106 protein-coding genes, 1 tRNA gene and 1 pseudogene (2 of these 108 cut by a window edge) are annotated in these 111,548 nt (G+C 69.2%); 54 read left to right on the forward strand and 54 right to left on the reverse strand.

The window, feature by feature from the left end; all coding sequences use genetic code 11:
- Window positions 1-934 carry the 5' portion of an NADPH:quinone oxidoreductase family protein gene (locus tag ACGFJ2_RS27945; protein ID WP_393473120.1) on the reverse strand. 65 nt of this gene lie to the left of the window's left edge, so 934 of the gene's 999 nt are visible here — the first part of the coding sequence; its start codon is at window positions 932-934; its stop codon lies beyond the left edge, outside the window.
- A gap of 124 nt (window positions 935-1,058) precedes the next feature.
- Here ACGFJ2_RS27945 and ACGFJ2_RS27950 point away from each other — a divergent pair, with 124 nt between their 5' ends.
- From ACGFJ2_RS27950 to ACGFJ2_RS27980, 7 genes are all read left to right on the forward strand, one after another.
- Window positions 1,059-1,691: a TetR/AcrR family transcriptional regulator gene (locus ACGFJ2_RS27950; RefSeq protein WP_358180116.1), complete on the forward strand. Its 633-nt coding sequence runs from the start codon at window positions 1,059-1,061 to the stop codon at window positions 1,689-1,691.
- A complete protein-coding gene (locus ACGFJ2_RS27955; RefSeq protein ID WP_357957630.1) occupies window positions 1,691-2,254 on the forward strand; it encodes a YdeI/OmpD-associated family protein in 564 nt (187 codons plus the stop codon). Before ACGFJ2_RS27950 ends, ACGFJ2_RS27955 begins: the two co-directional genes overlap by 1 nt.
- Window positions 2,255-2,642: 388 nt before the next feature.
- Entirely contained in the window at window positions 2,643-3,626 is a 984-nt protein-coding gene (locus tag ACGFJ2_RS27960) for a sugar ABC transporter permease (protein WP_357957629.1), read from the forward strand.
- The gene (locus ACGFJ2_RS27965; RefSeq protein WP_357957627.1) at window positions 3,610-4,479 is read left to right on the forward strand and encodes a carbohydrate ABC transporter permease; all 870 of its coding nucleotides are present in this window, start codon (window positions 3,610-3,612) and stop codon (window positions 4,477-4,479) included. The genes ACGFJ2_RS27960 and ACGFJ2_RS27965 overlap by 17 nt, the downstream gene beginning before the upstream one ends.
- Window positions 4,480-4,514: 35 nt before the next feature.
- A complete protein-coding gene (locus tag ACGFJ2_RS27970) occupies window positions 4,515-5,792 on the forward strand; it encodes an ABC transporter substrate-binding protein (RefSeq protein ID WP_393473125.1) in 1,278 nt (425 codons plus the stop codon).
- Between the two features lie 69 nt (window positions 5,793-5,861).
- Window positions 5,862-7,142 (forward strand): Gfo/Idh/MocA family protein, encoded by a 1,281-nt coding sequence (locus ACGFJ2_RS27975; RefSeq protein ID WP_393473128.1) that lies wholly within the window; start codon window positions 5,862-5,864, stop codon window positions 7,140-7,142.
- Between the two features lie 330 nt (window positions 7,143-7,472).
- A complete protein-coding gene (locus tag ACGFJ2_RS27980; RefSeq protein WP_393473131.1) occupies window positions 7,473-11,594 on the forward strand; it encodes a molybdopterin-dependent oxidoreductase in 4,122 nt (1,373 codons plus the stop codon).
- A 117-nt stretch (window positions 11,595-11,711) separates the two neighbouring features.
- Here the strand turns inward: ACGFJ2_RS27980 and ACGFJ2_RS27985 are convergent, their stop codons facing one another.
- The 4 genes from ACGFJ2_RS27985 to ACGFJ2_RS28000 are packed head-to-tail and all read right to left on the reverse strand — an operon-like array spanning window position 11,712 to window position 14,872.
- Window positions 11,712-12,743, reverse strand: a complete 1,032-nt coding sequence (locus tag ACGFJ2_RS27985; protein WP_393473134.1) for an ABC transporter ATP-binding protein — start codon at window positions 12,741-12,743, stop codon at window positions 11,712-11,714.
- 28 nt (window positions 12,744-12,771) lie between these two features.
- Window positions 12,772-13,635: an ABC transporter permease gene (locus tag ACGFJ2_RS27990; RefSeq protein WP_393473137.1), complete on the reverse strand. Its 864-nt coding sequence runs from the start codon at window positions 13,633-13,635 to the stop codon at window positions 12,772-12,774.
- A 6-nt stretch (window positions 13,636-13,641) separates the two neighbouring features.
- On the reverse strand, window positions 13,642-14,448 hold the full coding sequence (modA, locus tag ACGFJ2_RS27995; protein ID WP_393473140.1) for a molybdate ABC transporter substrate-binding protein: 807 nt from the start codon (window positions 14,446-14,448) through the stop codon (window positions 13,642-13,644).
- 10 nt (window positions 14,449-14,458) lie between these two features.
- The gene (locus ACGFJ2_RS28000) at window positions 14,459-14,872 is read right to left on the reverse strand and encodes a helix-turn-helix transcriptional regulator (protein WP_357957616.1); all 414 of its coding nucleotides are present in this window, start codon (window positions 14,870-14,872) and stop codon (window positions 14,459-14,461) included.
- Between the two features lie 150 nt (window positions 14,873-15,022).
- On the opposite strand from ACGFJ2_RS28000, the gene ACGFJ2_RS28005 reads away from it, so the two are divergent.
- From ACGFJ2_RS28005 to ACGFJ2_RS28025, 5 genes and pseudogenes are all read left to right on the forward strand, one after another.
- A complete protein-coding gene (locus tag ACGFJ2_RS28005; protein WP_393473143.1) occupies window positions 15,023-15,196 on the forward strand; it encodes a hypothetical protein in 174 nt (57 codons plus the stop codon).
- A complete protein-coding gene (locus tag ACGFJ2_RS28010; RefSeq protein WP_357957614.1) occupies window positions 15,193-15,525 on the forward strand; it encodes a YnfA family protein in 333 nt (110 codons plus the stop codon). Before ACGFJ2_RS28005 ends, ACGFJ2_RS28010 begins: the two co-directional genes overlap by 4 nt.
- A gap of 350 nt (window positions 15,526-15,875) precedes the next feature.
- Window positions 15,876-16,130 carry a GntR family transcriptional regulator gene (locus tag ACGFJ2_RS28015; RefSeq protein WP_358180133.1) on the forward strand — a complete coding sequence of 85 codons (255 nt, stop codon included), beginning with the start codon at window positions 15,876-15,878 and terminating at the stop codon, window positions 16,128-16,130.
- 282 nt (window positions 16,131-16,412) lie between these two features.
- A pseudogene (locus tag ACGFJ2_RS28020) lies at window positions 16,413-16,607 on the forward strand (helix-turn-helix domain-containing protein); the annotation flags it as partial.
- A 123-nt stretch (window positions 16,608-16,730) separates the two neighbouring features.
- On the forward strand, window positions 16,731-17,705 hold the full coding sequence (locus tag ACGFJ2_RS28025) for a CPBP family intramembrane glutamic endopeptidase (RefSeq protein ID WP_393473977.1): 975 nt from the start codon (window positions 16,731-16,733) through the stop codon (window positions 17,703-17,705).
- A 78-nt stretch (window positions 17,706-17,783) separates the two neighbouring features.
- Here ACGFJ2_RS28025 and ACGFJ2_RS28030 read toward each other — a convergent pair whose 3' ends face one another.
- Together ACGFJ2_RS28030 and ACGFJ2_RS28035 are read right to left on the reverse strand one after the other, a co-directional pair.
- Window positions 17,784-18,743: a CU044_5270 family protein gene (locus tag ACGFJ2_RS28030; RefSeq protein ID WP_393473148.1), complete on the reverse strand. Its 960-nt coding sequence runs from the start codon at window positions 18,741-18,743 to the stop codon at window positions 17,784-17,786.
- Window positions 18,743-19,429 carry an RNA polymerase sigma factor gene (locus ACGFJ2_RS28035; protein ID WP_357957608.1) on the reverse strand — a complete coding sequence of 229 codons (687 nt, stop codon included), beginning with the start codon at window positions 19,427-19,429 and terminating at the stop codon, window positions 18,743-18,745. The genes ACGFJ2_RS28030 and ACGFJ2_RS28035 overlap by 1 nt, the downstream gene beginning before the upstream one ends.
- Before the next feature lie 88 nt (window positions 19,430-19,517).
- On the opposite strand from ACGFJ2_RS28035, the gene ACGFJ2_RS28040 reads away from it, so the two are divergent.
- Complete coding sequence (locus tag ACGFJ2_RS28040) at window positions 19,518-20,174, forward strand: response regulator (RefSeq protein ID WP_393473151.1); 657 nt, start codon at window positions 19,518-19,520, stop codon at window positions 20,172-20,174.
- 16 nt (window positions 20,175-20,190) lie between these two features.
- On the opposite strand, the gene ACGFJ2_RS28045 is transcribed toward ACGFJ2_RS28040, so the two are convergent.
- Window positions 20,191-20,934, reverse strand: a complete 744-nt coding sequence (locus tag ACGFJ2_RS28045; RefSeq protein ID WP_393473154.1) for an ABC transporter permease subunit — start codon at window positions 20,932-20,934, stop codon at window positions 20,191-20,193.
- Window positions 20,931-21,815, reverse strand: coding sequence for an ATP-binding cassette domain-containing protein (locus ACGFJ2_RS28050; protein ID WP_357957602.1), 885 nt, complete (start codon window positions 21,813-21,815; stop codon window positions 20,931-20,933). The genes ACGFJ2_RS28045 and ACGFJ2_RS28050 overlap by 4 nt, the downstream gene beginning before the upstream one ends.
- Before the next feature lie 130 nt (window positions 21,816-21,945).
- On the opposite strand from ACGFJ2_RS28050, the gene ACGFJ2_RS28055 reads away from it, so the two are divergent.
- Window positions 21,946-23,523: a sensor histidine kinase gene (locus ACGFJ2_RS28055; RefSeq protein ID WP_393473157.1), complete on the forward strand. Its 1,578-nt coding sequence runs from the start codon at window positions 21,946-21,948 to the stop codon at window positions 23,521-23,523.
- Window positions 23,524-23,789: 266 nt separating this feature from the next.
- On the opposite strand, the gene ACGFJ2_RS28060 is transcribed toward ACGFJ2_RS28055, so the two are convergent.
- Complete coding sequence (locus ACGFJ2_RS28060; RefSeq protein ID WP_393473160.1) at window positions 23,790-24,677, reverse strand: LysR family transcriptional regulator; 888 nt, start codon at window positions 24,675-24,677, stop codon at window positions 23,790-23,792.
- Window positions 24,678-24,918: 241 nt separating this feature from the next.
- Here ACGFJ2_RS28060 and ACGFJ2_RS28065 point away from each other — a divergent pair, with 241 nt between their 5' ends.
- The 3 genes from ACGFJ2_RS28065 to ACGFJ2_RS28075 are packed head-to-tail and all read left to right on the forward strand — an operon-like array spanning window position 24,919 to window position 26,262.
- The gene (locus ACGFJ2_RS28065) at window positions 24,919-25,290 is read left to right on the forward strand and encodes a DUF4267 domain-containing protein (protein WP_357957596.1); all 372 of its coding nucleotides are present in this window, start codon (window positions 24,919-24,921) and stop codon (window positions 25,288-25,290) included.
- Between the two features lie 19 nt (window positions 25,291-25,309).
- Entirely contained in the window at window positions 25,310-25,816 is a 507-nt protein-coding gene (locus ACGFJ2_RS28070) for a cupin domain-containing protein (RefSeq protein WP_357957594.1), read from the forward strand.
- 32 nt (window positions 25,817-25,848) lie between these two features.
- Window positions 25,849-26,262: a DUF2871 domain-containing protein gene (locus ACGFJ2_RS28075; RefSeq protein WP_357957592.1), complete on the forward strand. Its 414-nt coding sequence runs from the start codon at window positions 25,849-25,851 to the stop codon at window positions 26,260-26,262.
- A gap of 11 nt (window positions 26,263-26,273) precedes the next feature.
- Here ACGFJ2_RS28075 and ACGFJ2_RS28080 read toward each other — a convergent pair whose 3' ends face one another.
- From ACGFJ2_RS28080 to ACGFJ2_RS28105, 6 genes are all read right to left on the reverse strand, one after another.
- Window positions 26,274-26,927: an HNH endonuclease family protein gene (locus tag ACGFJ2_RS28080; protein ID WP_357957590.1), complete on the reverse strand. Its 654-nt coding sequence runs from the start codon at window positions 26,925-26,927 to the stop codon at window positions 26,274-26,276.
- Between the two features lie 132 nt (window positions 26,928-27,059).
- Complete coding sequence (locus ACGFJ2_RS28085) at window positions 27,060-27,476, reverse strand: hypothetical protein (protein WP_357957588.1); 417 nt, start codon at window positions 27,474-27,476, stop codon at window positions 27,060-27,062.
- 162 nt (window positions 27,477-27,638) lie between these two features.
- Window positions 27,639-29,750 carry a transglycosylase domain-containing protein gene (locus tag ACGFJ2_RS28090; RefSeq protein ID WP_393473166.1) on the reverse strand — a complete coding sequence of 704 codons (2,112 nt, stop codon included), beginning with the start codon at window positions 29,748-29,750 and terminating at the stop codon, window positions 27,639-27,641.
- Window positions 29,751-29,875: 125 nt separating this feature from the next.
- A tRNA-Cys gene (locus tag ACGFJ2_RS28095) sits at window positions 29,876-29,947 on the reverse strand.
- Window positions 29,948-29,961: 14 nt separating this feature from the next.
- Window positions 29,962-30,351, reverse strand: coding sequence for a DUF4180 domain-containing protein (locus tag ACGFJ2_RS28100; RefSeq protein WP_393473169.1), 390 nt, complete (start codon window positions 30,349-30,351; stop codon window positions 29,962-29,964).
- A gap of 301 nt (window positions 30,352-30,652) precedes the next feature.
- Entirely contained in the window at window positions 30,653-31,042 is a 390-nt protein-coding gene (locus ACGFJ2_RS28105) for a hypothetical protein (protein ID WP_357957583.1), read from the reverse strand.
- 145 nt (window positions 31,043-31,187) lie between these two features.
- Here ACGFJ2_RS28105 and ACGFJ2_RS28110 point away from each other — a divergent pair, with 145 nt between their 5' ends.
- The 6 genes from ACGFJ2_RS28110 (at window position 31,188) to ACGFJ2_RS28135 (ending at window position 35,693) form a co-directional block, all read left to right on the forward strand.
- On the forward strand, window positions 31,188-31,913 hold the full coding sequence (locus tag ACGFJ2_RS28110; RefSeq protein ID WP_393473173.1) for a hypothetical protein: 726 nt from the start codon (window positions 31,188-31,190) through the stop codon (window positions 31,911-31,913).
- Complete coding sequence (locus ACGFJ2_RS28115) at window positions 31,874-32,425, forward strand: hypothetical protein (RefSeq protein WP_393473176.1); 552 nt, start codon at window positions 31,874-31,876, stop codon at window positions 32,423-32,425. Before ACGFJ2_RS28110 ends, ACGFJ2_RS28115 begins: the two co-directional genes overlap by 40 nt.
- A gap of 259 nt (window positions 32,426-32,684) precedes the next feature.
- On the forward strand, window positions 32,685-33,131 hold the full coding sequence (locus ACGFJ2_RS28120) for a hypothetical protein (protein ID WP_393473179.1): 447 nt from the start codon (window positions 32,685-32,687) through the stop codon (window positions 33,129-33,131).
- 155 nt (window positions 33,132-33,286) lie between these two features.
- Window positions 33,287-34,357 carry a DUF6745 domain-containing protein gene (locus ACGFJ2_RS28125; protein WP_393473182.1) on the forward strand — a complete coding sequence of 357 codons (1,071 nt, stop codon included), beginning with the start codon at window positions 33,287-33,289 and terminating at the stop codon, window positions 34,355-34,357.
- A gap of 10 nt (window positions 34,358-34,367) precedes the next feature.
- Window positions 34,368-34,805, forward strand: coding sequence for a hypothetical protein (locus ACGFJ2_RS28130; RefSeq protein ID WP_357957576.1), 438 nt, complete (start codon window positions 34,368-34,370; stop codon window positions 34,803-34,805).
- A 96-nt stretch (window positions 34,806-34,901) separates the two neighbouring features.
- Window positions 34,902-35,693 carry an SDR family oxidoreductase gene (locus ACGFJ2_RS28135; protein WP_358180151.1) on the forward strand — a complete coding sequence of 264 codons (792 nt, stop codon included), beginning with the start codon at window positions 34,902-34,904 and terminating at the stop codon, window positions 35,691-35,693.
- A gap of 7 nt (window positions 35,694-35,700) precedes the next feature.
- Here ACGFJ2_RS28135 and ACGFJ2_RS28140 read toward each other — a convergent pair whose 3' ends face one another.
- The gene (locus ACGFJ2_RS28140; RefSeq protein ID WP_393473187.1) at window positions 35,701-36,588 is read right to left on the reverse strand and encodes a hypothetical protein; all 888 of its coding nucleotides are present in this window, start codon (window positions 36,586-36,588) and stop codon (window positions 35,701-35,703) included.
- A gap of 210 nt (window positions 36,589-36,798) precedes the next feature.
- Between ACGFJ2_RS28140 and ACGFJ2_RS28145 the strand changes: the two genes are divergently transcribed.
- Window positions 36,799-37,905, forward strand: coding sequence for a hypothetical protein (locus ACGFJ2_RS28145; protein ID WP_393473190.1), 1,107 nt, complete (start codon window positions 36,799-36,801; stop codon window positions 37,903-37,905).
- A 13-nt stretch (window positions 37,906-37,918) separates the two neighbouring features.
- Here the strand turns inward: ACGFJ2_RS28145 and ACGFJ2_RS28150 are convergent, their stop codons facing one another.
- On the reverse strand, window positions 37,919-38,251 hold the full coding sequence (locus tag ACGFJ2_RS28150; RefSeq protein WP_357957568.1) for a helix-turn-helix domain-containing protein: 333 nt from the start codon (window positions 38,249-38,251) through the stop codon (window positions 37,919-37,921).
- 97 nt (window positions 38,252-38,348) lie between these two features.
- Between ACGFJ2_RS28150 and ACGFJ2_RS28155 the strand changes: the two genes are divergently transcribed.
- On the forward strand, window positions 38,349-38,924 hold the full coding sequence (locus ACGFJ2_RS28155; RefSeq protein WP_357957566.1) for an NAD(P)H-dependent oxidoreductase: 576 nt from the start codon (window positions 38,349-38,351) through the stop codon (window positions 38,922-38,924).
- A gap of 58 nt (window positions 38,925-38,982) precedes the next feature.
- On the opposite strand, the gene ACGFJ2_RS28160 is transcribed toward ACGFJ2_RS28155, so the two are convergent.
- Complete coding sequence (locus ACGFJ2_RS28160) at window positions 38,983-39,222, reverse strand: hypothetical protein (protein ID WP_357957564.1); 240 nt, start codon at window positions 39,220-39,222, stop codon at window positions 38,983-38,985.
- Between the two features lie 178 nt (window positions 39,223-39,400).
- Window positions 39,401-39,910 (reverse strand): VOC family protein, encoded by a 510-nt coding sequence (locus tag ACGFJ2_RS28165; RefSeq protein WP_393473195.1) that lies wholly within the window; start codon window positions 39,908-39,910, stop codon window positions 39,401-39,403.
- A gap of 61 nt (window positions 39,911-39,971) precedes the next feature.
- On the opposite strand from ACGFJ2_RS28165, the gene ACGFJ2_RS28170 reads away from it, so the two are divergent.
- From ACGFJ2_RS28170 to ACGFJ2_RS28190, 5 genes are all read left to right on the forward strand, one after another.
- Complete coding sequence (locus ACGFJ2_RS28170) at window positions 39,972-40,421, forward strand: MarR family transcriptional regulator (RefSeq protein WP_358180157.1); 450 nt, start codon at window positions 39,972-39,974, stop codon at window positions 40,419-40,421.
- 102 nt (window positions 40,422-40,523) lie between these two features.
- Window positions 40,524-40,712: a hypothetical protein gene (locus tag ACGFJ2_RS28175; RefSeq protein ID WP_357957558.1), complete on the forward strand. Its 189-nt coding sequence runs from the start codon at window positions 40,524-40,526 to the stop codon at window positions 40,710-40,712.
- Window positions 40,713-41,000: 288 nt separating this feature from the next.
- Entirely contained in the window at window positions 41,001-41,672 is a 672-nt protein-coding gene (locus ACGFJ2_RS28180; protein WP_393473200.1) for a DUF998 domain-containing protein, read from the forward strand.
- A 57-nt stretch (window positions 41,673-41,729) separates the two neighbouring features.
- Window positions 41,730-43,964 carry a nitrate- and nitrite sensing domain-containing protein gene (locus tag ACGFJ2_RS28185; protein WP_357957554.1) on the forward strand — a complete coding sequence of 745 codons (2,235 nt, stop codon included), beginning with the start codon at window positions 41,730-41,732 and terminating at the stop codon, window positions 43,962-43,964.
- Window positions 43,961-44,338, forward strand: coding sequence for a DUF742 domain-containing protein (locus ACGFJ2_RS28190; protein ID WP_357957552.1), 378 nt, complete (start codon window positions 43,961-43,963; stop codon window positions 44,336-44,338). The genes ACGFJ2_RS28185 and ACGFJ2_RS28190 overlap by 4 nt, the downstream gene beginning before the upstream one ends.
- A 43-nt stretch (window positions 44,339-44,381) precedes the next feature.
- Here the strand turns inward: ACGFJ2_RS28190 and ACGFJ2_RS28195 are convergent, their stop codons facing one another.
- From ACGFJ2_RS28195 to ACGFJ2_RS28210, 4 genes are read right to left on the reverse strand one after another with little or no spacing between them, the layout of a single operon-like run.
- Window positions 44,382-44,954 (reverse strand): ATP/GTP-binding protein, encoded by a 573-nt coding sequence (locus ACGFJ2_RS28195; RefSeq protein WP_225300026.1) that lies wholly within the window; start codon window positions 44,952-44,954, stop codon window positions 44,382-44,384.
- On the reverse strand, window positions 44,935-45,300 hold the full coding sequence (locus tag ACGFJ2_RS28200; protein ID WP_357957550.1) for a DUF742 domain-containing protein: 366 nt from the start codon (window positions 45,298-45,300) through the stop codon (window positions 44,935-44,937). The genes ACGFJ2_RS28195 and ACGFJ2_RS28200 overlap by 20 nt, the downstream gene beginning before the upstream one ends.
- Window positions 45,297-45,704 carry a roadblock/LC7 domain-containing protein gene (locus tag ACGFJ2_RS28205; protein WP_357957548.1) on the reverse strand — a complete coding sequence of 136 codons (408 nt, stop codon included), beginning with the start codon at window positions 45,702-45,704 and terminating at the stop codon, window positions 45,297-45,299. The genes ACGFJ2_RS28200 and ACGFJ2_RS28205 overlap by 4 nt, the downstream gene beginning before the upstream one ends.
- Window positions 45,701-47,743 (reverse strand): ATP-binding protein, encoded by a 2,043-nt coding sequence (locus ACGFJ2_RS28210; protein WP_358180166.1) that lies wholly within the window; start codon window positions 47,741-47,743, stop codon window positions 45,701-45,703. Before ACGFJ2_RS28210 ends, ACGFJ2_RS28205 begins: the two co-directional genes overlap by 4 nt.
- A gap of 222 nt (window positions 47,744-47,965) precedes the next feature.
- Between ACGFJ2_RS28210 and ACGFJ2_RS28215 the strand changes: the two genes are divergently transcribed.
- Window positions 47,966-48,742, forward strand: a complete 777-nt coding sequence (locus tag ACGFJ2_RS28215) for an SDR family NAD(P)-dependent oxidoreductase (RefSeq protein ID WP_357957544.1) — start codon at window positions 47,966-47,968, stop codon at window positions 48,740-48,742.
- A gap of 16 nt (window positions 48,743-48,758) precedes the next feature.
- Here ACGFJ2_RS28215 and ACGFJ2_RS28220 read toward each other — a convergent pair whose 3' ends face one another.
- Both ACGFJ2_RS28220 and ACGFJ2_RS28225 read right to left on the reverse strand, forming a co-directional pair.
- Window positions 48,759-49,592 carry a PrsW family glutamic-type intramembrane protease gene (locus ACGFJ2_RS28220; protein ID WP_357957542.1) on the reverse strand — a complete coding sequence of 278 codons (834 nt, stop codon included), beginning with the start codon at window positions 49,590-49,592 and terminating at the stop codon, window positions 48,759-48,761.
- Window positions 49,589-51,544, reverse strand: coding sequence for an NAD(P)-binding protein (locus ACGFJ2_RS28225; protein ID WP_393473208.1), 1,956 nt, complete (start codon window positions 51,542-51,544; stop codon window positions 49,589-49,591). Before ACGFJ2_RS28225 ends, ACGFJ2_RS28220 begins: the two co-directional genes overlap by 4 nt.
- 132 nt (window positions 51,545-51,676) lie before the next feature.
- On the opposite strand from ACGFJ2_RS28225, the gene ACGFJ2_RS28230 reads away from it, so the two are divergent.
- The 4 genes from ACGFJ2_RS28230 (at window position 51,677) to ACGFJ2_RS28245 (ending at window position 55,590) form a co-directional block, all read left to right on the forward strand.
- Window positions 51,677-51,877 (forward strand): hypothetical protein, encoded by a 201-nt coding sequence (locus tag ACGFJ2_RS28230; RefSeq protein ID WP_225300038.1) that lies wholly within the window; start codon window positions 51,677-51,679, stop codon window positions 51,875-51,877.
- 11 nt (window positions 51,878-51,888) lie between these two features.
- Window positions 51,889-53,355 (forward strand): SPFH domain-containing protein, encoded by a 1,467-nt coding sequence (locus tag ACGFJ2_RS28235; protein WP_393473211.1) that lies wholly within the window; start codon window positions 51,889-51,891, stop codon window positions 53,353-53,355.
- Window positions 53,356-53,424: 69 nt separating this feature from the next.
- Window positions 53,425-54,786 carry a flotillin family protein gene (locus ACGFJ2_RS28240; protein ID WP_393473214.1) on the forward strand — a complete coding sequence of 454 codons (1,362 nt, stop codon included), beginning with the start codon at window positions 53,425-53,427 and terminating at the stop codon, window positions 54,784-54,786.
- Window positions 54,787-54,894: 108 nt separating this feature from the next.
- Window positions 54,895-55,590 carry a hypothetical protein gene (locus ACGFJ2_RS28245; protein ID WP_357957535.1) on the forward strand — a complete coding sequence of 232 codons (696 nt, stop codon included), beginning with the start codon at window positions 54,895-54,897 and terminating at the stop codon, window positions 55,588-55,590.
- Between the two features lie 2 nt (window positions 55,591-55,592).
- On the opposite strand, the gene ACGFJ2_RS28250 is transcribed toward ACGFJ2_RS28245, so the two are convergent.
- Together ACGFJ2_RS28250 and wecB are read right to left on the reverse strand one after the other, a co-directional pair.
- The gene (locus ACGFJ2_RS28250) at window positions 55,593-57,629 is read right to left on the reverse strand and encodes a glycosyltransferase (protein ID WP_393473218.1); all 2,037 of its coding nucleotides are present in this window, start codon (window positions 57,627-57,629) and stop codon (window positions 55,593-55,595) included.
- Between the two features lie 69 nt (window positions 57,630-57,698).
- Window positions 57,699-58,829, reverse strand: a complete 1,131-nt coding sequence (gene wecB / locus ACGFJ2_RS28255; protein ID WP_357957531.1) for a non-hydrolyzing UDP-N-acetylglucosamine 2-epimerase — start codon at window positions 58,827-58,829, stop codon at window positions 57,699-57,701.
- Between the two features lie 155 nt (window positions 58,830-58,984).
- Between wecB and ACGFJ2_RS28260 the strand changes: the two genes are divergently transcribed.
- From ACGFJ2_RS28260 to ACGFJ2_RS28285, 6 genes are all read left to right on the forward strand, one after another.
- Entirely contained in the window at window positions 58,985-60,571 is a 1,587-nt protein-coding gene (locus tag ACGFJ2_RS28260) for a glycosyltransferase (RefSeq protein WP_357957529.1), read from the forward strand.
- A gap of 115 nt (window positions 60,572-60,686) precedes the next feature.
- Complete coding sequence (locus ACGFJ2_RS28265) at window positions 60,687-61,949, forward strand: nucleotide sugar dehydrogenase (protein ID WP_357957527.1); 1,263 nt, start codon at window positions 60,687-60,689, stop codon at window positions 61,947-61,949.
- 19 nt (window positions 61,950-61,968) lie between these two features.
- Window positions 61,969-63,057: a glycosyltransferase gene (locus ACGFJ2_RS28270; RefSeq protein ID WP_357957525.1), complete on the forward strand. Its 1,089-nt coding sequence runs from the start codon at window positions 61,969-61,971 to the stop codon at window positions 63,055-63,057.
- A gap of 43 nt (window positions 63,058-63,100) precedes the next feature.
- Window positions 63,101-64,885 carry a DUF4434 domain-containing protein gene (locus ACGFJ2_RS28275; protein ID WP_357957522.1) on the forward strand — a complete coding sequence of 595 codons (1,785 nt, stop codon included), beginning with the start codon at window positions 63,101-63,103 and terminating at the stop codon, window positions 64,883-64,885.
- A 53-nt stretch (window positions 64,886-64,938) separates the two neighbouring features.
- Window positions 64,939-65,604 carry an NUDIX domain-containing protein gene (locus ACGFJ2_RS28280; protein ID WP_357957520.1) on the forward strand — a complete coding sequence of 222 codons (666 nt, stop codon included), beginning with the start codon at window positions 64,939-64,941 and terminating at the stop codon, window positions 65,602-65,604.
- A 499-nt stretch (window positions 65,605-66,103) separates the two neighbouring features.
- Window positions 66,104-67,561 (forward strand): SDR family oxidoreductase, encoded by a 1,458-nt coding sequence (locus tag ACGFJ2_RS28285; RefSeq protein WP_357957518.1) that lies wholly within the window; start codon window positions 66,104-66,106, stop codon window positions 67,559-67,561.
- On the opposite strand, the gene ACGFJ2_RS28290 is transcribed toward ACGFJ2_RS28285, so the two are convergent.
- A complete protein-coding gene (locus tag ACGFJ2_RS28290; protein ID WP_393473226.1) occupies window positions 67,562-68,476 on the reverse strand; it encodes a MerR family transcriptional regulator in 915 nt (304 codons plus the stop codon).
- 160 nt (window positions 68,477-68,636) lie between these two features.
- Between ACGFJ2_RS28290 and hisC the strand changes: the two genes are divergently transcribed.
- Together hisC and ACGFJ2_RS28300 are read left to right on the forward strand one after the other, a co-directional pair.
- A complete protein-coding gene (gene hisC, locus ACGFJ2_RS28295; RefSeq protein ID WP_357957514.1) occupies window positions 68,637-69,698 on the forward strand; it encodes a histidinol-phosphate transaminase in 1,062 nt (353 codons plus the stop codon).
- Between the two features lie 375 nt (window positions 69,699-70,073).
- Window positions 70,074-70,910 (forward strand): nitroreductase/quinone reductase family protein, encoded by an 837-nt coding sequence (locus ACGFJ2_RS28300; RefSeq protein WP_357957512.1) that lies wholly within the window; start codon window positions 70,074-70,076, stop codon window positions 70,908-70,910.
- On the opposite strand, the gene ACGFJ2_RS28305 is transcribed toward ACGFJ2_RS28300, so the two are convergent.
- The 5 genes from ACGFJ2_RS28305 to purD all read right to left on the reverse strand — a co-directional run bounded on the left by ACGFJ2_RS28305 (window position 70,907) and on the right by purD (window position 76,977).
- A complete protein-coding gene (locus tag ACGFJ2_RS28305) occupies window positions 70,907-71,842 on the reverse strand; it encodes an EamA family transporter (protein ID WP_393473231.1) in 936 nt (311 codons plus the stop codon). The genes ACGFJ2_RS28300 and ACGFJ2_RS28305 overlap by 4 nt on opposite strands.
- Before the next feature lie 246 nt (window positions 71,843-72,088).
- A complete protein-coding gene (locus ACGFJ2_RS28310; RefSeq protein ID WP_357957509.1) occupies window positions 72,089-73,378 on the reverse strand; it encodes a GTP cyclohydrolase IIa in 1,290 nt (429 codons plus the stop codon).
- 201 nt (window positions 73,379-73,579) lie between these two features.
- A complete protein-coding gene (murA, locus tag ACGFJ2_RS28315) occupies window positions 73,580-74,845 on the reverse strand; it encodes a UDP-N-acetylglucosamine 1-carboxyvinyltransferase (RefSeq protein ID WP_357957507.1) in 1,266 nt (421 codons plus the stop codon).
- A 78-nt stretch (window positions 74,846-74,923) separates the two neighbouring features.
- Complete coding sequence (locus ACGFJ2_RS28320) at window positions 74,924-75,760, reverse strand: phosphoribosylaminoimidazolesuccinocarboxamide synthase (RefSeq protein WP_358180172.1); 837 nt, start codon at window positions 75,758-75,760, stop codon at window positions 74,924-74,926.
- Window positions 75,757-76,977 (reverse strand): phosphoribosylamine--glycine ligase, encoded by a 1,221-nt coding sequence (gene purD, locus ACGFJ2_RS28325; RefSeq protein ID WP_357957503.1) that lies wholly within the window; start codon window positions 76,975-76,977, stop codon window positions 75,757-75,759. The genes ACGFJ2_RS28320 and purD overlap by 4 nt, the downstream gene beginning before the upstream one ends.
- Window positions 76,978-77,349: 372 nt before the next feature.
- On the opposite strand from purD, the gene corA reads away from it, so the two are divergent.
- Complete coding sequence (corA, locus tag ACGFJ2_RS28330; protein WP_357957501.1) at window positions 77,350-78,459, forward strand: magnesium/cobalt transporter CorA; 1,110 nt, start codon at window positions 77,350-77,352, stop codon at window positions 78,457-78,459.
- Between the two features lie 4 nt (window positions 78,460-78,463).
- Here the strand turns inward: corA and ACGFJ2_RS28335 are convergent, their stop codons facing one another.
- Together ACGFJ2_RS28335 and ACGFJ2_RS28340 are read right to left on the reverse strand one after the other, a co-directional pair.
- Window positions 78,464-79,372, reverse strand: a complete 909-nt coding sequence (locus ACGFJ2_RS28335; RefSeq protein WP_358180175.1) for a glycerophosphodiester phosphodiesterase family protein — start codon at window positions 79,370-79,372, stop codon at window positions 78,464-78,466.
- A 71-nt stretch (window positions 79,373-79,443) separates the two neighbouring features.
- Entirely contained in the window at window positions 79,444-79,860 is a 417-nt protein-coding gene (locus ACGFJ2_RS28340) for a GNAT family N-acetyltransferase (RefSeq protein WP_393473239.1), read from the reverse strand.
- An 86-nt stretch (window positions 79,861-79,946) separates the two neighbouring features.
- Between ACGFJ2_RS28340 and ACGFJ2_RS28345 the strand changes: the two genes are divergently transcribed.
- Entirely contained in the window at window positions 79,947-80,597 is a 651-nt protein-coding gene (locus ACGFJ2_RS28345) for a GNAT family N-acetyltransferase (RefSeq protein WP_393473242.1), read from the forward strand.
- Between the two features lie 76 nt (window positions 80,598-80,673).
- Here ACGFJ2_RS28345 and ACGFJ2_RS28350 read toward each other — a convergent pair whose 3' ends face one another.
- From ACGFJ2_RS28350 to fbaA, 3 genes are all read right to left on the reverse strand, one after another.
- Entirely contained in the window at window positions 80,674-81,957 is a 1,284-nt protein-coding gene (locus tag ACGFJ2_RS28350) for an adenylosuccinate synthase (protein WP_357957494.1), read from the reverse strand.
- 98 nt (window positions 81,958-82,055) lie between these two features.
- Window positions 82,056-82,466 carry a DUF3151 domain-containing protein gene (locus ACGFJ2_RS28355; RefSeq protein WP_357957492.1) on the reverse strand — a complete coding sequence of 137 codons (411 nt, stop codon included), beginning with the start codon at window positions 82,464-82,466 and terminating at the stop codon, window positions 82,056-82,058.
- A 34-nt stretch (window positions 82,467-82,500) separates the two neighbouring features.
- Window positions 82,501-83,523, reverse strand: coding sequence for a class II fructose-bisphosphate aldolase (gene fbaA / locus ACGFJ2_RS28360; RefSeq protein ID WP_357957490.1), 1,023 nt, complete (start codon window positions 83,521-83,523; stop codon window positions 82,501-82,503).
- A gap of 115 nt (window positions 83,524-83,638) precedes the next feature.
- Here fbaA and ACGFJ2_RS28365 point away from each other — a divergent pair, with 115 nt between their 5' ends.
- Both ACGFJ2_RS28365 and ACGFJ2_RS28370 read left to right on the forward strand, forming a co-directional pair.
- Window positions 83,639-84,331, forward strand: a complete 693-nt coding sequence (locus ACGFJ2_RS28365) for a DedA family protein (RefSeq protein ID WP_357957488.1) — start codon at window positions 83,639-83,641, stop codon at window positions 84,329-84,331.
- 94 nt (window positions 84,332-84,425) lie between these two features.
- Window positions 84,426-84,827: a hypothetical protein gene (locus ACGFJ2_RS28370; protein WP_358180184.1), complete on the forward strand. Its 402-nt coding sequence runs from the start codon at window positions 84,426-84,428 to the stop codon at window positions 84,825-84,827.
- A gap of 18 nt (window positions 84,828-84,845) precedes the next feature.
- On the opposite strand, the gene pyrE is transcribed toward ACGFJ2_RS28370, so the two are convergent.
- Complete coding sequence (gene pyrE / locus ACGFJ2_RS28375) at window positions 84,846-85,379, reverse strand: orotate phosphoribosyltransferase (RefSeq protein WP_357653568.1); 534 nt, start codon at window positions 85,377-85,379, stop codon at window positions 84,846-84,848.
- 218 nt (window positions 85,380-85,597) lie between these two features.
- Between pyrE and ACGFJ2_RS28380 the strand changes: the two genes are divergently transcribed.
- Window positions 85,598-88,681, forward strand: a complete 3,084-nt coding sequence (locus ACGFJ2_RS28380) for a sigma-70 family RNA polymerase sigma factor (protein WP_393473249.1) — start codon at window positions 85,598-85,600, stop codon at window positions 88,679-88,681.
- A gap of 205 nt (window positions 88,682-88,886) precedes the next feature.
- Window positions 88,887-90,104 carry an NYN domain-containing protein gene (locus ACGFJ2_RS28385; protein WP_357957678.1) on the forward strand — a complete coding sequence of 406 codons (1,218 nt, stop codon included), beginning with the start codon at window positions 88,887-88,889 and terminating at the stop codon, window positions 90,102-90,104.
- Between the two features lie 200 nt (window positions 90,105-90,304).
- On the opposite strand, the gene ACGFJ2_RS28390 is transcribed toward ACGFJ2_RS28385, so the two are convergent.
- The gene (locus ACGFJ2_RS28390; RefSeq protein ID WP_357957483.1) at window positions 90,305-90,934 is read right to left on the reverse strand and encodes a response regulator; all 630 of its coding nucleotides are present in this window, start codon (window positions 90,932-90,934) and stop codon (window positions 90,305-90,307) included.
- A 3-nt stretch (window positions 90,935-90,937) separates the two neighbouring features.
- The gene (locus tag ACGFJ2_RS28395) at window positions 90,938-95,113 is read right to left on the reverse strand and encodes a HAMP domain-containing protein (protein ID WP_357957481.1); all 4,176 of its coding nucleotides are present in this window, start codon (window positions 95,111-95,113) and stop codon (window positions 90,938-90,940) included.
- Between the two features lie 120 nt (window positions 95,114-95,233).
- Here ACGFJ2_RS28395 and ACGFJ2_RS28400 point away from each other — a divergent pair, with 120 nt between their 5' ends.
- On the forward strand, window positions 95,234-96,778 hold the full coding sequence (locus ACGFJ2_RS28400; RefSeq protein ID WP_357957480.1) for a GAF domain-containing SpoIIE family protein phosphatase: 1,545 nt from the start codon (window positions 95,234-95,236) through the stop codon (window positions 96,776-96,778).
- Window positions 96,779-96,957: 179 nt separating this feature from the next.
- On the opposite strand, the gene ACGFJ2_RS28405 is transcribed toward ACGFJ2_RS28400, so the two are convergent.
- From ACGFJ2_RS28405 to rho, 3 genes are all read right to left on the reverse strand, one after another.
- On the reverse strand, window positions 96,958-98,724 hold the full coding sequence (locus ACGFJ2_RS28405; protein WP_358180193.1) for a prolyl oligopeptidase family serine peptidase: 1,767 nt from the start codon (window positions 98,722-98,724) through the stop codon (window positions 96,958-96,960).
- A gap of 141 nt (window positions 98,725-98,865) precedes the next feature.
- A complete protein-coding gene (locus ACGFJ2_RS28410) occupies window positions 98,866-99,882 on the reverse strand; it encodes a putative RNA methyltransferase (protein ID WP_393473255.1) in 1,017 nt (338 codons plus the stop codon).
- 43 nt (window positions 99,883-99,925) lie between these two features.
- The gene (gene rho / locus ACGFJ2_RS28415; protein WP_357957475.1) at window positions 99,926-101,029 is read right to left on the reverse strand and encodes a transcription termination factor Rho; all 1,104 of its coding nucleotides are present in this window, start codon (window positions 101,027-101,029) and stop codon (window positions 99,926-99,928) included.
- 381 nt (window positions 101,030-101,410) lie between these two features.
- Here rho and ACGFJ2_RS28420 point away from each other — a divergent pair, with 381 nt between their 5' ends.
- Window positions 101,411-101,554 carry a hypothetical protein gene (locus ACGFJ2_RS28420; RefSeq protein WP_357653584.1) on the forward strand — a complete coding sequence of 48 codons (144 nt, stop codon included), beginning with the start codon at window positions 101,411-101,413 and terminating at the stop codon, window positions 101,552-101,554.
- Window positions 101,555-101,563: 9 nt separating this feature from the next.
- Window positions 101,564-102,313: an MBL fold metallo-hydrolase gene (locus ACGFJ2_RS28425; protein ID WP_393473259.1), complete on the forward strand. Its 750-nt coding sequence runs from the start codon at window positions 101,564-101,566 to the stop codon at window positions 102,311-102,313.
- 8 nt (window positions 102,314-102,321) lie between these two features.
- On the opposite strand, the gene ACGFJ2_RS28430 is transcribed toward ACGFJ2_RS28425, so the two are convergent.
- The gene (locus ACGFJ2_RS28430) at window positions 102,322-104,217 is read right to left on the reverse strand and encodes a nitrate- and nitrite sensing domain-containing protein (RefSeq protein ID WP_358180202.1); all 1,896 of its coding nucleotides are present in this window, start codon (window positions 104,215-104,217) and stop codon (window positions 102,322-102,324) included.
- 115 nt (window positions 104,218-104,332) lie between these two features.
- The gene (locus tag ACGFJ2_RS28435; protein ID WP_393473263.1) at window positions 104,333-104,815 is read right to left on the reverse strand and encodes a hypothetical protein; all 483 of its coding nucleotides are present in this window, start codon (window positions 104,813-104,815) and stop codon (window positions 104,333-104,335) included.
- A 106-nt stretch (window positions 104,816-104,921) separates the two neighbouring features.
- Here ACGFJ2_RS28435 and ACGFJ2_RS28440 point away from each other — a divergent pair, with 106 nt between their 5' ends.
- Window positions 104,922-105,449 carry a DUF6886 family protein gene (locus ACGFJ2_RS28440; protein WP_357957468.1) on the forward strand — a complete coding sequence of 176 codons (528 nt, stop codon included), beginning with the start codon at window positions 104,922-104,924 and terminating at the stop codon, window positions 105,447-105,449.
- Here the strand turns inward: ACGFJ2_RS28440 and ACGFJ2_RS28445 are convergent.
- The 3 genes from ACGFJ2_RS28445 to ACGFJ2_RS28455 all read right to left on the reverse strand — a co-directional run bounded on the left by ACGFJ2_RS28445 (window position 105,415) and on the right by ACGFJ2_RS28455 (window position 107,714).
- Entirely contained in the window at window positions 105,415-106,386 is a 972-nt protein-coding gene (locus ACGFJ2_RS28445; protein WP_357957466.1) for a 2-dehydropantoate 2-reductase N-terminal domain-containing protein, read from the reverse strand. The two genes, ACGFJ2_RS28440 and ACGFJ2_RS28445, sit on opposite strands and share 35 nt — an antisense overlap.
- Window positions 106,387-106,405: 19 nt before the next feature.
- The gene (locus ACGFJ2_RS28450) at window positions 106,406-107,128 is read right to left on the reverse strand and encodes a glycosyltransferase family 2 protein (RefSeq protein WP_393473268.1); all 723 of its coding nucleotides are present in this window, start codon (window positions 107,126-107,128) and stop codon (window positions 106,406-106,408) included.
- 121 nt (window positions 107,129-107,249) lie between these two features.
- On the reverse strand, window positions 107,250-107,714 hold the full coding sequence (locus tag ACGFJ2_RS28455) for a DUF2000 domain-containing protein (RefSeq protein WP_357957463.1): 465 nt from the start codon (window positions 107,712-107,714) through the stop codon (window positions 107,250-107,252).
- A 113-nt stretch (window positions 107,715-107,827) separates the two neighbouring features.
- Here ACGFJ2_RS28455 and ACGFJ2_RS28460 point away from each other — a divergent pair, with 113 nt between their 5' ends.
- Window positions 107,828-108,319 (forward strand): Lrp/AsnC family transcriptional regulator, encoded by a 492-nt coding sequence (locus ACGFJ2_RS28460; RefSeq protein ID WP_225300123.1) that lies wholly within the window; start codon window positions 107,828-107,830, stop codon window positions 108,317-108,319.
- A 296-nt stretch (window positions 108,320-108,615) separates the two neighbouring features.
- On the opposite strand, the gene lysS is transcribed toward ACGFJ2_RS28460, so the two are convergent.
- The 4 genes in view from lysS to ACGFJ2_RS28480 are tightly spaced (at most 49 nt apart) and all read right to left on the reverse strand, a layout consistent with a single transcriptional unit that may run on beyond the window.
- Window positions 108,616-110,238: a lysine--tRNA ligase gene (gene lysS, locus ACGFJ2_RS28465; RefSeq protein WP_393473273.1), complete on the reverse strand. Its 1,623-nt coding sequence runs from the start codon at window positions 110,236-110,238 to the stop codon at window positions 108,616-108,618.
- A gap of 49 nt (window positions 110,239-110,287) precedes the next feature.
- On the reverse strand, window positions 110,288-110,914 hold the full coding sequence (locus ACGFJ2_RS28470) for a VOC family protein (protein ID WP_358180208.1): 627 nt from the start codon (window positions 110,912-110,914) through the stop codon (window positions 110,288-110,290).
- On the reverse strand, window positions 110,911-111,486 hold the full coding sequence (locus ACGFJ2_RS28475) for an alkylhydroperoxidase domain protein (protein WP_357957457.1): 576 nt from the start codon (window positions 111,484-111,486) through the stop codon (window positions 110,911-110,913). The genes ACGFJ2_RS28470 and ACGFJ2_RS28475 overlap by 4 nt, the downstream gene beginning before the upstream one ends.
- On the reverse strand, window positions 111,483-111,548 hold the 3' end of the coding sequence (locus ACGFJ2_RS28480) for a CMD domain protein (protein ID WP_357957455.1). 531 nt of this gene lie beyond the right edge of the window; only the last 66 of its 597 coding nucleotides appear in the window; its start codon lies off the right edge, out of view; its stop codon occupies window positions 111,483-111,485. Before ACGFJ2_RS28480 ends, ACGFJ2_RS28475 begins: the two co-directional genes overlap by 4 nt.

A 111,548-nucleotide genomic window follows, 5' to 3' on the forward strand; every position in this document is an offset into this window, starting at 1 on the left:
CCTCGGCCAACTCGTAGACGGTGGGCTGGCCGGGGCCGAGCACGCCGGCCGCGAGAAGGCCGGACATCTCGCCCATGACTTCGCCGAAGATCTGTGGTGCGGTCTGGATCAGGGTGCCGATGTTCAGGCCGATGAGGTGGATCTGGTGTTTGTAGACCAGTTCCCAGTTGGTGATCGCGGCTTCGCCGCCGGCCAGGCCATAGACGACGACCCGGCCGGTGACCCGTTTGGTCGCGGCCAGGCTGGCGTCGAGGGTGGCGCCGCCGACCGACTCCAGGACCAGGTCGGCGCCCGCGCCGCCGGTCAGTCTCAGGACCTCGGCGGCGATGTCGGTGTCGCGGGAGTCGATGACGTGGTCCGCGCCTTGCGTTCGTACCACCTCATGCTTGCCTGGCGAGGCCGTGGCGATCACCGTGGCGCCGTAATGTTTGGCCATCTTCACCGCGGCCTGGCCGGTTCCGCCGGCCGCGGCGTGGATCAGCACGGTCTGCCCGGCAGCGATACGGCCCAGCGGCTTGAGCGCCGCCAGCGCGGTCGGCCAGTTCACGACCAGGCCGAGCGCCTGCTCGTCGGCCCAGCCCGCCGGCACGGGCACCGCGCCGGCCGCGGGCAGCACCATGTGCTCGGCGAAGGCGCCGCCTGTGACGTCGACGCCGATGACGTGGGCGCCGGGCTCCAGTCCGGTCACCCCCTCACCGACGGCGGTGACTTCACCGGCGCCCTCGATGCCCGCCAGATACGGCGGCCGCGGGCCGCCCGCGAACGTGCCGCGGGCCTGCGAGATGTCGACGAAGTTGACGCCGGCGGCGGTGACCCGGATCAGGACCTCGCCCGGGCCTGGGCTCTGTACCGGCGCGTCGGTGATCAGCCGCAGGTCCTGCGGGCCGTTCAGTGACGTCTGCTCCAGGGCGCGCATGGTCGCGGGAATGCTCATGACGATCGGCTCCCTCTTCATTTGTCGAACGGACTTATTTATCGAACGACAAACAAATCGTGGCACGCCCGTACGACGCAGGTCAAGGTAAACTTGATCGAACGACAAACAAGTACGGAGGCACATGCCGATGGCTGCTCGCGGCAGGCCGCGCACGTTCGACCCGGACGCCGCCCTGCGCCAAGCGCTGGACCTGTTCTGGGAACGGGGCTACGAGGGCACCTCGCTCAACGACCTGGCCCAGGCAATGGGCATCGCCTCGGCCAGCATCTACGCCTGCTTCGGCAGCAAGGAGGAGCTGTTCCGCAAGGTCATGGCCCTCTACGGCACGACCTCGGGCGAGCCGCCCAGGCGCGCGCTACGCGAACAACCGACCGCACGCGCCGCGATCCACGCCATGCTGCGCGCCACCGCCGATGAGATCACCCGCCCCGACACCCCGCACTACTGCATGCTCATCCTCGCCGCACCGACCGGCGCCGTGGAAAACCACGCGGTCCGCGAATTCCTCGCCGACCGCCGGCACGACCAGTTCACCACCGTCAAAGACCGGCTCACTCGCGGCGTCACCGACGGTGACCTCACCGCACCACCCACCAGCCTCGACGCCATCGCCCGCTACTACACCACCGTGGTTCAGGGCCTCTCCATACAAGCCCGCGACGGCGCCACCCGCGCCGAACTGGAAACGGTCATCACCTGCGCGATGGCCGCCTGGGATACCCTCACGTCCGCGCCATCACAGCAGGTGATCTAGTGGAAACTCGCTCGTTCCCGTCGGCCGCGGCATTCGAAGCATGGCTCGCCGTCAGCCATACCTCCTCGTCCGGAATCTGGCTCAAGCTCGACAAGAAGGTGGCGGGCGGCCAGTCGCTGACCTATGCCGAGGCGCTTGACGTGGCACTGTGCTTCGGTTGGATCGACGGGCAGAAGGCCAAGTTCGACGATGACCACTGGCTGCAGCGCTTCACTCCCCGCAGGCCGAGGAGCAAATGGTCGAAGGTCAACCGCGACAAGGTCACCGCGCTGATCGACCAGGGCCGGATGAGGCCGGCGGGCCTGCTGGAGATCCAACGCGCGAAAGAGGACGGCCGCTGGGACGCCGCGTATGACGGACCGCGGACCGCCACCGTACCCGACGATTTGGCGCGTGCCCTGGCTCAGAATCCCGCCGCGCAGGAATTCTTCGCAACGCTGGACAGCCGCAATCGTTACGCGGTGCTGTACCGCGTGCAGGACGCCAAGAAACCCGAAACCCGGGCACGTCGTATCGAGCAGTACGTCACGATGCTGGCCGAGCAGAAGAAGATCCACCCCTGAGGCTGCCCAGCAACGGTTGCCACGGCGAGTTGCTGCCCGAGCGAGGGGAAGAAGCGCGGCCCTGTCGCCGCCTTCTGGAGACCGCTCTGAGGGGGAGCCTCGTCTGAGTGAGCCGCTGCATGACCGGGTGAGTCGCGCCTCCACGACCAAGGAGCTGAGCGGCTCCTAGTGGGCCGAACAGTGCAACCGGTTGTAGTCAGCGGAAAATTTTAGCTGGGAAGCTAATTGCTCGGATAGCGCCTTGAGCTGGCAAAACATAGATCACGATATATCGGTAACATCTACGTAACGCCTGCAAAGGGTTGACGAAACTTTTGGCGCACCTATAGGAAAGCGCTATCCGATCCCGCCGTGCCCGGACGGCCAGGAATGAGGGACACATGCGTCTATGTCCGATTCGATCGCGGTAACCCCGGAACGGGCGCTCGCTCCCCGGCGAGCCCACGCCAAGCCGCCGGGTGCGAGGCGCACCAAGCGGGTGAACAACCACAAACGGCGAGAGGCCCGTACGGCCTACCTCTTCCTGGCACCATGGTTCCTCGGCCTGTTCGTGATCACGGTCGGCCCGATCCTGGCGTCGCTGTACCTGTCGTTCACCGACTTCAACATGCTGGAAACGGCCAAGTGGATCGGGCTCGACAACTACGCGAAGATGTTCACCGAGGACACGCGGTTCCTCACCTCGCTGAAGGTGACCACGATCTACGTGGTCGTGTCGGTGCCCTTGCAGCTGGCCTTCGCGCTCGGGCTGGCGCTGGCGCTCGACCGGGGACTGCGTGGTCTGTCGTTCTACCGCTCGATCTACTACCTGCCGTCCCTGCTCGGTGGCAGCGTGGCGATCGCGATCCTCTGGCGCAAGCTCTTCGGTAGTGACGGCCTGGTCAACGCCGTACTGGACGTCTTCGGCATCCAGGGCGCCGGCTGGGTCTCCGATCCCGACACCGCGCTGGGGACGCTGATCCTCCTGCACGTGTGGACGTTCGGCGCGCCCATGGTGATCTTCCTGGCGGGGCTGCGGCAGATTCCGCAGAGCTACTACGAGGCGGCCCAGGTGGACGGGGCCGGCAAGCTCCGTCAGTTCCGCTCGATCACGCTGCCCCTGCTCACGCCGATCATCTTCTTCAACCTCGTACTCGAAGTGATCAAGTCGTTCCAGTCCTTCACCCAGTCGTTCATCGTCAGCAGCGGTACGGGCGGACCGGTCGACTCCACGCTCTTCTACACGCTCTACCTCTACCTGAAGGGCTTCAAGAGCTACGACATGGGCTATGCGGCAGCCATGGCCTGGGTCCTCCTGCTCATCATCGCCGGACTGACCGGCGTCAACTTCCTCGCGTCGAAGTATTGGGTCTTCTATGGCGACACCAAGTAAGGCCGTCCCGCTGCTGTTCCGCCCGCTTCCGCGGGGCAGCCGGCTGCTCAAGCACATCCTGCTGATCGGCTTCGGCCTGGTCATGCTCTATCCGCTGCTCTGGATGGTGTCCAGCTCACTCAAGCCCGAGGAGCTCATCTTCCGCGAGCCCGGCCTGTGGCCGAGCACCTTCACACTGGAGAACTACAGCGACGGCTGGACCTCGCTCAAGCACTCCTTCGGGTTCTACCTGTGGAACTCCGCGGTCATCACCGGCCTGTCGGTGGCGGCCAACCTGATCGCCTGCTCGCTGGCCGCGTACGCATTCGCCCGGCTGAACTTCCCGCTGAAGAAGCTCTGGTTCGCGGTCATGCTCGGCTCGATCATGCTGCCGCATCATGTGACGGTCGTGCCGCAGTACATCGTGTTCTCCAAGCTCGACTGGATCAACACGATCTGGCCGCTGATCGTGCCCAAGTTCCTGGCCACGGACGCGTTCTTCATCTTCCTCATGGTCCAGTTCATCCGGACCCTGCCGAGGGAGCTGGACGAGGCCGCCTCCATCGACGGCGCGGGCTACTGGCGGGTCTTCCTCCAGGTGATCCTTCCGCTCTGCACCCCGGCGCTCGCCACGACCGGCATCTTCACCTTCATCTGGACGTGGAACGACTTCTTCAGCCAGAACCTGTACCTGACGAACTCCGACAACCTCACGGTCGCCGTCGCGCTGCGCCAGTTCCTGGACTCCAGCGGTGAGTCCTCGTGGGGGCCGATGTTCGCGATGTCGATCGTGTCGCTGGGGCCGATCTTCGGATTCTTCCTGGCCGGCCAGAAATACCTGATCCGTGGCATGGCGACCACCGGACTCAAGTAACACCCCCCCGCAACTCTTCACCAGGAGGTAGAGCTGTGAGTTTCAGCTCGCGCAAGAAGATTTGGACGTTTGCCCTGCTCGCGGCCACCGTGATGACGTCGGCCGGCGCCTGCGGCGGCGGCGACAAGGCGGACAGTGGCAAGGTCGAACTCCGCTTCTCGTACTGGGGCAGCGACTCCCGGCAGAAGCTCACCGAGCAGGTGATCAAGAAGTTCGAGGAGAAGAACCCGACCATCAACGTCGAGGGTGACTTCTCCGACTTCAACAACTACTACGAGAAACTCGCCACCAAGGTGGCGGCGAACGACGCCCCCGACGTCATGAGCATCGAGATCCGCGGCCTGGGCGAGTACGCCGGGCGCGGCGCCCTGGCCGACCTGGCGGGCAAGGTGGTCACGACCGACCTCGACCAGCAGGCGCTCGCCGCCGGGAACATCGACAGCAAGCAGTACGCCATTCCCTCCGGCGTCAACGCCTTCTCCATGCTCGTCAACAAGGCGACGATCGAGAAGGCCAAGCAGAAGGTGCCCGACGACAAGTCCTGGACCTGGGACGACTGGATCAACCTGGCCAAGCAGATCAGCGCGAGCGGTGGCGGCATCACGGGAGCCGAGTACAACTACAACCCTGCCTGGCTGCAGATCTTCGCGGCCCAGCGCGGCGAGAAGCTGTACGACGGCAAGAAGCTGGGCGTCTCGCCTGACACGCTGAAGGCCTGGTGGGCCATCCACCAGCAGCTCATCCAGACCAAGGGCTCGCCTGACGCGGCGAAGAGCTCCGAGCTGATCGCGGGCGGGGTCGAACAGTCGCCGCTGGGCACCAACGCCGGTGCGACGGGCATGTGGTGGAGCAACCAGCTCGGCGGCCTGACCAAGGCGTCCGGTCAGGAGCTGACCCTGCTGCGCATGCCCAAGGTGAAGGGGGCGACCACCAGCGGTATGTTCCTGCAGCCGTCGATGTTCTACACCGTCGCCGCCAAGTCCGAGCATCCGGCGGAAGCCGCCAAGTTCATCGACTTCATGGTCAATGACCCGGACGCGGCCTCGATCCTGCTGAGCGACCGCGGCCTGCCGACCAACGCCAAGGTGCTCGCGGCCGTCAAGGACAAGCTGCCGGCCGTCGACCAGAAGACGCTGGGCTTCATCGACGAGGTCAGGAGCGAGCTGAGCCCGATCGCCGCCCCGCCGAAGGGCGCGCTCCAGGTGGACGACATCCTCAAGCGCGTCACCGAGGAGGTCGTCTTCGCCAAGACGACACCGGACGCCGCCGCGCAGAAGTTCCTGACTGAAGCCAACGCCGCCCTCGCCGGCTGAGGTCGGTACGGGCAGGGCCGGGGCCGTCAGTGGCTCCGGCCCATCATTTTCGCTACTCGGGGAGAGAAGTTGAGCACCAGGTACGCCTTCGTCGGCCTTGGTCACCGCGTCCGGATGTACATCGACGCCCTGCTGGGCGACTGGCGGGACACCGGTACGATCGTCGGCCTCTGCGACACCAACCGGACCCGCATGGACTACTACGCCGAGCGCATCGGCGACGACGTGCCCCGCTTCCATCCGGACGAGTTCGGCAAGCTGCTGGAGCTGGCCGACGCGGTCGTGGTGACGACGGTGGACGTGACCCACGCCCGCTATGTCGTCGCCGCCCTCGACGCGGGGCTCGACGTCATCGTGGAGAAGCCGCTCACCATCGACGCCGAAGGCTGCGAGGCCATCGCCGCCGCCGCCGAGCGCAACCCGGGCAAACTGGTGGTCACCTTCAACTACCGCTACTCGCCCCGCAACTCGGCAGTGAAGAAGCTGATCAGCGAAGGCGCGATCGGCGAGATCACCTCCGTCCACTTCGACTGGGCACTCGACACCATCCACGGCGCCGACTACTTCCGCCGCTGGCACCGCGAGCGGGCCAACTCCGGCGGCCTGCTCGTGCACAAGTCCACCCACCACTTCGACCTGGTCAACTGGTGGCTCGCGGCCGCACCCGAGCTCGTCTTCGCTCAGACGGACCTTCGTTTTTACGGCCAGGCCCTGCCCCGGGGTCCGCGCCCCGCCCGCGGCCAGGGCGCGCCCGGCCTCGGCACCGACCCCTTCATCCTGGACATCTCCACCGATCAGCACCTCAAGCGCCTCTACCTGGACGCCGAGCACGAAGACGGCTACATCCGCGACCAGGACGTCTTCGGGCCGGGCGTGACGATCGACGACAACATGTCGGTCCTGGTCCGCTACGCGAACCGGGCCATGCTCACGTACTCCCTCACCGCGCACGCCCCGTACGAGGGCTACCGCGTCGTCTTCAACGGCACGGAGGGGCGGATCGAGCTGGAGGTGTGCGAGCGATCTTGGACGCCGCCGCACGCCGCGATCGACCCGAGCGCCGCCACCAAGCAACACGCGGCCGGTGCCTGGGAGAAGCTCATCCTGCACCGGCACTGGCAGGAGGCGGAGGAGATCACCATCGAGCAGGGGGAGGGTGGTCACGGCGGCGGCGACCGGCTGCTCCTGAACGACATCTTCCGCGGCCCGAGCGAGGACCCGCTGGGCCGCCCCGCCGGGTACCGCGACGGCATCCGCAGCGTACTGGTGGGAGCCGCGGCCACCCGCTCGGCGACCACCGGCCGCGCCGTCCACCTGACCGACGACGGCACCCGCCTGGCCGACGCCTGACCGACGGTCGGTCACCCGGTCGGCCCGGAAGCCATCCGCAGGCTGGCGTACCACCTGCTTGGCGACCTCCGAGGTCAGAAGCCCTCTGTGATCATCACAGGGGGCTTCTTGCTAATACCGGCGCGGAGTGCTCGGCTGGGATCGAACCGAAGTAGCGGGTGCGTGGCGGGCAGGGATCGGTGGTGATCTGAATGTAACCGGCCGCAGTCGGCTGATGTGACGTCCCTGTAACGCCAGCTTCTTACCTTTTGCGTGTTGGATCTGCCCGCTGCGGCTGCGACGCGCCCACTGCCCGGGACAGCGTTCAGGCCCTGTAGAGGAGAAGGGCCGATGACGGCGACGGACCGGGTGAAGACCGTCTGTTCCTATTGCGGCGTCGGCTGCGGCATCGTGCTCGACGTCACGCGTGGCGCCGATGGGCGGCGGAGGGTGGTCAAGGCTTCGGGGGACAAGAGCCATCCGGCCAACGCCGGACGTCTGTGTACGAAGGGAGCCACCAGCGCGGCGATGCTCGCGGCTCCCGGCCGGCTGGAGCGGGCGCTCGTCCGGCCGGATCGGGGTGCGGAGCCGGCGGAGGCCGGTGTCGACGCGGCGATCACGGCGACCGCCCAGCGGCTGCGCGCGATCCTGGACGAGCACGGGCCCGACGCGCTGTCGTTCTACGTGTCCGGGCAGCTGACGCTGGAGGCCCAGTACCTGGCGAACAAGCTGGCCAAGGGGTTCGTCGGCACCAATCAGATCGAGTCGAACTCACGGTTGTGCATGGCCAGCGCGGGCAGCGGCTACAAGCTGTCGCTGGGCTCGGACGGCCCGCCCGGCTCGTACGAGGACTTCGAGCGCGCCGAGGTGTTCTTCGTCATCGGCGCGAACATGGCCGACTGCCACCCCATCCTGTTCCTGCGGATGATGCACCGGGTCAAGGCCGGCGCCAAGCTGATCGTGGTGGACCCGCGCCGCACGGCCACGGCCGACAAGGCCGACCTGTTCCTACAGGTACGGCCGGGCACGGATCTGGCCCTGCTCAACGGGCTGCTGCACCTCCTGGTCGAGGACGGCCACATCGACCAGGAGTTCATCGCGGAGCACACCAACGGCTGGGCGGCCATGCCGGGCTTCCTGCTCGACTATCCGCCCGCCGCGGTCGCGGAGATCACCGGGATACCCGAGGCCGACCTGCGTCGGGCGGCTCAGTGGATCGGCGAAGCCGGCGAGTGGATGAGCTGCTGGACGATGGGGCTCAACCAGAGCACTCACGGCACCTGGAACACCAACGCGCTGTGCAACCTGCACCTGGCCACGGGCGCGATCTGCCGTCCCGGTAGCGGCCCGTTCTCGCTGACCGGCCAGCCCAATGCGATGGGTGGGCGCGAGATGGGCTACATGGGGCCCGGACTGCCCGGGCAACGGTCGGCGCTGGTGGAGGAGGATCGCCGGTTCGTCGAGGAGCTGTGGGGGATCGCGCCCGGCACGCTTCGTACCGAGGTCGGGCAGGGCACGGTCGAGATGTTCTCGCGGATGGCCGAAGGCGAGATCAAGGCGTGCTGGATCATCTGTACCAATCCGATCGCCAGCGTCGCCAACCGCAAGACCGTGATCGCCGGTCTGGAGGCGGCCGAGTTCGTCGTCACCCAGGACGTGTTCGCGGCCACCGAGACCAACGCCTACGCCGACGTCGTCCTTCCGGCCGCCCTGTGGGCCGAGTCCGAAGGCGTGATGATCAACTCTGAGCGCAACCTCACCCTGCTCCAGCAGGCCGTCGAGCCGGTGGGGGAGGCGCTGCCGGATTGGCGGATCATCGCCAGGGTCGCCTGCGAGATGGGGTTCGAGGCTGACTTCTCCTATGAGAGCGCGGAGGAGGTGTTCGAGGAGATCAAGCGGGCGGGCAATCCCGCGACCGGTTACGACCTGCGCGGCGTCACCTACGAGCGGCTGCGGGAGACGCCGGTGCAGTGGCCGAGCCCGCCCGGTTCCGGCGCGCGCAATCCGATCCGCTATCTCAATGACGGTCTCAGCCAGGCGCCGCTCGTACGGGAGGACGGCAGCCGCCCGCGCCTGGCCTTCGCCACCGCCGACGGTCGTGCCGTCTTCTTCCCGCGCCCGCACCTGCCCGCCGCCGAGCTGCCCGACGACGACTTCCCGTACGTACTCAACACCGGTCGGTTGGGGCACCAGTGGCACACCCTGACCAAGACCGGCAAGGTCGCCAAGCTGAACAAGCTCAACCCGGGCCCGTTCGTCGAGATCAACCCGCGGGACGCCGCTGAGCTTGGCATCGGTGAGGGCGACCTGGTGGCCATCTCTTCCCGGCGCGGCCGGGCCGTGCTGCCCGCGGTCGTGACGGACCGGGTGATGCCGGGCAACAGCTTCGCGCCGTTCCACTGGAACGACCTGTTCGGCGAGTACCTCAGCGTCAACGCCGTCACCAGCGACGCCGTGGATCCGATCTCGTTCCAGCCCGAGTTGAAGGTGTGCGCGGTCTCCCTGGCCAGGGTGGTCACAGACGACGCTCCCTCGCGAGTACCTGAGCCGGCCGCAGTGCCCGAGCCGGCCGCAGCGCCCGGTCCGGTCGCGGCGCTGGCCGGGTTGTTCGGGCTGGGCGAGCTGGCCCCGCCGGTGCTCGCAGGTCACGAGCGCCAGTATCTGGCCGGGTTCCTGGCCGGTCTGATCGATGCGCCGCCCGCCGGCACGGCCGTACCGATCTTGCCGAGCCACGCCCCCATCGACCCGAGCCATGCTCTGTGGATCAACGGTGCGCTGGCCGGCGCCTTCTCTCGTGTCGCGGCTCCTGCCCTCGTACCGGAGGCGCCCGAGGCGCCGGTGCGCGAGCTCATCGTCCTGTGGGCCTCGCAGACCGGCAACGCCGAGGAGTTCGCCGCCGCCAGCGCTCGCCGCCTGGCCGACACGGGCCGCAAGGCCCGGCTCGTCGACATGGCCGATTGCACCCCGGCCACTCTTCCCGCGGAGGCGGACCTGCTGGTCATCTCCAGTACGTTCGGCGACGGCGAAGCGCCCGACAACGGTGCCGCCTTCTGGGAGGCGCTCGCCGAGCCCGGGGCACCGCGGCTCGACGGCGTGCGGTATGCGGTGCTGGCCTTCGGCGACTCCAGCTACGACGACTTCTGCGGTCACGGACGCCAGCTCGACCGTCGTCTGGAGGAGCTCGGCGCGGTACGCCTGGCGCCGCGCGCCGATTGCGAGCCCGACGACCAGGAGCGCGCGCTGAGCTGGCTCGACCAGGTGCTCACCACGCTCACCGAGACGACGCCCCCCTCGCTCACCGAGACCAAGCCCGCCTCACCGTCCGTACCCGTCGGGTCTCCCGCGCCCACGCCGGGGCCCAGCAAGACGGCGCCCTTTACCGCGACGCTGTCGGGCAACCGGCTGCTCAGCCTGCCCGGCTCGGCCAAAGAGGTCCGTCAGTTCACCTTCGAGACCGGCGGCGAACTGGCCTACCAGGCCGGGGACGCGCTCGGCGTCATGCCCGTCAACAGCGCTGATCTGGTCATGGAATGGCTGGCCGTGACCGGTCTCAGCCCGGTCGACAACGTGGAGCTGACCGGCCTCGGCTCGCTTCCTCTCGGCGAGGCGCTGCACCGCCATCTGGACCTCACCAAGATCACCTCGGGGTTGCTCAAGTTCGTCGCCGAACGTACTCGTGACCGCGATCTGTCCCGGTTGCTGCGTCCAGGCAACAAGGGCGAGCTGGCCAAGTGGACCTGGAGCCGCCAGGCCATCGACGTCATCGCCGAACTCCCGGTACGCGCCGACGCCCAGGAATGGATCGGCGTGCTCAAACGGCTCCAGCCGCGCCTGTACTCCATCTCCTCCAGCCCGCTGACCAGCCCTGACGAGATACGGCTGACCATCTCGGTGGTCCGCTTCGACAATCTGCGTGGCCGCCCGCGCAGCGGCGCGTGCTCGGCCTACCTGGCCGACAACCCGGAGCGGACCCAGGTGCCGGTGTACGTCCAGCACACCACCCACTTCCGCCCGCCCTCGAACCCGGGCACCCCGATGGTGATGATCGGTCCCGGCACCGGCGTCGCCCCCTTCCTCGGCTTCCTCGACGAACGCCGCGCCCTCGGCCACCGCGGCCGTAACTGGCTCTTCTTCGGTGAGCAGCGCCGGACCACCGACTTCTACTACCGCGACGAACTCACCCAAATGCACGACGACGGGCTGCTGACCCGCCTCGACCTGGCCTTCTCCCGCGACCAGCGCGCCAAGGTCTACGTTCAGGACCGCATGCGCGAGCACGGTGCCCAGCTCTGGGCCTGGCTGCAGGACGGGGCCCACGTATATGTGTGCGGCGACGCCGGCCGGATGGCCAAGGACGTCGACCAGACTCTGCACGACATCACGGCCCGCTATGGCGGCCTCTCTCCTGATGACGCGACCGCGTACGTCAAGCAGCTGGCCGCGAGCAAGCGCTACGTGCGCGACGTGTATTGACGACGGGCACCGAGCCCTTGCTACCAGCCTGGTTGAGTGTCGCGACACTCCGCTCGATGCCGCAGCGGGAGACCACAGTGAGATTCGAGTCATGCCGGTCGTCCGGCGCGGGCGGGTTCATGCGGGGTAGGCGTGGGTCTCGGTGGCCTTGGCCGAGGCCCAGATCTGCTGGCCCGGGGTCAGGTCGAGGTCGGCGACGGCGGCGGTGGTGATGTCGGCGAAGGCGATGATGGGGCCGTCGAGGTGTACGCGTACGTTGTCGCCGTGGCGTTCGATGCCCTCGATGCGGGCTTGCCACAGGTTGCGCGGACTGCCGTCCGGGCGGGTCCGGTAGAGGGCGACGGCGGACGGCGGGAAGGCGACGAACGCGGGCCCGTCGAGGTGTTCGTAGGTGTGCAGCAACAGCTCGCCGACCTTGACCCGCGATCCGTCGGCCACGCCGCGGTACAGGTTGAGCCCGACCAGGCGGGCCACGTAGTCGGTACGGGGGCGGCGGGCCACCTCCGCCGGACTGCCCTGCTGGACGATGGCGCCGTTCTCGATCACGATCAGCCGGTCGGCCAGCACCATCGCGTCGAGGGGATCGTGGGTGACCAGCACGGTCGCGCCGTCGAAGTCGGCCAGGTGGCGGCGCAGCTGGGAGCGGACCTCCAGCCGGGTGTGGGCGTCGAGCGCGGCCAGCGGCTCATCCAGCAGCAGCAGATCGGGCTGTACGGCCAGCGCCCGCGCCAGTGCCACCCGCTGAGCCTGTCCGCCGGACAGCTGCCGTGGCTTGGCGGCGGCGCGCTCGGCCAGGCCGACACGTTCCAGCAGGGCGGCGGCGGTACGGCGGGCCTCGGCCTTGGGCACGCCATGGCAGCGCGGCCCGAACGCGACGTTGTCCAGCGCCGTCAGGTGCGGGAAGAGCAGGTAGTCCTGGAAGACCATGCCGATCGGGCGTTCCTCGGCGGGCAGGGTGTGCAGCGGCCTGTCGCGCAGGACGATCTCCCCGTCGGACAGGCGGGTGAGCCCGGCCAGGGCGCGCAGGGCGGTGGTCTTGCCCGCGCCGTTGGGGCCCAGCAGCGCCACGACCTCGCCCGGAGCGACCTCCAGGGTGAGGTCGAGGGTGAAGGCGGGCCGGGTGACCACCAGCCGGGCGTACAGGGTCATGACACACTCACCCACCGGTCACGCTGGATCACGGCGCGCTCACCCACCGATCCCGCAGGCTGGTCAGGATGATCACCGAGACGGCCAGCAGGACGAGGCTGAGCACAATGGCCGCCTCCGGCTCGGTCTCCAGCGCCAGATAGACCGCCAGCGGCATGGTGCGGGTGGTGCCGGGGAAGTTGCCGGCGAACGTGATCGTCGCGCCGAACTCGCCCAACGCCCGCGCCCAGCACAACACCGCCCCGGCCACGACACCCGGCATGACCATCGGCAGCGTCACCCGCCGGAACACGATCCACCGCGAGGCGCCGAGCGTGGCCGCGGCCTCCTCGAAACGCCGGTCGGCACCACGCAACGCCCCCTCCACGCTGATCACCAGGAAGGGCATCGCCACGAACGCCTCGGCGATGATCACCCCAGCGGTGGTGAACGGCAGCGTGATGCCGAACGTGGTATCCAGCCACTGCCCGACCAGCCCGCGCCGCCCCAGTACGAGCAGCAGCGCGACACCGCCGACCACCGGCGGCAGCACCAGCGGGACGGTGACCAGGGCTCGGACCAGCCGCCGCCCGGGAAACGACACCCGGGCCAGCAGCCAGGCCAGCGGCACGCCGAGCAGCAGGCACGCAGCGGTGGCGATGGTGGCGCACACCAGCGACAGCCGCAACGCCTCCAGCACCTGCGGCTCGGCCAGCCGCCGCAGCAGCGTGGACCAGGGGGCGCGGATCAGCAGCCCGGCCAGCGGCAGTACGAGGAAGACCAGACCCACGACGGCGGGCACGACCAGCATCCACGGCAGGCGCCCGGAGACCTCGCGCCCCGCGGCCGGCCGACTGCCGGGCCCGCGTGGCGAGCTCGACAGGTCGACCTGCTCCGGCACGGAAGGGTTCATGAGCGATCAGGGAGCCTCGAAGCCGGCCTTGGTCAGCACGTCCTTGCCCTGCGGCGACAGCACCAGATCCACGAATTGCTTGGCCAGGTCGCCGGCCGGCGCCTTGGCCAGTGTGGCGATCGGATAGTCGTTGATCGCCTTGTCCGCCTCAGGGAACTCCAGCCCCTGCACCTTGCCCGCCGAGGCGATCACATCGGTCTTGTACACCAGCGCCGCGTCCACCTCGCCCAACTCGACCTTGGTCAGCGTGGCCTTGACGTCCTGCTCCAGCGTCACAGGCTTGACCTTCAGCCCGGCCGCGTCCAGCGCCTTGACCGCCGCCGCCCCGCACGGCACCTGCTCGGCGCACAACGCCACCTTCACCTTGCTGTCGGCCAGGTCCGTCAACTCATCCACCTTGGCCGGATTGTCCTTCGGCACGGCGATCTCCAGCTTGTTACGCACGAACGTGGTCGGCGCACTCGCCAGCGACGCGTCGGTCACCGTCTTCATCGTGGCCGGGCTCGCCGCGGCGAACACATCCGCCGGCGCCCCCTGAACGATCTGCTGGGCCAGCGTCGCGCTGGAGCCGAAGTTGAACTTCACCGTCGTGCCCGGATGCGCGGCCTCGAAGGTCTTGCCGAGCTCGGTGAACGTCCCGGTCAGCGACGCCGCCGCGAACACCGTCACCTCCTTGGCCCCGTTCGCGGCGGCGGACGACACCGATGCTGTGGAGGAGGTGGCCGGTTGCCCGGAGCCGCAACCGGACAGGCCCGCCAGCGCGAGCACGACGGGCAGGGCGATCGCCCATCGGGAAAGACGCCTGAACACCAAGGAGGGCTCCTCACAAATAACTGGCCACGCGCTCGTGACCGGGAATCTCCACGACGACGTTGGTGGACTTGATCACGGCGACCGCCACCACCCCCACCTCCAGGCCCAACTCATCCGCGGCCTGACGGCTCATCAGCGAAACCACCCGAAACGGCCCGGCGGCGATCTCCACCTGCGCCATCACCGAATCGCGGATCACCTCGGTCACGATTCCGCGAAAGCGGTTACGCGCCGAGGAGCGACTACCGCCGTCGCTCTCCTCGATCTGCGAGCGAGCGAAGGCGGCCAGATCGGCGCCGTTGACCCGCCGGTGACCGTGCTCATCCCGCTCGGCGCCCAGCCGACCCGCGTCCACCCACCGGCGAACGGTGTCGGCGCTGACCCCGAGCAGTGCCGCGGCCTCGCTGATCCGAAACGTCGTCACAAGCCTCACGATACCTTCCGCACATTCAAGCCTGAATACCCGTCTTCCACCGCAGCAGCGGCGTGACTTACGGTTCTGCCATAGCATCCACGAGGCTCGGACCTCGGTTGCTCCCGCCGCTGGGCCGTCACATCCGCGCTCGCTGCCGCCTTGCCGGCCACGCCCACGCCCGCCACCACAGCCACGGCCGCGGTCGCTGCCGGTCCATCCTCCGCCAAACAGAGCGTCGTCGGCACGGTCGTCCTCATGGCGACCGGGATGTGGACGCTGACCAGCCCCGACACTGACCCGCTCCGGCCCGGCCTGGTGCAATGGCTGCTATGACGATCGCCCGTTCTCTGCTGTTGTTCGGTCTGGCCGCGCTGTTCGAGATCGGCGGCGCCTGGTTGATCTGGCAAGGCGTGCGCGAGCAACGCGGCCTGATCTGGGTCGGCGCGGGCGTGATCGCGCTCGGACTGTACGGTTTCGTCGCCACCTTTCAACCCGACGCCCACTTCGGACGCATCCTGGCCGCCTATGGTGGCGTGTTCGTGGCCGGCTCGCTGATCTGGGGCATGATCGCCGACGGCTTCCGTCCCGACCGCTGGGACGTCATCGGCGCGCTGATCTGCCTGGCGGGCGTCCTGGTGATCATGTACGCGCCCCGCGGCTGACCCGTACGGCACAAAGGGCCTGCGCTCCGCTCCAGGCGTCCTTCCAGGGGCGCCTGCGGCGCACAACGGGCTTCGCAGTCAGCGCTTCGCGCTTCCGGGGGCTTCAGGCGTAGCCCCCAGTCGGGCCAACGGCCCGACCCCTGCAGGACCTCGCTACGCTCGGACGCCCTCCTCAGGCGCAGGCTTCGCCTGCGCGTTCTCCGCTGGCCTCAAAGGCAAGAGATATCGCTTTCCGTTGATGTGCAGGAAGCATGGAGTGGCCTCAGGGGTCTCCCGGGCATCTGTCCCAGGCGAGGTCCAGGGAAGCTGTCGAGCCGCGATGGTAGCTCAGAGTTGCCTACAGTTACATCGTGATCGAGTTCCGTGAGGATCAGCCGAGATGGCAGCAGGCCGCACAGGTGATCCGCGAACGCATCGCGGCAGGTGTCTACCGCCCCGGCTCACGCGTGGCAAGCGAGAACGATCTCATGCAGGAGTTCGGCATCGCCCGGATGACCGCCCACAAGACGATGAGAGCCCTTCGCGAAGAGGGGGCTATCTACACCGTCCGCGGCATGGGCAGCTTCGTCAGCCTGCCCGACGCCAGCAGCCCCTCCCAGGCGTAGGCCATGGCGCCGAGCCGACAGCCCAGCGTCGCGATGGCGAACTCATACCGTGCGGCCCACCAGACAGCGCGCCGGAGACACCTAATCAGTACAGAAACGAGCCTGATTGGAAAAGCTGTGACGTACTAACCCTGTTTTCCGCATGCGAGTGATCTTCGCGTCGAGGATGAGGCTGCCGGTGGGGATGGCAGGACGTCCGGCGTAGAATCTGTCGATCCAAGCTGAGGGCTCTGTTTCTGCGCGAACCTCCGCGTACTCGGTGGGGACGTCTCCGACGTGGAAGTGAAGCAGTCCCAGCGCGAGCTGCCGAAGACGATCCGGGAGACCCTGTCGGCCTTCGCCAACACCCACGGCGGAGTGCTCATCCTCGGCCTGAGCGAGAGTACAGGATTCACAGCGACCGGTGTCCATGATGCTTCGAAGCTGTCCAACGACCTAGCCTCGCTCTGCTCCACGGACATGGAACCCGCTCTGCGGCCGTTGATCCGCGGCTCGAGGCGCCTGTATGCCCAGGTGGGGCGGCTGCGTTCTCCCCAGGTACCCCTAGCTATACCCCCATTGGGGCGTACATGGGAGCGACCGGGAGGGCCCCTGACTGATGTGCTGATCACTGTCAGTCAAGCGCATCTCTCAGGAGAAAATGAAATGACAGTCGACAGTCGGCGGGGCAGCGAGCATTACGCGAGTCAGACCGGGCTACGGGGTTTCATCCGGCGTCGTCCGCTGCTCAGTTTCTTCGTGCTGGCGAATCTGATGAGCTGGGCCGCCTGGACGCCCTACATTCTCTCGGCGACCGGCCTGGGGATCTTAGATTTCACCTTCCCTTCGGTGCTCGGGACCACGCAGTTCGCCGGTGTTCTCCCCGGCGCCTATCTCGGACCCATTTTCGCCGCGTTCATCGTGACCGCGGTCGCGGACGGCAAGGCGGGCCTTCGCCGGTGGGTCGGGCGGATGATGAAGTGGCGGGTCAGCTGGATCTGGTACCTCGGGGCCGCCGCCGGTGTTCCCACCGCCATCATCATCAGCGGTTTCGCGGTGTCCAACGAAGACATCCACATGCCGCCCGTCGCCGTGCTGGTGGCCTATCTGCCCAGTCTGCTGCTCCAGATGGTCACCACCGGACTGGCGGAAGAGCCCGGCTGGCGTGACTTCGCCCTGCCCCGCCTGCAGCGCAAGTTCGGCCCGCTGGTCGGCACCCTCATCCTCGGCCCGCTGTGGGGCTTCTGGCACGTGCCGCTGTTCCTGAGCGAGTGGGGCGGGTGGCCGAACGTCACCTGGCTCACGGTCGCCGAGTTCATCGCCTTCGCCTGCCTGTTCAGCGTGATCGTCACCTGGGTGTTCAACCGGACCGGCCAGAGCCTGCCGCTGGTCATGGTGCTGCACGTCAGCGTCAACAACTTCATGTCGCTCGCCTACGCGGACATGTTCCCGTCGATCGCCAACGCGCAGCAGACGTCCCACGTCACCCTGCTCGCGAGCGGTACGGCAGCGATCATCATTCTCGTCGCGACCCGCGGCCGCCTTGGCTACCGCAAGACCGAGGAAGCCGTGCCGGAGGCCACTCATCAGAGCTGAACGATCACACTGCGGAAGCGAGGGCGTGGGGCCGGGAATCGGTCCCGCGCCCGCTGTGCGTCTTCACCTCGGGCCCGGTTACGGAACGTCCCCCGCGTCGTCCACGATGCCGACCGCCACCTGAGCCACCGAGAAGACCACCTCGCCCTTGGGCAGCTTGCCGTACGGGGACCGCGCATCCGCTCCGCCGATGTAGACGCGGCGCCCCCCGAGCAGGGCGAAGGTGTTCGGGTCGATGATGATTTCCTGGCGAATCCCCTCGTCGGTGTCATCCGTGTAGATGGCCAAGCCTTCTCTGCCCAGCAGATCGCGTACCTTCTCCACGCCGACCCCGTCCAACTTCGACAGGACGGTGTAGAAGGCGGCGCGCAGGCGAGCCGCTGGAGCGCCTTCTTGCAGGATCATCAGGACCTGATGGGAGACCGCCCGCGCCTCGGGCAGAGGAATCATCTCCGCTGTGTCCTTTTTCAGGCGTTCCAGCAGAGCGTCCGGATCCAAGGGGAGCGAGCGTAGGTAGGCGGGGTCGAACCGTACACGGGGATCCTCCCCGCCTTTGCGCCTTTGGATCGTCTTGCTGTCCTGCTCCCGCATGGCCCTTTCCTTGCCATCCCCCCGGGTCCACATTTCCGCGGTGTACCGCGAGTTTGTCTTGGCGATCTTGGGTGTGCGGTAGAAGTCCCTCTTGGTGTACATCCACTGATCGGCTCGCGGGTAGACGTCCGTCTGGTGCGCCGCCGCCGCTGTCGCGCGCTTGGCCAGGGTCTCCGCGTTCGCCATGGGCAGCCATGCCGGGGCAGTGGCGGTTCCTCCCTTCCCCGGGTCATCCGTACGGACGGACTGCACCACTGTGACACCGGCCGCGATCGTGACGCCGAGGACGCCGACGGCGGCCACACGCAGCGCCATACGGGGGAGTCGGCGCCTCGGTCGCTCCTGAGCCATCGAGGCCAGCATCCGCCGGCGGGCGCCGTGGAGATCGCGTTCTTCGCTCTGCCGCACCTGCGACCGCAGGTCGCGGACCATGTCCAAATCGTTCATCAGACCTCCTCGGTGACGTCGGTCGGGTTGCTGCCGCCCAGCGCGTGGGCGATCTTGCGGCGGGCGCGGGACAGCCGGGACCGTACGGTGCCGATGGGCACACCCAGCGCCTGCGCCGTTTCCTCATAGCTGAGATCGCCCCAGGCGATCAGCAGCAGTACGTCGCGCTCGCCTCGACCCAGCTTGGCCAGGGCGGCCGCGAGCCGTTCCCGGGTCGCCGAGGCGGAGACCCGGGCGACCACCCGCTCGTCGAAGGCCACCGCCACGGGGTCCTCGCCGGTTCGGGCGAGGGCCCGGTAGCCGCGTACCTCTGCCCTGCGGTGGGTGCCGATGATGTTCGTGGTGATGCCGTACAGCCACGGCAGGGCGTCCGAGCGGTCGAAGGCGTACTTGCGCCGCTTCTCGAACGCCCTGGTGAACGTCTCGGCCACCACGTCCTCCGCGTGATCCGGACCCAGACGCCGGACGACGTAGCGGTGCAGTACGGCGGCATGCCGGTTGAACAACTCGGCGAAACGCTCCGGCTCGCGCAGCGACGCTTCGATGATCGCCGAGTCCTCCATCGGGGCCAGCACGTCGAAGGCCGCCGGATCCTCTGCCAGGTCGCCTCTTCGTGGCTGAGCGGATGTCGCCATGCGGAGCGTCAGGCCCGCCGGGGTCGGATCCTCATATGGAATGGGTGTCACAGCCGTACTTATCCGGATACAGGAGAATGGTTCCAATCAACGCCGAACCTTAGGCCGTGGGGAGCGACGCGGCGGTAGCGTCTGAGGCGTGATCAAGGTGCTGCTCGCCGACGACGAGGTCCTGGTCCGGGTGGGCGTACGAGCCATCTTGGCCGCCGCCCCGGACATCGAGGTGGTCGCGGAGGCGGGCAACGGGCGGGAGGCGCTCGAACTCGCCCGTACGCACCGACCGGACGTGGCCCTGCTCGATATCCGGATGCCGCTGCTGGACGGGCTGAGCGCGGCGGCGGAGCTGCGCCGGGCGGCCCCCGATGTCGCGGTGGTGATGCTGACGACGTTCTCCGAAGACGGGTACATCATCAGGGCGCTGGACGGCGGGGCGAGCGGTTTTCTGCTCAAGTCGGGTGATCCGTACGAGCTGATGGCGGCGATACGGGCCGTGCACGGTGGTGCGGCGTTTCTCTCGCCGCAGATCGCCCATCGGGTGATTCAGCAGGTCAGCGGCGGCCGGATGAGCCGGCAGTCGGCGGCCAAGGAGCGGATCGCGGTGCTCACGCCGCGCGAGCGGGAGGTGCTGGCGCTGGTCGGCGCCGGGTTGTCCAACGCGGAGATCGGCGGGCGGCTGTTCCTGGTGGAGGGGACGGTCAAGGCGTATGTGAGTGCCGTGCTGGGCCGCCTGGAGGTGAAGAACCGCGTCCAGGCGGCCGTGCTGGCGTACGAGGCCGGGCTGGTCCCGCGCGACTGACGGGGTGAGCCGCTGGTCAAGCGTCGCGTTTGCGCATCACCCACATCCCAGCGGCGACCACCGCGGCGGCCCACGCGGTGAGTACGAGGCCGGATGCCGCCTCCCCCGCGATGAAGCGCTCCCCGACGGGGGCGGGCGTGTAGTAGGCGAGCGTGTTGAGGAACTCGGCGTCCAGCGAGGTGGCGAGCCCCTGCAACCCGATCGGGAGCACGAACAGCAGGGCGAACAGCATCGTGATGGCCCCGGCCGATCTGCGGATCAGCGTGCCGAGTCCGAGGGCCAGCATGGCGATGAGTGCCAGGTACGCCGCGATGGCCAGGATTCGCCCGGTCACCTGTCCGGCGTCGAATTCCCAGTACTTCTCCAGCTGCGGAGCGCTGGCCGCCACGCCGAGGACGGCGATGAGCCCGCCGGCAACGAATATCGCAGCGCCCACGACGGCCGTCTTGGCCAGCACCAGCCGGGTGCGGGAGGGCGTGCAGGCCAGCGTCACCACGATGCTGCGGGTGGCGTACTCGCTGGTCACCGCCAGTATGCCGAGCGATCCGAAGATGAGCTGCACCCAGTCCAGGCCTTCGATGACCGACGACACCGGTTCGACCGGTAGGCCATGTTTGCGCAGAAAGACGGCCGTGTCCTTCGCCTCCAGCACCGCCACCAGCAGCATCGTCAGGAGCGCGCCGCCGGCGAACCACCAGGTGGAGCGGACGGAGCGGAGCTTCAGCCACTCGGCGGCGGCCGCGCGGGTCAGGGCGTTCATGCGTGGGCTCCGAACTCGGTGCTGTCGGCGGTCAGCCGCATGTACGACTCTTCCAGCGAGGACTCGACGGCGCGCAGTTCGTACAGCGGCAACCCCAGCTCGTACGCCTGCCGGCCGATCTGCTCGGTGGTGTGGCCGCTGACGGTCAGCTCGTCCGGGCCGGTCCAGCGCGCGGCGGGCAGGACGTCGGCCAGCGGTCGCAGTCGCGGTCCGCGTACCCGCACCTCCGAGCCAGCGAGCAGGCGCTCCATCGGCTCGTCGGCGATCAGCCGGCCCTTGCCGAGGACGATCAGCCGGTCGGCGGTGCGCTCCATCTCGCTCATCAGATGGGAGGAGACGAAGACCGTGCGGCCCTCGGCGGCCAGCGATCTGAGCAGGGTGCGGATCCAGCGGACCCCGTCGGGGTCGAGGCCGTTGACCGGCTCGTCCAGCATCAGTACCTCGGGATCGCCGAGCAGCGCGCCCGCGATGCCGAGCCGCTGGCTCATGCCCAGGGAGTACGTCCCGGCGCGGCGGCGGGCCGCCTCCGTCATTCCGGTGAGGGCGAGGACCTCCTCGACCCTGGATAAGGGCAGGCCCTGGCTCACGGTCATGGCGCGCAGGTGGTCCCGGCCGCTGCGGGCAGGGTGGACGGCCTTGGCGTCCAGCAGGGCGCCGATGGTACGCAGCGGACGGTCGAGGTCCGCGTAGGGGCGGCCGCCGATCAGGGCGGTGCCGGAGGTGGGGGAGTCCAGGCCCATGATCATGCGCATGGTGGTCGACTTTCCGGCGCCGTTCGGGCCGAGGAAGCCGGTGACCGTGCCGGGGGTGAGCTCCAGGGTGAGATCGTCGACGGCGGTCTTGTCGCCGTAACGTTTGGTCAGTCCGTGCAGCGTGATCATCAGGCTCCTTTGCCGACAGGGGTCTCGACCATAGGGATCCGGAGATGGCCGGGATCATGCACGATCGGCAGCGGGTGCCCCTTACTTTCGTCAGGTGTGGCGGCGTGCGGCACGGCGTAGCGTGACCGCCATGAATTGGTCGTTCCGGGACATCGTCATGAAGACGTTCCCGGCCGATCTGCTGCTCTGGCTGGCGGTCACCGTGCCGGTGTTCCTGGCGAACGAGTCGCCCGAGGTGGGGCAGCCTCCCGGTCTTCCACTGCCCTGGGCGAGGATCGCCGCCGTACCGCTGCTGGCGCTGGCCGTGGCCGTGGGCCGGCGGTGGCCGGTCGTGGCCGCGGCCGTGCCGGTGGGGCTGGCTCTGGCGGTGACACCGGAGCTGTACACCGACACCTTCATGATCCCCCAGCTGTTGCTGGCGTTCCTGCTGGGGCGGCGCACCGCCGGTATGCGTCCCGGGCTGCTGTTCTTCGCCGGGGTGTGCCTGGCGGGGCTGGTGGCGGTGAATCTCACTCCCGGCCTCACGCTGTCGGACTGGCTGTCGCTGGTCACCACTGCGGTGACGAACATCCTGCTGCCCTGGCTGGCCGGCCGGTACGTCCGCCAGCACGACGGCCTCGTCCGCACCGGATGGGAACTCGCCGAGCGGCTGGAGCGGGAGCAGAGCCTGATCGGCGAGCGGATGCGACTGGTGGAGCGGTCCCGGATCGCCGGGGACATGCACGACTCGCTGGGGCACGAGCTGAGCCTGATCGCGCTGAGCGCCGCCGCGCTTCAGGTACATCCGGGGCTGGACGAGTCCGCCCGCCAGGCGGCCGCCGAGCTGCGCGGGTCCGCTGCGAGGTCCACCGAACGGCTGCGCGAGATCATCGGGGTACTGCGGGAGGACGGCGAGAGCGCGCCCGTGCTGCCGTCCGGCGACACCGTGGCCGCGCTGGTCGAGCGGGCCGCCGCGTCGGGGATGGCGGTGACGCTCCACGGCGAGCTGGAGCCGCTGCCGCCGATGGCCGACCGGGCGGTCTACCGGGTGGTTCAGGAGGCGCTGACCAACGCCACCAAGCACGCGCCGGGCGCCGCGGTCACCGTACGGCTGGGCACGGACCACGCGTCCGGCGAAGCGGAGGTCACCGTGGTCAACGCGGCGCCCCCGGCCGGGCCACTGCCGGCGGTCCTCCCGGGGGAACCGTCCGGTGGCTTCGGGCTGGTCAGTCTGGACGAGCGGGTCCGGCTGGCCGGGGGCAGGCTGCGGGCGCGGCCCGCCGACGGCGGCTTCGCCGTCACCGCCCGGCTGCCGCTCACCGCGGGGGTCGCGGCCACGCCACCCGACTCGCAGCGGGAGCTCGCCCTGGCCCGCCGCAAGGTACGGCGCAGAATGATCGACGCGATCTGGCTGCCGATCGCGGCGGCCGCCGCCCTGATGCTGGTGACCTCCGGCTACGACCTCTACACCGCGCGCCGCTCGGTGCTGGACGCCGGGGTGTACGCGGAGCTGCGCGTCGGCCAGAGCCTGGCGTCGCTCGGGTCACGGTTGCCCGCGTACCAGGTGAACGACCGCGGACGGCCGAGGGGCGCGCCTGCGGATCCGCAGGGCGCTGACGAGTGCCGCTTCTACCGGATCAGGGCGAACTCGCCGTCGCCGACGTACCGGCTGTGTTTCACCGGCGGACGGCTGTCGCACAAGGACGAGGTGCCGACAGTACGACGCTGACGGCCGTGGCCTGTGGCGGGGATGAAGTACGGCTGAATCAGCCCCTGGCCAGCGCGGGCGACATGGGTCCACGGTGATCTGCATCCGGCGAATGTCGTCCCTGTGGACGGCGCCCTCGCGGGCATCATCGACTTCGGCGCCCTCTGTGCCGGGCCGGAGACCGAGGTCTCCCCGGCGGCAAGAAGACCTGGGGACCCGCGGGTCGCTCGACGATCGACCGTGTTCTGGCGTCGATCTAGGAAGCCGTGGACTGAGTCGGCACGCGGTCAGAGAGGCGGGGTGCCCAGATCGGTGATGACTTGGGCGAAAGCGCGGACGAGGTCGTTCTCTGTCTCCGTACGCCACACGATGCCGTACGCGAGAGGTTCCATGTCGGTGATGGGCAGCCACACGATGTCGGGACGTGGCCAGTAGCGAGTCGAGTGAGCCGGCAGGAGATTGACGATCTCCCCGTTACTGACCAGCGAGAGCAGCTCGTCCATGTTCGCCACCAGGGGTCCGCGTTCGATCGTGCGGCCTCGGGGAGTGTGGAAAGGGATGAAGCTGTCCTCCCAGTAATCGGGAGTGCTCCGGGCACCGGAGTGCTGGTAGAACGCGATGTCCTCCACGGAAGCCGATGCCCGTGGCGCCAGCTCGTGGTCGGCGGCCACGGCGAGTACGCGGCGGTCCTTGAACAGGATGGGGCCCACGCTGAGGTCGGGCTCTTCGACGGGCAGCCAGGTGACCAGGATGTCGAACTCGCCGGACCGCAGGCCGGCGAACGGGTCGACGAAGGAGGCGTGGCGGAGGCGGAGCTCGCAGTGCGGGTGGCGGGCCCGGAAAGTGTCCCAGAAGGGGCGAAGCTCGTGGGCGTTCACCGGCATCATTCCGATGCTCAGCCGTGCGGTCTTGCCACGGGCGGTGTCCTTGGCCCGTCGGACCGTGTCGGCCAGGGTGAGGTAGATCGGCCGGAGGTCCTCGCGCAGCTGACGGCCGAAGGGTGTGAGGCGGACCGTGCGGCTGGTCCGGTTGAAGAGCGCCGCGCCGAGAGCGCGTTCCTGCTTCTTGATCGCCTGGCTGACGCGTGCGGGGGTGAGATGCAGCCGTTGGGCGGTGCGGCCGAAGTGCAGCTCGTCGGCCAGCGTCAAGAAGATCTCGATGTCGCGAAGCTCCATGATCCCTCTGGATCGTTAAGTCGAGGTTGATGCTCCGTTGTCGGATCTGGCGTTGTTCCAGATGGAGAGCGTATTCGATGCTGAGGCTGGTCCGAGTGGAGGTCCGGCGCCCACTCGGCCATGACGATCAACCCCACCCCTCTGGTTCCAGCTGACCGAATTCCTAGCGCCGCTAGCGCAACTGTCGCAGCTATGTTAGCGTCACTCTTGCAACTAGCAGCGCTAGAAATTGGAGTGGATCGTGCTTACCCCCATCGCTTACGGACTCGCTGTCGTGCTCGACCTGTTCATCCTCTTCATCGGTCTGCAGTTCCTGCGGGCGCCGCAGGCCGCCGCCGCCGGCTATGGCGTGCCCGCCAAGAAGGACGGGGACGCCGTCTACCTGACCATCAAGGGCCAGCGCGACGCCGTCTACGGCCTCGTCGGCCTGGCCCTGCTCTTCTTCGTGGGGGTCCGCGCCGAGGCATGGTTGATGCTGGTCGTGGCCCTCATTCCGCTCACCGACACCGTCATCGTCCTGCGTAACGGCGGCACCAAGGCGGTGGCGTTCGGCATCCACTTCGCCACCGCCGTGGTCGTCCTCATCTGCGCCGTCCTGCTGTTCCTCGCCTGAGCCTTAAGGAGCCACCGAAATGTCGCTCATCGTGCCCAACTCCGACAAAAACGAGAACAAGTCCGTCATCGTGCGCTCCGGGGACGCCGAAGTGATCGGCCAGGCCCCCACCACCATCCGGCTGCTGGCCGACAGCAGTTCAACCGGTGGCGCGCTGTCGACCCAGCGGGTCACGCTCGCGAACGGCGCGGACGGCGCCAAACCGCACCGCCACGGCGCCTCCGCCGAGCTGTTCTACATGCTCGACGGCACCGCGCAGTTGCTGTCCGGCGAGCAGGTCGTCACCGCCGAGCGTGGGGACCTCGTGATCGTGCCGGCCGGTCTTCCCCATGCCTTCGCCGCGGCGCCGGGAGAGGACGCCGACATCCTCATCGTCATCACTCCGGGCGTCGAGCGGTTCGAGTATTTCCGCCACCTGGAGCGCATCGCGTACGGCAAGGTGCCGCCGGAGAGCCTCCTTGACGTGCAGGAGCTCTACGACACCTACTTCCTCACCAGCACGACCTGGAACGACGCCAGGTCCTGAAGCGCCGCCAGCCCCCCAGAAAGGCGTTAATCATGAAAAAGCTCCTCCATGCGGCGCACATCTACATGATCATTGGCGTGATCAGTGGTCTGTACTATCGCGAGCTCACCAAGTTGACCGACTTCACGGGCGACACCCAGCTCGGCGTGGTGCACACGCACCTGCTCGTGCTCGGCATGTTCTTCTACCTCATCGTGCTGGCGTTGGAGAAGCTGTTCACCTTGTCGGCCAGCCGGCTTTTCAACTGGTCCTTCTGGGTCTACAACGCCGGTCTCGCGTTAACCGTCCTGATGATGATCATCCACGGCACCCAGACCGTCCTGGGCGCTCAGACCAGTGCGATGATCTCCGGCCTCGCCGGACTGGGGCACATCGTGCTGACCGTGGGTTTGGTCCTTTTCTTCATCAACCTCGGCAAGCGGATCCCTGCCAAAGACGAATCCTGATCATGGGCCGCTCAGCAGGTGCGGAGCATGTTGAGCAGGGCCACCTTCTCCTTTCGGGTCACGAGGAGCCGGTAGTGATGCTTCACGGTGATCCACGAGGTCGCGTACCGGCACCAGTAGGCGCGGCGCGGCGGACGCCAGCTCTGCGGTCCTTGGCCGCCCTTGGCGATGTTGGCGGAGTGGCTGATCACCACCAGCTCGGGGCGGGTGAGGTCGTTGGCGAAGGCGCGGCGCCGCGCCTGGCTCCACTTGCTCGCCCCGGAGCGCCAGGCGTAGGACAACGGCACGACATGGTCGACGTCGACCAGTCTCTCGCTTTTCAGCCGCTTGCCGTCGTACGGGCTGTACCAGACGCCCTTGACCGGATGGCAGGCGGCGTTTTTACGTACGCGTCGCCCGTCGCGGGCCAGGACCACCTCTCGTGCGTCGCACCTGCCCTTGTGGTGCGCCCACCGGGGCAGGAACCGCCGGTGGCTGTAACCACGGATGGATAACGGCTTGGCGACCTTCAACCGGGCCAGCATGCGGCGGCCCGCCGTTCCGCCCTCGGCCTGCGACCGTTCGCGCACGTCGGCGGCCGCCGGTGGCGTGGCCGTGGTGGCGGTGATCGGGATGGCCAGAAGGGTGAGTACGGCGACTCCCACTGTCCGCCTCAAAAAGATCATGCTTCTACCCTTACCAGCTACTTCCGCTGACCGCGATTCTCACGACAGGGATGCTGCGGGTCCATGGTGCTGACGGACCGTGTGGGAGGAGTCGCCAGTGCGGCGGGGTCACCGCTCGTTACGTTGCCCGGCTTAGTAGATGCGGTACTTGCGGCCACAGTTGTCGAACTTGCCCGCCCAGCAGGTGAACGTGTACACCTTCTTGATCCCACGCCCGCTCCAGCGGCCGACGACCTCACCGTCCCACGACTGGTTGAACTTGTGCCAGCTGCCGTTCTTGTAGTACTCGAACCACACCCAGCCCTTCTTGCCGCCGACGTTGTCCACCCCGTGCCACGTCGTGAAGATCTTGCCGCCGCTCTTCCACGTCCTGCCGAACGTGTACGCCTTGCGGTCACTGGAGAAGAATTTGCCCCAGTTCACCGTGAAGGTGGTCGCGCTCGCGGTGGTGGTCGTGGTCTGGGTGGTCGCCTGGGCGGCCGGGCTGAGAGCGATACCGGTGAAGGCCATCGAGCCGGCCAGAGCCGCGATCGCAAAGGTCTTACGCATTGGGTTCCTCCCCCTTGTCGGTGCTGCCGGGTTCGTCCGGCAGGACAGACATTAGGGAGACGGCCAGCGATCAACTGTGCAGAAATCCGCACATCCAAGGTGATCAGCACCACACGCGTACGGGACATCCAACCAGCGGTTTCGCGCGAACGCCCGCCCGCTTCAGGGGTCAGGCGTGCTGTCATCGTCAGCTGACGTCGGCGCGGTTCGGCAACCCTGGGAGCACCCCTCGAATCGAGCGGTGTCGATGGGGGAGAACGATGTCGGGGGCACGCCCGTCAACGCGCCGATCATCGTGTCCTTCCAGATCGGCCCGGGAAGGGTGGCACCCGCCACCGCCCCGTAGTAGCGCCCGCCGATCGTCACCCCGGTCAGCTTGTGGTCCTGGGAGCCGCGCGGGTCCCCGATGCTCACCGCCGCCGCCAGGTCCGGGGTGAACCCGGCGAACCACGCCGACGCGTAGTCGTCAGTGGTGCCGGTCTTGCCCGCCGCGTCGCGCCCGATGCCCCCGACGTCGCGCATCGTGCCCTTGGTGAGTACGCCGGACAGCACGTCGGCCGTCGCGTCGGCGATGGCGGGGTCGAGCGCCTGACGGCACTTCGGCCGGTACCGGGTGGCCTTGCCGTCGCGGTCGGTGACCCGGGTGATGGCCGTCGGCGCGCAGTACTTGCCGCGTGCCGCTATCGCCGCGTACGCCGTGGCCACGGTCACCGGGTCCATCTCATTGATGCCGAGCGTGAACGTCTCGTACTCCTGCAGCTTCCGCCCGTCCGAGCGGCGGATGCCCAGCGACTTGGCCGTGGTGACCGTCTCGCAGAGCCCGGCCCGCCGCTCGAGTTCCATGAAGAAGGTGTTCACCGAGGCCCAGGTGCCGGTCCGCAGCGTCTTCCACCCCGGGGAGCCTTCGTCGTTGGTGACCGTGTGCGTCGGGTCGCCGATGTTCTCGCCCTTGCAGTTCTTGAACGTCGAATAGCCCGGGGCCCGGTATCCGGCGCCCGCGCTCAGGCCGTCGTCGAGCTTCATGCCGTTCTTCAGCGCGCTGATCAGGGTGAAGGTCTTGAACGTGGAGCCGGCCTGGAACCCGGCGCCGCCGCCGTGCACGGCGTCCGCGACGAGGTTGTAGGAGATCTCGTTCCTGGCGCGGTCGCCGCCGTACGGCCTGCTCGCGGCCATGGCCTTGATCGCTCCGGTGCCCGGCTGGACCAGGGCCTCGGCGGCGACGGGGTCGTCGGAGGCGTACACGTACTTCCTGATCGCCCGATCTGCGGCCCGCTGCATGGCGGGGTCGATCGTGGTCCTGATCGTCAGGCCGCCGCGGTTGAGCATCGCCAGGCGCGCCGCGGCGGTCTTGCCGAAGTCGGGGTTGCTGAGGATCTCCTGCCGGACATACAGGCAGAAGTACGGATATTTGCTGGATTCGCAGCCACCGGGGAGCTTGGTGCCCTTGTAGCCGAGTTTGGTGGCCTTCGCCGCGGCCGCCTCGGCTGGAGTGATCTTGCCCAGCTCGGCCATCCGGTTCAGCACGACGTTACGGCGGTTCAGCAGCCTCTCGCGGTGCTTCCTGCCGATGTTCGGGTCGGTGGCGTTCGGGTCCTGTACGGCTCCCGCCAGCGTCGCCGCCTGTGGCAGGGTGAGCCGGTCGGCCTTGACGCCGAAGAACCGCTTGGCCGCCGCCTCGACGCCGTAGGCCCCGGCTCCGAAGTACGCGATGTTCAGATATTTCCCGAGGATCTGGTCTTTGGTGTACTTCTCCTCGACCCCCATGGCGTACCGCAGCTCGTTCAGCTTGCGCGCGTAGCTGGCCGCAAGGGCCGCGTTCCGCTCCGCGTCGGTGTCGGCGGAGTTGAGCAGCACCTGCTTGACGTACTGCTGGGTGATGCTGGACCCGCCCTGGCTCACCTTGCCCGCCCGCAGGTTCTTGGCCAGCGCCCGTACGGTGCCCTCGATGTCGATCGCGCCGTGCTCGTAGAAGCGGTAGTCCTCGATCGAGACGATCGCCGTCTTCATGACCTCGGCGATCTGGTCGAAGCCGACGACCTCCCGATACTCCTCGTAGAAGCGCGCGATCTCGCCCCCCTTGGCGTCCTGCACGATCGTGACCTCGGCCGGCGGCGGCTCGACGAGGGCGACCGGCTTGAGCTCCGCCTCGCCCACCGCCGACGCGAATCCGAGCGCCGCACCCCCCACGGCCGGCACCGCGATCCCCGCCACGAGCACACCCGCGGCCACCCCGGCCGCGGTGAGCCGTACGATCTTCGTCCCCCGACGCGCCATCAGAGCCCCTCTTGGTCAGCAGAGGGCAGGAGCAAATCAGAACCGATCGGATGATGTCTAATAGCGCTATGCGGTCGGAATCAATATCTGATTCGATATGATCCCTGGTCAAAAGGCGTTTTGAGAGGCCGTGACCGGATTCGAACCGGCGTTCACCGCTTTGCAGGCGGTTCCCTGAACCACTCGGGCACACGGCCAAGCAGGCGAACGGTCAGGCGCCGGCTCGCCGGGCCAGACGTTCGTCGAGGTGCTCCAGGCTGGGCAGGAACCAGACGTGGTCACCCTGGTTCGTCTCATGAACGAAGTCGCGCAAGGCCGAGCTCGCCGCCGTGTGCCGGGAGATGTCCCCCGTGATCACCAGAAGCAGCCGGTACGTCGTGAACTTCTGCATGATGTCACCCGCGACCCGCGTCCGGAGTTGGAAGAAGGCGTCGTCGAGCCGTTCCGCCGGAATGACGATCACCTCGGCGCGCTGCCCCCACGCCTCGCCCACCAGATCGGTGGCGGCGCGTTCGTCCTTAATCGGTTCGCCATTAGGGGCGCACGAGAGAACACGGAATCCCTGAATAAGGGAAAGCGTTTCAGGCATGACGATAACCACTCTCTCAAAAAGGGAAGAAAGCTAAAGATGCGCGCGCGACGTCATTTGACGGCACGGCGAGAAACCGCCGTTGGGGCGATGTGCGAGGGAGGGTGCGCGTCAGGCGCGACAACAACGACAACAGGACGAAGCGGCCGGATCGCAGGCGGAGCAGGCCATCATGGCTGCTGCCTTCCTGTCCATCGTCCGGCTCCTGACCTTCGTCTTCAGGCGGTCGGTGAATTCACGCCTGTTCGTCATTTCCAAAACGACAATAGCGACGGATATCCGCGGCGTCAATCGCCGTGACTCGCCAGAAGGATCAGCGCCTGCTTTCGAGGACCGACTTCGCGTTCGCCATGTCGTCGGTGGCGATGACGATCCGTACACCGCCGAAGGTCGTGTAGGCGAGGTCGATGTTGACGTTGGCGTCGGCGAGCTGCCGGGTCAGCTCGCCAAGGGCGCCCGGATGGTCGTCCATCTCCGCCACGAGTACGGAGCGCTCGTCGGCGATCCCCATCCCGGCGCCTTCGAACGCCTGCCGGCATCTGGTGGCGGCCTCGTCGTCGACGAGCACGTGTACGACGCCCTTGCCCTCTCCGGTGAAAGCCGCGAGACCCTGGATGTTCACGCCCGCCTCGCCGGTGACCCTGCCGAGTCGGGCCAGCTCGCCCGGTTGATCATTGAGGATCACAACAATATCTGTTGGCATCGTCCGATGATCCTCTCACTAGACCCCAAATGCGACAAAGCGCATGTGAGGCGACATTAATGAGGAAATTTCCCACTAAACAGCAACGTATTGAGCCTTTGGGCAAAGCTTGTCCGGCGCATATCCCACCCGCGACCATAGGCACGTGGACCCACAGGGCTTCTACCGCGACCCGTACCCCGTCTACACCGAGGCTCGCCGGACGCAAGGGCTTACCTTCGTACCCGAGCTCGACGCCTGGCTGGTGAGCCGGCGCGAGGACGTACGCGAGGTGCTGGGCAATCCAGAGCAGTTCTCGTCGGCGGGCGCGCTGCGACCCGACTACCTGCCGAGCAAGGCCGCGCTCTCGGTGCTGAGCCAGGGGTTCGGCGGCGTGCGGACGGTGCTCGGCGCCGAGGGCGACGCGCACCGGCGCCTGCGCCGCCCCCTCAGCAGAGGGCTGTCGTCCGCCAAGGTAGCCGCGGCGCTTCCGTTCGTCACCGAGCGGGCCGAGGCGCTCATCGGCTCCTTCGCCGGCGACGGTCAGGTCGAGTGGATGGACGCGTACGCCAGGCCGCTGCCCGCCGCCGTGATCGGCCACTTGGTCGGCCTGGACCCCGCCGACGCGCCTGGCGCGATTCGCGGGGCGCAGGGAGCGGAGAGGCTGGTGTTCACCGAGCTGACGGAGACCGAGCAGGTCGAGGTCGCGGAAGAGATCGTGGACATGCAGCGGCTGCTCGACGGCTACGCTCGCGCGCGGAGGAGGGCTCCGCGCGACGACCTGTTCACGGAGATGGTCCGCGACCTGGCCCCGGATCCGACGACCTCACGCTCGATCAGCGCAAGGAGATCGTGTCCAATGTCCAGAACCTGCTGCTGGCCGGCCACCTGACGACGACCGCGCTGCTTGGCACCGTGGTGCTCAACCTGCTGCGTGATCGCCGCCAGTGGGAACTGCTCTGCGAGCAGCCGCGGCTCGTCGCCGCGGCCATCGAGGAGGCACTCCGGTTCGAGGCGCCGGTCCAGGGCTTCCGGCGTACGGTCACCACCACCGTGACGCTGAGCGGCACTGAGCTGCACGAGGGCGACGTGGTCTTCGTGTCCTTCGCCTCAGCCGGCCGCGACGCCGACGCCGATGCCGCTGCGCGGGCGGACGGCGACGTGCGGGCGGACGGTGATGTGCGGGCGGACGAGTTCGACATCGGCCGGGAAGCCTTCCGCCACCTGTCCTTCGGACATGGTCCGCACGGGTGCCCGGGCTCGCAACTCGCCAAGGAGCAGGTCCGGATATCCCTGGAAATCTTGATCCGCGAACTCCCCGGCCTGCGCCTGGCCCACACCGACATCACGATGGCCCCCACCCTCATCCACCGCTCTCCCGAGACGCTCTTCCTCGCCTGGTGAGAAGGCGCCCGAACTCCGGTTCCGAAGTCACGCTGAGTTACGGTTTGCGCCTCGGATGAGTAGGCGTCACGGGGTTGCTCGAACGGGAGAATCCCCAGCTCATGCTCCCTTTTTCGGGAGAGTGTCGTGCCATGGAGTAGCGCTTCGCGGCGATTACCATGTGTGATGATCGCTTTATCCTCGCACGCCATGGCTGCCCCCTGCGGACAGTGTCTCTCCGAGGTCATGACCGCTGAGGACTTTGACCTAAGGAGCACGCATGTCCATCGTAAGATTCACGACCCTTGCCACTGCCCTGGCATTCGGAGCCGCCCTCACGACAGGGGTCGGTGCGCATGCCGACGCCCGCCCTGTCGTCAAGCAGACGGTAGCCAAGGCACTTTCGGGGTCGACGACTCAGCGGATCGCTTCCGGGAGCACGGCGCCGGGAATGGGCTGGCAGCTCTACATAAACAACTCGCCCGGCCTCTACATCGACGTGGACACCACGTCCGCGGGCTTCAGGGGTACTCCCGTCTACACGGTCTCGGTCGGCGGCACGGATCACCAGTTCGAGCTGACGGGTACCAGCACCGTTTACCGCCCCACCGCGACCGGATTCCGCGTCTATATCCGTTGGAGCGAGAGGGACATCCCCCCGCTCACCGTCGCCGACGCGGAGACTTACGGGTGGTACGTCAACTGGATCGGCGTCGACAACCCGTAAGTACTGCCACGGCCACACCTCCGCTTGTCCAGTCGGCTGGGCAAGCGGAGGGACGGGGGCGGTCAGCAGCGATACATCCGCAGTAGACAGCCGCCACCTGGATCTGTCACCATTTCCACCATGATCGTAGGAAAGGACGACGCCACCTTCATCTGGTGAGCGCTCCCGAGCAGCGGGAAGCTGCCGCAATCCGCGAAGAATGGCTGGGCTCGACGCTGTCGACCATGCCCGCCGACCGTCCGGCCAAAGAGGCCGCCATCTCCGAGCTGTACCACCTGATCGGGCTCGCCCCACCGCGTTTCCACTGGGTCCCGTCACCGCTCGCGGCTCTGGAGACCGTCCCACCGGGTCTACGGCCTTCGGAAGCCGCCCGGCACATGTCCGAATGGCCGCTGCCGCCTCGGCTCTCCGCGCTGATGAGAGAGCTGTGCCTCGAACTCGACACCCGGGTCAGATGGGAGCCGATGGACCGGCTGATTCGCCGGGAGGTGGTCGGCCCGCTCGCGCGATCCACCCAAGATTCGCTCCTCGTGCCGGTCCGGGCGGTGCATGACTCGCGCGAACGCCGGATGAACGGCTGGTACGGCGTGCAGTGCGTCTCCTGGATCGCCCATTACGACGCCCTCCGTCGAGCGGCCGGTGTGGTCTTCGCGACTGAGCGGGTCAGGCGGCTCGATCTGTGGGCGGCAGCGGCCCGGTCAGGCGGCTGGTGGTGGCCTCGTGAAGGCGTGTGCGTCATCTCCGAACGGCCCGTCGCCCTGCACACGGAGGTGTGGAGCGACGACGGCGAAGTCCGGCTGCACTGTGCCGACGGCCCGGCGGTGCGTTACGCCGACGGATGGGATGTGTACGCCTGGCACGGCACCCAGGTGCCCCCCTGGGTGATCACGAGTCCGGACGTCCAGCGGATCGCCCAGGAGGCCAACGTCGAGGTCAGGCGGTGCGCGATCGAGCGCATCGGCTGGAGCTCGTACATCGAACAGGCCGGCCTGCGGTTGGTCGCGGCCGCGCCGGACCCCGGCAACCCCGGGTCGGAACTGCGGCTGTACGACATGCGCAAGGAGACCAAGGTGCTCCTCGCGGTCAACGGGTCCGTCGAACGCGACGGGCACCGCCGCCGGTACGGGCTGACCGTGCCGGGGTTCCTGAACGACCCGCTCGACGCCGCCGGCTGGACCTACGGGCTGTCCGCCGAGCAGTACTCCCTTCTCGTACGCCGAACCTGAGGTGATCTCCATGACTGTGACTCTCGCTTCTCTCTCCCAGCAGACCGGACTCGCCGTGCTCGACCACCTCGAGCAAACGGTGAGCATCCCTGTCGTCGACGGGCTCCAAGCCCAGGGCGACCTCATCGTCATCCCGCTCTCCGTCGTCGCGTCGTCCGTACGGCCATGGAACCCGGCCATGTGGACGGACGTACCGCCCGAAGGGGTCGAACTCCTGCGTGGCGCGGCCGGCGGCAACCCGCACACACTTGTCGCCGACCCGGGCACCTGCCGCTGGACGGTTGACGTGATGGACTCCGACCGGCTGGCGATCGGCATCTTCGAGACCTCCGCCGTCGCCTACCTGCTCCATCCCGAACACGGAGCAACGGGCTGTACGCCGGGCACGTACGTCATCCGGCGGCAGCGCGAGCACGAGGGCCGGAGGAGCCGCCTCGTGGCGGACTGATCCACGTCGACACCCCTGCGGCGCACGCAAACCCGGTGCGCCGCAGGCGGTGCCCGATGATGAAGGGGCACGTGTGGACAGTCTGCGGGAGGTTCGGTGGAACTCGGGTTGAGGGACAAGGTCGCCGTCATCACCGGTGGCAGCTCCGGGATCGGCCTGGCCGTGGCACAGGGGCTCGCGGCAGAGGGCGCGCATCTCGTACTCGCCGCCCGTGTCGGCGACCGCCTGGAGGAGGCGGCGCGCGGCATCCGCGAAGCCCACGGTGTGCGCGTGGTGCCCGTCCCGTGTGACGTGGCGACCGCGGACGGCACGGCGACGCTGATCGAGGCGGCCGAAGAGAGCTTCGGGGGCGCGGACATCCTGGTCAACAACGCCGGAGCCGGATCCAACGAGACCATACTCGAGGCCCCGGACGAGAAGTGGCAGGCGTACTGGGACCTGCACGTCATGGCGGCGGTACGCCTGGCCCGCGGACTCGTGCCCGGTATGCGGCAGCGTGGTGGCGGGGTGATCCTGCACAACGCGTCGATCTGCGCCGTCCAGCCGCTCTGGTACGAACCCATCTACAACGTGACCAAGGCCGCGTTGATGATGTTCTCCAAGACGCTGTCGACGGAGGTCATCGACCACAACATCCGGGTGAACTGCGTCAACCCCGGCCTGGTCCTCACCCCCGACTGGGTGAAGACCGCCAAGCAGCTGACCGCGGACAGCGGCGGGGACTGGCAGGGGCACCTCGACGAGGTCGCGCGGGAGCACGCGCCGATCAAGCGGTTCGCCACCCCGGAGGAGGTGGCGGACTTCATGGTCTTCCTGTGTTCGGAGCGGGCCGGCTATTCGGTGGGCTCCACGTACTTCGTCGACGGCGGGATGCTCAAGACGGTGTGAGCCGGGGTCAGGTGAAGTGCGCCTCGGCTCGCAGCCTGCCGGAGGCGTCCTGGACGCTCAGCTGCCCCGACTCCGGCGAGCCGGTGACGACGAACGGCTCACCCTCGAAGACGGGACGCCGCAGGCGGTAGGTCAGGCCGGTGATCCGCCGCCCCAGGGCGTGCCGCCGGGGCAGCTCGGCCATGAGAACGGCGAGCAGCGGACCGTGCACGACGAGGCCGGGGTAGCGCTCGACGTCGGTGCAGTAGCGCTGGTCGTAGTGGATGCGGTGGGCGTTGGCGGTGAGCGCGCTGAAACGGAACAGCAGCGGCGGAGTGGCGGTAACCGCAAGCCGCCACGCGGCATCAGCAGCCGTGGGCCCAGCGCTAGCCGAGGCGGGGGCGGAGGCAGCGGCCGGGGCTGGCTCTCCCGGTTGCGGAAGCGCCCCGCCGGGAGCCGCCCCCTCGGTCGGCGGGTCCGAGCGGTAGACCAGGTCCTGCTCGTCGACCAGCCGCAACTCCCCACTCTGCCGGTACTCGTACCGCACCGTCACGAACAGCAGCTCTCCCGTCCGCCCCTCCTTCGGCGTGACGGCCGTCAGCTCAGCGGTCCGTACGGCGGGCCGCCCCATCTCCAGCCCCCGCCGCGCCCGCATCCGCCCGCCCGCGATCATCCGCCGCCGATGCGGGATGGGCGGCAGGAAGTGACCCTCGGCCGGATGGCCGTCGAGGCCGAGGGCGGCCTGCGGCGGCCACTCCAGGAAGTACAGCCACTGCCACGGCAACGGCAGCGCCTCACCGGCGGTCGGCGGCGCGTCGAGAACCGCCGCCAGGGCCGCCGCGGGCTGGGGCGAGATGACGTCTTCGCTGGTCACGGGCTTGGGCTGCCAGTCGCGTAGGTAATCCAAGAGCGTCATTCGCCTACCACCCCTTGAGCGCGCGACCGGGCCACCACGGCAGCGGTTCGCCCGGCACCTCATCGGTACGAGGCTATCGGCGAGGCTGGCGGCGAACGGCAGGTGGTAGCCCCAATGGCTCGGGCGGTCGGCAGGTGGTGACCCCAACTGGCGGAAGAGCCGTCCCGACCGCCCCAGGGACGGTTAGTGTCACTCCGGACACGAGGAGTGATGATGACCATGCTGGCGCGGGCCGTAGAGCTCAAGGCCGAGCTGATCCACTTTGCCACCTCAGGCAGGTTCGAGCGCGAGCTGAGCGGGGTGCTCGACCGGTTCTACGCCGACGACCCGCCCACCGACGAGGCCGCGGCCTTCCTGCCCATCGACTACTTCGCCCACCAGCACCCGCTGACCGGTGGCGACACGGTCATCGACCGGTTCCTGCGCGAGCGGCCCGACCTGGCCAGGGCCGAGGTCGAGCTGCTGTCGAGCTGGAAGGAGGTGGTCGAGGGGGTGTACGAGGTGCGGGTGGTCGACGGGGCGGCCGTGCTGCTGTTCAACCTCGTGGACGAGCTGGTCTACCGGGTGTTCTCCAACCTGGGTGAGGCGGCGTTCGGGGAGCTGCGCCCAGGGATGTACGTGGTGGGCAGGCTGCTGCCGCTCGGCCTCGACTGGCTGATCAGCGGCACGCCCGCGGTCCACGCCGCCGCCGCGCGTGACACGCTCCTGCCGGTGGCCGCGCACATCGCGCTGGAGCATCCCGACTGGGTGTTCCGCAACCCGGTGCTGCTGGCGCGGGCCAGGGAGCTGCAGAGCGAGCAGCGCCGGTGCTTCATCAGTCACTTCGGGACCGACCTGGTCGTGCTGCGGCCCGCCGAGCTGGCCGACCGCATCCGCGGCTACCTGGCCTACCAGTCGGGTCGTCTGGGCGGCGCGGCGCCGACCAGGGAGGAGCTGCCCGTACGGATGGACGGGGCCGAGACGGTGGCCCTGATCTTCGACGAGGTGGCGGGGCTCGGTTACTACGCCGACTTCGCCAAGCTGGAGGAGGTCTTCCAGGACCCCGGCCTGGTCGCCAGGCGGCCCTATCGCGAGCTGGTCAGCTCCTACCTCCGGGGCGACGCCGTCTCGCCGGTGCCGATCCGGCGGCTGGCCGAACGCGATCCCGAGAAGGCCGGCGCGGTCTTCGCCAGGCTGCTCAACAAGCGCGGCTTCGACTGGGAACGCAGCGGCGAACTGCTGCTGCGCACCCACAAGCCAGCACATTTCACCACCCGGCCGCTGCCCACGGTCATACCGGTCACCGGGGCCATCGCCGAACACGTGGGAGCCGCCTGACGGCACCCGAAGGTCAGGAGGCCTTCTCCTCCGGGAGGGGGATCCACTTGTGCGCCCAGACGACCAGCTCGTCTATGACCGGGCGCAGCTCCTCGCCCATCTCCGTCAGGTGGTATTCGACCCTGACCGGTGAGGTGGCGAGCACTCGCCGCTCGATGAGCCCGGCCGCCTCCAGCTCCCGCAGGCGCCGGGCGAGCATCGTGTCGTTGACCCCGGGGATGGCCGCTTTGAGCGCGGCGTAGCGGTGCGCACCTTTGAAGATCATTTGCAGCACGGCGCCCGACCATCGGGCGCCGATCAGTTCGAGGGCGGTGTGGAACCTGACGCACACCGAATCAATGCTCACGTCGTAGATCTTACCCAACCGCCGCTCCATTTGCTAAGAAATATGTAGTTACTCAATAATGTTGAGCATCTAGCCGTCTGAGACTGAGGAGCGCCACATGTCCAAGCCCGTACTGCAGGTGATCGTCGCCAGCACCCGCCCCGGCCGCGTGGGCAGGACGATCGGGGAGTGGTTCTACGAGCGGGCCGTGGCCGGCGGCGACTTCGACGTCGAGCTGATCGACCTGGCCGAGGTCGGACTGCCCTTCCTGGACGAGCCGAACCACCCCAGGCTCAAGCAGTACGAGCACGCGCACACCAAGGAGTGGAGCGCCATCGTCGAGCGCGGAGACGCCTACGTCTTCGTGACGCCCGAGTACAACCACAGCTTCAACGCCGTCCTCAAGAACGCCCTCGACTTCCTGCACCAGGAGTGGCAGCACAAGGCGGCCGGCTTCGTGAGCTACGGCGGCCTCTCCGGCGGCACCCGCGCGGTCAACAGCCTGCGCCAGGTGGTCAGTACCCTGAAGATGATCCCGGTGGTCGAGGCCGTCAACCTGCCGTTCGTGCCGCAGTTCGTCGAGGACGGCACGGTCAAGCCCAACGACGTGATGACCGCCGCCGCCGACGCCATGCTGGCCGAACTCGCCAAGCTCACGAGCGCCCTGCGCCCCATGCGCCTCTCAGTCGCCTAACCCGCCTGCCTGCCGGGACCATGCGGCAGGCGGTTTCTGGCGGGTTATTCGGGTTATTTCAGGACTCGTCGTCGTTGTCGATCAGGTTGTCGAGCACGCGGGTCACGGCGTCACCCAGTGGGCGGAACGCCTGGCTGAGCGCGTTCGCGAGCGGGCCGAAGATCTCCGTCACCTCGTGGATCAGGTCTTCGGACTTGCTCTCGGGAGGCGCCCAGCGCATCGCGTCGGCGCTCAACGTCTCCCATTCGTCGACGACACCGTCGATGGCGTCGAGAACATGATCGGGATCGCTCGGCATGGCCCTCCTCCAAAGCGCGGGAGTGGGATAAGGCCACGGTACATCCAGTGCGAAATGTGACGCTAGGACGTCAGGCGCGGGCTGGAGACGTCGGGACGTCAGGCGGGGTTCGAGGCGCCAGGGCGTCGGACGAGGACGGGACCCCAGGGCGTCAGGCGGGGATGGAGACCCCAGCGCGTCAGGCGGGGATGGAGACGCCTACGCCGCCGCGCGTCTGGCCGCCGTACCTCTCCTTGTCGGCCGCGATGTTGAGCGGCCGGATGCCGCTGCGCGCGGTCAGCGCCTCTTCGGTGAGGAGTGAGGCGGGCACCAGCCACGAGACCTCGAACTCCAGGCCGTCCGGGTCGTGCGCGTACAGGGCCTTTGTGGTGGAGTGGTCGGAGGCCCCGGCCAGCGCGCCCAGCTCGCTCAGCTTGGCCGCGATGCGCTCCAGCTCGTCGAGCGTGTCCACCTCCCAGGCCAGGTGGTAGAGGCCCACGGTGGACCGGCCGGCGGTGGACTGACCCGCCTGCTCGCCGATCTGGAACAGGCCGAGGTCGTGGTCGTTGGTCGAGCCGGCCGCCTGCAGGAAGGCGGCGCCGGGCATGCCCATGACCACCTCGAAGCCGAGGGCCTCCCGGTAGAAGGCGACGCTGCGCTCGACGTCGCGTACGTACAGGACCGCGTGGTTGAGCCGTTGAACCGGCATGGTGAACCCCTCTCGGCGGAAGCTACCTTCGAGTATATGAGAGTTCAACTAAAATGGGCGCATGACCCGATGGCTGGATGATGACGAGCAGCGCACCTGGCGCGACTTCCTGGCCGCGACCCAGTTGGTCAACGAGGCGCTCGACCGCCAGCTCCAGCGTGACGCGGGCATGCCGCACACGTATTACATGATCTTGGTGGCCCTCTCGGAGGCGCCGGAGCGTTCGATGCGGATGAGCGAGCTGGCCAACAGGGCGCAGAGCTCGCAGAGCCGGCTCTCCCACGCGGTCGCGCGGCTGGAGGAGCGCGGCTGGGTGCGGCGCCGGCCCTGCGACTCCGACCGCCGGGGCAGCTTCGCCGCGCTCACCGATGAGGGCTTCGCCGCCCTGGCCGCCGCCGCGCCCGGCCACGTGGAGGAGGTACGGCGGAGCCTGTTCGACGTCCTCACCCCCGAGCAGCTGGGGCAGCTCGCCGAGATCTGCGCGGCGGTGCGGAACACGCTGGAGCCGTAGCGCGAACGTAGCGCGAAACGGTGTGGAACACGCTGAGGCCGTAGCGCGAAACTGTCCCCGCGACGCCGTACGGTTCTCCCGGAAGTCGAACGAGGAGAGCGGATGCACGACACGGATGAGGCGCTGTTCAGGGCAGTCCACGGGATCGCCGGCCGCTTGGCCGGGCAGCCGGTGCCCGTGGTGATGGACGCCTTGCTACGCCAACTGCCCAAGGCCCCCGGCCTGGACATGGCCGAACTCCGCCGGATCGCCGAGGAGATCAGCGTCGGCAGAGACCCCTCGGGCTTGTAACCCGACGGAGCCCGAGAAGACCCGACGGAGCCCGACAGAGTGCAGGGCCCTCCACTCCCGAGCGGCGAGCAGCGATGGACCGTGCCCGGCCAAGAAGACGCACGTCACGGCGCCCAGCCGGTGAGGCGGAGGACCGTGCCCCTGGAAGGCCGCCGACCCCGGTCGGCGGATGGGCCCTCCCGTGCCTGCCGTAACGAAAAAGACCCCAAAAAACCCCGAGAGAACCTCAGGGTCGGGTCAGGGGCGGGGCCTGATGTGAGGGTGGGCCGTGGGCGGGAAAGTAGGGACATGACCGCAAAGAGGCTCTATCCCATCGTCGCCTGCGGGTCGATCGTGTTCGCGGTGGTCGGGATCGTGGTCGGGCAGCTGGTGCTCGACCCCGGCCTGAACCCACTCAACGCGACCGTCAGCGAATACGCCGTGTCCGACCGCGGGGGCGTCACGGAAGCGGCGATGATGGTGCTGGGCCTCGGTTCGCTGATCCTGGTGAAGGCGCTGAAAGCGGCGAACGCACCGGTGCGGGGGCTACCGGAGCGGCTGCTGTGGGTGTGGTCGGGGGCGCTGATCGTCGCCGCGGTCATCCCGACCACGCCGATCGGCGCCGACCTGACCCTGACGGCGGAGATTCACCGTTACGTGTCGGTGGCGGCGTTCGTCAGCCTGCCCGCGGCGGCGGCCCTGCTGGTGCCCCGGCTCACGGCCGACGAGGTGTGGAAGCCGGTCGCGCGGACCGTCGAGTGGCTGGCCCTGGCGGGCGGGCTCGGGGTGCTGGCGGTCACCTATGTGGCGCTGCCCGGCGAGCGGGTGATGATCGGGTTGGTGGAGCGGTTGCTGCTGGGCGCGGAGGTGGCGTTGCTGGCGGTGCTGGCCGCGTGGTTGGTACGGCTGGCCTGGGGCCGGGCCGTCCAGCGACCTGCGGATTTCCCGACATATCATAGATTTGTGGCGAGTCGATCTTAAGAACCGCCGCATTTGGTGCTATTCTCTCCCGCGATCTTCTATCCGGGAGCGGGCGTCATGGCATCTGGCAGATCCATCAGATTCAAGATCTCGACGCTGCTGGTTCTCCCACTGGTTTCTCTGGTCGGACTCTGGGGCTTCGCCGCCAGCACCACCTCCGGTGAGGCCATGGGCCTGCTGAAGGTCGACACGATCTGGTCCGGAGTCATCAACCACGCCGACTTCCTGGTCTACACAATCGAGCAGGAGCGTCTCGCCGCCGCCGAGGTGATCTCCGGCGGCGTCGCCGACCCCGCCCAGCTGGCCGCCACACGCGGCAAGGTCGACGAGGTCAAGAAGCGGCTCTCCGACGGGGGCCTGTCGGAGACGACGCAGGCCGCCCTCACCCCTGAGATGCGCGGGCGGCTGAAGGACGTCTTCACGGCCGTCGACCGCCTGCCCGAGATCAGGAAGAAGGTCGACAGCCGCCAGCTGACCCCCGGCACGCTGATCACCGAATACTCGGCGGTCAGCGATGCGGTCCATCACCTGTACCCGTCGCTGACTCTCGGCACGGACGTCGAGCTGGCCCAGCAGGCGCAGGGTCTGATCGCCGCCAGTGAGGTCCGCGAGCTGCTGAGCCGCGAGCACTCGCTGATCATCGCGGCCAACGGCAAGCCGTCCATGGGCGACATGCACATGCTCGCGAAGCTCGACGGCACGCGGACGTACATGTTCCCCAAGGCCATGGCCAACCTCGACGCTGAGCTGCGGACCCCGTTCGAGCAGGTCACCGAGTCCCCGCGCTGGGCCGCGATGGAGCGCGCGCTGGACGGCTACGTCGCGGGCCGGATGCTCGACCCGGCGGTCTGGCGCGGCATGGCCGACCCCGAGCTGAAGGCCTACACCCAGGTCATCTGGGACAACGGGGACCGGCTGCTGGCCCGGATGACGCCGGCCGGCATCGCCATCCTCGTACGGGCCGGCGTGGCGGGCGTCCTGGGCCTCATCGCGGTCGCCTTGTCCATCTTCATCTCCATCCGGGTCGGCCGGCGCGTCAGCCGTGAGCTGGCGGCGCTCCGCCGCAACGCGCTCGACCTGGCCGAGATCCGGCTGCCCGGCGTCGTGACGAAGCTGCGGCAGGGCAAGAACGTCGACATCCCGGCCGAGGTGCCGCCCATCAAGATGTGCGACGGCGCGACCAGCGAGATCGACGACCTGGCGAAGGCGTTCGACAGCGTCCAGTACACCGCCGTGGACGCGGCCGTCGAACAGGCCAAACTGCGCCAGGGTGTCTCCGAGGCGCTGCGCAACCTGGCCCGGCGCAGCCAGTCGCTGCTGCAGCGCCAGCTCAAGCTGCTGGACGAGATGCAGCGCGAGACCGAGGACCCGGAGGCGCTGTCCCGGCTGTTCAAGATCGACCACCTGACGACCCGCATGCGCCGCCACGCCGAGGGCCTGGTGCTGCTGTCCGGCGGCTCCGCCGGCCGCAGGTGGCGCGGCGTCATCCCGGTCGAGGACGTGCTGAGCGGCGCCGCCGCGCAGGTCGAGGAGTACACCCGGGTCCGCGTCTACCCGATGCCGGAGTGCGGGGTCTCCGGCGCGGCCGTGGCCGACCTCATGCACCTGTTCGCGGAGCTGATCGAGAACGCCGCCGCCTTCTCCTCGCCGGGCAACGAGGTGTCGGTCCGCGGCGAGCTGGTCGGCAGGGGCTTCGCCGTCGAGGTCGAGGACCGCGGGCTGGGCATGACCCCCGAGGCCCGGCAGGCCGTCAACGAGCGGCTGGAGAGCCCGCCCGAGTTCGAGGCGTCGCAGACCGAGCGGCTCGGCTTCTCGGTGGTCGGCATGCTGGCCGCCAGACACGGCATCACGGTCACGCTCAAGCCCTCCCCGTACGGCGGCACCACCGCGATCGTGCTGGTGCCCACAGCGCTGATCCAGGCCCTCCCGACGCCGGTGCGGATGCCCGAGCTGGAGTCGGTGTCCGTCTCGGTGGTCAGGACGCCTCAGGACACCAGGACGTCTCACGACACCAGGACGCCTCACGACACGACGGCCCCCGGTCAGCTGCCACGCCGCCAGCGCACGGCCAAGCACGGCCCTGAGCGGTCCCAGGAGTCGGCGCTGCCCCGCCGGGTGCGACAGGCCAACCTGCCGGAGCAGCTCAAGCAGTCGCCACCCCCCGAGCAGACTGAGGCACTCTCGTCCGAGAGCCGCTCACCGGAGGAGGCCAGGGCTCTGCTCTCCTCGCTCCAGTCGGGTTGGCAGCGCGGGCGGCAGGACAGCGATCAGGATGGGGGATCCCAATCGTGACCCATGGGCCAGACGAGTGGGTTGACGAGGAGGCCGGCCCGGTTGTGCGGCCGTACGCGGTGGCCAGGGGGCGCACCAAGTCCTCGTCACCCGAACTCGACCTCCTGGCGACCGTGTCGTCGACCGGCCTGCCGGTGCCCGCCAAGGCGGAGCTGAGCGGCCAGCACCGCCGGATGATGGACTGCGTCATGGCTCAGACCAGGCCGGTAGCCGAGATCGCCGCCGAGCTGAACCTGCCCGTGGGGGTGGCCAGGGTACTGCTCGGAGATCTGCTCGACTACGGCCTGGTGTCGGTCCGGCCGCCGCTCGCCAAGGCGACGACCCCTACGGAGAGCCTGCTCAGAGAGGTCATCAACGGTCTACGGGCCCTCTAGCTCGCCGAGGTCATCAGCCGAGGTCATCAACGGTCCGCGCGCTCTAGTTCGCCGACGTCATCGTCCTCAGCGAGTGCTCGACCAGCGTGACCATGACCTCCTTGGCCGAGGTGCGCCGCCGCACGTCACAGAGCAGCACGGGCACGTCGTCGTCCAGGTCGAGCGCGATCCGCACGTCGTCCACGCTGTGCCGGTCGGCGCCGTCGAAGCAGTTGACGGCCACCACGAACGGCGTGCCGCGCTGCTCGAAGTAGTCGACGGACGGGAAGCAGTCGGTCAGCCGCCGGGTGTCGGCGATCACGACGGCCCCGAGCGCGCCGTAGGACAGCTCGTCCCACATGAACCAGAACCGTTCCTGCCCCGGGGTGCCGAACAGGTAGACGACCAGTCCTTCGCGGATCGTGATACGGCCGAAGTCCATCGCGACGGTGGTGGTGGTCTTGGCCTCCACACCGTCGAGATCGTCGACGCCGACGCCGCGATCGGAGAGCACCTCCTCCGTGCGTAGCGGCCTGATCTCGCTGATCGCGCCGACCAGCGTGGTCTTGCCCACGCCGAACCCCCCGGCGATCAGAATCTTCAGCGCGACGGGGTCCTCAGAGAGCACGGAGTCCATTGATCACTTCCTTGAGAATGCGCTCATTCGGACGCGGCCCCTTTTCCGAGGGGGACGTCACCGAGATGAGGCCGTGGTCACGCAGGTCGCCGAGCAGCACCCGGACGACGCCTACGGGCAGATCGAGCTCGACGGCCACGTCGGCCACCGTGATCGGGTTACGCGCTGCCCGCAGGATGAGCAATTGCTCGGGTTCGAGATCGTACGCCTCCGTGTCGCTGACGACGGAGACGATCGCCATGAGGTCGAACGCCTCTCCGGAGGTTCTGGTGCGCCCGCGAATGAGGGCGTAGGGCCGGACGACCGGCCCCGCGTCCTCGTCAAGCCACCGCGGGGGTTCGTTCATGACGATGTCGCCCTGGGGTTGGTGGATATGTGCTGCCCCACCCGCTTGACGAGCATCGCCATCTCGTAGGCGATGTGCCCGACGTCCACGTTGGCGTCGGCCAGCACGGCCAGGCAGGTGCCCTTCCCCGCCGCCGTCACGAAGAGGAACGCCGACTCCATCTCGACGATGGTCTGGCGCACGTCGCCGCCGCCGAAGTGCCGTCCAGTGCCTCGGGCCAGGCTCTGGAACCCGGCGGCCACGGCCGACAGGTGCTCGGCGTCCTCGCGGCTCAGTCCCTTGGAGTAACCGACCGCCAGGCCGTCGGTGGACAGGATGACGGCCTGCCGTACTGCCCCGACCCTGCTCGTCAGGTCGTCGAGGAGCCAGTTCAGCTCACCGGTGTTGGTCGTCGGCACACTCATGCCTCCCCCTCCTCATTCGCTTCTTCTCGGGCGCGTTGGGTTCCCCGCTGGTAGGCGGAGAACAGGTCCCGTACCTCATCGGGAGAGCGCTCTGTCTTCGCTTCCGGTTCCGGCTCAGGCGGCTCGTCCGTCTTGAGCTGGGGTGCCAGATTTGCCTGTTTCACTCGCCTTGGCAGCCCGGCATGCGTGCCGTTCACCACCGCGAGCGTCTTCTTCTTGGTACGGCTGGGCAGCGCGGGCGCCTCCCCGTCGCCGCCCGCCTCGAGTGCGGCCTGGTCGTGGACCAGCCCGCGCGGCACCAGCACGATCGCGGTGGTGCCGCCGAACGGCGAACGGCGCAGCAGCACCTGGATGCCGTGCCGTTCGGCCAGCCTGGCCACCACGAACAGGCCGAGCCGGTCACTGTCGGCCAGGTCGAACTCCGGCGGGTTGGTCAGCAGTGCGTTGAACGCCGCGTACTCGCCCGGAGACAGCCCCAGCCCTCGGTCCTCCACCTCGATCGCGTAGCCGTTGCTCACCAGATCACCGCGGACGACCACGGTGGTGGTCGGTGGAGAGTAGATGGTGGCGTTCTCGACCAGCTCGGCGACCAGGTGGGTGAGGTCGGCGGCGGCGGCTCCGTCGAGCGCGCTGCCGGGCATGGCCTCGACGGTGACCCTGGTGTAGTCCTCGACCTCGGCGATGGCCGCCCGGACGATGTCCACCGCGGGCACCGGCTTGCGCCAGGCCCGGCCGGGGGCGGAGCCGGACAGGATGATCAGGCTCTCCGCGTGACGCCGCATCCGGGTCGTCAGGTGGTCGAGGCGGAAGAGCTCTTCCAGCCGGTCAGGGTCGTGCGTACGGCGCTGCATGCCGTCGAGCAGCGCGAGCTGGCGGTGCAGCAGGCCCTGCTTGCGCCGGGCCAGGTTGAGGAACACCTGGCCGATGCCGCGGCGCATCGCGGCCTGGCTCACGGCGGCGTTCACGGCGGTGCGCTGCACGGAGCCGAACGCCTTGGCCACGTCGACGATCTCGGCCGCGCCGCTGACCTTGAGCGGCTTGGCCTCCTTCTTGACGTTGACCTCTTCGCCCCGGCTCAGCCGGTCGACCAGGCCGGGCAGCCGGTTGTCGGACAGCTCCACGGCCGCGGACCTGAGCGCGGCCAGCTCACCGGCGAGGCGGCGGCCGAAGCGTACGGAGATGATGATCGAGGCGAGCACGGCGATCAGCCCGAGACCGCCCGCGGTGCCGATCTTCACCATGGTGCTGGTGGCGGCGTCGAGCGCGCGCTCGCTCAGCACCTCTCCGGACGACGCGCCGAGCTTGTCGAGCTGCGCCGCGAGCCGGTCCACGGTCGCGTTCCACGTCGCGCCGTCGGCGGGTGGGGCGCCGCTCGCGATGATGCGCGCCTCCATGGCGGTGAAGTCCCTGAACGGCTCGCCGGCGAAGATCTGCTCGTACGGCCTGCGGAGCGCCGTGTCGAGCCCGGCCTGGCCGCGGGCGCTGAGGAACCTGCGGGTCGCGACGTACTCGGTGAACGCCGTGAGCTCCGGCTCGGTGAGTCGGCGGTCGATGAGCGCGCCGCTGACCAGCGCGTGCTCGCGGGCGATGATCTCCCGGGCGTTGCCCATGGCCTGCAGCGACGACGCCTGCTGGAAGAGCGGCAGGTCGGGCACCGAGACGAGGTGGTCGTAGAGCCGGAAGATGGCGTCGAGGACCCGGTTGTACTCGTTGAGGCTGGTCAGCCGGGAGCTGATGCCGCCGTCGATGTCGGCGCGGATGGAGCCGAGCCGGTTCAGCTCCGCGGTGAGGGTGTCGAGGGAGGCGCGCAGGTTGTCCTTGATCGCGTCACCCGCTGTCACGGCGGACTTCTGGAAGTCGGCCACGGACTTGTCGGTGCGGGCGCGCTGTGTCCCGAGCTCCTGGGTGAGTTGACGGGTGGTGACCGCCACGGCCGATTGGGCCCGCTCGGCTTGGAGCTGTAAGCCCAGGTCGGTGGAGGTGATGCCGATCGTCTGATAAAGCGTGTTGGCTCTTAGCAGGGCCTGGCCGTCACCCACGGTGAGATTGAGGGCAAAGCCCCAGAGCGCACTCAGAGACAGGAGGGGTAGCAACAGCAATAAGAAGATCTTGAACCGAATTGACCGGTTATGCGAGCCCATGTCCCAACCTCGGAGTCGAGGGGTATTTGCACACTCTGTGTAAACACACCTCCGGAAGATCGCACAGGAGACTAGCACCGATTATGCTTCCGGCGCAGTGGGAGGAACGCGTTGATTAGCGTGATTACTGGGGCGAGCGCCGGCATCGGCGCCGCGGCGGCGGCCGAGCTGTCACGACGGGGGCACCGGGTCGTGCTCGTCGGTCGGGACGAGACTCGACTCAAAGCCGTGGCCGACGGATTGAGCGGGCCGGAAGCCGATGTTTTGACCTGCGACTACACATCGCTTGACGACGTTCGTAGGCTCGCGGCGGTGTTGCGTGAGCGTTATGACCGAATTGCCGTACTGGCCAACAACGCGGGCGTGATGAGTCCGGGGCGCCAGATTACGGTGGACGGTCACGAGCTGATGGTTCAGGTCAACCATCTTGCCCCCTTTCTGTTGACCGATTCTCTAACAGATCGGGTCGACAGGGTAGTCACCACTTCTTCACGGGCGGGCAGAAGCGGCCGGCTCGACCCGGACGACCTGTCGCGTGAGCGGCGACGATGGAACGGCTGGCTCCAGTACGGCGACACGAAACAGGCGAACGCCCTGTTCACGGTCGGGTTGGCGGCCCGGGGGGTGGCGGCCACCTGTTTCCATCCCGGCGTGATCCGCACCGGGTTCGCGGCGCAGACGTGGATCATGCGGATGTTCCTGGCCGTGCCCGGCTATGCCAAGCCGCCCGAATACGGCGCGCGCACGCTGGTGCACCTGGCCACGCACACCGACGGCGAGCGGCGCGCCGGAGCCTACTTCGCGAAGCGCGCCCCGGAGCCGGTCCCGTCCGCGATGTCCGACCCCGCCCTGGCCGAACGCCTCTGGCAGGCCAGCCTCACCGCCCTGAAGGGCTGAGGCGGGCAGGCCGGCGTCACCTCCCTGAGCGGCTGACGGAGCGCAGCCACAGCAGCGCGGCCAGCGAGATCACCAGGAGCCCCGCCCACTCCAGGATCGTGTAGACGTGCACCTGCGCCTCGGTGACGCCGGGCACCCTGCCGATGCGCAGCAACTGGAATTGCCACACCTGCCCGGTCAGCACCAGCGTGATCGCGATGGCGATGGCGTTCATCGAGTCCCACAACGCGTGGAGCAGCGAGACCCCGAGATAGGCCAGCACCACCCGCCCCTTGAGCCGGCCCCCGGCGGAGAAGAGCACCCCGCCCACGATGGCCGTCCACAGGCCGTGGCCGACGGGCGACAGGACCCCGCGTAGCACCTCGGTCTCGACGAGCTGCGACAGCGACAGCCCGGCCGAGGTGAAGAGCGAGTTGAAGGCGTACCCGGCGCTCTCCAGCGCGGCGAAGCCGAAGCCCACGGTCGCGCCGAGCACCAGGCCGTCCTTGGTCGTCCGGCGGATCAGCCGCCGCGAGACGAACATCAGGGCCGCCAGCTTGACGCCCTCCTCGATCAGGCCGACCACCACGTACATCAGGAGCGACGGCTGGACCAGCCAGCTCTCCAGCAGGGACGCGCCGAGCACACCCAGCGCGCCGCCGATCACGAACGCGCCGAACATCGTCTCGACCGTCACCTCGGGCGACCGCGCGCGCCCGTAGGCCCAGGTCACGAACGTGACCGGGACCAGGAAGCTGCCGAACAGCACCACCATCGGCACGAGGTTGGAGTTGGCGGTCCACGCGGTGACGATCACACTCGCCACCCAGAGCACGAGGCCGATCAGGAAGACGCGTAGCCATGGCCTCATGTCGGCAGTTCGCTGATGGCCCGATGGGCGGCGGTGATGGCCGCGTCGGCGCGGGAGGCCGGTACCGAGTCGCAGTTGGCGATCGCGATCCTGCCGAACCGCCGGCGCGCGAGATCGGCGGGGAACGGCCCGTCCGGATAGAAGGAGTTCCACGGGCGGCAGTACTCCGGGGCGTACCCGTGGCCCCAGCGGTTGACCGTGATCGCCTCTATGTCCGCGGCCGGGTCGAAGCCGCCGGGGCCGAGCAGCCGGGCGAGCTGGTCGCGGATGGTGTACTCCAGGCGGCTGTAGGGCGTGTTGAGCAGCTCGTTCCGGCCCGTGGCGGCGCCCGCGGCCGGACCCAGCTCCGAGCGGCACGTGGCGGCCAGCATGCGTACGTTGATCGGGTTGCCGGGCTTCGTCGGGCAGTCGTAGCCGGGCATGGTGACCGGGTGGTCGAGCTCCGACAGGCACCAGTAGGCGCCCGTCCAGCGGGTGCGGTCGATGCCTAGACGCTGCCACGCCTCCCAGCCGCGCAGTTGCACCATGGCGTCCACCACCGGCATCTTGACCGCGTCGCGCAGCGCCTGCTTCTGGTCCTCGGGCAGGTCGGGGACGAGGTAGGGGATGACCATGTTCCAGCAGGCCAGGACGACCGCGCCGGCGCGGACCGTACGCACCCGGTGGCCGTCGAAGTAGCCGACGGTCGCGGTGCCCGCCGTGTCGGCCGGGCCGTCGTTGCGCGCGCTGACGGCCGTGCTCGACAGCCGGAAGCGGACCCGGTTCGCGGGCAGGTCGAGCCGGCCGTAGTCGAAGGAGGCGGTGGTGATGCCGTCCATGGAGGTGGAATCGGTGAAGCCGGGGATCATCCGGCCGACCATCATACGGACCAGCGCCTGGTTGCCCTCGGGGAAGTGGTAGATGTTCGGGTCGGCCGCCTTCCACTCCTTCTTCATACTCGGCGAGCTGAACCGGGAGGGCTTGCCGCCGTCCAGCCCCAGACCGCCGAAACCCGGGTAGTCGCTGCCCCAGGCGTCGATCGCGCCGAACGTCTGCGTGCCGTACCCCCACATGACGCTCGGCATGGTCCGGCAGAACAGCTCGACGTCGGGGTGCACCTGGCAGACCTTCAGCAGGAAGTCCGAGTAGGTCAGCGCCGCCAGCCGCTCCTCCTTCCGCTCCTGCGACAGGCCGGGGAACCAGTCGCGCGGCTTGTCGTACAGCATGACGAGGTCCTTCTTGGCCTGCTCGGCGATCGGCAGCCCCTTGACCCACTCTTCGGTTCGCGTCTTCGGGGTGATGCGGACGAGGGCGTCGGTCCGGAAGGTCTCCCGGTCGCACATCACGCTGCGATGCATCCCGAGGTCGCCGTAGAGGCGTTGGTCGAAGTACCGGTCGAACCTCTTCAGCTCGATGCCGAGCCGGTGGAGCAGCTCCTTGCCCTCGGGCGTCCACACCGAGGGCGTCCGGAGCGACCGCGAGCCGCCGCAGCCGACCAGCACCCCGCTGCGGCCGGCCGGGTGGAACTCGTTGCGCCGCGCGTGCCCGCCGATCTCGTCGTGGTTGTCCAGGATGAGGATGCGGGCCCCGGGGTTCTGGCGGTGCCACTCGAAGGCCGCGCTCACCCCGCTGATGCCCCCGCCGACCACCACCAGGTCGTAGTGCTCCCCGGTGGGCACGGGCGTGCCCGCGTACTGCCAGAAGCGGCCGTCGCGGAGCGCGTGGGCGACGCTGAGCGACTCCGGGGTGCCGCCCCGCAGTCCGGTCAGGCTCGGCGGAGAGACCTCGGCCCGGGGAACGCCCGGCGGGAAGGTCTCGCCCGACTCCGGCGGGCCCGGCCGCGACGTACAGCCCGCCGACACTCCCAGAGCCAGCGTGCCCACCGCCATGGCGACGCCGTCCAAGAAGTCGCGGCGCGAAATGGGCCGGTCCATCCCGAGGTCGCGCGCCGAGCGCGCGTTCATGTCGCTCATGCGCCGATCCTCAGGACTCCGGGTAAAAGCCGCGTCCTGCCGCGCAGTGCTTCGAGAAACATTTTGCGTGACCTATTACCGCGAATGCCCGTTTGGAGTAGCGTCCGAAATATCACGACGGGGGGAGTCCGGGTGGTCGGCAAGCAGGGCAGGGTCACAGGCAAGATCGGCCCTGGCCTCGTCGGCGAGGTCATGGTCCCGGTCAGAGGTGGCGTGGAGGCTTTCTACGCTCATCCGACCGTGCCTGACGAGGAGTTCTCCGTCGGAACGATCGTGATCGTGGTGGACTACTTCCCACCGCGCACGGTCTATGTGGCCAGAGCACTCGTCTAGGGAGGCCCCCGATGTCCCCCGAGCTCCTTCTTCTCGGCGGCGGCATCCTCGTCGCCATCATCGTGCTGATCCTGCTCTTCAAGGCCGTCTGGCGGGTCGCCGAGCCCAACGAGGCCCTGATCATCTCGGGTCTCGGCGCGCGCCGGCGCAGCGAGGGCCCGGACAGCCTCGGCTTCAAGATAATCACCGGCAAGGGTACGGCGGTGCTGCCCGGCTTCCAGACGTCCAGGAGGCTGCGCCTGGACACCAGGGCCGCCAACCTCCAGGTCTCCTGCGTCACCCAACAGGGCATCCCCGTGCACATCCGCGGCGTGGTGATCTACAAGGTGGGCGACGACCTGTCCTCGATCGCCAACGCCGCCCGGCGCTTCCTCGATCAGCAGGACTTCATGACCGGCGCGATCCACGAGCTGTTCACCGGACACCTGCGCTCGATCATCGGCAACCTCACGGTCGAGGACCTGATCCTCAACCGCGAGCGGCTGACCAGCGAGACCAGGGCGTCGGCCGCCGACGAGATGAGCAAGTTGGGGCTGATCGTCGACTCGCTGCAGATCCAGGAGATCGACGACGAGACCGGCTACATCGTCAACCTCGGCAAGCCGCACGCCGCCAAGGTCGCCTCCGTGGCCCGCATCGCCGAGGCGCAGCGCGACCAGGAGGCCACCGAGGCCGAGCAGGCCGCCGCCGCCCGCAAGGCGGCCGCCGTACGCGAATCCAAGATCAAGCAGGCCGGTTACCAGGCGGAGATGGACCAGGCGGCGGCCAGGGCCCGGCAGGCGGGGCCGCTGTCGGAGGCGACGGCCAGGCAGGAGGTCGTCGTCCAGGAGACCAGGGCCGCCGAGCTGGAGGCGCAGCTGTCGGAGCAGCGGCTGCAGTCGCAGGTCCGCAAGCCCGCCGACGCCAAGGCGTACGAGACCGTCACGCTCTCCCAGGCCGAGCGGGACGCCCGCATCGCCCAGGCCGAGGCGGAGGCGCGCGAGACCGAGTTGCGCGCCGTCGCGCAGGCCTCCCAGGTCAAGCAGGCCGCCGCGGCCGAAGCCGAGTCCGTACGGCTGCGCGGCGAGGCGGCGGGCGCGGCCACCAAGGTCGCGGGAGAGGCCGAGGCCCAGGCCGCCAAGGCACGCGGGCTGGCCCACGCCGAGGCGGCCAAGGCGCTCGGGCTCGCCGAGGCGGCGGCCGCCCAGGCCAAGGGCCTGGCCGAGGCGCAGGCGATCAGCGCGCGGGCGCAGGCGCTGAAGGACAACCAGGAGGCGGTCATCGCCCAGCAGCTGGCCGAGCGCTGGCCCGAGGTGGTCGAGGCGGGTGCCAAGGCGTTCGGCAACGTCGAGCACATGGTGGTGCTCAACGGCGCACAGGGTGTGGAGGAGATGCTGGCCAAGGCGCTCACCCTCGGCGGCACCGGCCTCGGCCTGGCCAGGGCGCTGCTCAACGGCGCGACCCCGAACGGCTCCGAATCTTCTGGAAAAGCGCAATAACCCGGCGTACTATCACGAACAGGTGAGCCGGGAAGTCTGGTCGGCAGACACTTCTTCCTGGGAGTAGCCATGGACCTGATCCTCATCGGCGTCATCGCAGCTATCGCACTCGTCACCATCGTCGCCTTCAAACTTATCTGGCGCGTCGCCGAGCCGAACGAGGCGATCATCATCTCCGGCTTAGGCGCGCGCGGCAGGGAGACGCTCGGCTTCAAGATCGTCACGGGGAAGGGCGCGCTGGTCGTGCCGGGGTTCCAGACCGCGCGCCGCATCTCACTCGACAGCCGGGTCTCGCCGCTCGAAGTCAACTGCGTGACCAAGCAGGGCATCCCCGTACACGTACGCGGGGTGGTCATCTACAAGGTGGGCGACGACTTCGCCTCCGTCGCCAACGCGGCGCGGCGCTTCCTCGACCAGCAGAAGACCGTGGACGACAAGACGCATCAGCTCTTCTCCGGGCACCTGCGCTCGATCATCGGCAACCTCACGGTCGAGGACTTGATCATCAACCGTGACGCGCTCACCAACGAGATCCGCACCTCCTCCTCCGACGAGATGAGCAAGCTCGGCCTGATCGTCGACTCGCTGCAGATCCAGGAGATCGAGGACGCCACCGGCTACATCGTCAACCTCGGCCGCCCCCACGCCGCCGCCGTGTCGGCGCTGGCCAGGACCGCCGAGGCGCAGCGCGACCAGGAGGCCAACAGCGCCGAGCAGGAGGCCCAGATCAAGAAGTCCGCCGCGATCCGCGAGGCCCGCATCCAGCAGGCCGGCTACCAGGCGGAGATGGACCGGGCCGCGGCCAAGGCGAAGCAGGCCGGGCCGCTCGCCGAGGCGACCGCGCGCCAGGAGGTCGTGGTCCAGCAGACGACGGCCGCCGAGCTGGAGGCGGTGCTGGCCGAGAAGCGGCTGGAGGGAGAGGTGCGCAGGCCGGCCGACGCGCGGGCCTACGAGCAGGTCACCATCGCCGAGGCGGAGCGGCGGGCCGCCGTGGCGCGGGCTCAGGCCGAGGCGGAGGGCATCCGGCTGCTCGGGGAGGCCGAGGCCGAGGCGACCAGGCTGCGCGGCATGGCCGAGGCGGACGCGGCGCGGGCCAAGGGCCTGGCGCAGGCCGACGCCATCAAGGCCCGCGCCGACGCGCTGGCGTCCAACCAGGAGGCGGTCGTTGCCCAGCAGCTGGCCGAGCGCTGGCCCGAGGTGGTCGAGGCGGGCGCCAAGGCGTTCGGCAACGTCGAGCACATGGTGGTGCTCAACGGCGCACAGGGTGTGGAGGAGATGCTGGCCAAGGCGCTCACGCTCGGCGGCGCCGGTCTGGGCCTGGCCAGGACGCTGCTCAACCGGCCCGCGTCGGAGGCGCCCGTCGCCCCCGTCCCCACTCCCAATGGAGCAAACTCCGAGGTCGTTCGCGAATCACCTGAATTACGCGAATAGCGCCGTTGCTCGGCTTGTTACTCCGCGCTTCCTCTAGCGTTTTATTGTAAGTCGCTTTAGGGGAGTGGAGAATTCATGCTTAAGGCTCTTTCTCTCATTTGTCTGAGCATGATGGCCATATCGGGATGTGCCGCCGACGAGGTCGTGGGCGCGCCCCTGCCGGACGTGCCCCCGGCCGCCGACCCGTCCGGCACCACGCCCGCCGACCCGTCCGCCACCCCGTCCCCGTCCCGGTCCGCGCCCGGAGCGGCCAGGCTCCGGGCCGGCCTGCTGCCCACCCCCAAGGGCATGAGCCTGGCCTACGGGCCGGAGGCCGGGGCGTTCGGCTCACTCAAGTCCACCAGGCAGGGTCTTTCCGCCGTGCGCCAGGCCAAGCTCGACCGGCCCGAGTGCGGCGGGGCCGGTCAGCTGGACCTGACCAAGCCCGAGGTCGCGGAGGCGCCCGCCGCCGTGGTCGCCTTCTCCTCCGGCAGCGACTCGATCACCCAGGCGCTGGTGTCCATGCCCGCCTCCGCCTTTCCCGCGCCGCTGCCCGCGCAGTGCGCCTCCTACGGGGCCGACGTGCACGGAACGCGGGTGACCTACCGTACGCGCGACCTGGGCATGCCCACGCGGGGCGAGGAGTCCCGGGCCTACCTGACCACCGCGTCGGGCGGCCACGGCGACGCGCAGATCGGCTCGGTGGTCATCCGGCGCGGCAAGGTCATCATGAGCATGCTCGTCGTCGGCCGGAAGGTGGCGCCCGCCGACCTGTTCGAGCTCGCCGGCCTGGCCGACCAGAATCTGGCCCGCATCACCAGATAAAACTAAACAAGCACGTGATCGTCCGGTCGGCCGACAAAAGAGAATTGGGCGTTCCTGGTCAGCTTGATGTGGTCGGCCTGCCAGGTGTGCATGGAGGCGTCGGCGCTGCGCCAATAGACGAAGTTGAACCGGTCCGCGGAGTAGATCTTGACCTTGTCCTCTTTCAGCCTGCGGACCAGGTGCGTGTCCTCGCCCCGGGTGATGTCCGCGAAGCCGTACGACCGGAACATGTCCGCCTTGCCGAGGAACGTCCCGCCCTGCACGAGGAACGAGTACCGGTGCTCCAGCCCCGGCAGCCGCAGCATGGTGGTGTTGAGGCCCTCGAAGTAGGAGTAGTGGGCGCCCTTGCCGACCAGCTCCGCGTCGGTGTAGTCGAAGGCCCTGACCAGGTCCGACAGGTAGTGCTCGCCGTACAGGTTGTCGTCGTCCATCTTGGCGATCAGGTCGCCTTCGGCGGCGGCGATGCCCAGGTTCATGCAGGCGCCCAGCGACAGCTCGGCCGAGGCGGGCAGGACGACGACGTCGGAGATGCCCGCCATGCGGGCCTTGTCGGCCACCACCACCGGGTCGATGTCCAGGCCGTGCAGGACCATGACGAGCTGCAGCGGCCGGTGGATCTGCTTGGCCACCGAGGAGATCGCGTGCTCGATCTGCGCGGCCCGGTTGGTCGGCAGCACCACGGAGATCGACCGGGCCCCGGTGGTGACGGGCCGCCCCAGGAACCGGAGTATCTGGTCCACCCGGTGCGTGAACAGGTGCTTGTCGAACACCTCGCGCATCGCCAGGTGCCCCATGCGGGCCCGCAGCTCCGGGCTGTTGATCAGGTGCAGCACCTGGTTGTACGACTCGACCGGCTCGCGGGCGATCGGCAGCAGCTCGCCGAACGTCTCCTCGATCGCCCTGGACCACCCGGAGACGACCGGCGTGGAGCAGGCCGACAGCTCGAACACGCGGCGCGCGCACATCGTGGGCGAGTCGAGCACCGAGTTGACGTTGAGGAAGACCTTGTACATCCGGTAGGCCGCGAGCATCTGGTCGTAGGGGAGCTCGCCCACGATGTGCGGGCGATACTTCTCCGGCCAGGCGTACTTCTCGTCGACCTCGCCGTTGCGGGCGAAGATGTGCAGGCCCAGCTCGCGGATCGGGTCGATGACCGTCTCCATCTGCTCGCGGCGCTCGGGATGCTTGTCGCGGAAGTACATGCCGGCGAAGACGACGTCGTGCAGGCGGCCCTGCTTCTGCTGGATCGGGTTGTGCACGCGGGGCTGGGCGGCGAACTGGAGCACGTCCACCCGATCGTGGCCCAAAGTTTCACGATATTTCGGGACCATGTCACCGTCGCAGGTGAACACGTAGTCGAACAGCTTGGCCGTGTCGATGAAGAACTCGAAGTTCGGCGGGTCCTCCTTGTTCCAGAAAACCGTCGGGATCCCCTCGGCACGGCACCACGCCACGAGGTCGCGCAGCGGGTCCTTGGGGGCGTTCGTCCCGGTCATCTGGTAGCGCCAGCGGCCCTGGTTCCCGTGCCAGGCCGACTCGCAGAACAGCAGGTCAGGCCGCTTCTCGGCGAAGATCTCCGGCCAGTCCTTGAGCCCGAACTCGATCTGGTCCCACTCGTACCTGAACGCCAGCCGGGAGAAGTCGTCCAGGATGACGGCGACCTTGAGGTCCGGCCGGTTCACCGGCCCGGCCGGCCACTTCACGGTCGGCACCTCGACCAGCGGCGGCCGGTGGTTGGCCGCCGCGACGGCCAAGGTGACCGGGATCGGGGCCTTGGGCGCCCGGTCCTTGGACCTGACCGCCTCCAGCACCTTGCCCGGGCTCTTCGACCCCAGCGCCTCACCCAGCTTGAACGTCCGCTTGGCCTGGGTGGCCTCCAGCTTCCACGTGGCATAGGCGGCCTTGGCCTCGGCTATCTCCAGCCTCCGGCGCAGCTCCCTGATGTCCGCCTCGTAGCGCTCGACAAGCTTGCGCTCCTCGGGCAGCCAGTTCACGGGGCCGAGTCGCTGGTACGTGGGCTCTTCAGGGGTTTCGGCCATGGGGATGCACGCCTTATCGCTTAGCGGAGGTATGTCATGGTACGGCGGGGACCGTACGGAATGAGGGGGTTATTCGGAACGCGCGCCCTGTGCGGCGGGTGAGAGGTTGTCCCCCTTGAGCCAGGCCGAGATGACCCGGGCGATCCGCGGCCCGGCGGCGCCGTCCCACAGCGGCGGCAGCTCACCCGACGGCGTCGTGGCCCCGTCGGCCAGCGCCTTCTCGGCCGCGGCCGGCAGCAGGGCCGGGGTGACCAGCCGGTTGGTCCCATGCGTGATCGTGATCGGCCGCTCGGTGTTGGGCCGGACCGTCAGGCACGGCACGCCCAGCATCGTCGTCTCCTCCTGCACGCCGCCCGAGTCGGTGACCACCAGCGCGGCGCCCCGGACGAGTGAGAGGAAGTCCACATAGCCCAGCGGCTCGATCACCTTGACCGAGGGACCGTCGACCAGGCCCGCCTCGGCCAGCCGGGTACGCCCCCTGGGGTGGATCGGCACCACGATCGGGATCTGGCGGGCGACGTCCAGCACGGCCGAGACCAGCTCCTTGGCCGCCTCGGGGGTGTCGACGTTCGCCGGGCGGTGCAGGGTCGCCACGGCATAACGAGCCGGTATGTCCAGCCGGGCCACCACGGGCGCCGGGTCCAGCGCCGGCAGCGCGGAGAAGAGGCTGTCGATCATGGGGTTGCCCACCAGGTGCACCTTGGCGGCGGGCACGCCCTCGGCCGCCAGGTGCGAGAGCGCGTCGGGCGAGGTGGCGAAGAGCAGGTCCGACAGGGAGTCGGTGACGATCCTGTTGACCTCCTCCGGCATGCCCCGGTCGAACGAGCGCAGGCCCGCTTCGACGTGCGCGGTGCGTACGCCCAGCTTGGCGCAGACCAGGATCGCGGCCAGCGTCGAGTTCACGTCGCCGTAGACCACCACCAGGTCGGGGTCGTGCTCGAGAACGACCTCCTCCAGGCCGACGAGCAGCGCCGCGGTCTGCTTCGCGTGACTGCCCGAACCGACGCCCAGATTGGCCACCGGCTCCGGCAGCCCGAGGTCGGCGAAGAACACGTCGGACATCAGCGCGTCATAGTGCTGACCGGTGTGGATGATGCCCTGCCGCACGCCGAGTTCACCGAGTGCCCGCACCACCGGGGCCGCTTTCACGAAGTTGGGACGGGCGCCCAGAACGTGCAGGACCAGGGGGTTCTCCCTCATTGACCTCGCCTTTCATAGCGGAAGGGAAAAAACGCTGCCTATGGTACGGTCACCGCGTGGCATCCGACGCCAGTCGTGAAGACTCCCCAAGACCAAACGGCAAGGTTTCCGCCAAGTCCGCTAGAGCCGGTGTCGGCGGCCTTATCAGGGGCTTCGTGCAGCACCCGATCATCGTCTCCCGCGTCGTCATGACGAAGGTGAAGGCCGACCCGGTGCGCGTGGCCCAGGCGGCGGCCGAGTCGCTCCCGCCCGCCCTCCGTCCCGTCGTGGGCAAGGTCGCCTGGCCGGCCGCCCGCCGGGCCAGGCGCGCGGTCCGCAAGTTCAGCATGCGGGTGCTCAAGGGGCCGTGGAACGAGGCCAAGGAGCACTGGGACCAGGGCCGGGTCAGCCAGGCCGCGGCGGTGCTCGAAGAACACACCAAATACCCCTTCGTCAAGCGCAGGGCCGCCTACTACCGGGGTGAGCTGGCCGCGATCAGCCCCGACCCGATCCCGCCGCAGCCCAAGGTGGCCGTCGTGGACCGGGTGGCCGGGCGGGTCCTGCACTGCGTGACCAACGCCCTGCCGTACACGCAGGCCGGCTACACGGTCCGTACGCACCGCATCGTCATGGCGCAGCAGGCCAAGGGCCTGGATCCGCACGTGGTCACCAGCTGGGGCTGGCCGATGCTGCAGGGGCACGCCGACGCGCCGCCGTTCGAGGAGCTCGACGGGATCCCCTACTACCGGCTGCTGCCCGACGGGCACGGCGAGATGCCGTTCGAGACCCGCGGGCGGATCATCAAGGGCGCCGAGGGGGTCACCAAGCTCGTCGCGGAGCTGCGGCCCCAGGTGCTGCACGCCGCCACCGACCACCGCAACGGCTCCATCGCGCACGCCGTACGCGAGCGGACCGGCACGCCGTTCGTCTACGAGGTCCGCGGCTTCCTGGAGGAGACCTGGGCCTCCCGCGACCCCGGCCGGATCGGCAGCGAGCGCCACGTGCTCCAGCGCGAGCGCGAGGCGTTCCTGATGCGCGAGGCCGACGCGGTCGTCACGCTGGCCGAGACGATGGCCACGGAGATCGTCGAGCGGGGCGTGCCCAGGGAGCGGATCTTCCTGGCGCCCAACGCGGTCGACGACTCGCTGCTCACGGCCTCCTACGACGGTGAGGCGTTCAGAGCGAGCATGGGCATCGCGAAGGACGAGATCGTCGTCGGGTCGGTGTCCAGCATCGTGGGCTACGAGGGGTTCGCGACGCTGCTGCGGGCCGCGGCGCTGCTGCGCGACGAGGGCACGCCGGTGCGGGTGCTCATCGTGGGCGACGGCACCGAGCGCGAGAACCTGCTGGAGCTGGTCGGCGAGCTGGGGCTGATGAGCGCGCTCCTGCCGGGCCGTGTGGGTCCGGACGAGGCGCTGCAGGCCCAGGCGGCCATCGACATCTTCTCCTGTCCCCGCGAGGACCTGCGGGTGACCCGGCTCGTGACGCCGCTGAAGCCCGTCGAGGCGATGGCGCTCGGCAAGCCGGTCGTGCTCAGCGACCTGCCCGCGCTGTCGGAGCTGGTCGGATCCGACGGCGCCGGGCTGCTGGTGCCGCCGGGCGATCCGGAGGCGCTGGCCAAGGCGCTCGCCGCGCTCAGGGAGGACCCTGCCAGGCGCGCGGCGATGGGTGAGGCGGGCCGGGCAGAGGTGGCCGCCAAGCGCACTTGGGGCCGAGTTGCCGAAACTTACCGGTCTCTCTACCGCTCCATTACCGAACGATGACCTTCAGATTGGCTGTCTGTTGTGACGGGTTCGGTCGCATTAGGCGTGAGCTAGGTGGACTTGAGATAGCCTTTGCGACCATGAAGTGTTGTTTCCGGCTCTCTAAGGCACTGCTGTGACAGAAATCGACTTGGCGGTCATCGGCCTGGGCTACGTCGGCATGCCGCTCGCCAAGGAGGCGGTCGCGGCCGGTCTGCGGGTCGTCGGCGTGGACGTCGACCCCCGCAAGGTCGACGCGCTCAACGCCGGTCAGTCCTACATCGATGACCTGACCGATGCCGATCTCGAGCACATGCTGACCAACGGGTTCAGCGCCACGCTCGATGAGTCCGTGCTGGCCAAGAGCAACACGATCGTCATCTGCGTGCCCACTCCGCTGGACGAGGACCACCGGCCGGACCTGTCCGCCGTCGAGGGCGCCACGGGGACGGTCGCGCGCAATCTGAGCAAGGGCACACTGGTCGTGCTCGAGTCCACGACGTGGCCGGGCACCACCGACGAGGTGGCCCGCCCGATTCTCGAGACCTCGGGCCTGGTCGCGGGGGAAGACTTCTTCCTGGCCTTCTCGCCGGAGCGGATCGACCCGGGCAACCCCAAGTTCGGGCTGCGGAACACGCCCAAGGTGGTCGGGGGCTACACGAGCACCTGCCGTGACCGCGCGACGGCGTTCTACGGCCAGTTCATCGAGCAGGTCGTGCCGGTCAGCGGCACGCGCGAGGCCGAGATGGCCAAACTGCTCGAGAACACCTACCGGCACGTCAACATCGCCCTCGTCAACGAGATGGCGATCTTCTGCGACGAGCTGGGGATCGACCTGTGGGAGTCGATCGAGGCCGCGGCCACCAAGCCGTTCGGCTTCCAGAAGTTCCTGCCCGGTCCCGGCGTCGGGGGGCACTGCATCCCCGTCGACCCGTCGTACCTGTCGTACACGGTGCGCAAGCTCGGCTACCCGTTCAGGTTCGTCGAGCTGGCCCAGGAGATCAACGAGCGGATGCCGTCCTATGTGGTGGCACGGGTACAGCGTCTGCTCAACAGGCATAAAAAGGCCGTAAATGGCGCCAAGGTGGTTATGCTCGGCGTGACCTACAAGCCGGACATCGCCGATGAACGGGAGACCCCGGCCCTGCCGGTGGCGCGTGCGCTGCTGGAACTGGGGGCCGAGCTCACGTTCGCGGACCCGCATGTCAAGGAGTGGTCGGTCGACGGCACCCCGGTGCCCCGTGAAGAGGACTTGGCCGAGGCCGTGGTCGGCGCCGACGTGACGCTGCTGCTGCAGCAGCACGCCGCGTTCGACCTCGACATGGTCGAGGCTAAGGCCAGGCTCGTGCTCGACACCCGCGGTGTTCTCACCGAGGGTGAACGCGTCGAGCGGCTGTAGCGACGGAGGGCTGCGCGCAGTGCACGTGCTCGTCATGACGGTGGTGCATAACCCCGAGGACGCGAGGATCCTGCATAGGCAGATCCGTGCCCTCGTGGATGCAGGTCATGAGGTCACGTATGCCGCCTCGTTCACCGCCCACGGGGTCGTGCCTCGTCCTTGGGTCAACGGCGTCGATCTGCCCAGGGCCGCGCAGCGTAAGCGCATGGCCGGGGTCTGGGCCGCCCGCAGGCTGTTCAAGCGCATGCGGCGCAAGGTCGACATCGTGCTGATCCACGATCCGGAGTTGCTGTTCGCGATCTGGGGCGTGCGCAACCGCCCGCCCGTGGTCTGGGACGTCCACGAGGACACCCCGGCGACGCTCTCCCTCAAGCCGTGGCTGCCGTCGCTGCTGCGGCCCCCGGTACGCTTCCTCGCCCGCATGCTGGAGGGCACCGCCGAGCGCCACCTGCACCTGCTGCTGGCCGAGACGGCCTACGCGGGCCGGTTCAAGCACGCCCACCTGATCGTGCCGAACGAGACCTGGGTCCCCGACTCGGTCACGCCGCCCGGCGACGACCGGGTGGTGTACCTGGGGTGGCTGTCCAGGGCCCGCGGCGTGATGGAGGCCGTCGAGGTGGCCCGGTTGCTCCAGCCGTACCGGGTGGCGGTGGAGTTGATCGGCTACGCCGACCCGTACAGCCGGCCGATGCTCAACCAGGCCGTCACGGAGGGCCTGCTGGAGTGGCGCGACTTCATGCCGAACGACGAGGCGCTGAAGCGGCTCGACGGCGCGCTGGCCGGGCTCTCGCTGCTGCACGACGAGCCGAACTACCGTCATTCGATGCCCACGAAGATCGTCGAGTACATGGCCCACGGCATCCCGGTCATCACGACGCCGTCTCCCCGCGCGGTCGAGCTGGTCGAGCGGTATGACAGCGGCGTGGTCGTCCCGTGGGAGGACCCGAAGGCCGTGGCCCAGGCCGTACTGACGCTGAGGGACGACGTACGGGAGCGGCGGGCGCAGGGCGCGCGCGGCTACGCGGCGGCCCGCGCGAACCACCACTGGCCCAACTCGGCCAAGAGGTTCGTGGCCCAGCTCGAATCGTGGGCAGGCGTCAAGAACTAGCGGCTTATCCTCGGCAGATCACTAAGGCGGTAGGTTCCTCAACGTGCGCTGGCTTCTCGTGCTTCTCGGCGCTGCGATCCTGGCCGCCGTCGCGGCCGTGATCGTCGTGCTGCCCAACGACGAACCTCCGAAGAAGACCAGCCAGCAGGCCAAGGCGACGCCGACCCGCACGGAGCCCACGCCTAAGGTGAGCGAGGTCACCGACCGGTGTGGAACGTTCGAGACCAAGGAGAAGGCTCCCTACGCCGTCACCGGCTACTGGATCACCCCCAAGTCCAACCCCTGCACCTGGCGCCACCAGATGGAGGACATCCACAACCTCGGCGGCGACACGGTCATCAGGATCGGCTACGGCCTGCAGTTTCGTACCCCCGACGACGAGGGGCGCGTGCAGACCAAGGACGGACAGCTCGACCCGCTCTACAAGGACTGCGTGGAAGACGGCCGGAGCTGCCGCGACGCGGCCGAGCTCGACCTTCAGAAGGCGAACCCGAAGAACCGGATCGCCCGCACATACGTCTACCGCACCGACGAGTCGTTCGGGCCCGGCCTGTTCCGTTGCCCCCAGATGGAACGCAAGATCACCGTGGGCAAGCGGGTGTACTTCCGCGTGCTCACCCCGATGGACGGCTCCGACGACGCCACCTGCGACTTCACCAAGCCCAAGCCGTACGACCTGATCCTCGTCGCCGGCTCGGACACCGACAGCCTGACGCAACTCCTCGACCTCGGCGAGCAGTTCGGTGTGCAGGTCTTCCCGGCGCTGCCGCTCGCGCCGCGCGACCCCGTGACCCCGACCAGGGCCAACAAAAAGCACATCGACACACTTCGGACGCTGACCCGCCGCATCCTGCAGGACTACGGGGCGCGCTTCGCCGGGCGCACCTCGCTCGGTGGCGTCTACCAGCCGTTCGAGGTGCAGATGGCCGACACGCTCGCCGGCAACCCCACCCTTGAGGTGTACGCCGAGCAGCACCAGATCGTGGAGCAGGAGCTGGGCAAGCCCATCCTCATCAGCCCCTACCTCGACGCCCGCAAGCGCGTCCCCTTCGGGCAGACGCCCAAACAGGTGGCCGCGGCGTTCGTGGCGCTGGCCAAGACCGGGGTGGGCATCATCGCGCCGCAGGACAGCCGCGGCACCGGCAAGGTGGGCCTGTTCTGGCCCGACCAGCGCGACACCGAGGTCGACGAGCGGCTGCGCTCCGTCGTGGGCGAGACCACGTACGGCACCGCCTACCACGGCTCGACGCGCGACTACTACCGCGAGATGTCCGCCGCCCGCGACCAGATGCTCCAGGCGGGCTTCGACGTGCAGCTCTGGGCGAATGTCGAGGCGTTCGAGCCCTCCGGTGATCGCCCGTGCGCCCCGCAGGGCACCCGCGGTCAGACCGACAAGAAACGCCTCGACCAGGCCGTCACCATGGCCGGCAGGTACGTTCAGAAAATTGTCTCCTACATGTGGAGCGACTTCCTGACCTGCGGCTCCCCTTCGCTGGAAACGCAGATCAGCCAGGACTGGCAGCGCCCGATCGCGGTGGACGCCATCCGGCGCTCCCGCGACATCCAGGACGGGGTGGAGGTGCGCGGGTACAACCTCAAGGACGGCACGGTCACCCTCCAGTACGGGGACGAGCTGAAGGAACTGGTGATCTCCGCCGTGGGCTGGCTCGACGAGGACCCGCTGGAGGATCTGCCGGAGGGCATGCAGACGGCGTGGGTGCCGTTCGACTGGGCCCAGGTGCCGCCGGACGAATGGGTCAAGGTCGGCGTGAAACTCCCCACGGGGAAGGCCACCACGGAGCCGCTCCACGTCCGCATCGCGGCGTGAGCGCGCCCGCCGCTGAGGGCGACCTGGGCCGGTCGGCGTGTAACGTGCCTGCCATGGTCCCGAGCATCCCGGTGAGCGTCGATCTGGTCGTGCTCACCGTGCGCTGCCAGGCCCTGTGCGCCCTCGTGTGGCGCCGGGACAACCCGCCGTTCCTGCGGCGCTGGTCGCTGCCTGGCGGCTTCATCCAGCTCGACGAGGACCTCCCCGCGGCGGCCCAGCGCATCCTGGCCGAACGCGCCGGCCTCCCCGGCGCCCCGGTGCACCTGGAGCAGCTCCAGACCTACGGCTACCCGGACCGCGACCCCCGCCAGCGCGTGGTCAGCGTCGCCTACCTCGGCCTGGCTCCGGACCTGCCGGCCTCGGAGAAGGCCCACATGAGCTGGCAGCCCGTCGACACCCTGTCCGTGATGGCCTTCGACCACCGGCGCATCATGCTGGACGGCATCGAGCGGGCGCGGGCGAAGCTCGAATACACCTCGCTGGGCGCCGCCTTCTGCCCGCCGGAGTTCACGGTGGCGGACCTGCGGCGCGTGTACGAGATCGTCTGGGGCCGCCCCCTGGACCCGCGCAACTTCCACCGCAAGGTCACCAAAGCGGAAGGCTTCCTGGTCGAGACGGGCGCCACCACCACCCGCGACGGCGGCCGCCCGGCCAAACTCCACCGCCGCGGCCCCGCCGAGCTGCTCCACCCCCCGATGCTGCGCTCCTTGAAGGAATAGCTCCATGAAGGAATAGCTCCATGAAGGAACAGCACCCGAACCTAGGGGCGGCGCCTCACGCGGCGATCAAGGCGGAGCGCGGCCGCCCTTAGGAGAGGGTCGATCCGCGCCCGGCGAGGCTCGGCGGCGGATGGTCGCGGATCCGCAGGTCCCGGTTGACGGTCTCCACTCCCGGTTTCCGCGGGCAGGCGCCGGAGCGGTGCACGATCTCCGTGTTCTTGGTTGTCGGCCCTCTGTATGGCGAGGTTGAATAGATTTTGAATCGTTTATCATTTGGGGGAGTGATGATCGAGGAACGCGCCTGCCTGCGACGCCTGATCCCCACCCAGGAGTCCGTCGCCGAACGGCCGGCGGCGGCATGACCCGGCCCAGGATCGCCGTGTCGCCCTACCCCGACGCGCTGCGCCCGCGCGACCACGTCCCCGCCTGATCAGCGGATGCGCATGCACGGCTCGCCGTCGCTGATCAAGAGGTCATTCAGCACGAAAGGAGCGATCGGGTGTCTGAATCGGGACAAGTGCTGGTGACGGGCGCGACCGGGTACATCGGCGGGCGACTCGTGCCCGAGCTCCTCGACGCCGGGCATCGCGTGCGCTGCATGGTCCGCTCCCCTGCCCGCCTGCGTGACCTGCCCTGGGCGGGCAGCACCGAGATCGTGGCGGCCGACGCCCTGGACGCCGCTGCCACGCGCGCCGCGCTGGAGGGCGTCGACGTGGCCTACTACCTGATCCACACCATGGGTGGCGGGAAGGGTTTCGCCGACGCCGACCGCCGGTCCGCGCGGGCCTTCGCCGCCGCCGCCGAGGCGGCGGGCATACGTAGGATCGTCTACCTCGGCGGGCTCACCGGAGACGAGGACCTGTCACCGCACCTGCGCTCACGCGCCGAGGTCGCCGACATCTTCCTGGGCTGCCGGGTGCCCGCCGTCGTCCTGCGCGCCGCTGTGATCATCGGCGCGGGTTCCGCCTCGTTCGAGATGCTGCGCTACCTCACCGAGCGGCTCCCGGTGATGACCACGCCGCGCTGGGTGCGCAGCCGTACGCAACCCATCGCGGTACATGACGTGCTGCGTTACCTGCGGGCGTGCGCGTCCATCCCCGAGGAGGTCGACCGCGCCTTCGACATCGGCGGCCCGGACGTGTTGACCTACGCCGACATGATGCGCGGCTACGCGGCCGCCGCCGGGTTGCCGCCGCGATGCATCATCCCGGTGCCCTTGCTGAGCCCGTGGCTGTCCAGCCACTGGGTCGGCCTGGTCACGCCGGTCCCGGCCACCATCGCGCGACCCCTGGTGGAGTCGCTGCGCAACGAGGCGGTCTGCCGCGAGCACGACATCGCCGCCTACGTTCCCGATCCGCCGGAAGGTTTGATCGGATTCCGCCGCGCGGTCGCCCTCGCCCTGCGGAAGATCAAGGAGGCCGACGTCGCGACCCGCTGGTCCTCCGCCTCCACCCCGGGCGCCCCGAGCGACCCCCTGCCCACCGACCCCGACTGGGCCGGCGGCAGCCTCTACATCGACCGCCGCACCCTGACCAGCGACGTCCCGCCGGGTGCGTTGTGGGACGTCATCGAGGGCATCGGCGGCGGCAACGGTTGGTACTCCCTTCCCGTGGCATGGCGGGCCCGCGGCGTGCTCGACCGGATCGCCGGCGGCGTCGGGCTGCGCCGCGGGCGACGGGACCCGCGCAGGCTCAGGGTGGGTGACTCCATCGACTTCTGGCGGGTGGAGGAGATCGAGTCCGGCCGCCTGCTGCGGCTGCGCGCCGAGATGCGGCTGCCTGGCCTGGCCTGGCTAGAGCTCGCCGTACGGCAGGAGGACGGCAGAACCGTCTACGAGCAGCGCGCCATCTTCTACCCGCGCGGGCTCCTCGGCCACCTCTACTGGTGGACCCTGGTCCCCTTCCACCGGCTGATCTTCGGACGGCTGCCGAAGAACCTGGTCACCGCGGCCTCCTGATCAGCTCGCCGCCGCCACCAGCCGGGTCACCGCCTCTTCGAGCGAACCCACCCTGGTCACTCCGCGTGGCAGCCCATCCCACCAGCCAGGACCGCCTACCACCACCCGGTACGGCGGCCGCACCGGCGGCAGCGCCGCCAGCGGAGCCGGATCCCCCGTCAGCGCCTGTTGCGACCAGAGGAAGACCGCGCACGGCCCCAGCGTGCGGATCGCATCGGCCAGCGCCCCGTACGGCGTCCGCGCGCCGAGCAGCCGCACCGCCACCCCCGTGGTCCGGGCCAGCACGGCCCCGACCACGTACAGGGGCAGGCTGTGCTGCTCCTCCTCCGCGCACGCCAGCAACACGGGCCGGAGGTTGACCGGCGCCGCGGGCGGTTCGAGCAGCGGATGCAGCGCCGCCAGGACGCCGTCGGAGAACAGGTGCTCGACCTCGATGCCCGCCCCCGTCCTGCGCTGCAGGCGGCTGATCGTGGCGAAGACGGGCAGGACGAGCCGCTCCCACGTCCAGGCCGGGCCGTGCCGCGCGATCGCGGCCGTGACCCCCGCGCCGACGGCCCCGCCGTCCAGCCTCGTCGCGGCCCTGGCCAGCATCGCCGTCGTGGGCACCGGCCCGGCCACCCCGGCTCCAGGGGCGGCGGGCTCGGCCGGTTCGCGCTGGTCCGCCCCCGGTCGCAGACGCAGCGATGCCCGCGCCGCCTCCGCCGGTGCGACACCCTCCCGGATCAACCTGTTCATCTCCTCCAGGCGGAGCAGATCCGTGGCGTCGTAGCGGCGGTGCCCGCCCCGGCTGCGGCCGCTCGGGCCGATGCCGTACCGCAGATTCCAGGTGCGCAACGTGGCCGCGGGCACGCCGAGCCGCCGGGACACGGCACCGATGCCATATCCCGTTTCCACCGAATCCTGATGCTCAGCCATGGCTCCGCCCATTCTTTCGAACGATCGCCTCCACGGTCGCAGCGAACCGCCTCACGCCGGAGACAACGGAGCCGATGGCCCTGCGGGTGCAGGTTTCGCCAACTTTGTTCAGCAGGCTCCCGATGCTGCCCTGCCGGTCGGCTTCTTTTAGGGTGAAGCCATGCCTCGTTTCCGCTCGATTCTGGACACCATGCCGGCGTACAAGCCGGGCAAGGCCGTCATGTCTCCTGATGGCCGCTCGTACAAGCTCTCCTCCAACGAGTCGCCCTACGACCCGCTGCCGTCCGTGGTCGAGGCGATCGCCGAGGGGGCGCGGCAGGTCCACCGCTACCCCGACCCGGGGGCGATCAAGCTGACGGAGGCCATCGCAGAGCGGTTCGAGGTGCCGGTCGAGCACATCGCGCTCGGGGCGGGGTCCGTCACCGTGGCGCAGCAGCTGTTCGAGGCCGTCAGTGAGCCCGGCGCCGAGGTGATCTACGCGTGGCGGTCGTTCGAGGCCTATCCGCTGCTGGCCGACCTGGCCGGGGCGGAGTCGGTCAGGGTGCCGCTGGCGGGCGAGGACCACGATCTGGACGCCATGGCCGAGGCGATCACCGACCGGACGCGCATGATCTTCGTCTGCAACCCCAACAACCCCACCGGCACCGCGATCCGCCGGGCCGAGCTGGTGGCCTTCCTCGACCGGGTCCCGGACGACGTGCTGGTGGTCCTGGACGAGGCCTACCGCGAATACGTGCGCGACGAGGACGTGCCCGACGGTCTCACCCTCTACCGCGACCGGCCGAACGTCTGCGTCCTGCGTACCTTCTCCAAGGCCTACGGTCTGGCGGGGCTGCGTGTCGGTTACCTGGTGGGACACGAGGCGGTGGCGTCGGCCATCCGGAAGACGATCATCCCGTTCGCCGTCAACCACCTCGCGCAGATCGCGGCCATCGCCTCCCTGCGCGCGGAGGACGAGCTGATGGAGCGGGTCGACACCGTGGTCAAGGAGCGGACCCGGGTGCGCGAGTCGCTCATCGCCCAGGGCTGGACCATCCCCCTGACCGAGGCCAACTTCGTCTGGCTGCGGCTCGGCGAGCGCACGCTCGACTTCGCGGCGGCGTGCGCGGCCGTGGGCGTGGCGGTGCGGCCGTTCGCGGGGGAGGGCGCCCGCGTCTCGATCGGCGACCCGGAGGCGAACGACACGTTCCTCGCGGCGGCGGCGGCCTTCAAGGCGAGTTGACAGTTTGTGTGGTCAGGCCGTGTAATGGGCCTCTTGTCGCGTGTCGCCGGCCGGAGGACGTCGGCGGCATGGAGGCACCGGTTGTAGGGGATGATGTCGTGACTTCTCACTTCACAGGCAGCGCCTGATCTGATCGCGCGCCCGCGCGTCGTCCCCATGCCCGGTGGTGCCCGGCACCACCGTCGCACGCGATCCTTTGCGCTGCCCTGCGGTCCGGCCATCGCCTGACCGTTGTGCTGCCCGACGGTCCGGTGATCGCCTGACCGCCCTTTCCCCTCGCGTGCTCATCGAGGCTCTCCGCCCGAGGCCGGTACGGCGTGCCGTGCGCATCCCGCCCGTCGTAACCCTTTCTCACATCTGGAGAGCAAGCAGAGCATGCCCCAAGACTTCAATCAGCAGATCATCGACGAGTTCCGCGCCAACCAGGGCCAGGTCGCCATGTTCGACGGCGCCCGGTTGCTCCTTCTGACGACCACCGGCGCCAGGACCGGCGCCCAGCACACCACTCCGGTCGGCTACCTGCCGGACGGCGAGCGCATGCTGATCATCGCCTCCGCCGGAGGGGCGCCCAAGCATCCGGCCTGGTATCACAACCTCCTGGCCACGCCGCGCGTGACGGTGGAGGACGGCATCTTCACCTACCCGGCCGACGCGGTCGTCCTCGAAGACGAGGAACGCGACAGCGCCTTCGCGCGGGCGGTCGAGATGGACCCCGGCTGGGCGGCCTACCAGGCGAAGACGAGCCGGGTCATCCCCGTGGTCGCGCTGACCCCGCTCGGCGGCGCTCCGGACGGCACGCGAGGGGGTGACTTCCTGGTGCGGGTGCACGACGCGTTCCGCCGGGAGCTGCGGCTGATCCGCAAGGAGGTCGCCGCGTCCGGGACCGGCGGCCTGGGCGTGCAGTTGCGGGTCAACTGCCTGACCCTGTGCCAGGGGCTCCATCAGCATCACACGTTCGAGGACGCCGGGATGTTCCCTTGGGTCGAAGGGCGGCATCCCGAGCTCACCCTCGTGGTGGACCGGTTGCGCGAGGAGCACGGGACGGTCTCCCGGCTCCTCGACGAGCTTCAGGGGCTGCTCGCGGACGGCGAGCCGGCCGCGCCCGCCCCGAAGGTGCTCGCGGAGGTGGATCGGCTCGTGACCGAGCTCGAAGCGCACCTCGATTACGAGGAACGGGAGCTCGTCCCGATCCTGAACGCCATGAACCCCTAAGCCCTGACCTCTTCAGGGGTGAGCCGTTTCGCCTTGGGTCGTCGCTCCGTGGACACCACGAGGGCGACGCCCACGAGGATCACCAACCCGCCCAGCATGATCTGCCAGGTCACCTGCTCGCTCACCACGAGCGCGCCGAGGAGCACCGCCACCGCCGGGTTGACGTACGCGTAGGTCGACACCAGCGAGATCGGCGCGTTGCTGAGCAGCCAGCTGAAGGCGGTGAAACCGACCAGCGACCCGACCAGGATCAGGTAGACCAGCCCGGCCCACGACCGTCCGGAGACGGCCGTGACGTCCAGCCGCTCGCCCACCGACAGGCCCGTGACGGCCAGCCCGGCCCCGCCCACCAGCATCTCGATCGTGCTGGCCGCGAACGGGTTGGCCGGCATCGGGATCCGCGCCGACAGGAACGACCCGACCGACCACGACAGCGACCCCACCAGGACGATCACGATCCCGCTGGTGCTCGCCGGCCCGCCACCGCCGCTCAGCGACAGTGCCGCCACGCCGCCGAACCCGACCAGCACGCCGACCAGCGTCAGCACCTTCGGCCGGTCCCTGGCCATGATCCTGAACACCACCAGCCACAGCGGCACGGAGGCGACGAGCAGCGCGGCCAGCCCGCTGGACACGCTCCGCTCCGCCACGGCCAGCAGGCCGTTGCCGGTGGTCAGCAGGAGCAACCCCACCAGCGCGGCCCCGCCGAACTGGGCCCGGGTCATCCGGAACGGCGCCCAGCCCTTGCGCGCGACCAGGAACCCGCCGAGGATCACCGCCGCCGTCACGAACCGCAGCGCCCCGCTGAGCATCGGCGGGATGGTCTCAACAGCGATCTTGATGCCGAGGTACGTCGAACCCCAGACCACATAAACGATGACCAGCGCGCTCCAGACGAGCAGGGGAGGGCGGTCAGGGGTGTCCGATGCCATAGGCCATGACAATAGCGGGCGTTCCCGACAGAACGCTGGCGGGTCCCGGACTGCTGAGTCGACGGGACAGAGAGGCTTTGGTGCCCCCGTCCGAATCCCGTCGATCGGGGGCGACGCAATACATACCCTCTTCGGACGCGGCCAATCACTAGTTCACATGACCAAAAACACACCCGGCCGAAGAGGCAGGGGGTCCGCCGCCCCAGGAAAGGGAAGGGGGGACGGCGGACCCGTACCTGGGCGCGATCAGCGAGGCCCGAGCTTCTCCACGATGAGGCGGTAGAGCTGGCGCGGCCGGCCAGGCTGAGGCGTACGGTTGGGCGGCAGCGGCCACGCGAGTCCCTCGTCGACCAACGTGCGCAGCAACCGCCGAGCCGTACGCGGCGTCACTCCGAGCATCTTCCCCGCACCCTCCGCGTCAACCACGGTGTCGCCGCCCTCCAGCTTGGCGGCGAGCCGGGCCAGCACCTCCACGCCCTTGGGCTTGAGCGCGGTGGAGCCCTGAGGGGGCATCCGCGGGGCCGGGATGAGCGCTCGGCCCTCACGGTCCACGGCGAAGCCCTGGGCCTGTTTACCGGCCTGGGTACGCGCCAGAGCCGCCCGTGCGTGCGACTCCGCGTCATGGGTGGTACGTCCCATGCCCACGCCGACCTCGACCGCCAGTCCCAGCTCGTCGCGGATCCTGGCGGCGAACGGCAACACCCTGAACCCGTCGGTCGCGGCGGCGATCGAGCCCCTGGTCGCGGTGACCAGATAGCTGTGATCGTCGATCGGCCAGACGGTGGCGTTGATGCGGTTCGCCTCCTGGACCAGCAGCCGATGCAGCGACAGCCGGAGCTCGTCGCGCCAGTAACGCGGCGCGGCGCGGCGTACCGGCTCGCGTAACGTCGGCACCTCGACCAGCACCACGGTGAGCTGCGACTCCTCCAGGCGGTGGTGCGCACCGAGCAGCGCTGCGGTGTGCAGCGCGGTGCGCACGGCCGCGGAGGTCGGCCTGATCCTGATGGCCGGGACGCCGGACGCCTGGAGGCGTTCGGCGACCGCCGGCAGGCACGTGAGCGCGCCGGTGGTGGATCCCTGGCGGGCCAGGCGCTCGTGGTAAGCCGCGATCGTGCCGGTGGCGCCCGGCTCGTCGCGGCTGTGGACATCCGTTGCGGCAATCCCGAGGTCTGTGTACGCCTCCTCGACGTCCGCCCTGGCCACCACGTCGATGCTCACCCGCTGCGGGTCGATGCGCGAGTCCAACGCCGCCTTGGCCAGCGCGGCGACCAGCGCCGCGCCGCCGAGCTGCACGTAGGTCGCGGGCATCGTCAGCACACCCGAGCGCCTGGCCAGGTCGTAGGGGACCGGGCTGGCGAACAGGCATGCGTCCACGCCGGGCCCGAGCCGCGTCACTTTGTCGGGCGCCTCCTGCTCATCGCGGTAGGCGGCCGCCACAAGGCGGCACGGAAGTGGCGCAGCAGCGTGCCCCATCAGCATGACCCGCTCGACCAGATCGTGGGGTCCGACCACACCAATGGTGAGGTCCGGTGTCATGGCACCCGGGCGTGACACTCGGGGAGTTTCTTCGGCCCTCTCGACCAATGTTCGTCCCATCCTGCTGTCTGTTGCAGTGCTCTCTTTTGGAACGATCGCTCGCGGGGACCATAATGTCACGCCCGACTTTTCCGGAAAGTCGTTCTGCTTGACTGGCTGTGAAGGTATATCAGCAGCTCAAGCAGGTATTCCTCACGCTTTTTAGCGGTCGGAAATCTCTTGTGTAATGTCCGCCCCCAGCGCCCGCATTCGCTCGGCGAGATGCGCGTGCCCGCGGTCGATGAGGTATCCGGACTCGATGACGGTCTCGCCTTCGGCGGCCAGTCCGGCCAGCACCAGCGCGATTCCGGAACGCAGGTCGTGCGCCGTCACCCGGGTGCCCTTCAGCGGGGTGGCGCCCCTGACGATCGCCCTGCTGCCCTCGACCTCCACGTCGGCGCCCATCTTGTTCAGCTCGCCGGCCAGCGCGAAGCGGCCGTCGAAGATGCGCTCGTGGATGTAGCTGGTGCCGTCGGCCAAGGCGGCGACCGTCATCATCGGGGACTGGAGGTCGGTGGCGAAGCCCGGGTAAGTGTCGGTGATGATGTTGATCGGCCGCAGCGGCCGCTCGCACCGTACGTGGAGAACCGCGCCGGGCCGGGCGAAGTCGACGCCCATCTGCTCCAGCTTGTAGCGGACGACACCCAGGTCGAGGCCGGTGCCCACGAGGCTGAGGTCGCCGCCGGTGATCGCCGCGCCCATCGCGAACACACCGGCGTCGAGCCGGTCCGGCATCACGGTGTGCTCCACGGCCTGCAACTCGTCGACGCCCTCGACGGTGATGAAGCCGGTGCCGCCGCCGCTGATCCGCGCGCCCATCTTGGTGAGCATGTCGATGACGTCGAGCACCTCGGGCTCCAGCGCCGCGTTCTCGATCACGGTGGTGCCCTTGGCCAGGGCGGCGGCCATGATGAGGTTCTCGGTGCCGGTGTGCGAGGGGGTGTCGAGGTAGAGGGTCGCGCCCGTCAGGCCGGACGCCTTGACGTGGATGACCGTCTCGCCCTCGTCGACGACCGCGCCCAGCCGCTTGTAGCCCAGGTAGTGGAAGTCGAGGTTGCGACTGCCGAGATTGCAGCCGCCGACCCCCTCCACGATCGCCTCGCCCAGCCGGTGCAGCAGGGCGGGCGTGAACAGGACCGAGCCGCGGAAGCGCCTGGCGATGTCGGCGGGCAGCACCGCGCTGGTCAGCCGGGAGGCGTCGATCACCAGGGTGCGCTCGGCCTCGTGCAGCTCGACGTACGCGCCGATGGCCTCGGCCAGCTCCACCGCCCGCCGCACGTCCTCGATGATCGGTACGTTGCGCAGGACAGTGCGGCCTTTGGGGGCAAGCAGGGCCGCACCGATCATGGGCAGCACGGCGTTCTTCGCGCCCTGGATGAAGGCGGTTCCACGCAGTGGGTTGCCACCGCGCACGCGGTAACGGACCATTCGTGCGGCTCCTCGGAGGTCTCGGTCTGAGCTGGACCGGGCCAAGAGTAGCCGCTAACCACTGCTGCCCCAGCCGAATCATCCCCTAAAGGGAGCTCCAGTGACGCGCTCGTAGGCTTCCAGATAACGCTGTCTGGTCTGTTCCACTACCTTGTCGGGAAGGCGAGGTGGGGGAGTTCCGGAGCTTTTGTCCCATCCCGATTCGGGCGACAACAACCAATCCCTTACATATTGCTTATCAAATGACGGTTGGGAGCGTCCCGGCTGCCACTGGTCAAGTGGCCAGAATCGTGACGAGTCAGGCGTCAAGACCTCGTCCCCCAGCGTGAGCACACCGTCGGCGTCGCGACCCAGCTCGATCTTGGTGTCGGCCAGGATGATGCCCCGCTCGCGGGCGATCTCGGCGCCGCGCGTGTAGACGGCGAGCGTGATCCGGCGCAGCTCCTCGGCCGTCTCCGCGCCCACGTCGCCGACGACCCGCTCGAAGGAGATCGGCTCGTCGTGCTGGCCGACCGGGGCCTTTGTCGAGGGCGTGAAGATCGGCTCGGGCAGCCGGGACCCGTCTTCGAGGCCCGGCGGCAGCTCGATCCCCGAGACCGCCCCTTCGCGCCGGTAGTCGACCAGGCCCGAGCCGGTCAGGTAGCCGCGCGCCACGCACTCGACGGGCACCATCGACAGCGGCCGGCACAGCACGCTGCGGGAGTCGGGCCCCGGCCCGATGAGGTGATGGGGCACCAGGTCGGCCAGCTGCTCGAACCACCACAGCGACATCTGCGTGAGGATGGCCCCCTTGTCGGGGATCTCGGACTCGAGCACGTAGTCGAAGGCCGAGATCCGGTCGGAGGCGACCATCAGCAGCTGACCGTCGTCGGTCTGGTAGAGATCGCGGATCTTGCCGGAGTGCAGGTGCTTCATCGGGCGATGTCCGTCCTGTGGTGCGAGCCGCGCAGCCGTATGCGCGAGACCAGCTCATAGGCGTTGCGGCGGGCCGTCTCCTGGTCGGGGCCGGTGCCGACCACGTTGAGCACCCGCCCGCCGTCGGAGAGAACCTGGCCGTCGACCCGCTTCGTGCCGGCGTGGAGGACGTAGGCGCCGCCGATGGGGTCGAGCCCTTCGATGACGTCGCCCTTGACCGGGGCGTCGGGGTAGTTCTCGGCCGCGACGACCACGGCGACCGCCGACCCCGCGCGGAACACCGGCGCCGGATGCTCGCTCAGCCGCCCGGTGGCGCAGGCCGCCAGCAGCCCGGCCAGCGGCGTCTCCAGGCGATCGAGCACCACCTGGGTCTCCGGGTCGCCGAAGCGCGCGTTGAACTCGATCACCTTCGGCCCCTTCGCGGTCAGGGCCAGGCCCACGTACAGGACGCCCTGGAACGGGCTGCCGCGCCGGGCCAGCTCGTCGATCGTCGGCTGGACGACCTCGCGCATGACCTGCTCGGTGAGCCCTTCGGGGGCCCAGGTGAGCGGGGTGTAGGAGCCCATGCCGCCGGTGTTGGGGCCTTCGTCGCCGTCGTAGGCGCGCTTGAAGTCCTGGGCGGGCTGCAGCGGCACGGCCGTCTTGCCGTCGCAGAGCGCGAACAGCGAGACCTCGGGCCCGTCGAGGAACTCCTCGATCACCACCCGCTCGCACGCCGCCGCGTGCGCGAGCGCCTGCTCCCGGTCGCCGGTGACGACCACGCCCTTGCCCGCCGCCAGCCCGTCGTCCTTGACCACGTACGGGGCGCCGAACTCGTCGAGGGCCTGAGCGGCCTCCTCGGGCGTGACGCAGGCTCGCGCCCTGGCCGTGGGGACGTCGGCGGCCGTCATGATCTCCTTGGCGAACGCCTTGGAGCCCTCGATCATCGCCGCCCGGCTCGACGGACCGAAGCAGGCGATGCCCGCGGCGCGCACCGCGTCGGCCACGCCCGCCACCAAGGGCGCCTCGGGGCCCACCACCACCAGGTCGGCGCCGAGTCGTAGGGCCAGCTCGGTCACCTGGGCGGGATCGGTGGCCGTGACCGGATGCGGGGCCGAGATCTCCTCCATGCCCGCGTTGCCGGGGGCGCTGTGGAGCTCGGTGACCTGGGGATCGAGCATGAGTGAGCGGCACAGGGCGTGTTCACGCCCGCCGGAGCCGATGACTAGAACGCGCACCGCCCCATTGTGGCAGGGACGGCCGGACGGCCGCCCGGCGCACCCGCGTCAGACCAGCGTGGGCACTCGAAATGTGGGAATAGGCGGGAATCTTTGTGGAGTTCTACCTCCTGTCAGGACCCGTCGGAGAGTATCGTCAGTCGGGTCCATCCGCCTGTGGTAACTTAGGGCGGCTTTATGGCATCTCTTGTGATTGGAGGTGGTCCGGGATGAAACCTGGTGATCCCAGCAGTACGTGCTCACCCACGTACACCGTGTATGCCCCCGACCACTCCAATCCGGCAGCCTGATCGTGCCTCCACGTACTTTCGTTGATTGAGGTGACTTTTCGTCGCGCGTGGAGCGTGCCAGGTCGGGCGGAAAGGGACTGCCATGCGCACGTCTACGCTTTTCCGTCGCACCACCCGTCACCCCGCACAGCCGCATGTCTCGCGCCAGCTCACCAAGCCGCTGCGTGAGGTCTGCGTGCCTCCCGTTGACTCCATCGTCGAGTTCGGCGCCTACATCAAGGGCGAGAAGGTCGTCGCCCCGGGCATCGAGGAGTCGCTCGAGCTGGTCCGCGAGCACAACAGCCGCTCCGACGGCGCCAAGGCGTTCGTCTGGGTCGGCCTGCACGAGCCCGCCGCCCCCGAGGTCGAGTGGCTGGCCGGCGTGTTCGGCCTGCACCCGCTGTCCGTCGAGGACGCGGTCAAAGCCCACCAGCGCCCCAAGGTCGAGCGCTACGGCGACTCCCTGTTCATGGTGCTCAAGTCCATCGCCTACCTCGACCACGACGAGCTGACCGCCACCAGCGAGATCATCGCCACGGGCGAGATCATGGTGTTCCTCGGCGTCGACTTCGTGGTGACCGTACGGCACGGCCGGCACTGTCCCCTCACCGAGGTGCGCGAGCGGCTCGAGGACAAGCCCGAGCTGATGAACCGCGGGCCGGCGGGCGTGCTGCACGCCATCGCCGACCACGTCGTCGACCGCTACCTGCAGGTCGCCGACCTCATGCAGCTCGAACTCGAAGAGGTCGAGGCGACCGTCTTCGCCGACGTCAGCTCCCGCGACATCAACCGCATCTACCAGCTCAAGCGGGAGATGCTGGAGCTGAAGCGGGCCGTCACGCCGCTCCAGGCCCCGCTGGCCGCGCTGCCGCAGCGCCGGGTGATCCCGTCGGAGATGCGCGAATACTTCCGTGACGTCGGCGACCACCTCTCCCGCGTGTGCGAGCAGGTCGAGTCGTCGAACGAACTGTGCAGCTCGATCCTGCAGGCGGCGCTGGCCCGCTCGAACGCCCTGGCCAACGAGGACATGCGCAAGATCTCGTCCTGGGTGGCCATTCTGGCCGTGCCGACGATGATCGCCGGGATCTACGGCATGAACTTCGACTTCATGCCCGAGACCAACCAGGTGTGGGGCTATCCGGCGGTCCTCGGTGTGATGATCACGGCCTGCGTCCTGCTGCACCGAGGCTTCCGCCGCAACGGCTGGCTTTAGACCGTCAGACTCCGACGGGCCGCTTGAGCGGGCCGACGGGGTCGGGCAGTCGCAGTCCGCGCTCCCGCCACAGCTCGCGCATCCGATCGGGGTAGTCGGTGACGATCCCCGCCACCCCCAGGTCCAGCATCCGGGCCGCCAGCGCCTTGTCGTTGACGGTCCAGACCGCCACGTCCAGCCCCGCCGCCGCCACCTGGGCCATCAGGTCCTCATTCACCATCACGTGCTCGGGCGACAGCGTCGTGGCCCCCGCCTCGCGGGCGGCGGCCGGGATGTCGTCGCCCAGCGGGCCGTTCCAGTGCAGGGTGTCGAGCTCGATCAGCGCGAAGCGCCGCGTGCCCGGCGCCAGCCGGGCGGCGTGGCCGATGATCCGCCAGTCGAAGCTGAGTATCGCCGCGTTGTCCAGCCTGCCGTGCCGGTCGAACTCCTCGAGCACCATCTCGGTGAACAGCTCGGGATCGGCCGTCAGCTCCGGCCTGGTCGGGTCGGACTTGAGCTCGACATGCAGGCGTACGTCCTCGGCCTCATAGGCGTTGACCAGCCCGAGCACCGCGCCCAGCGTGGGCATCCGGGTCTCCGGCATCGGCCGCTGCGTCAGCGCGAAGGGATCGTCGGCGTGCCGGGGCAGCCGTACGCCCACATCGAGCATGCGCAGCTGCGCCAGCCCGAGCGAGTTGATCGGCTTGCCGACATAGGGGAAGTGGGGGTCGTCCTTCGCGATCGGCCGCGTGTCGGCACTGGTCACGGCCGAGACCGTGAGGTCGTGCGTCAACACGAGCCGCCGATCGGCGGTGAGCGCGACGTCGAACTCGAGCGCGTGCACCCCGAGCTCCATCGTGCGGCTCAGCCCCGGAAGAGTGTTCTCGGGCCAGAGGCCCCTCGCTCCCCGATGACCGTGAATCTCAACGCGCACACCGGGGACACTACCTGCCGCGCGCCACGAGCACGACGTGCCACGCCGCGCCCTTTTTGTGGTGGGTATGGCTATTCCTGGCTGAACGTCCACACATAGACCACCTGGTCCTTCTCAGGTACCCCGCCCGCGCCGCTGTACGTGGCCTGGGCCGCCTCGTTGCCCTCGTCCGTCGCCACCCACATGCCGTGGCAGCCGCGCTCGCGAGCGAGCCCTTCCAGGGCCGCGACCAGCGCCCTGGCGATGCCCCGGCCACGGAAGGACTCGTCCACGCCGAGCTCGTAGAGGAACATCTCGGTCCCCTTGTCGGGGTGGGTGGTCTCGACCCCGGTGATCATCCCGGCCGGGGTCTCGTCCACGTAGGCGATGAGCAGGTGGTGGCGCTCGTCCGCCAGGAACTTCGCGGTGGCCTCCGGTAGGGGAGCGGAGTCGAAGAGGTGACCGGCCGCCTCGACGACCTCGGGCTCGGTGGCACGACGGATCTCCATGCCCGGAGAGTAAGCGCAGGTCGCCGCGCCACGCACGGCATTTATTAGGTCGATAAATGCGACTCTGTGGCAATAAGCTGGCGGTCATGACGGAGGCACTCGAAACGGTCCGGCCGGAAATCGTCCAGGCCTGGGTCGACGGCTGGGTGGTTTCGCGCAGCGCGCCGCGGCCCGTACGGGAGCCATGGGGCCTGCGAGTGGACGTCGGCCAGCCCGGCCACGTCGCCCGCCACGTGCTGCCCGCGCCCACCCCCGGCGACCTGCGGTTGCTGGCCGAGACGATCAGCACTCCGGGCACCTGGCTCAAGCTCTGCGCATCCGCGGAGGCGGTCGTCCCCTGGCTCACGCCGGCGTGGTCCATCGACGAGCCGGAGTTCATGATGACGGGGCCGCTGTCGCGGGGCCGGGTCGAGGCTCCCGACGGCTACACGCTGGCCGTCACCACCCGGTCGGACGTGACCGTGGCCCGCCTGCTCACGGCGGCGGGCGAGATCGCGGCCCGGGGGCAGATCGCGGTCACCGGGCGTACGGCGGTCGTGGACCAGGTCGAGACCGCCCCGAACCACCGCCGCCGCGGCCTGGGCCGCGTGGTCATGACGGCCCTGGCCGACACCGCCGCCTCGCGTGGCGCCAGGACGGGCATCCTGGTGGCCACTCCCGCCGGTCAGGCCCTCTACCGGAGCATCGGCTGGACGACCCGCACCCCGATGACCGCTGCCGTCCTGGCCGCCTCCTGACGTCCTGGGGGGCTTTTTACGGTCGTTCGGGTACGGCCGGCGACGCGGTGCCGGCCGTACCCGTGAACCGGTTGGGTCAGACGAGCGAGCGGAGCACCAGCGTCTGGTCGCGGCCGGGGCCGACGCCGATCGCGGAGATCGGCGCGCCGCTCATCTCCTCCAGCGCCCGCACGTACGACTGCGCGTTGGGCGGCAGGTCGTCGAAGGTCTTGGCGCCGGTGATGTCCTCCTGCCAGCCGGGGAACTCCTCGTACACCGGCTTGGCGTGGTGGAAGTCCGTCTGCGTCATCGGGATCTCGTCGTGCCGCGTGCCGTCGACGTCATAGGCGACGCACACCGGGATCCGCTCCAGCCCGGACAGCACGTCCAGCTTGGTGAGGAAGAAGTCGGTGACCCCGTTGATCCTGGTCGCGTAGCGGGCGATGACCGCGTCGAACCAGCCGCAGCGCCGGTTGCGGCCGGTGGTCACGCCGTACTCGCCGCCGGTCTTGCGCAGCCACTCGCCCATCTCGTCCTCAAGCTCCGTGGGGAACGGGCCCGAACCGACGCGGGTGGTGTACGCCTTGAGGATGCCGATCACCTTCGTGAGCCGCATCGGCGGGATGCCGGACCCGGCGCAGGCGCCGCCGGCCGTCGGCGAGGAGGAGGTGACGAACGGGTAGGTGCCGTGGTCGATGTCGAGCAGCGTGCCCTGACCACCCTCCAGCAGCACGAACTTGTCCTCGTCCAGCGCCCGGCTCAGCACCAGTGAGGTGTCGGCGATGTGCGGCTTGAGGCGTTCGGCGTAGCCCAGGTACTCCTCCACGACGGCCTCGGCCTCGATGCCGCGCCGGTTGTAGACCTTGGTGAGCACCTGGTTCTTCTCGGTCAGCGCGACCTCGATCTTCTTGGCCAGGATGCCGGGGTCGAGCAGGTCCTGGACGCGTACGCCCATCCGGTAGATCTTGTCGCCGTAGGCGGGGCCGATGCCCCGGCCCGTCGTGCCGATCTTGGCCTTGCCCAGGTAGCGCTCGGTCACTTTGTCGAGCGCCTTGTGGTGGGGCATGATCAGGTGCGCGTCGGCGGAGATCAGCAGGCGCTCGGCGGAGATGCCGCGCGCGGCCAGCCCGTCGATCTCGCTGAGCAGGACCCCGGGGTCGATGACGACCCCGTTGCCGATCACCGGCACGACGTGCGGCGACAGGATTCCGGTGGGCAGAAGGTGCAGTGCGTATTTCTGGTCACCGATGACCACGGTGTGACCCGCGTTGTTGCCACCCTGGTAGCGGACGACGTAGTCGACGTCGCCACCGAGGAGGTCGGTGGCCTTGCCCTTGCCCTCATCGCCCCATTGGGCACCAACGAGAACGGCAGCCGGCATGGTTCAGTCTCCCGAGCACAAAACGAAACCCCTGGCGCAAGTGCGACAGGGGCTCTTGCGTAGAGAGACTACCCGAGTCGGCCTATTCGTCCCAAGTGCTAGTTCTTGGCCAGCGCGTCATAGGCGCTCTCGCTGCTGTCCTTGAGGAATTGCAAGCATCGTTCGGCCTCGTCCTTCTCGCCGATCGCCTGGGCGGCCCTGGAGAGCGAGTAGAGGCAGCGCAGGAAGCCGCGGTTCGGCTCATGCTCCCAGGGGATGGGACCGTGCCCCTTCCAGCCGCTCCGGCGGAGCTGGTCGAGCCCGCGGTGGTAGCCGGTGCGCGCGAAAGCGTAGGAGGTGACGGCGTGGCCCTGCGCGAAGTACTCCTCCGCGAGCGTGGCCCAGGCCGCCGGGTAGGCGGGGAAACGGGCCGCCACGTCGGCGGCCTTGGCGCCGGCTTCCAGCGCCTCCCTGGCCTCGGGCAGGTCCGGCAGTTGAGTCGGGGGCGGCCCGGCGAGAAGGTTATCCATAGGACAAGTCATACCCGCCGAGCCGCCGCAGTGGCTAGGAGATCTTCGTCCCAGCGGATTTCAGGTGCTCACAGGCCTCGACGACGCGGGCCGCCATGCCGGCCTCGGCCGCCTTGCCGTAGGCGCGCGGGTCGTAGGCCTTCTTGCTGCCGACGTCGCCGTCGACCTTGAGTACGCCGTCGTAGTTGCGGAACATGTGGTCCGCGATCGGCCTGGTGAAGGCGTATTGGGTGTCGGTGTCGACGTTCATCTTGACCACGCCGTAGGAGATCGCCTCGTGGATCTCCTCCATCGCCGACCCGGAACCGCCGTGGAAGACCAGATCGAACGGTTTGTCCTTGCCGTACTTGGCGCCGACGGCGTCCTGGATCTCCTTCAGCACGCTGGGCCGCAGCTTGACGTGCCCCGGCTTGTAGACGCCGTGCACGTTGCCGAACGTGGCGGCCAGCAGGTAGCGGCCCTTCTCACCGAGCCCCACGGCCTCGGCCGTGGCCAGCGCGTCCTCGGTCGTGGTGTAGAGCTTCTCGTTCATCTCGCCGACGACGCCGTCCTCCTCGCCGCCGACGACGCCGATCTCCATCTCCATGATGATGTTGGCGCGGTGGCACTTGTCGATGAGCTCCTTGGCGATCTCCAGGTTCTCCTCCAGGGGTACGGCCGAGCCGTCCCACATGTGCGACTGGAAGAGCGGGTCGAGACCCTTGGAGACCCGCTCCAGCGAGATGTCGATCAACGGCCGCATGAAGCCGTCGAGCTTGTCCTTGGGGCAGTGGTCGGTGTGCAGCGCGACCGTCACCGGGTATTTGGCGGCGATCACCCTGGCGTACTCGGCCAGCGCCGTCGCGCCCGTCACCATGTCCTTGACCGTGGCGCCGGACAGGAACTCCGCGCCGCCCGTCGACACCTGGACGATGCCGTCGCTCCCGGCCTCGGCGAAGCCGCGGAGCGCGGCGTTGAGCGTCTGGGAAGAGGTCACGTTGATCGCCGGGTAGGCGAATCCGCCCGCCTTCGCGCGGTCGAGCATCTCGGCATAGACCTCTGGGGTTGCTATAGGCATGCTTCATCTCCCTGAGAAGTACGGCTTCGCGCAGCCCAGTATCCCGTTCCGCTACCCCGCGTGGTAGAGACAACGCGCGGCGGCCAAGGCCGTTCGCGACGGGTAGGCTCACCCCGTGGACTGGCTTTCCAATCTCCTGGACCCGACGTGGTGGCTGACGATGCTCGGCGCCTTCGCGACCGTCGGCGTTCTGGCGATCATCTTCGCCGAGACGGGCTTGCTCATCGGGTTCTTCCTGCCCGGTGACTCGTTGCTCGTCGCCGCGGGCATTTTCAGCTCCGCCGCCGCGGCGAAGGGGATTGGCATCGAGCCGCTGTCCTTCCCCGTGCTGCTGATCGCCACGCCGCTGTGCGCGGTGGCGGGCGCCCAACTCGGCCACCTCATAGGGGTCAAGATCGGCAGGAGACTCTTCGACAAGCCGGACTCACGGCTGTTCAAGAGGGAGTATGTGGAGAAGGCCGAGCACTTCTTCGTGAAGTTCGGCCCGGCCAGAGCGGTGATCATCGCGCGCTTCGTACCGATCGTCCGCACGTTCCTCAATCCGGTCGCCGGCGTCCTGGAGATGCCGGCCCGCACGTTCTTTCTGTGGAACGTGGTCGGTGGCGTGCTGTGGGTCGAGAGCATGCTGCTGATCGGCCACTTCCTCGGCAACCAGGTCGATCCGACCAAGATCGACAAGTACATCCTGCCGGGTGTCTTCCTCATCGTGCTCATCTCGCTGATCCCGATCATCGTCGAGGTCGTGAAGACCCGCAGGGCCGGCAAGCAACTACCGGAGCCCAACGGCAAGCACCACCGCGTGCGCTGATCCCACTGACGATCGTTCAGCGATCTTTTAGTGATCGAGATCGACCCAGCCTACGAGTACGCTCCCCCTTGTGGGACGCCACAGGTCAGATCCGATGGGCCTCGCCCGCCTCGCGCTCGCCGTTCTGGCGGCGGTGGCCGTGGTGACGCTCCTGGTCGTCGGCGGTCGCGCGCTGCTCACCTCGCTCGACACGCGGCAGCAGCAGCCCGAACGCGGGAAGGTCGCGGCCCAGCCGCAGGCCAGTGCCCAGGTGCCGACCGTCCGCATCGAGTGCGTAGCGGACACCTGCCCCCTCGTCACGGTCCGCGTGCCGGGCGGTGATGTGCTGCAATATCGCGACATGAGCAGGGGCGAAGAGGTCAGCTACTTCGAACCCGAGCTCGACGTGGTGCTCAGCGACGCCGCCACGGTCGTGGTGACCGAGAACGGCAAGCCCCGCGCGCAGGGCAAGGCCGGCGCGCGGGAGGCGTTCACAGTCCGGAGTCGTCGGGCGTGAACGGGGCGTGGGAGGTGTTCACAGCCCGAGGTCCTGGAGCGTGAACGCGGAGCGGTAGTCGAGCCCCTCCTCGGCCATTCGGGGCGCCGCGCCGCGCTCGACGATCGTGGCGACGGCGACCACCTCCGCGCCCGCCTCACGCAGCGCCTCGACGGCCGTCAGCGGGGAGGCGCCGGTCGTGGAGGTGTCCTCGACGGCCAGTACGCGACGACCCTTGACCTCCGGACCCTCGATCCTGCGCTGCATGCCGTGCGCCTTCTGCGCCTTGCGCACCACGAACGCGTCGAGCGGGCGCCCTTGCGCGGCGGCGGCGTGCATCATCGCGGTCGCGACGGGATCGGCGCCCAACGTCAGCCCGCCCACGGCGTCGTACTCCAGGTCCTTGGTCAGGTCGAGCATCACCCTGCCGACCAGGGGCGCGGCCACCCCGTCGAGCGTGATCCGGCGCAGGTCCAGGTAGAAGTCGGCCTCCTGGCCCGAGGAGAGCACGACCTTGCCGTGCACGACGGCCTTCTTCTTGATCTCGGCGAGCAGGTTGTCGCGGTCTGTCATGGGTCCCAGCTTAGGGTCCTCGCGGTACGTCCAGGCGGCCCGCGTACGGCCGGCCAGGAGGTCCACCTACGGCCAGGTCCGAGCGGGCCGCCGGAGGCTCTGGAGTGCCGCCGGGAGGGCCGAGAGGGGCGTCGGAAGGTAAACACGGCCCTGCGGTTTAGCCGGGACGGTGGCTGCGGAATGCTCGGAAGTAAACTCTGGGTAATCGTGAGGTCACTATGAGTGCAGAATCGCCGCAGAGCGATGCGGATCTTCTCCACGCGGTCCGAGCCGGCGACGCCACCGCCTACCGCGAGCTCCACGACCGCCACGTGGCCGCCGCGCGCTCGCTGGCCCGCCAGCTCGTCAGGGGTGAGGCCGAGGCCGACGACGTGGTCGCCGAGTCGTTCACCAAGATCCTCGACCTCGTCGGCCGTGGCGGCGGTCCTTCGGCGGGCTTCAGAACGTACCTGCTGACGGTTGTGCGACGCACCGTCTATGACCGTACGCGGGTGGCCGACGGCCAGATAGCCCTGCGCGGGGTCGAACGCCAGGCGACCACGGGCGGGATCGAACGCCAGGTGATCCTGGGCAGAATCGAGGGCCAGGCGGTCATAGGCCGGACAGAGCGGCGGGCGGCCGTGGGTGGGGGCGAGTGCCAGGCGGCCGTGGGCGGGGCCGAGCGGCAGGCGGCTATGGGCGGGATCGAGCCGGTCGATCCCGGTGTGCCCTTCATCGACCCGGCACTCATCGGCCTCGAACGATCGCTGATCGCCAAGGCGTTCCTGTCGCTGCCCGAGCGGTGGCGGGCGGTGCTCTGGCACACCGAGGTCGAGCACTTGCCGCCCGCCGATGTGGCCCCGCTGCTCGGCCTGTCAGCCAACGGCGTCACCGACCTCGCTCGCCGGGCTCTCGCGGGCCTGCGCCAGGCGTACCTGCAGACGCACCTGGCCGCGCCACCGCCCCACACGTGCCGGCTGGCGCTGGGCAAGATGAGCCGTTACGTCCGGGGCGTGCTGGCCAGGCGCGACTCCAAGGCGGTGGACGAGCACGTGAGCGGCTGCCCCGAATGCCGCGCGGTCCTGCTGGAACTGACGGACGTGAGCCGGGGGCTACGCGTCATCATCGGACCCCTGATCACGGGGCCGGTCTTCGCGGGCTACGCGGCGGCACTGGCCAAGGAGAGAACCCCGAGCGACGCCCCGGATGGCCTTCCGGGCACACTGGGCCGCTTGGGGCGCGCGCCCGGGCGGCTGTTCGGGAGGGCGCGGGAGACGTCCGGGCAGGTGTCCGATTGGGCGCGGCGGGTGGCCGCGTACATGCTCGGTCGGGTGTGGCAGGCGCCTGTGCGCGTGTTCGGCTGGGTGTGGCGAGCGTCCGGGCAGGTGCTCGGCCGGGTGCGCCGGGCGCCCAGATGTGCGCTTGGCCAGCTTTGGCGCCTGCCCAGATACGTGCTCAGCTGTGTCCGGGGCCGGCCCAGGCCCGCGCTCGGCTGGGTTCGGGGCGTGCCCAGGCGTGTGTTCGGCTGGGTTCGGGGCGTGCCCACGTACGCACAGGCGGCGGTGGCGGGTGGTACCGCCGCCGCTGTCGCGGCCGCCGCCGCGTTCACGCTGGTCTCGGCCGAGGAGCCGATGCCGAGGCCGGTCGCCAAGCCCGTCGCGTCAGCGGGGCCGCCGCCCGTACGACCGGCCGACAAGCCCACGCGGGTTCCTCCCGGTCGGCCGGACACCCCGTCGGCGGCGAGGGGGCACCGGGCGCGCCTGCACGCCACGATCGGCGTGCTCGGCGCACTGGTCCGCGACCAGCCCGGCATCATCGGGCTACGACTCCGCAACTCGGGCAACGCCCCGACCGCCGAACTCACGGCCACCGTGGACCTGCCCGCAGGCGTCACGCTGATCCCATCGGGCGATAACCGTCATGGCACCGCCGCAGGCGTGACCCTGACCCGCCCGCTCGGTTCCGACCACGGAGCGGCACCGATCCAGCGGGGCGGCGACGGGGACGGCGCCGCACCGATCCAGCCGGGTGCCTACGAGCACAGTGTCGCGGCGGGTGGGGCGCCGATCCAGCCCGGTGGCTACGGTCACGGTGTTGCGATGGTTACGCCCGTTGGGACCCTGGATGGCTGGACTTGTCGCCCGGCCGGGCACGGCGCCGTGTGTGCCAGGGGGCCGCTTGAGGCGCGTCGTCGCACCGCCGTGTTTCTGCGCGTTCAGGTGGCCGCCCAGGCGCCCCAGGGTGACGGGCCCGCTGTGCGGATCACGTCCGGTTCGCTGCGGATCGGGGCGCGGTCAGCGGCCGGGGTACGGCGGGAGGGCATGCCCGCCAGGTTTGCCACCGACGGCAAGGTGACGGTCAGGGCGGTCGGCAACTCGCTCCTGAGTTGCCCGCTGGAGCGCGACGGCTGCGCGGAGGCCCGGCGGCGGGAGGGCGACAGGCGGGACGACGAGCTGTGGCCCATGGCGGTCGTCGACGGGGATGGGGTGCCGGATACGTACGCCTCCAGCGGCGCCATGCTGCGATTGCCCCCGGGCGGTCGGGTCGTGTGGGCGGGCCTCTACTGGTCGGCCAGTGGGGAGAACACGGGGCCGATCAGACTGCGGCCGCCGGGTCGGCGGCGTTACCTGTTCATCAGGCCCGAGCAGGTGACGGTCCGCGAGTTGCCCTCTGGGCCCGCCTACCAGGCGTTCGCCGACGTGACCGGGCTGGTCGGGAGTGTCAGGCAGGAGGGCACGTGGTGGGCGGCCGATCCGCCGATGGGGGAGGGGGTCGCGCAGCACGCCGGATGGAGTCTGGTGGTGATCGCGACCGATCCGACCGAGCCGTACAGCCACGCCGTGGTGCTCGACACACCGACCGTCATCGGCGGTGAGGCGGGTCAGGCCCGGATCCCGCTGGACGGGCTGGTCTCCGCGCCTGAACTCGCGCGAGGCCCGGGACGCCCACAAGGGAGCGTGGCCCCTGTGGCCGTGCGCGCGCGAGTCCCGAGCAGGCGCCCGGTCTCCGGAGGCTCGTCCAGGCGGGTTCCGTCGGGCGGGCTGGTGCCTGCTCGGATCGAGGTGGTGACCTGGGGCGGTGATGCCGATCTCGACGGTGATCGGCTCTCTCTGGGTTCGGGGCCGCTCACCCCCGCAGGAGGCGACCGTGACGCGGACAACGTCTTCGACGGCTCGTCCAACGGCGCCAAAGGGATGACGTTCGGTGTCGACGTCGACACGTTCGGCGGCGAACTCGGCCATGACCCGGCGCTGGCCATCGATACGCGGAAGGATGTGGTGTTGTTCGCGATCGCCGCCGTCAGCGTGCGTGCACGGTCGTGACGTACGTGCACGATAGTGACCAAAGTCCGACATATTGGTACGGTCAGCCCGGACGCACCGGCGTATGGTCAGGGCAGGGGCGAATCGTCGGGATTAACCTCGCGCGATCACCCGCTTTCATTACCCTGAGAGAGGGCCGCCCGCGAATCCGGCTCTGACGGTGCACAGTCTGCTAGGTCGGACCACCAGGAAAGGGGCCGTGTCAGTGGATCGCTGCGCGCTGTTCGTGGACGCTGGCTATCTGCTGGCCGACGGCGCGATGGCCGTGCATGGCACCCGCCATCGTGAAGCCGTGGCCTGGGACTATCCAGGGCTCTTGCAGCTCCTGTCGAACCTCTCGCGCGAGCGCACCGGCCTGCCGATGCTGCGGTGCTACTGGTACGAGGCGACCGTCGAAGGCCGCCGTACGCCGGAGCACGAGGTGCTCGCCGACATCCCCGGCCTCAAGCTCCGTCTCTCGCGCATCCGCCCCGGTCGGCGCGAGGGCGTGGACGCCCAGGTGCACCGCGACCTGATGACCCTCGCCCGCAACAGCGCCATCTGCGACGCCGTCGTGGTCAGCGGTGACGAGGACCTCGCCCAGGTCGTCAGCGACGCCCAGGACCTCGGCGTCCGGGTGACCGTGGTGCACATCGCGGTGGACGGCAGCTGGGCGGTCTCGCGCACGCTCATGCAGGAGAGCGACGACATCATCGAGCTGGGCGGCGTCCACCTGCGCCCCTACGTCAACGTGGTGGCCGGCGCCATCGAGGCGTCCAACGGACATCACCAGTCGGCCGGCAACGGCCACGCGCAGCGGGAGCTGCCGCCCGCCCAGCCGAGCGGGGGCAGCCACGCCGCCGACCGGGCGAGCCAGTCCGGTGCCAACGGCGCGATGCCATCGGCGGGACGTGGCCAGCAGTCGCCGCCCAGCTACGCCAATTACCAGCCGGATCCGACGCCGTCGGCCGCCCCGGTGACCGGACCCATCCCGCAGCAGCCGCAGGCGCCGACGACCGGGCAGTTCGCGTCGCAGTCCAACGGCACCTACCAACCGCCGCCGTCGCAGTCCAACGGCACCTATCAGCCCCCGCCGCCGCAGTCCAACGGCACTTACCAGCCCTCGCAGCTCGGCGCCTACACCGGCCCGCAGCCCGCGCCGGTCTCCCAGCAGCCCTCGGCGGCCACGGCCGGGGCGACCACGCTGTCCGACGCCGTCAAGGCCGCCCATCGGGAGGGGCACGACTTCGGCGAGTCCGTGGCCCGCGACGCGCCGGCCCTGTGGCTGGAGGCCGTGCTCGCGCGCAAGCCGCGGATGCCCTCCGATCTGGAGGCCCGCCTGCTGCAGGGGTCGTCCCTGCCGATCGACTTCCTGCTGCACGACGAGGTACGCCACGCGCTGCGCCGCGGCTTCTGGGACGCCTTGGAGCGCGCCAGACACTAGCCTGACGCGCTCCCTGAGGCCGGACCTCCGCCGCTGCCGTCCAGACGCCAGCGGCGCCTCTGAGAACGATCTCAGCGCCTCAGGGACGCACATGAGCCTCGGGGACGCACATGAGACGGCGTCTCTCGTACGGACAAAGGCACAGCGCATCTCGTACGGGACGGCGTCTCTCGCACCGTGGCAAGGGACGGCGCGGCGGCCTACGACAGGGCGTCGAAGCCGGAGCGCAGGTGGGCGAGTCGGTCGGCGAGGTCGGCGAGCGGGACGGACAGCGTCGGGTCGTGCGACTTGTTGGCCAGCTCCCGCACCCTGCCCAGCTCGTCCTCCACCGCCGTCAGCCGCCGCGACAGCTCGGGCAGGATCGCCGCCTGGTCACCCGCGCCCGGCGGCAGTTCGCCGCTCAGCCGCTCGCGCAGCATCGACGCCTGCTCGGCCAGCCGTTTGTTCATGTTGTACAGCTCGGTGAACACCGACACCTTGGCCCGCAGCACCCACGGGTCGAACGGCTTGGTCAGGTAGTCGACGGCGCCCGCCGCGTAGCCGCGGAAGGCGTAGTCGGGCGCGCTGTCGACCACCGTGAGAAAGATGATCGGGATGTTGCGGGTCCGCTCCCGCCGCTTGATGTGGGCGGCCGTCTCGAACCCGTCCATGCCCGGCATCCGCACGTCGAGCAGGATCAGCGCGAACTCCGTGTTGAGCAGCGCCTTGAGCGCCTCCTCGCCGGACCTGGCGCGTACGGGCACCAGGTCGAGCGAGCTCAGGATCGCTTCGAGGGCGATCAAGTTCTCCTCGCGGTCGTCGACCAGGAGGATCTTGGCACGATCCGGCATGGATCACGCCCCTTCGGCAGTGGACTCGCCGCTCGACCGCCCCCGGCCGAGCCAACCGCGCAGCCGTTCGAGCAGCCGGTCGACGTCGACGGGCTTGGGTACGTAGTCGGACGCGCCCGAGGCGATGCTCTTCTCACGATCGCCCCGCATGACCTTGGCGGTCAACGCGATGATCGGGAGATCGGCGAACTGAGGCATGCGCCTGATGGCCGAGGTCGTGGCCCAGCCGTCCATCTCCGGCATCATGATGTCCATCAGCACGAGAGCGACGTCCTCGTTCCGTTCGAGCTGTTCGATTCCTTCCCGGCCGTTTTCAGCGTAGACGACCGTGGAGCCATGCCGTTCGAGGACGCTGGTCAGAGCGAACACATTGCGGATGTCGTCGTCGACGATGAGGATCTTCGCGCCGTTGAGCGGGTCGTCGCCGTGCCACTGGGTGGTCTCGGCGGGTGGCTCGATCAGCTCGGGCAGCGGCAGGTCGAGCGGCATGGGCGGCTCGTGCAGCGCGGCCGCGGTCTCCTCGACCGGCACGGCGAGCAGCTGCCTGCGCTCGACCACGGCGTCGGTGTCGGTCTCGGCCAGCGGGCCGGTGTAGGACGCCGGCAGGTAAAGGGTGAACGTGCTCCCCTTGCCCAGCTCGCTGTCGACGTGGATCTCACCGCCGAGCAGCCTGGCGATCTTGCGGCAGATCGACAGACCCAGCCCGGTGCCGCCGTACTTGCGGCTGGTGGTGCCGTCGGCCTGCCTGAACGCCTCGAAGATGACCTCACGCTTGTCGGGCGCGATGCCGATGCCGGTGTCGATCACCTGGAAGGCCAGCAGGTCGTGGGCGCCGTGCAGGGTGTCGTCGTCGAACTGGACCCCCGCCGGCACCGGCGTGACCCGCAGCTTGACCTCGCCCTTCGGGGTGAACTTCACCGCGTTGGACAGCAGGTTGCGCAGCACCTGCTGCAGGCGCTGCTCGTCGGCGCGCAGCTCCTGCGGCACGTCGCAGTCCACCTCGACGGCGAACGCCAGCCCCTTGTCCTGGGCCAGCGGCGCGAACGCCGCCTCCAGGAGGTCGACCATCTTCGGCAGCGACACCTGGATCGGATGGATGTCCATCCGGCCGGCCTCGACCTTGGACAGGTCGAGCATGTCGTTGATCAGCTGGAGCAGCGCGGAGCCCGCGCCGTGGATCGTCCTGGCGAACTCGACCTGCTGCGAGGTCAGGTTGCCCTCGGCGTTCTCGGTCAGCAGCTTGGCCAGCACGAGCAGGCTGTTGAGCGGCGTGCGCAGCTCGTGGGACATGTTCGCGAGGAACTCGGACTTGTAGCGTGAGGACACGGCCAGCTGCTCGGCGCGTTCCTCCAGCGTGCGGCGGGCCTGCTCGATCTGGAAGTTCTGGATCTCGATGGCGCGGTTCTGCTTGGCCAGCAGCGCCGCCTTGTCCTCCAGCTCGGCGTTGGACCTGCGCAGCTCCTCCTGCTGGCGCTGCAGCTCGTCGGAGCGCTCCTGCAGCTCGCGGGTGAGCCGCTGCGACTCCGTCAGCAGGTCTTCGGTGCGCGAGTTGGCGATGATGGTGTTCATCGTGACGCCGATGGTCTCGACGAGCTGGGTCAGGAAGTCGAGGTGCACCTCGCCGAACGGGGTGAAGGAGGCCAGCTCCAGCACGCCCAGGACGCGGTTCTCGAACAGGATCGGGAGTACGACGATCTGCGCGGGCGTCGACTGGCTGAGGCCGCTGTCGATGGTGATGAACCGCGGCGGCACGTCGTCGAGGACGATGTGCCGGCCCTGGGCCGCGGCCTGGCCGACGATGCCCTCGCCGACCGCGAAGCGCTGGCGCGGGCCACGGTCTGGGCGTACGCCGTAGCCGCCGATCAGCAGCAGCTCGTGCTCGCCCTCGGGATCGACGCCGTAGAAGGCGCCATAGCGGGCCGACACCAGCGGCGTCAGCTCGCTCATCGTCAGCTTGGCCACCTCGAACAGGTCACGGTGGCCCTGCATGAGCCGGGAGATGCGGGCCAGGTTGGACTTGAGCCAGTCTTGTTCCTGGTTGGCCTGGGTGGTCTCGCGGAGGTTGGCCACCATCGAGTTGATGTTGTCCTTGAGCTCCGCCAGCTCGCCCTGCGCCTCGACGGCGATCGAACGGGTCAGGTCGCCTCTGGCCACGGCGCTGGTCACGGTGGCGATCGCGCGTACCTGCGTGGTGAGGTTGCCGGCCAGTTCGTTGACGCTCTCGGTGAGCCGCTTCCAGGTGCCTTCCACGCCCTCGACCCGCGCCTGGCCGCCGAGCTGGCCTTCCGAGCCCACCTCGCGGGCGACTCGGGTCACCTCGGAGGCGAACGACGACAGCTGGTCGACCATCCGGTTGATGGTGGTCTTGAGCGCCAGGATCTCGCCCTGGGCGTCCACGTCGATCTTGCGGGTGAGGTCGCCGTTGGCGACCGCGGTGGTCACCTCGGCGATGTTGCGTACCTGGTAGGTCAGGTTGTTGGCCATGAAGTTGACGTTGTCGGTGAGGTCCTTCCAGACACCCGACACGCCCTGCACCCGGGCCTGGCCGCCGAGCTGACCCTGTGTGCCGACCTCGCGGGCGACTCGGGTCACCTCGTCGGCGAAGGACGACAGCTGGTCGACCATCGTGTTGAGGGTGTCCTTGAGCTGGAGGATCTCGCCCTGCGCGTCGACGGTGATCTTCTTCGACAGGTCGCCCTGGGCCACCGCGGAGGAGACCGCCGCGATCTGGCGCACCTGGGAGGTCAGGTTGTTGGCCATGGAGTTGACGTTCTCCGTGAGGTCCTTCCAGACCCCGGAGACGCCGCGTACCTGTGCCTGGCCGCCCAGCTGCCCCTCGGTGCCCACCTCGCGGGCGACTCGGGTCACCTCGGAGGCGAACGACGACAGCTGCTCGACCATCGTGTTCATGGTCGACTTGAGCTCCAGGATCTCGCCCTGGGCGTCCACGTCGATCTTGCGGGTGAGGTCGCCGTTGGCCACGGCCGTCGTCACCTGGGCGATGTTGCGTACCTGATAGGTCAGGTTGTACGCCATGGAGTTGACGTTGTCGGTGAGGTCCTTCCAGACGCCCGACACGCCCTTCACCTCGGCCCGCCCGCCCAGCTTGCCCTCGGTGCCGACCTCGCGCGCCACGCGGGTCACCTCGTCGGCGAAGGACGACAGCTGGTCGACCATCGTGTTGAGGGTGTCCTTGAGCTGGAGGATCTCGCCCTCCGCGTCGACGGTGATCTTCTTCGACAGGTTGCCCTGGGCCACCGCCGTGGCCACGGTCGCGATGCTGCGTACTTGGCTGGTGAGGTTGTTGGCCATGAAGTTGACGTTGTCGGTGAGGTCCTTCCAGACGCCCGACACGCCCGACACCCGGGCCTGGCCGCCGAGCTGGCCCTGTGTGCCGACCTCGCGGGCGACTCGGGTGACCTCCTCGGCGAAGCCGGAAAGCTGGTCCACCATCGTGTTGACGGTGTTCTTGAGCTCGAACATCTCGCCCACGGCGTCGACCGTCACCTTGCGGCTCAGGTCGCCCTTGGCCACGGCGGTGGTCACGACCGCGATGTCACGCACCTGCGCGGCCACCCGGGAGGACATCGTGTTGACGGCCTCGGTGAGGTCGCGCCAGCTGCCGGACATGCCGCGCAGGTTGGCACCGCCACCCAGCCGGCCCTCGGTGCCGGCCTCCCTGGCCACCCGCGTGACCTCGGAGTTGAACAGCGCGAGCTGGTCGACCATGCCATTGATCGCCTTGCCCAGGCGGCGCACCTCGCCGCGGGCCGAGCGGTCGAGGTCGATCCGCCGCGACAGGTCGCCCTTGGCCACCGCGTCGATCACGTCGGCGGCACCGCTCACCGGGCTCACCAGGGCGTCGATCAACATGTTGACCGACTCGACGCTCTCCGCCCAGGCGCCGACTCCCGGCCCCGGTGTCAGCCGCTCGCCGAAGCGGCCCTCCTTGACAACTTCCTTGCGTACGCGCACCAGCTCGTTGGCGAGATGTTCGCGACGATCGGCCACTTCGTTGAGCAGCAACCGCACTTCACTGAGGATGCCGGCCGGGGCATGCGGGACCCGGCGGCGGAAGTCGCCGTCGCGCCAGGAGAAGAGGGTCTCCAGGATCGGGACGAGGTCCGACTCGGTGTAAGTCCTCTCCTCAGAGCTCAATGCGGCCTTGGCCGTTGTCATGGGGCCTCCTTCACTCCCGGGGTGCCACCGCGAGTGAGTCAAGTCTGTCACGATGAGTAGCTCATAGTCGCGTCCTTGGATTTACCCCAAGTCAGCAGGAAGTGTGGTAGGCACGATGCGATGACTGCTACTCCCCATGCGGTGCTGGCCGCTACGTTCGCGCCCGGCGACACCGCCGTGACGGCTGCGATGAGGTTCACCCGTGAGGTGATGACCGCGTGGGCAGTCGGCAGCGTGCTGCATCTGGCCGAGCAGGTCGCGGGTGACCTGGCACAACAGGTGGTGGACGAGCCGTTCGAAGTCATCTGGAAGCATTTTGGTGACGCCGTGCAGGTCGAGTTGAGACAGCGGAGCACCTCGCAGGGCGACCCGAAGGCTCCGTCTGTGGGGGTGGAGGAGTGGGGAATCACCTTCGCAGGTGATTCTCGTGTCCATTGGGCAAGACTCACGCTACCCGGCTCAACGGACAGAGTGGCATCCGAATGGCTGGAGGAGAGCGCCAGAGGGCCGCATTGGCTGGGGTTCCTGGCTGACGCGAGTGACCTCCTCGCGGGCACTCTCGACCCCGACATGGTGCCCGCCATCATCGCCCAGATCGTGGTGCCGCGACTGGCGAGCTGGTGCGCCGTCTACACCTCTGACACCGCTGTCGGACCGCTGCGGCTGGTCTACCTCTGGCACGCCGACGAGGCCAGGATCGACGGGCTGCGCGAGCAACTGGGCGACATGGACGCGATGATCGCCGACGCCCACGTCACCTCCACCGTCCACCTGGCCGACTCGCAGGTGCTCGCGGTCCCGCTGACCGCGCGCGGCCGGGGCCTGGGCATGATGTGCCTGGGCCGGCCCGACCGCTTCCCCGACGAGGTCATCCAGTTCGCCGAGGACATCGCCAGGCGGGCCGCGCTGGCCACCGACAACGCCCGCGTCTACGCCCAGCAGGCCGCGGCCAACCGGGCGCTCCAGCGCAGCCTGCTCCCGCCGAACGAGCCCGAGGTGCCCGGCCTCGACTACGGCGTCGTGTACGAGCCCGCCGGCGAGGCCAACGAGGTCGGAGGCGACTTCTACGACCTGTTCAAGGCCGGCGACGACTCCTGGCGGTTCGCGATCGGCGACGTGTGCGGCACCGGCCCGGAGGCCGCCGCCGTGACCGGCCTGGCCCGCCACACCCTGCGCCTGCTCGCCCGCGAGGGCTACGGGGTGGCGGCGGTGCTCGGCCGGCTCAACCAGGCGATCTTGGAGGAGGGCGAGCGGGCCAGGTTCCTCACGCTGCTGCACGGCGACATCACGCCGGTGCCGACCGGTCTTGAGGTACGCCTGGTGTCCGCCGGCCATCCCGAGGCGCTGCGCCTCAAGCCGAGCGGCGTGGTCGAGACGGTGACGACCCCGCAGTCGCTGCTCGGGGTCTTCCACGAGGTGGTGTTCGAGGCCGACACGCTGCATCTCGACCACGGCGACGTGCTGCTGGCGGTGACCGACGGGGTGACGGAGCGGCGCTCGGGCGGGCGGCTGCTCGACGACGACGGCGGGCTGGCCAAGCTGCTCGCCGAGTGCGCCGGGCTGTCGGCCCGCGCGGTGGCCGAGCGGATCCGCCGAGGGGCGGCCGACTTCGCCACGGAGCCGAGCGCGGACGACCTCGCGATCGTGGTCCTCCGCGCCCGCTGACCCCGAGGTCCTCCGCGCCCGCTGACCTCGACGTCCTTCACGCCCGCTGACCCTGATGGGCGCGCCCGCTGATATGGGCGCGCCGCTGACCCAAGGGACCCACCCAGTGACCTGATGGGCGCGCCACCGACCCTCGTGGGTCTTTTCGGCTGACTGCCGACTCGGCGAATTGTCGATTATCAGTGTGGATTTACATGCTTGCGGGCGAATTCAAGCTGTAGCGCGATTTGTGCGATCCGTTCGGACATGACCAGCGAGCCACGGATGGCGTCGTAGGCGTAAACCTCATGCTCCCGCCCGTGCTCAGCAAGTTTCGCCACATACTTCTCGATCTGCCGCAGCGGGCAGCGGCTGTCGTTCTCGCCGGCCAGGATCAGCACCGGACTCTCCACCCGGTCCACGTACGTGATCGGAGAGCTGGCCGCATAGCGCTCGGGCTGCTCGTCGGGCGAGCCGCCCAGCAGCGCGCGGTGGTAGGCGCGCAGGCTCTCTGCCTCGTCCTCGTAGGAGGTCTCGTGGCAGGCGATCGGCACCGCCGCGATGCCGGCCGTCCACAGCTCGGGCTGGGTGCCGAGGCCGAGTAGCGTGAGGTAGCCGCCCCAGGCGGTGCCCGTCAGCAGCATTCTGGCGGGGTCGGCGATGCCGCGCTCCACGACGTGCTCGCGTACGGCGGCGACGTCGGCCAGCTCGATGTGGCCGATGTCGCTGTGGAGCGCGTCGCGCCAGGCCGAGCCGTAGCCGGTCGAACCGCGGTAGTTGACCCGCACCACCGCGAAGCCGGCGTCCACCCAGGCCGCGACCTCGGGGGAGAAGGCGTCGCGGTCGTGCGTCGTCGGGCCGCCGTGCAGCAGGAAGACGGTCGGGAACGGCGCGGCGCCGGACTCGGGACGGGAGACCAGCGCGTGGATCCTGCCGCCGGGGCCGGGCACGTCGAGGTCCTCGACGGGCACGCTCGGCGGTGCCGAGGGGCCGCTGGAGTTGAGCACGACCTGGCCGTTGCTGGAGCGGATCACCGGTGGCCGGGAGGCGCTGGACCAGGAGTATTCGACGTTGCCGCCGGGGCGCGGGGCCGCGGCGTCGATCACGCCGTGGGGCGTCTCGAGCAGGGTCAGCCCGCCGCCCGCGAGGTCGTAGCGGTGCAGATAGCTGCGGGCGCGGTTGTCGCGGAGGATCAGCAGGCCGCGGCCGTCGTCGTACCAGCTGGCGGTCAGCTCGCCGGAGTCCTTCATCCAGATCTCGCGCTGCTCGTCGGTCGCCGGGTCCCAGACCAGGGGCGCCTGACGCTGACGGCGCTCGTGCAGGGCGAGCATGCGGCGGTCGCCCGGCACCGGGGCGAACTTGAGGCCGATCACGCCCTTGTCGGGGCCGTCGTAGAGCTCGCCGACGACGTCGCCGTTCGGGCGTACGACGCGGAGCGCCGGATGACGGAAGTCGCCATACTCGGCATGATTTATCGCGATAAGTGAGCCGTCGAGGGACATGTCGGCGACCCAGGCCGCCTCGGCGTGCTCGTACAGCAGGCGAGACGGTTCGCCGGGCCGTACCAGATGGATCCTGAACGAGCCCTCGCTGGCGAGGCTGATCGCCGCGTGGCCCGCCATGGACAGGGCGATACCGCCCGGCTGGCCGGGCTCCAGGTCGGGAGCGACCGGCTCGTCGGGGCCGCCGGTGAACGGCTGGCGCCACCACGTGCCGAACTCATCGCCCTCGGTGTCGGCGAACCAGTAGATCCACTGGCCGGTGGGGTCGATCGCGGCGTGGGCCGTGCCCTTGGGCCGGTCGGTCACCTGGCGGTTGGCGCCGCTGGCACGGTCCCAGGCGTAGACCTCCCAGGTGCCGGTGGCGTTGGAGCGATAGATCGAGCGGTTCGGGGCCAGCCGTGCCCAGGAGGGCAACGTCATGCGCGACGCTCGGAACCTGGCCTGCCAGCGTTCCTCGGCCTTCATCCGGCGCGCCCCCCTCCCTCTCGCCCCGCCTCCGGGCGTGGGTTGCCGTCCAGTATTGCGCTTGTCTCGCGGAAATACTCCGGGAATGTAGGGGAATTTCGGACTAAATGCCCCATCATTAACACGAGTCCCAGATGTCCGTCAAGGAACAGCCCTTGATCGCGGCGGGGCCTCGAAGATAGACAGGTGGAACGCGGCCTTGGCCGCCACTTTTTCCCGCTTTTTTACGGCATCCCGTGACAGATAGTTCGAAATCCGCTCCGCCAGCTCGGCCGCCTCAGTGTGCCACGCGCTCGGTCCCATCCCCACCACACCGGCGACCTCGTCGGGACCCAGCTCCAGATCGAACTCGACCGTCCGCCGCTCGGTCTCCTCGAAGCCTTCCAGGCTCCTGGCCAGCCGCCGCTCCTTCTCCTCATCGACGGAGAGCAGCCCCAGCTCCTCGACGAGCGGGCTCAGATGCGCCTGAGCGGGGGTCACGACGACCACCGCGCCGCCAGGCCGCAGAATGCGCCGGAACTCGGGACCGTTCCGCGGCGCGAACACGTCGATCACCACGTCGGCCACCCCGTCCCTGATGGGCAACGGCCGCCACACGTCGGCCACGAAGGCGCCGGCCCTCGGATGTGACCGAGCGGCACGCCGCACGGCGTGCTTGGAAACGTCGAATGCCATCCCGATGCCACGGTCCACCGCTCTCAGCACCGTCGCCAGGTAGTAACCGGTCCCGGCTCCGGCATCAACGATCACGGGCTCCGGCGCGTGATCGGCGTCCTGCCGCGCCGTCCCTGCTCCACGAGCCACTGCGGCACTACGGTACGCCTTCTCGGCCGCCGCGTCCGGCAGTGCCGAGAACCTATCCCTACGGAAAGCATCGTCTTCCCGGCCATTGGCGCCGAATATCCTCAACCGCACACTCTCGGCGAGCGCGTCGGCGAGCGGAGCGTAGTGTCCGGTTCCCAGGAACTCGGCCCGCGCCGCCACCATTGCCGCGCTGTCAGCCGTTCCCGGCGTCCGCGAGCCGACCAGGAGGCTCACATAGCCCTGCTTGGCCACGTCGTACGTATGGCCTTCGGCGCAGCGGAGCGTGTCACCCGCCGACCACATCTCACGGGCGCAGACGGGGCAGGCCAGGTATTTGATGATGTCAGCAAGCATGCGCCCATTGTCATGGCCCGGGGGGACCTGACGCGCCAGGGGGTCAGGCGCCGGCCTCAAGCAGGAAGGCCGCGTTGGAGGGCGTCTCGCGGAGCTTGCCGACCAGCAGCTCCAGCCCCTGCTGCCGATCGAGCGCGCCGAGCATCCGGCGCAGCTTCCAGACCACCTGCCGCTCGCCGGCCGGCAGCAGGATCTCCTCTCGGCGGGTGCCGGAGATGCCCAGGTCGACCGCGGGGAAGAGGCGTCGTTCGGCCAGGTCGCGGGCCAGGTGCACCTCCATGTTCCCGGTGCCCTTGAACTCCTCGTACAGGCTGTTGTCCATGCGCGACCCCGTGTCCACCAGCACGGTGGCCAGGATGGTCAGGGAGCCGCCGCCCTCCACGTTGCGCGCGGAGCCGAAGAAGCGCTTCGGCGGGTACAGCGCGGTGGCGTCGATGCCGCCGGTGAGCACGCGGCCCCCGCCGGGGGCCAGGTTGTTGTACGCGCGCCCGAGCCGCGTCAGCGAGTCGAGCAGTACCACGACGTCCTCGCCGTTCTCCACGAGGCGCTTGGCGCGTTCGATGGCCAGCTCGGCGACGGCGGTGTGGTCGCGGTCGGGGTGGTCGAAGGTCGAGTAGAAGACCTCGCCCTGGATGGAGGCGCGCATCTCCGTGACCTCTTCCGGCCGCTCGCCGACGAGCACGACCATGAGGTGCGTCTCCGGGTGATTGCGCGCGATGGCCGCCGCGAGCGCCTGCATGACCATGGTCTTGCCGGCCTTGGGCGGGGCCACGATGAGCCCGCGCTGGCCCTTGCCGATGGGCGCGAACAGGTCGATGACGCGGGTGCTGAGCGACTCGGTCTCGATGCGCAGGCGTTCGGTGGGATGGATCGGGATCAGGTCCGCGAAGTGCGGGCGGTACCGCCAGTCGGCGGTGCCGTTGACGGACTCGACCTCGACCGGTTTGCCGCCCGCGACGGTGGCGACGACGTGGTCGCCGGGGCGCAGGCCGAGCTGCTTGACCCGGTCGGGCGGCACGCGGACGTCATCGGGGCCGGGCAGGTGTCCCGCGCGGATGAAGGCGCCCTTCTCCCGTACGTCGAGCAGGCCACTGACCTGCCGAATGGGCGCACCGGAGCGCGGTTTGGGAATGGTTTGAACAGACATGATGAACCCTCCTCGAGGGCACCGCCGAAGAAAGCCGGCGAGTGTGAAGAATGAGCCGGGCCCAGGAACACCGGGCGGGCTATGGGGGAAGTGGCGGAGCTGGAAGCTCAACGCCGCTGGCAACGTATCACACGTTCCGGCCCATACAACACCTAGCCCGCTTGGGCTATTCCCGGGGGGTTCTCGGCTCTTCCGCCTCGCCGCCGGGGGCGCGGCGTAACAATGTTCTCCTCGGTGCCGGAGTGCTGCGAATTACCCGCAGCAGGTGTGCACGACGACACAGATCGCCCATCAACGCACCGGCAACCTGTCAAGTGAGATGCAGGGCCGCTGCAATCCGATGAGGCTTTCATAGAACCACGAACTCCTTGGGGGATCACGATGAAGACCAGCACCCGTTGCCCGCGGTGTCACAACGAGCTCGACGAGGGCCCGATCATCTATCGGTGCGCCCACTGCAGCCGCGCCGTCTACGCCGCCGACGTCGAGAACGAGTACGTTCCGCGCCAGCGCGTGGCCGCCTAATCTGGGCGAATGCCACACAAGCCGCGCACGATCTCCGGCGTCGAAGTGACGCCTCTCTGCGACGCCGTGGGTCCCATGGGCCCGGCGATCCGCCGCCCGCTCACCGAGATGTTTCCGGGGGGAGGGCTCGCGGACGAGCCGTGGATCCTGCACTTCCACTGTTACCTGCTACGTGACCGGGCGGGCCGGGTCACCCTGGTCGACACCGGCATCGGCGCCGCGGACTCACCGGCGTCGACTTGGGCGCCGGTGCCGGGGACACTGCCCGGTGAGCTGGCCGCCGCCGGGGTCGAACCGGCCGACGTCGGCACCGTGATCCTCACGCACCTGCACAGCGACCACGCCAGTGGCGCGGTCGCGGACGGCCGGCCGCTGTTCGAGAACGCCAGGTATGTTCTCCAGCAGGCCGAGGTCGACGCGGCCCACGGCGCGATGCTCGACCAGATCGTCACTCCCATCAAGGGCCAGCTGCAGGTGGTCGACGGCGATTCCCAGGTCGCGCCGGGCGTACGCGTCCAGCTCACCCCGGGGCACACCCCAGGCCACCAGATCGTCCGGCTGGGCGAGCTGGCGATGACCGGCGACCTGGTGCTGCACCCGGCGCAGCTGGCCGATCCGAGCGTCCGTTACGTCTACGACGACGACCCGGCGGCGGCCGCCGCCACCCGCGCCGAGGTGCTCGGCGCGCTGCGGGCCGAGCGCGCGGTGCTGGCCACCGCCCACTTCAGCGACCCGTTCCTGGACCTCAGCTCCCCGTAGGAGGGTCCTCAGGCCGGTACGGGCTGGTCGGCCAGCAGGTCGGCGGGGAGGCTGACGAGCGCGGTGAGCCCCCCGTACGGCGAGACGTCGAGCGTGACCTTGATCCCGTTCCTGGCCGCCAACCTGGCCACCACGAACAGCCCCAGCTGGTCACTCTGCGCCAGGTCGAACTCCGGCATCTCGGCCAGCCGCGTGTTGAGCTCGTCGAGCTCGACCCTGGTCAGGCCGAGACCGCGGTCCTCGACCTCGACGGTCACTCCATGCGGGGTGATCGTGGTCCGCAGGTCCACCCGGGTCTGCGGCGGCGAGAAGAGCGTGGCGTTCTCGATCAGCTCGGCCATCAGGTGGGCGACGTCGGTGACCGCCGAGCCGACCAGGGAGACGGGCGGCGGCTGCAGCACCTCGACCCGCGGATACTCCTCGACCTCGGCCACGGCCGCGCGCAGCACGTCGTGGATCGGCACCGGGTTGCGCCAGCCCCGGCCGGGCGCCTGGTCGGACAGGATGATGAGGCTCTCCGCGTGCCTGCGCATACGGGTCGTGAGGTGGTCGAGCTTGAACAGGTCGCCGAGCGTCTCGGGCTCCTCCGCCCCGCGTTCCATGCTGTCGAGCTGCAGCAACTGGCGGTGGAGCAGCGTCTGGTTGCGCCGGGCCAGGTTGACGAAGACCTGGCTGACGCCGTGACGCAGCCTGGCCTGGCTCAGCGCCGCTGTCACGGCCGTGGCCTGCACGTTGTTGAACGCCTGCACGATGTCCAGCACCTCGCTGGTGTCGGTCTTCACCTCCAGCGGCGGCAGCTCGTCGGGCGTCGGCGCGCCGACGTTCGTACGCAGCCGCTTGACCAGCGCCACCAGGCGTACCTCAGCCAGCTCGGTGGCGGCGTCGCGGAGCCCGGCGAGCTCGCGTACCAGGCGACCGCGGAAGCGGAGCGACAGCAGGATGGAGGCGAGGACCGCGAGCAGGCCGACGCCGCCCGCAACGCCGATCTTGATCAGCACGTTGACGGCAGCGGGCGTGACGCGCTGCGTGATCTCCCGTACGGCCTGGCGTTGGTTGCGATCGACGGCCGTCCACAGGTTGCTCGCGTCGACGGGCCAGGTGGCCGCCGTGGCGGGCAGGCCGTTCGTGGTGGCCTGGCCCATGATGGCGTCCTCCGCGCGCATGAACTCGCGGTAGGCGGGCGAGGAGACCAGCTGCTCGTACGGCCCGCGCAGCTCGGAGTCGAGGTGGGACAGCGCCTGGGTGTAGAGCAGGCGCCTGGTGGCGACCATGCCGGTGAACTCACGGCGCTCAAGGGTGGTCGCCTTGCCCCTGTCCAGGACTACGGCGATGATCGCCCGCTCTCTCGACAGCAGGTCCTTGGCCTCGCCCAGCATGGTGACGGCGCGGGCCTGCCGGTAGAGCGTCATGTCCGGCATGAGGATCATCGCGTCGTACATGCGGAAGGAGGCGTCGGCGATCTGGCTGTAGCCGTCGATCACGTCGAGCGGGGCGGGGTTCCCGCCGTCGACCTGGCGGCGGATCGCGGGTAGCGCGTCGAGCCGGTCGTACAGGGCTCTGAGCTGCACGGCCATCCCGGACGAGATGGCCTGCTGGTCGCCGGCCAGCTTGCGGAAGTCCGCGACGGCCTTGTCCGTCCGGGCGCGTTGCCTGGCCAGCTGGGTGGTGCCGCGCTTGGTCGTCAGGAACTCGACGGAGGCCAGCCGCTCGTTCTGGAGCTCGACGTTGATCTGCTCGGACGGGTCGGCCAGGTTCGTCACCAGATCGTTGATCTCCAGCAGGCGCAGGCCGTCGCCGCCGGTCAGTGTCGCCGCGAAGGCCCACAGGCCGACCAATGACGTGAGCGGGACGATCAGCAGGATGAGGAGCTTGATGGCGATGGGACGGCCACGCGTGGGGGGCATGCGACCTCCGGAGGCATGATGAGATCGCCTCGCAGAGTACACCCCCTTTTGCCGGGATTTCTGGCGACGGCTCGGCGCGAGGGCCCTGACGCCCCCGCGCCTGCCGCGCTCAGGGCTACCGCCGCCTGGTGTTCTCGGCGCCACCGGCCACGAGCCGGTCGGTCGACTCGGACTCGTGCACAGGCTCGGCCCGGCGTGCGTGCTCAGGCGCGCGCACCTGCTCGGGGACGCGCAGGTTCTGCGTCTCGCGCATGTCCGGCTCACGCGCGTGCTCAGGCTCGCGCGTGGCGGCGTGCTCGTGCTGCAGCTTCCGCTCCAGCTCGCGCTTCTCCTCTTCGAGCCGGGCCACCCGGCTGGAGGCCTCGGCGCTCGCCACGCGCTTCTGGCGGCGACGCTTGGCCGACCGGCGGGAACCGGAGCTGATCATCGCGATGCCCAGCAGCAGCACGGCCGTGGTCACGGCACCGGCGATGAACATGCCGAACGAATTGAATTCGAACGTGTAGCCGAACAGAATGTACCTGGAGGTCTCCTCGGCGGCCACCAAGGCGATGGCGCCACCGGCGAGCAGGACCAGGAGTAGACCCAGCAAGATCATTTCAGCTCACTCCCTGTCGTCAGAGCGAGTCCCTACTGCCCCGGCTCGGGCGGACTATGCCCCGCGATCGCCGATCCGGCCGGGGTTCCCGGTCATCATGGAGATCATGAGACCTGAGCCCGGCCAAGTGCTGCACTTCTCCGAGGACCCGACGATCGAGCTGTTCGTGCCGCACGTGGCGCCGACCTCCGCCCTGCGCGAGCCGTACGTCTGGGCGGTCGGCTACGAGCGCTGTCCCGACTACTGGTTCCCGCGGGCCTGCCCGCGGGCGATGGCCTGGAAAACGGCCGGCACCAGCGAGGCAGACGCCGACCGGATCATCGGCGCGGGCTGCGGCGACCGGGTGCACGCCATCGAGTACGGCTGGCTCAAGGCGCTCATGGACGTCGGCCTTTACGCCTACCGGCTGCCCGCCGGCCCTTTCCGCGCCATCGGCGACGATGGGCACGCGCTCGTGGCCGAGGTGCCGGTGAAGCCGCTCGGCCCGGCTGAGCCGGTGCCGGATCTCTTGGACCTGCACGAGGAGGCCGGGATCCAGCTGCGCGTGCTGGACAACCTCTGGCCGTTCTGGAACGAGGTGACGGCCAGCACGCTGGGCTTCAGCGGGATACGGCTGCGGAACGCTCGTCGATGAGCGCGGCCAGTTCGGCGGCCGACATCGAGCCGGGCGGCAGCTTCTCGCGCGCGTGGCGGTTGGCCTCGCGCTGGAGCACCTCGTTGGCCGGGGTCGGGATCCCGTACTCGCGGCCGAGCAGCACGATCTCGCCGTTGAGGTAGTCGGCCTCGATCGAGCCGCTGGACCTGGCCAGGCTCTGCCAGGAGGATCCCCCGCCGCGTTCGATGCCCTCGATCGGCCGGTTGTCCACCTTGTTGCCGCGGACCTCCGCCTGCTCGCTCGGCGTGGCGTAGGGGATGCCCGCCTCCTCCAGCACGGCCATGCCCTCGGCCCTGGCCTGCTCGGTCAGCGCCTCGCCGCCGGAACCGCTCCGGCAGACCGCGTCGACGGCGTTGTTCAGGTTGCCGAGCAACTTAGCGTACTTCCAGCGCATGACGTCTGGTGCGTCGAGCCCGTACATGCCGCTCTTGTTGAGGTCGGTGACGAGCTGCCGGGAGATTTCATCCACACCCTGTGGATAACGTCCGACATGCAGCATGCCCGAGTACGGGTGGCCGAAGGCCGCGACCGTTCCGGGCTCCAGGTGTGAGGCGGGCAGCCACACGCACATGCCGTAAACCTTCTCGAACCTCCGCAGGACGGTCCGCTCGTTGTCGACGCCGTTCTGGGCGCACACCACCGGCAGGTGCCTGGGCCACGGGTCGAGCGCGCTGATCGTGTCCTGCGACTTGGTCGCCACGATCAGCACGTCGTCGTCGCGCGTCGGCACAGGGCCGTCGGCCACGGGCACGTCCAGGGTCTCGGTGGAGTCGGGCGTGATCAGGCGCAGCCCGCCGCTCTTCAGCGCCTCATAGTGGGCGCCGCGCGCGACCAGCACGACCTCGTGCCCGCCCTGGAACAACCGTGCCCCGATAGTGCCGCCAACTGCTCCTGCTCCGATGACTATGTAGCGCATCGTCCGAGAATGGCACCGTTCACTCGGCGAGCGCCACCTGGGCGTGCGGAGCCATCGCCCCTCTGGTGCGCTCCCGGAGGATCGTCTTGAGTACGCGCCAGCCATCGCGTACGGCGTGCAGGTTGCTCTCGCCGTGGATGCGGGAGTGCTCGTGGCTGGGCACCTCGCTGATGCGGAGTCCGGCCTGGGCGGCTCGGACGTTCATCAGCGTCTCGATCTCGAAACCGTCGCAGTCCAGTGCCATCGCGTCCAGGTGGTGGGCCCAGAACGCGTTGTAGCCGTAGCACAGGTCCGTGTAGTGGGTGCCGTACAGCAGGTTCGTCAGGCCCGTGAGGACCTTGTTGCCGAGTGAGCGCAGCGGGCTGATGTCGTCGGAGCCACCGCCAGGGGCGTACCTGGAGCCCTTGGCGAAATCGGCGCCTTGAACCAGGGTGCTGACGAAGGAGAAAATCTCTCCACCGTCGGTCGACCCATCGGCGTCGATCATGACGATGATGTCGCCACGTGCCGCCGCGAATCCCTCAATGAGGGCGTTGCCCTTGCCGCGTCCCGACTGCGCCACCACGCGCAGGTCGGGCCGGAGCCGCCGGGCCACGGCTACCGTGTTGTCGGTCGAGTTGCCGTCGACGAGGACTACTTCGTCGATCCAGGTGGGCAGCGTCGCGAAGACGTGAGGGAGATTGCCTGCCTCGTTCATCGCAGGAACGACTACAGTGACGCTCACGGCGAAGGGCTTGTTCATGCCCCGAAGGTGCGCTGGCCCGCATGCAAGCCGCTTGACAGCTTCTTGCATCGATTGCGGTTATATGTATATGTCCGCTTATATAGTCCCGGGTTTCAGCCCAACTGAGGCAGCCGGATATTTAGCGGAGCAAAGGAAGCCGCCCGGTGTGGCGCTCCACCGCGGCGCGCGGGCCGAGCAGGCTGACCGCGTAGTAGGGCGGGTCCTCGGTGCGAGCGAGTTCGGCCAGGTAGTCGTCGTAGACGTTCGTCCGCTGGGCGATGGCCGCCATGTCGGTGACGACCAGGTCGGGCTCGGCGGCGGCGTCGGCCCGCACCCGGCTGACGATCGCGGCGGGCGCGGCCAGCACCGTGCAGCCGATCCACGGCAGTCCGGCATGCGCGTGACCGCCGGCGTCGGTGCCGCCCGGGCCGAGGATCGCGGGCACCGTACGGCCCACGGAGGCGGCGAGGCAGGCGGCGGCGTTCGCCTGGAGGCCGCGGGGCAGGTCGCGGTCCATCACCATCACCCACTTCACCGGGAGCTCCCGGGTGGGCAGGTCGCTACGGTGGTCGAGGCGGTCGATCCAGTCGGCGAGCACGGTCATCCATCTCTCCTTCTCCGAACTTATGAGGGGAGATTGCACTTTTCGCTGCTGGATCGACAAGTCGGGGTGGCGGATTCCGAAGAAAGTTCGGAGATTCGTGGCAGGATGCGGGCGTGGACGAACTTGATACGGCCATCGTCGTCGAGTTGCAGCGCGACGGCCGCCAGACCAACCGCGAGCTCGCCGAGCGGATCGGCATCGCGCCCTCGACCTGCCTCGAACGGGTGCGGTCGCTGCGCGGCAACGGGGTGATCGAAGGCTTCCACGCCGAGGTCAACCTGGCCGCCATCGGCCGTCCGGTGCAGGCGCTCATCCACGTACGGCTGCACCCCAAGATTCGAGAGTCGGTCGAGGGGTTCCGCGACTACGTGGCCACGCTGCCCGAGACACTGGCGATCTTCGTGGTGTCGGGCGGCGACGACTTCATCATCCAAGTGGCCGTGCGCGACACGGGCCACCTGCGTGACTTCGTGCTCGACCACGTCTCACGGCACCGCAACATCGCCGACGTGCGTACGTCGCTGGTCTACGACCACATCCGCAAGACCTCGGTCGAGGTCCTGCCGCCTGAACGCCCCAGCCCACCCCGAACCGGCCGCAAGTGACCGTCCGATGAGCCACTGTCTGACGGCGTCCGCCAGGCGGCGACCGCACGACGGCGACCGTCTGATGGCGACTGTGCGACCGCGTCGGTCAGGCGGCGGGCTCCACGTGGACGACGGCCTCCGCGGCCCTGGCGAGGATCTCGTCGACCGTCTCGGCGGGCGTCAGGGGCCAGCACGACCACATGTAGCGGACGGCTTCGGATCAGCCCGGCCAACAGCTCCAGGTCAGCGCCAAGCACCACGGAAGTAGAGATCGGTCGCGGCGGCGGCGAGCCGGTAACGCGGGCGGAGCCGGCTCAAGCGCCGACCAGCTTCCGGACCTGGTCGGCGCCGACGGCCAGGAGGAGGGTGGGGAGGCGCGGGCCGGTGTCGCGGTTGACCAGGAGCCGGTACAGCAGGGCGAAGAAGGCGCGCTGCGCCGTCTTCAGCTCGGGCGTGGCCTTGGCGTCGGGCGCCAGCCCGGCTCGTACCTTCGGCACGCCGTAGACCAGCGTGGTCAGCCCGTCGAGTGACCAGTGCTCGTCGAGCCCGTCGACCAGCAGCCGCAGCGAGTCACGCTCGTCCTCGTCGAGCGCGGCGAGCAACTCGGCGTCGGGCGACTCGCGCACGCGGGTGCGCTGGTCGGCGGGCACCTGGGTGTCGACCCAGCGCTGCGCGCGGTCGAGCCGGGGCCGGGCCTCGTCGAGCGAGGTGAGCTCGCCGTCGACGTCGCGCAGGATCCGTAGCGTCTGGTCGTCGTCGCCCGTGGTGATGTCGACGACGGAGGCCAACGTCCGGTACGGCACCGGCCGCGGCGTGGCGGCCAGCGGGCCCTCGGCCGTGCGTACGGCCCGCTCGTAGGCGGCCAGCTCGGCGGGTTGGGCCGCGTCGGTGGCGACCTTGCGGCCGAGGCTGTCCCACTCGTCGTAGAGCCGCTGGATCTCCTGGTCGAAGGCGATCTTGAAGGACTGGGAGGGCTTGCGCCGCGCGTACAGCCAGCGCAGCACCGGCGCCTCCATGATCTCCAGCGCGTCGGACGGAGTCGGCACGCCACCCTTGGAGCTGCTCATCTTGGCCATGCCGGTGATGCCGACGAAGGCGTACATCGGGCCGATCGGCCGCTCGCCGCCGAACACCTCGCCCACGATCTGCCCGCCGACCACCCAGGCCGAGCCGGGGGAGTGATGGTCGACGCCCGAGGGCTCGAACACCACGCCCTCGTACGCCCACCGCATCGGCCAGTCGACCTTCCACACCAGCTTGCCGCGGTCGTGTTCGGCCAGGCGAACGGTCTCCCCGAACCCGCACTCGCACACGTACGCCAGCTCGGTGCTGTCGTCGTCATAGGCGGTGACCGTCGTGAGATCCCGCTCGCACAGCTCGCAATAGGGCCTGTAGGGGTAGTAATCCACCGCCTCGGTGCGGGCCGTCTCCTTGGTGCGGTAGCGGGCCAGGACCGCGTTGATCCGTTCCCGCTCGCGCATGGCGAGCAGGATCTGCTCGCGGTAGGTGCCGGCGGAGTATTGCTCGGTCTGGCTGATGCCGGTGTAGGTGATGCCGAGGCCGGCCAGCGCCTCGATCATCGGCGCTTTGAAGTGCTCGGCCCAGTTCGCGTACGGGCTGCCCGGCGGGGCGGGCACCGAGGTCAAGGGCTTGCCGATGTGGTCGGCCCAGGACGGGTCGATGCCCGCGGGCACCCTGCGGAAGCGGTCGTAGTCGTCCCACGACAGCAGGTGCACGCAGTCGAGGCCGCGGCGGCGGATCTCGTCGGCGACCAGGTGCGGAGTCGTGACCTCCCGCAGGTTACCCAGGTGGATCGGCCCGGACGGGCTCAATCCGGAGGCGCAGACGATCGGTTTCCCCGGGGCGCGACGCTCCGCCTCGGAGATCACCTCATCCGCGAACCTGGAGACCCAGTCGGTCTCCGTAGTGTCAGCCATCGCGCCATTCTTGCGGCTAGCCCGCGATCAAGCCAACGAAATGGGCGGTTCAGGCCAAGGTCACCTGGCCGAGAGGGGTGTCCAGCACCGCCCGCAACGCGATCTCCGGGCCCTCGGCGATGTCCAGCTCGACGCCCAGCGCGGTCAGGTCGCGGCGGAGCGCGGAGGGCTCCGGGTGTACGGCGCTGAAGGCGGCCAGGCCCAGCCGGGGCAGTCCCGACGCCGCGGGGTGGGTGGTGCCGCCCCAGTCGATGAGGAACGGCACCGGCCTGACCGGCGCGGAATCGTCCCGCCTGGTGAGCCGCCACTCCAGCAGGGTGCCGTCGGGGGTGCGCCGGGACAGCGGCTCGACGTCGCCGGGGTCGTAGCCGTGCTCGCGGGCCTGCCGTACGGACTTGTCGAGGTCGGTCGGGTGTACGGCCCAGGTGATGAGCTGTGGCTCGGACAGGGTCTCCAGGTCGAAGACGGAGCGCTGGAGGCCGTCCTCGGCCTCCGGGTCTGGCCCGATGATCTCCAGGTAGGAGGTATCGCCGAAGGAGACCAGGTAGTTGGCGGTGCCGCCGGGGTGACGGCCTCCGGCCGCCGGGGTGACTCCGGTGCGCGCGGCGAAGTCGGCGACGCCGAGCAGGAGGTCGGGTACGGCGTAGACGAGGTGGTCGAGGTGCGGATCGGTCACTGGTCTGCCTTCCGGTCGCTGGTGGGCTCTCCTAGCGAGAGCATGAGCCGGTTCGCCCAGTTGAAGAAGGCCGCCGCGTGAATCGTGTCGCTGATCGCCAGATCGTCCAGCCCGGCCGCGCGTAGCGCCTCGATGTGCTCGGCGCCGAACTCGGACGGCGTGGCCGCCAGCGCCACCGAGGCGTCGATGACGGCCCGCCACCGCCCGTCCTGCGGCGCCGCCACGCCCTCGTCGAGCAGCCGTCGTACGTCGTCGGGCCGTTTGGAGTAGTGCGCCGCGAACCGCGCGTGCACAGAGGCGCAGAAGACGCACCCGTTGCGGCGCGAGGTGGCGGTGGCGGCCAGCTCGCGCTCCGGGCGCGGCAGGCCGCCCTTGGTGTTGTAGAAGATGTCGTTGTCGGTCTTGGTCCGTGCGTGCAGGATCTCCGGGTCGCGGGCGAGCAGCCTGAAGTACGGGGATGCGGCCCGGGACGCGTCTACCAGGGCCTCTCGGTGGGCCTCGGTCAGCTCGTGTTCGGCCAGCGGCGCCAGCCACGGCTTCCAGCCCAGTTGGTCGGTGGTGAAGCCGGTCATGCGGTGGTCTCCTTCTGGGCGGCGCCGAGCAGCCGCAGGCCCGCGACCACCCGGATCTGGAA

Source organism: Nonomuraea sp. NPDC049028 (assembly GCF_043197735.1).
Classification (GTDB): Bacteria; Actinomycetota; Actinomycetes; order Streptosporangiales; family Streptosporangiaceae; genus Nonomuraea.

Bases quoted from the DNA above. Each gene is read 5' to 3' on its own strand.
- ACGFJ2_RS28130 (WP_357957576.1), top strand. From the start codon at position 34,368: ATGACTGTGACTCTCGCTTCTCTCTCCCAGCAGACCGGACTCGCCGTG.
- ACGFJ2_RS28420 (WP_357653584.1), top strand. From the start codon at position 101,411: ATGAAGACCAGCACCCGTTGCCCGCGGTGTCACAACGAGCTCGACGAG.
- ACGFJ2_RS28355 (WP_357957492.1), bottom strand. From the start codon at position 82,466: ATGGATAACCTTCTCGCCGGGCCGCCCCCGACTCAACTGCCGGACCTG.
- ACGFJ2_RS28145 (WP_393473190.1), top strand. From the start codon at position 36,799: ATGATGACCATGCTGGCGCGGGCCGTAGAGCTCAAGGCCGAGCTGATC.
- ACGFJ2_RS28220 (WP_357957542.1), bottom strand. From the start codon at position 49,592: ATGAGGCCATGGCTACGCGTCTTCCTGATCGGCCTCGTGCTCTGGGTG.
- murA (WP_357957507.1), bottom strand. From the start codon at position 74,845: ATGGTCCGTTACCGCGTGCGCGGTGGCAACCCACTGCGTGGAACCGCC.
- ACGFJ2_RS28245 (WP_357957535.1), top strand. From the start codon at position 54,895: ATGATGGCCATATCGGGATGTGCCGCCGACGAGGTCGTGGGCGCGCCC.
- ACGFJ2_RS28195 (WP_225300026.1), bottom strand. From the start codon at position 44,954: ATGGACTCCGTGCTCTCTGAGGACCCCGTCGCGCTGAAGATTCTGATC.
- ACGFJ2_RS28395 (WP_357957481.1), bottom strand. From the start codon at position 95,113: ATGACAACGGCCAAGGCCGCATTGAGCTCTGAGGAGAGGACTTACACC.
- ACGFJ2_RS28175 (WP_357957558.1), top strand. From the start codon at position 40,524: ATGCACGACACGGATGAGGCGCTGTTCAGGGCAGTCCACGGGATCGCC.
- hisC (WP_357957514.1), top strand. From the start codon at position 68,637: ATGCCTCGTTTCCGCTCGATTCTGGACACCATGCCGGCGTACAAGCCG.
- lysS (WP_393473273.1), bottom strand. From the start codon at position 110,238: ATGGCTGACACTACGGAGACCGACTGGGTCTCCAGGTTCGCGGATGAG.
- ACGFJ2_RS28300 (WP_357957512.1), top strand. From the start codon at position 70,074: ATGCCCCAAGACTTCAATCAGCAGATCATCGACGAGTTCCGCGCCAAC.
- pyrE (WP_357653568.1), bottom strand. From the start codon at position 85,379: ATGACAGACCGCGACAACCTGCTCGCCGAGATCAAGAAGAAGGCCGTC.
- ACGFJ2_RS28045 (WP_393473154.1), bottom strand. From the start codon at position 20,934: ATGAACGCCCTGACCCGCGCGGCCGCCGCCGAGTGGCTGAAGCTCCGC.
- ACGFJ2_RS28155 (WP_357957566.1), top strand. From the start codon at position 38,349: ATGTCCAAGCCCGTACTGCAGGTGATCGTCGCCAGCACCCGCCCCGGC.
- ACGFJ2_RS28390 (WP_357957483.1), bottom strand. From the start codon at position 90,934: ATGCCGGATCGTGCCAAGATCCTCCTGGTCGACGACCGCGAGGAGAAC.
- ACGFJ2_RS27990 (WP_393473137.1), bottom strand. From the start codon at position 13,635: ATGAACCCTTCCGTGCCGGAGCAGGTCGACCTGTCGAGCTCGCCACGC.
- ACGFJ2_RS28350 (WP_357957494.1), bottom strand. From the start codon at position 81,957: ATGCCGGCTGCCGTTCTCGTTGGTGCCCAATGGGGCGATGAGGGCAAG.
- ACGFJ2_RS28090 (WP_393473166.1), bottom strand. From the start codon at position 29,750: ATGGCGCGTCGGGGGACGAAGATCGTACGGCTCACCGCGGCCGGGGTG.
- ACGFJ2_RS28380 (WP_393473249.1), top strand. From the start codon at position 85,598: ATGAGTGCAGAATCGCCGCAGAGCGATGCGGATCTTCTCCACGCGGTC.
- ACGFJ2_RS28105 (WP_357957583.1), bottom strand. From the start codon at position 31,042: ATGCCAACAGATATTGTTGTGATCCTCAATGATCAACCGGGCGAGCTG.
- ACGFJ2_RS28340 (WP_393473239.1), bottom strand. From the start codon at position 79,860: ATGGAGATCCGTCGTGCCACCGAGCCCGAGGTCGTCGAGGCGGCCGGT.
- ACGFJ2_RS28200 (WP_357957550.1), bottom strand. From the start codon at position 45,300: ATGAACGAACCCCCGCGGTGGCTTGACGAGGACGCGGGGCCGGTCGTC.
- ACGFJ2_RS28310 (WP_357957509.1), bottom strand. From the start codon at position 73,378: ATGACACCGGACCTCACCATTGGTGTGGTCGGACCCCACGATCTGGTC.
- ACGFJ2_RS28280 (WP_357957520.1), top strand. From the start codon at position 64,939: ATGGTCCCGAGCATCCCGGTGAGCGTCGATCTGGTCGTGCTCACCGTG.
- ACGFJ2_RS28030 (WP_393473148.1), bottom strand. From the start codon at position 18,743: ATGAACGATTTGGACATGGTCCGCGACCTGCGGTCGCAGGTGCGGCAG.
- ACGFJ2_RS28225 (WP_393473208.1), bottom strand. From the start codon at position 51,544: ATGAGCGACATGAACGCGCGCTCGGCGCGCGACCTCGGGATGGACCGG.
- ACGFJ2_RS28320 (WP_358180172.1), bottom strand. From the start codon at position 75,760: ATGAAGCACCTGCACTCCGGCAAGATCCGCGATCTCTACCAGACCGAC.
- ACGFJ2_RS28085 (WP_357957588.1), bottom strand. From the start codon at position 27,476: ATGCGTAAGACCTTTGCGATCGCGGCTCTGGCCGGCTCGATGGCCTTC.
- wecB (WP_357957531.1), bottom strand. From the start codon at position 58,829: ATGAGGGAGAACCCCCTGGTCCTGCACGTTCTGGGCGCCCGTCCCAAC.
- ACGFJ2_RS28305 (WP_393473231.1), bottom strand. From the start codon at position 71,842: ATGGCATCGGACACCCCTGACCGCCCTCCCCTGCTCGTCTGGAGCGCG.
- ACGFJ2_RS28450 (WP_393473268.1), bottom strand. From the start codon at position 107,128: ATGAACAAGCCCTTCGCCGTGAGCGTCACTGTAGTCGTTCCTGCGATG.
- ACGFJ2_RS27985 (WP_393473134.1), bottom strand. From the start codon at position 12,743: ATGACCCTGTACGCCCGGCTGGTGGTCACCCGGCCCGCCTTCACCCTC.
- ACGFJ2_RS28120 (WP_393473179.1), top strand. From the start codon at position 32,685: ATGTCCATCGTAAGATTCACGACCCTTGCCACTGCCCTGGCATTCGGA.
- ACGFJ2_RS28425 (WP_393473259.1), top strand. From the start codon at position 101,564: ATGCCACACAAGCCGCGCACGATCTCCGGCGTCGAAGTGACGCCTCTC.
- ACGFJ2_RS28235 (WP_393473211.1), top strand. From the start codon at position 51,889: ATGTCCCCCGAGCTCCTTCTTCTCGGCGGCGGCATCCTCGTCGCCATC.
- ACGFJ2_RS28160 (WP_357957564.1), bottom strand. From the start codon at position 39,222: ATGCCGAGCGATCCCGATCATGTTCTCGACGCCATCGACGGTGTCGTC.
- ACGFJ2_RS28080 (WP_357957590.1), bottom strand. From the start codon at position 26,927: ATGATCTTTTTGAGGCGGACAGTGGGAGTCGCCGTACTCACCCTTCTG.
- ACGFJ2_RS28010 (WP_357957614.1), top strand. From the start codon at position 15,193: ATGACGATCGCCCGTTCTCTGCTGTTGTTCGGTCTGGCCGCGCTGTTC.
- ACGFJ2_RS28070 (WP_357957594.1), top strand. From the start codon at position 25,310: ATGTCGCTCATCGTGCCCAACTCCGACAAAAACGAGAACAAGTCCGTC.
- ACGFJ2_RS28400 (WP_357957480.1), top strand. From the start codon at position 95,234: ATGACTGCTACTCCCCATGCGGTGCTGGCCGCTACGTTCGCGCCCGGC.
- ACGFJ2_RS28410 (WP_393473255.1), bottom strand. From the start codon at position 99,882: ATGCTTGCTGACATCATCAAATACCTGGCCTGCCCCGTCTGCGCCCGT.
- ACGFJ2_RS28475 (WP_357957457.1), bottom strand. From the start codon at position 111,486: ATGACCGGCTTCACCACCGACCAACTGGGCTGGAAGCCGTGGCTGGCG.
- ACGFJ2_RS28050 (WP_357957602.1), bottom strand. From the start codon at position 21,815: ATGATCACGCTGCACGGACTGACCAAACGTTACGGCGACAAGACCGCC.
- ACGFJ2_RS28240 (WP_393473214.1), top strand. From the start codon at position 53,425: ATGGACCTGATCCTCATCGGCGTCATCGCAGCTATCGCACTCGTCACC.
- ACGFJ2_RS28440 (WP_357957468.1), top strand. From the start codon at position 104,922: ATGAGACCTGAGCCCGGCCAAGTGCTGCACTTCTCCGAGGACCCGACG.
- ACGFJ2_RS28060 (WP_393473160.1), bottom strand. From the start codon at position 24,677: ATGGAGCTTCGCGACATCGAGATCTTCTTGACGCTGGCCGACGAGCTG.
- ACGFJ2_RS27950 (WP_358180116.1), top strand. From the start codon at position 1,059: ATGCCGATGGCTGCTCGCGGCAGGCCGCGCACGTTCGACCCGGACGCC.
- ACGFJ2_RS28075 (WP_357957592.1), top strand. From the start codon at position 25,849: ATGAAAAAGCTCCTCCATGCGGCGCACATCTACATGATCATTGGCGTG.
- ACGFJ2_RS28430 (WP_358180202.1), bottom strand. From the start codon at position 104,217: ATGCCCCCCACGCGTGGCCGTCCCATCGCCATCAAGCTCCTCATCCTG.
- ACGFJ2_RS28405 (WP_358180193.1), bottom strand. From the start codon at position 98,724: ATGAAGGCCGAGGAACGCTGGCAGGCCAGGTTCCGAGCGTCGCGCATG.
- ACGFJ2_RS27980 (WP_393473131.1), top strand. From the start codon at position 7,473: ATGACGGCGACGGACCGGGTGAAGACCGTCTGTTCCTATTGCGGCGTC.
- ACGFJ2_RS28290 (WP_393473226.1), bottom strand. From the start codon at position 68,476: ATGGCTGAGCATCAGGATTCGGTGGAAACGGGATATGGCATCGGTGCC.
- ACGFJ2_RS28165 (WP_393473195.1), bottom strand. From the start codon at position 39,910: ATGCCGGTTCAACGGCTCAACCACGCGGTCCTGTACGTACGCGACGTC.
- ACGFJ2_RS28345 (WP_393473242.1), top strand. From the start codon at position 79,947: ATGACGGAGGCACTCGAAACGGTCCGGCCGGAAATCGTCCAGGCCTGG.
- ACGFJ2_RS28445 (WP_357957466.1), bottom strand. From the start codon at position 106,386: ATGCGCTACATAGTCATCGGAGCAGGAGCAGTTGGCGGCACTATCGGG.
- ACGFJ2_RS28370 (WP_358180184.1), top strand. From the start codon at position 84,426: ATGGGCCTCGCCCGCCTCGCGCTCGCCGTTCTGGCGGCGGTGGCCGTG.
- ACGFJ2_RS28170 (WP_358180157.1), top strand. From the start codon at position 39,972: ATGACCCGATGGCTGGATGATGACGAGCAGCGCACCTGGCGCGACTTC.
- ACGFJ2_RS27965 (WP_357957627.1), top strand. From the start codon at position 3,610: ATGGCGACACCAAGTAAGGCCGTCCCGCTGCTGTTCCGCCCGCTTCCG.
- ACGFJ2_RS28180 (WP_393473200.1), top strand. From the start codon at position 41,001: ATGACCGCAAAGAGGCTCTATCCCATCGTCGCCTGCGGGTCGATCGTG.
- ACGFJ2_RS28435 (WP_393473263.1), bottom strand. From the start codon at position 104,815: ATGATCTTGCTGGGTCTACTCCTGGTCCTGCTCGCCGGTGGCGCCATC.
- ACGFJ2_RS28205 (WP_357957548.1), bottom strand. From the start codon at position 45,704: ATGAGTGTGCCGACGACCAACACCGGTGAGCTGAACTGGCTCCTCGAC.
- ACGFJ2_RS27960 (WP_357957629.1), top strand. From the start codon at position 2,643: ATGTCCGATTCGATCGCGGTAACCCCGGAACGGGCGCTCGCTCCCCGG.
- rho (WP_357957475.1), bottom strand. From the start codon at position 101,029: ATGTCTGTTCAAACCATTCCCAAACCGCGCTCCGGTGCGCCCATTCGG.
- ACGFJ2_RS28140 (WP_393473187.1), bottom strand. From the start codon at position 36,588: ATGACGCTCTTGGATTACCTACGCGACTGGCAGCCCAAGCCCGTGACC.
- ACGFJ2_RS28055 (WP_393473157.1), top strand. From the start codon at position 21,946: ATGAATTGGTCGTTCCGGGACATCGTCATGAAGACGTTCCCGGCCGAT.
- ACGFJ2_RS28455 (WP_357957463.1), bottom strand. From the start codon at position 107,714: ATGACCGTGCTCGCCGACTGGATCGACCGCCTCGACCACCGTAGCGAC.
- fbaA (WP_357957490.1), bottom strand. From the start codon at position 83,523: ATGCCTATAGCAACCCCAGAGGTCTATGCCGAGATGCTCGACCGCGCG.
- corA (WP_357957501.1), top strand. From the start codon at position 77,350: ATGCGCACGTCTACGCTTTTCCGTCGCACCACCCGTCACCCCGCACAG.
- ACGFJ2_RS28185 (WP_357957554.1), top strand. From the start codon at position 41,730: ATGGCATCTGGCAGATCCATCAGATTCAAGATCTCGACGCTGCTGGTT.
- ACGFJ2_RS28250 (WP_393473218.1), bottom strand. From the start codon at position 57,629: ATGGCCGAAACCCCTGAAGAGCCCACGTACCAGCGACTCGGCCCCGTG.